Source organism: Photobacterium sp. GB-50, assembly GCF_003026755.1.
Classification (GTDB): Bacteria; Pseudomonadota; Gammaproteobacteria; order Enterobacterales; family Vibrionaceae; genus Photobacterium.
Genome location: NZ_PYNX01000002.1, coordinates 403701 through 519043, shown reverse-complemented (window position 1 = coordinate 519043; position 115343 = coordinate 403701). Strand labels below are relative to the sequence as shown.

The window sequence follows — 115343 nt, the reverse complement described above, 5'->3', positions numbered from 1 at the left end:
GGGCGTGCTTTATTTCAAACCCATTGTGCGGCTTGTCATTTAAATCAAGCACAAGGTCAGCTTCATTTCCCTAATTTAAGTGATACCGTTTGGCTTTATGGTGGTAGTGATGAGGCGATCCATCATTCGATTGTTAAAGGTCGTAACGGAGTCATGGCTGGTTGGAAAGATATTCTGACTGAAGAAGAAATTGAGAATGTTTCATATTATGTCGCTTCACTTGAAAAAAATCGCATTATCTCAGAGCCAGCGGTCAAGCTTGAACTCGGTAAAACCGTATTTGATGCTAACTGTACGGCTTGTCATGGCAGTAATGCAAAAGGTAATACTGCGATTGGTGCGCCAAATCTAACCGATAATATCTGGCTTCACGATGGCAGCGTTGAAGGTATTATTTCAACGGTAAAATATGGCTTGAACAATCTCATGCCTGCTTTTGAAGAGCAACTCAGCGATAGCGAAATTCAAGCATTAGGGGCTTATATTCGCCACCAAGGAAATAGACAAAACGAGAAACTCGCAGCACTTGATCCGGATATGGTTAGTAAAGGGCAATACCTTGCTTATGCAGGAGATTGTATTGCTTGTCACACTGGTGAAGGTGGCGAACCATTTGGTGGCGGTTTAGGATTTTTAACGCCATTTGGCACGCTTTATTCTACCAATATTTCAGCACATCCAACCTATGGTATTGGGGATTACACCTATGATGAATTTTATGATGCGCTACATAAAGGTAAAGGCAAACATGGCTACCTATATCCAGCGATGCCCTACTCGTCTTATCAATATGTGACAGATGAAGACACCCAAGCACTTTGGGCTTACATGCAATCGCTTAATTTTGTGAATACTCGTAATGAAGAAAACAAGATGATGTTCCCAAGTAATATCCGGTTAGGACTACTTGGTTGGAATATTGCCTTTCTTAATACCGACCCTTTGCAATACCCAGCAGATGCCACCGAACAATGGAAACGGGGTAAATATTTAACCATGGGGTTAGGCCATTGTTCGGAATGTCATACTCCACGTAACGTTGCACAAGCCTTGATAGAAAAAGAGCTATTCCAAGGTAATTTGATTGATGGCTGGAAAGCCCCAAATATTACCGCAACAGAGCTATATCAAGATCGTTGGGATGTAAAAACACTAACCGACTTTTTAAAAACGGGTCATTCAGATAAAGGAACCGCATTTGGTGGTATGGCGGAAGTGGTACAAAACAGTACCCGTTTCTTGACAGAACAAGACGTCGCAGCCATTGCGGAATACTTGATCACTGGCGATAAATATAACGAGTTAGATAGCTCGGTTCCTCAGCTTAACCCACCAGGCTTTGGTGACTTGGTGCCAGCCAATGTTGATATTCAAACCGTTGAGCTAAAACCGTTAAGTAGCAACGATCCTGAAAACGAAGCCAAACTATATGGTGTGTATGTGCAAACCTGTGGTGCATGCCATGGTAAAGACGGTAAAGGTAGGAAAGGGATCGCCCCTACGCTGCTTAACAACGGGATAATTATGCACAGTGATCCTTACGATACGATTGCCGTTACCATTCGTGGTTTATCGCCAAACTTCATGGAACAAGACAGTAACTTTATGCCTATGAGTAGCTTTAACTCGGTGCTCAGTGATGCCAACCTTGCGAAATTAATTAGCTTTGTCCGCGATAAGTTAGGTGATAGAACTGTACCTGTTACACCACAAGAAGTAGCAGAGGTAAGAAAAGATTTAATTAAAGGTGGCTATGCTGGGAATATACACTCCATGACAACACCAGAACAAAATCAGCCCAATAGCATAACAGAATGAGCGATTATCTAAATGGAATATATCGCTACTAATTGGTTAACATGCCATCAACAGTAACAATATTTACAATTAATATGCATTTTCTGTCTGCTTTTTATTGCCTAAGCAAAATTAATAGGTATCATCAAATTTCAATCCTTTGAGTAGAGGCGCGCTGCCTAAAAGTATCCGGATGGAGGGTGACACCTTTGAAGTCTGGGGAAAGGAGTCGGCGCCGAAGTGTTTGTTGTGTCGTCAACAATCGCTGGGTCTGCATTAAATAAGTGCAGAACTGCCATAGTTATTTTGTCTATGGAGCGCTACCCTAAGGGATACGAAGAAGTATTTTTTCTCCTGAAATCTGTTTCTCTATCCTTTCGGTAGATCTCCACCTAATATAGGTGTTTAAGAGATCCATGAATCTAGTTCAATATTCTGACTCCCTGCTATCAGTTGTACCACCCTTACTGGCGGTTGTTTTAGCAATCACTACACGACGTGTATTGTTATCACTTGGCCTTGGTATTGTTGCAGGCGCAATCCTTCTTAATGATTACAGCCCTTTAGCGGCGCTTCAATATATCGTAAATAAAGTTGTAGGCCTTGTTTGGGCAGACGGTGCTGTAAATAGCGGTAACGTTAATATGATCATCTTTATGCTTTTGCTCGGTGGTTTGATCAGCTTAATGACAGCAACAGGTGCCACTAAAGCATTTGCTGAATGGGGTGTTCGTCGCTGTAAAGATCGCCGTAGCGCAAATATGCTAACGGGTTTAATGGTTTTTGCTTTCTTTATTGATGACTTTTTCCATAGCTTATCTGTGGGGCCTATTTGTCGCCCAGTAACAGATCGCTTCAATATCTCACGTGCAAAGCTTGCTTATTTACTTGATTCAACGGCTGCACCTGTTTGTGTTATCACGCCAATTTCTTCTTGGGGTGCTTACATTATTGCTATTCTTAGCGGTATTTTAGTAACAAACCATATTACCGATATCAGTGCTATTTCATTGTTTGTTCAAATGATCCCAATGAACTTATACGCCGTGTTTACGCTATTAATGGTTATCGTTGTTATTTTCTTCCAACTTAACATTGGTCCAATGCGTCAACACGAAGCATGGGCAGAAGAAGGTAAGCTTTGGGATGAATCTAAAGGCCACCCTAAAGGCTTAGAAATTACCACTGAGTCTGAAGGCCAAGGTACTATGATTGATATGGTATTGCCTATTCTGACACTGACAGTCTCAAGCGTTATCTTTATGATCATCAGTGGTGCTGAAGTATTAAGCGCAAAAGGCGAGGCTTTTAGCTTAATTGCTTCTTTAGAGCATACCGATCTAGGTGCTTCATTGGTTAATGCATCTTTATGTAGCCTCGCTGTTTCTATTCTTCTAGCTTTACGTTTAAAGCTGCCACGTAAGACTTGGTTAACTGCGGCACCTCAAGGTGTACAAGCGATGATCCCTGCAATCATTATTCTACTTTTTGCATGGACGATCGGTACTGTTGTGAGTGATATGTCTACAGGCCAATACCTAGCCTCTTTAACAAAAGGGGGGTTCCCAACGGAATTACTACCAGCGTTAGTCTTCATCCTTTCATGTGCAATGTCATTTGCGACAGGTACAAGCTGGGGCACGTTCGGTATTATGTTGCCACTTGCTGGTGATATGGCGGTAGCAAGTGATGCTCACCTATTAATGCCGATGTTATCTGCAGTACTTGCAGGTTCGGTATTTGGTGATCACAGCTCACCTATTTCAAGCACAAGTATCTTGTCTGCAACAGGTGCAGGTAGTCACCATATGGATCACGTTATGACTCAGCTTCCTTATGCTATTACTGTCGCTTTTGGCGCACTATTAGGTTATTTGGCAATGGGTATCTTATCTTCAACAATTGCGGGTATTGCAGTAAGCTCTGTTTGGTTCCTTGCATGTTGTACGATTCACCTACGTCGTCATAAGAAACAACTGCAAGCGGTAACAGCATAAATAAATACATTAATATTAGATCATAAAATCTAATAATCCCCGTTCGTTTTAATACGCATTTGCTTTATGCTAAGTATTAGACAACGGGGATTTTTTTGTATAAAAGCTAGGAAATAGAATGGAATACTTACATACCATGGTACGAGTGAGCAACTTAGATGCTTCACTAGATTTTTACTGTAACAAGCTTGGTTTGGTAGAAATTCGACGAAAAGAAAGCGAACGTGGACGTTTTACTCTCGTATTTTTAGCTGCACCTAATCAGGCAGAAACGGCAAAAGAAACACAATCGCCTTTATTAGAACTAACTTATAACTGGGATCCAGAATCGTACACTGGTGGCCGTAATTTTGGTCACCTCGCTTTTGCCGTCGATAATATTTACGATTTATGTGCTCATTTACAAAATAATGGTGTTGTCATTAATCGCCCACCCCGTGATGGACATATGGCATTTGTTCGTTCACCTGATGGTATTTCGATTGAACTGCTACAAAAAGGTGACGCACTAGAACCCGCTGAACCTTGGGCTTCGATGCAAAACCAAGGTGAATGGTAAGAAATAGCTTTTTGTTTGTCGGTATTATTTTATTCAATAATACCGACAGTTATAGAGCCTTTAAAGCACAATAATGCCAAGTTGACTTAGTAATTGCTCTTGTTGCCAGTCGCAAATTTTTACACCGTTCAAATTCACACGTCGAATATCAACTCCCTCTAAATCCACATGACAAAGATCTGCGTCTTCTACAACGCATTGACCCCACTGTTCAGAGGAAAACTCACCGCGACTTAAGTCAGATCCTTTAAACGATGTTGCCAACAAATTAGCCCCATTCCATCGGTTTTCAAACAGTTCGCACTGCTCTAATTTTATGTCTTCGAAATTGCTATAACGTAAATTGCAGCCAGTGATAAATGCCGAGCAAAAGAAAGTGTTATGGGTAATATAATTTGCAAAAGAAGCATATTGAAAATCAACGCCTTGGAGATTAGATTGTCGCATTTCTATGCCAAAACACTGCGCATTACGAAAACTAGCCATTGACAAATTACACTGCTTAAAACTCGCATCTTTGAGCTTTGAATAGGAAAAATCACAGCCTTTGTCATCCCCCACATCAATAAAATTACAGTTGATAAAACTCGCTTCAACTAAATTTGCACGTGAGAAATCACAACGATAAAACTGACAATTTTCAAAAATAGCTTCGGACAATTCTTGTTTAGAAAAGCTTTCATCTTGATAGCACTGACCTACAACATGCATACATTATCTCTTCTATTACTCTGCGACTGATCAAAAAAAAGCGCAATTACTGATTGCTCAATAATAGCGCTTTCTCAATCTATTAGAACTTATTATTTAATTACTTATGAACATCACAATTCGAAGCTACTGATGATACTTGTTTTACATCTTTAACATCATAAGTATTCTGTAGGCTATGGAAAACAGTCGCATTGTAGTAATCACCATTTTCAATACTAAATGTAATTGAGTAGTTCATACCTGCAACCACTTGCTGTGTTACATGATAGATTTTACCGAGCTGATGCTCACCAGGGATTGCTTTAACGGCGTCTTTTGCTGCTTGTTCCACTTCAGGTGTTATGTCACCTTGTGCCCAACCACCAACGATTGCGTGAGAAAAATTACAACTTTCTTGCATATTCGCCTCATTCGAAGTTACGTCTTTTGCAGAATTACATGCAACTAATGTAACTGAGCTTAAAGCAATGAGTAAAACTTTCTTATTCATCATCAAATCCTAATTCACATTTTCTGCATATATATCAACAGAAAACATGATTAAGTGCAAATATACTTTATTCGAACGGTGATTTATTGCTATAAGTAATGATATAAAGCAATTATATTTGCATTTTTATATGACATACTTGCGATAAGATTGCTGATTAATATCTTCAATCTCGACTGTGACGCAAATATCATTCTGAAACATTGCTGCCACTTGGTGCAAGATGACTTCCGATAGATTATCTTTTTGCTTTGGATCTCTACCTGGAAGTACCCTTACGGTAATATGAACGAAAGGCTTTTCGGTTGTCCCTGTACGATATAACTCATAAGGTATGGCACGGGTTTTTATATCTTCTTCATCAAAAAGCCCTGAACTAAACGTCGCGTAATGCGTTGTTGCCATTAATTCATTTAAATTAATCTCTGTTTCAAGATCTTTGGCATATTCAATAATGCAATGCGGCACAGCTTATCTCCTGTATATGAATAGCTTATTTAATGACACTAGCATATATAAATAAGAGAACTCTTAGTTTGATCAGCTTTTTGATAATAAATACATTTAATATCTGAGTTCTTTTGCTTTCTGTGATTCCTGTACAAAAATAGCTCTTTTCTGTTACGTTAAATCACTGAGCATAACAATTAAAATGTTAGTACTTTTTCCGCCTTTAGTGTCCAACTTGCTAAATCATCTAACGAGCCTATTTCACAATCTTCAATGAGCAATGACTCAGACAGCCCTCGCGCACAACAACAGGTTTTACACAATTTGACCTTGCTTCCTTGTGCAATAAGGATTTCAAGCATTTGTTGAATATCATAGCCTTCTACCGGATTTTGCTGTTTCATCGCGCACATCACAGCATCAGACATTAAAAACAATTTGAGACTTACAGGTTGTTCTTCCTGTTCATTAAGTTTAATGGCTAAGCGTAATGCATTAAAAGGACGCTCAGAGCCATAAGGAGCGTCATTGATAACGATTAAAATAGTTTGCATTTAATACCCATCTAAAAAATAAAATCAATTGCCTTTATTGTCACACAAAATGAGATTAAATATATAAAAACCCCAAACACTACTGATCAATAATAGCAATAGTCAATTAATATCACAGTTCACATTTTTAATGTCTTTACGTCACTGTACGTCTACAAAACATTCAGTTAGTACACATTATTATCTCAAATTCACGTTATATGCATATTCTACTATTCTCAACTCGAATAATTTGGCACATTACCGCCTCAGTTGATTTAACACGTTTATTCATAGCAGCTGAAGTGTACTTAACCTCTAGAATGAGAACATAAAATGAGTCATCGTCTTCAACTAACCGATGCACCATCGGTCCTATTTTTATTTGGTCTTTCTGGTGCCGGTAAATCTTTTGTCGGTGATGTCATTGGTGCTCATGACGATTGGTTTGTTTACCATGCAGATGACGATTTAACTGATGAAATGCGTGAAGTTATTGCTGCGAACAAGCCTTTTACGGATGAAATGAGAGATGATTTTTTTATTCGTATCAGTCAAAAAGTTAATCACTTCCGGACTCTTTATCCCCGTGTAGTGGTTACACAAGGTGCTTATAAAAAACAACACCGTGATTTCCTACGTCAAAGTATCACAGACATAGATATGATTTATGTCACTGCAACGGACTCGTTGATTCACCAACGTTTAGAGTATCGTATCAATGGTATTTCTAACGAAAGTGCAGACGCTATAAAGCATATTTTTGAAACACCTGATGATACTGTAAAAACAATTTTTAATTGTGAAGGCAAGACTTCTATCATTGCGCAATTAAACCGTTTTTATAACAATATGCAATAAAAACATGATAGATAAGATCATTAAATTTTATGTTTATAAATTTAACCTTGATGCTACCTTGTTACTTTTATAACTTCCTTGAAATATTTACCCCGTCACGTTTCTCATTATTTCCCCTTAACTATATGAACACTTTAGCATAGACTTATACATTGTATGTCTATGGATTCATATTAAGGTGTCTGTGTGAATGGGTTAAAACAGTATCTTCTTGCCATTTTAGTACCATTGGTTGCTATGGTGACTATTTTAAGTCTCTATTTTTACCAGAAAGACAGTGTTCAGCTTGCAGAACATATCAAAGAAAATGAACTGCGCCAGTTAGATTCTCTTATACAAATTAGTTACTTACATCTAAACACTATCACTGAAGATTTAAACCGTCTCACTTATCAATTACAGCAAGAACCTCTTCATGAACCATTACGGGTCTTGGAAAAGGCAAATGTACTAAAACAATTTAAGAGCATCCTTATTACCTCAGAGCTCTATGACTCCATTCGATTAATTGACTATAAAAACAGCCAAGTTCTTCTCCTGGACAAGGTGAAAGATGGCTTTCATATTGATTACAGTAAAGTCATTGAAGAACCACAAGAATTAAAAAATATAGATCATACATTTTCTCTTAATAATAAAATAAGCTACATTTATAAACATCAAAATAAAGTATCATTTTATCAACATTTAAAATTAGAACACAGCAATTGGGTTGTGCAGCTAAGTTACCACCAAATCCCTGTTAGTAATATTGCAAGCAATAAAGAGCGTACAAATTTTATTATTAACAATGATGCAAAATGGATCACACAGCCATACTTAAACAAATCACTGACCCCATCAAGAGATGATAATACAAGTTCTGATGACGTACTTTTCTCTGTTACCTATCCTTATTTATGGAACGCTGTAAAACGATTAAACAAAGGACAAACGATCATTGGTGACTATCTCTACACCTATACCCCACTGATATTTAAAGATAAAAAATTAAATAAAAATATAGATAAAAACACATCTGAGTGGGTGTTAATTTCCTCACTAAATTTTGATAAAGAACTGAACAATCTGTATTTTTCTAATTTTACACGAATACGTTTAACCGCCATTTATATTACGTTTTTTATTTTAATTATTAGCTCAGCAATGTTGATACGACGATTAATTAAGAATCGTAAAAATGAACAGATATTACGTAAGCAACGAGATCAAAATCTAAAAAGATATACGGCGGTTATTAAAAACAGCGAAGATGGTATTGTAGCACTCAATAAAAATAGAGAAATTACAGCGATTAATGACGCTGCTTTTAAAATACTTAATATTCATTCTCGCGCTTTACAAAAACCATTAATAGGTCTCTTCTATTCAAAACAAATTCAAGATGAACTCACAACCTTACTTAATACTATTGATCAATTACCTAACACAGAGCATTTAAAGACTCATATAAAACTTAAATATAAACGTTCAAAACACCTTGAAGTTATTGCAACTAAGCAAGTTGATAATGTTGAAGATAACATTTTACTTCATATTGCTGATATAACTTATTGGGTTAATCGTGAGAAGAAATTACAAGCCTTATCTCGCGCAGCAGAACAAAGCGCAGAATCCGTTATCATTACCGATAAAAATGGCTTTATTCAGTATGTAAATACGGCTTATGTAAAAATGAGTAACAAGCCTTTAAATCAGCTTATTGGTAGCCACAGCTCAATTTGTATTAATGACTATATCGATAATAAGCATGAACAAGATGAACTCATTAGCAAATTAGTCTCAGGACAATCCATTCGCCATGTTATTACCAAAAAAACGGATAACGATATAATTTATATGGATTATACCATTTCACCTATTCGCGGTGATGATGGCAATATTTGTAACTACATAGCAACAAGCAAAGACATAACAGACAGAGTCAGTTATGAAAATAGATTACACCGTCTTGCACACTATGATGCATTAACCCAGTTACCTAATAGAACAATGTTTACTCAAGATATTGCACACAGCATGCAAGAAGCAATTCGACATAAGGCTCAAATTGCTATCATCGTGATCGATTTAGAATTAACAAAACAGCTTCATGAATCCATGAGTAATGAAGACATTGAAAAAATCCTTTTAATTGTCTCAAAACGGATAAAATCTAATTTACGTGAGACAGATGTTTTAGCCCGTATTGATACTAATGAATTTGGCATTTTAATCAGATCATTTCACGATTTACAAACAATCACGCAAGTGGCTGAACGATTACTACAAAATACTAATGCGCCGTTATCTATCGATAGCCAAGTACTTTCTATCTCAACTAACATTGGTATTGCATTAAGCTCAGACACCGAATCAGACCCAAAGCTGATACAAAAATACGCTCACATGGCCTTATATCGCGCTAAAGGATTATCCGGTAGCAACTACTGCTATTTCACTGAATCGATGGAAGCGGAAAACATTCAGCGTTTAATACTTGAGTCTGACCTTCGGAAATCCGTTGGTAGTGAACAATATGAATACTTCTATCAACCTAAGGTGAATGCCAATACACACACACTGTGCGGTGTTGAAGCCCTACTACGTTGGAAAAACAGCAAAGGAGAATACCGTTCACCTATTGATGTTATCCCTGTTTTAGAATCATCCGAGCTTATTATCGATGCTGGGCGTTACCTGATAAATCAAGCATGCCTTCAATTAAAATCTTGGCAAGACAAAGAGTATTACTTTGATATTGCAATCAATATTTCTGCAAGACAGTTATTAGAAGCCGACTTAGTAGAAACAATAACACAAGCGATTAACAATACGGGTTGTAACCCTCATTTTCTCGAACTTGAATTAACAGAAAGCGTGCTCATGTGTGATGTTAATTTTGCTTTAAAACAGCTTAAATCTTTACGTAAACTAGGCATTAAAATCGCTATTGATGATTTCGGAACTGGTTACTCTTCCCTCGCTTATCTTTCGCGCTTTCCTATAAACATTCTAAAAGTCGATAGAGAATTCATCAAAGATCTGCCTTTTAACAAAGACAGTATTACGATTTGTCGTTCTATCATAGAACTTGCTCATAATTTAAATTTAACAATTGTCGCTGAAGGTGTTGAAACAGAAGTTCAACTTAAGTTCTTAGAATCTCTCGGCGTGGAAGAATTACAAGGCTTTTATTTTGATAAACCATTACCATTATCCGATTTTGAGAGGAAATATTTAAACACAAATGAAATAAGGTCAACTTTAAGTTGAAAACAAGGTTCTCATCATTCTTAATGTGTCTTATTATTATGGTAATGAAATTGTTATGTAGGATGCTTTGATGAGCTTTGATGACCACTTAAATAACTTTATCAAGCAGCGCGATCAATTTGGTGGCACAGCCCAACAACGGCAGCAGAAACGTAATAGCTATGTCGTTGTCGATGCAACGGATCAAAGTAAAGCCCGTGAGTCGATGGCTCGTGAACAAGAATTAGCTGCAAAACGTGCTGAATTTGAAACCAAACAACACCATGAACGCGTGAGTGGGCGTTGTGTTTTACCAGATGAAGCACAAACATTGGAAAACAATAAATTACAAGCAAGACCGGCAGATCCTAGTCGTATCGCATATATACAGCAGCTTAAAAAAGATCTAAAACTCAAAAAATACAGTAACTGATTTTATCTTCATTCATCAAAAGGAAGCTATCGCAATAGCTTCCTTTTTTATTATAAATAACCAAATAAAATTACAATAAGTTTTAATCACAATAAATAGAACACAAAAAACAAGCACAAATTACAGCATTGAATACTCTTAAAGTGTAAATCGCTCAATTTTTTTAATTTTTTATCCAAATAAATCAAAAAACATCTGTGCAAAAAACAACCAATCTTATATTGTGAGAAATTTCCGTTTTTTTTCAATTGCATTCATAATAACTAAAATTTCATTTTAACCTTCGTATTACAGTGCACATTTCGTTATAAATATGACTCAACTTACTGATTTAGGCAAAAACAATAAGATAAGTATATGTTTTATAATAAAAATTAAATTTAAAAGATGACATTTATGTAATTTTTATTTGCAGTTTTAACCTTCGAAAAATAACAACCGTCAACGCATAAAAATAAAACAATTCAATAACATCAAGAGCACCAGAAAGTAACTTCATTTACTTTTTAAAGTAGGTATATTCGATATTTTATACAATATCACCACTTAAAGCTTAATTGACTACTACATTATAATTTGAATAGCAATATGGTAAGAATACCTTTTAAACGTTAAAATTAGCGTCAAAGAAGTACAATAGAAGATTATCGATGAACACAACTATTCAAATTAATGAGCTCGAATCATTGCTCATAGCAATAATCGTGCTTTTTCTAGGTTACTTTATTAATAGTAAAGTTGCGATTTTAAGAAAGTATAACATTCCAGAGCCGATTGTTGGTGGCTTGGTTGTTGCTGTTATTATAACAATTTTTCATTTCCAAGGGTTTGATATTAGCTTCAAGCTAAGTATGAAAAATGCATTAATGGAAATGTTCTTCGCAACAGTTGGCCTTGCTGCTAGCTATAAACTCTTAGCGAAAGGTGGATCACGTGTCTTCTTATTCCTAGCCTTAGCAACGGTATTTATTGTTATTCAAAATGCTGTTGGCGTTGGCTTAAGTAAGCTACTTGGTCTAGATCCATTACTGGGTCTTGTTGTTGGCTCGATTACATTATCAGGCGGTCATGGTACAGGCGCCGCTTGGGCACAAACCTTCTCGACTGACTATGGCTTAAATACGCTTGAATTATCGATGGCATGTGCAACATTTGGGTTAGTCATGGGTGGTATTATTGGCGGACCTGTCGCACAGCGTCTTATTAATAAATACAACCTAAAATCAGATTTTGGTGAAAGTGGTAATCACCATATTGATCACCCTGATCTTGTAACATACAGCGACAAAGAAGAAGATCGTATTACCTCAAAGAATACAATTGAAGTGTTATTTATTCTTCTTGTCTGTGTTGCTGGTGCATCACATGCTAAAGAGTTTGTTGATAGCTTTGGTATTAGCGCACTTCGGATTCCTGAATTTGTTTACGCACTTTTCATTGGTGTCTTCATTACTAACTTTTGTGAAGGCACTAAGTGCTACAAAATCAATAAGGAAACCGTTGATGCTTTAGGTACTATCTCGTTATCCCTATTCCTTGCAATGGCCTTGATGAGCCTGCATTTATGGGAATTAATGGATCTCGCATTACCTATGTTGGTGATTCTTATCGTACAGACCATCGTGCTCGCGCTATTTGCTTACTTCGTAACTTTCCGCGTAATGGGTAAAAATTACGATGCCGCAATTATTGCTGGCGGCCACTGTGGCTTTGGTATGGGTGCAACACCAACAGCTGTAATGAACATGGGGGCACTTGTATCTCGAAATGGGCCATCACCACAGGCATTTATGGTTGTACCTATTGTTGGTGCTTTCTTTATTGATATTACTAACCTACTTGTACTACAGGGCTATATAAGTTTCCTTGGTCACTAATAGTAATCACACTTCATAGTTCATAAAGGGGAAAGAGATGCACTCTTTCCCCTTTTGTTATTCCTTTTGAAATACTCAATAACGCCACAAATAAATAACACCCCCATTACATTCACCTCTCAATTAAAACGCTATTCAAATTCAGTTACACTCTAACTTTCATACTTTCAGCTCATTTGTAACAAACAATTTCTAGCCAATTTTAAATTTAAATAATCTTGATAAGATTCGCGCACTTTAAAAAACCCATTTAGATATAACATTATCTTTGTTGGCAAAGTGATCTGCTGACATCGCCTTAATTGAGAAAAGTATGAAAAAATTTGATAGAGCAATGCAGATCTTACTTGCTGGATTCTGCATTAATTTGTGTATGGGTATTCTTTACGCATGGAGTGTTTTCAAAAAAGCACTTGTTGTTGATTTAGGCTGGTCAAATGCCGACGCTTCGCTACCTTATACGGTTGCCATTATTACCTTCTCATTATCATTATTGGTGGCAGGTATTCTGCAAGACCGTATGGGTCCACGTCGAGTACTCATCCTAGGCACAGTGATGGTTGGTCTAGGTATGATCATTTCAAGCTTTGCTACCACGCCTACGTTACTGATCGTAACATTCGGTATCTTAACAGGTAGTGGTATCGGTTTTGGCTACGCGTGTCTTAGCCCATCTGCAATGAAATGGTTCCACCCTTCGAAGAAAGGTCTTGTTAATGGCTTAATTGCAGCAGGCTTTGGTTTAGCTGCTGTATACTTAGCCCCGCTAACATCTTTCCTGATTAAAGAAGTTGGAATAAATACAAGTTTCTTAGTATTAGGTATTGCTGTACTTATTATTGCAGTGCCTCTTGCTTGTACCATTAACAATCCACCAGCAGGCTATACACCAGAAGTCCCTTCTGGCTACGATGTAAATAATAAATCAGGTAATGCAGCAGATCTAAACTGGCGTGCAATGCTAAAAACACCACAGTTTTACTCTCTTTGGGTAATGTATGCATTTGCTTCTGCATCAGGTTTGATGATCATTGGTAACATCACCTCTATTGCAGCAACACAAGCAAATATCGCAGATGCTGCATATTTAGTTGTAATTTTAGCAATATTCAACTCTGGTGGCCGTGTAGTTGCAGGTATCCTATCTGACAAGATCGGTGGCATTAAAACCCTCATGATTGCCTTTATTATGCAAGCAATCAACATGGTAATGTTCGCAACGTTTAAGTCTGATTTTACGTTAATTATTGGTGCAGCCGTTGCAGGTATTGGTTACGGAACACTGCTTGCAGTATTCCCATCAATCATTGCTGATTTCTATGGTTTGAAAAACTATGGTGCAAACTATGGTGTACTTTATACCGCTTGGGGTGTGAGTGGTTTCATTGGCCCTGTCGTAGCGGCGTTCGCTGTTGATACTACAGGTACTTACACACTGGCATATACCGTGTGTTCTATCATGCTTGGTGTCGCGGTTGTGCTTTCTTTTGTGACTAAAAAAGTAGATTCAGTCGCACTGGCAGCAAAAGCGACAAACGCATAACGAACTAAAATATAAGTAAGAAAGACTCAATTTTTATTGAGTCTTTCTTTATAAGACAATATTCCCCAACTCGAAAAAATTCAAAACACTAATTCGAATAATAGAAAAAATCAGACTTAAATACTTAACATATCGACTAAATATGATATTTAAGTTTAATCTACGACAAAATACCAAACAATTTAACTACAAAGCAGAACTCCCACCAAACCGCATAAAAAATCATAATTATGCAAATTGAACATCTTTGAAGATATCAAGATACAACTTAACCTCTGCGTTCACCAACTTAAAACACCCGTTTAAATAAGGCCACAGCGCAATAATCACGCCAATATACTCATTATTTTCAATCCCTAACCTCACACTATTCAAAGCACCCAGCATGAATAATTAGTCACATATGGTAATGATTATTATTTTATTCTAATTTTCATCTTGTTAGCTTTTCGTGATCTATATCTTTTCGTTCACTAGACCTTTTATTTTCTCTTCCTATAATTAACAACTGTTAACATGTTGTTAAAATTATTAACGATCTATTTTTAATTTCACATCAAGACCAACAAAGGAAGGTACAAATGGCTAATAAATTATCAGTGGTATTTGCGGCGTTAGCCTCTTCAACTGCCCTTTTTGCTGCAAACGCCAATGCTGAAACTACGTTAGACAAAGTGATGAAACAAGGTTATGTCCAATGTGGCGTAAGTGCTGGTCTACCTGGCTTTTCAAACCCTAATGCAAAAGGTCAATGGGAAGGCCTTGATGTAGAATTCTGTCAAGCTATTGCGGCAGCAACTATTGGCGATAAATCGAAAGTTAAATACATCCCACTGACAGCAAAAGAGCGTTTCACTGCACTACAGTCTGGTGAAATTGATGTTTTATCGCGAAATACTACATGGACACTCCACCGTGATACCTCTTTAGGCCTCAACTTTACCGGTATTAACTATTACGACGGTCAAGGCTTTATGGTTAAAAAAGACATGGGCATAAAAAGCGCTAAAGAATTAGATGGTGCGGCAGTTTGTGTCCAATCAGGAACGACTACGGAGCTAAACCTTGCTGATTACTTCCGTGTTAATGGTATGACTTATAAGCCAGTTGTATTTGATACAGCACCTCAAACATCTAAAGGCTTTGATTCTGGTCGTTGTGACGTATTAACAACGGATCAATCTGGTCTATATGCTCTGCGTTTAAACTTAAAAGATCCTAATTCAGCTGTTGTACTACCAGAAATTATTTCTAAAGAGCCTTTAGGCCCTGTAGTCCGTCAAGGTGATGACCAATGGTTCAACGTCGTTCGCTGGACGCTCTTCACTATGATCAATGCTGAAGAATTCAATGTAACTTCTGCTAACATTGATAAATTAGCGAAAGAATCAAAAGATCCAAATATCCGTCGTCTTATTGGCTTAGATGGACCAAAAGGTAAAGGCTTAGGACTTAAAGATGATTGGGGCTACCAGATTATCAAACAAGTAGGTAACTACGGTGAGAGCTTTGAGCGTACTGTCGGTGAAGGCTCACCACTTAAAATTAAACGTGGTTTAAACGCGCTTTGGACGAACGGTGGTATCCAATACGCACCACCAATTCGTTAATCACACGCATAGATATTTATTGAAAGAAACATAGTACAACGTAGCACTATATAGGGATTCGGCAACGGGTCCCTACTTTTACATCTCAATAGGAACTGAGGTTGTTGTATGGCTCCTACACCACATACATCGGATGTATCGAATCCAAAGTCCAAACAGAACATTTTTTATAACCCAACTTTCAGAGCGGTTATTTTTCAACTTATTGCTGTTATTGGGCTAGTGTTCTTTTTTTACTCCATCGTAAATAATGCCCTTACCAATTTAGAATCACGAGGTATCTCGACAGGATTTGACTTTCTTAACCAAGAAGCAGGATTTGGTATTGGCTTAACACTGATTGATTACGATGAAACTTACACTTATGGGCGAACCTTTGTTATTGGATTACTAAATACTGCGTTAGTTGCAGGATTAGGTATTATCCTTGCCACAATTATTGGCTTTATCATGGGCATTGCTCGACTCTCTTCAAATTGGTTAATCAGCCGTTTAGCTGCTGTTTATATTGAAGTCTTTCGTAATATTCCTTTATTACTGCAAATCTTTTTTTGGTACTTTGCAGTACTCCAGGCACTTCCCTCTCCTCGACAAAGTATCAGCTTAGGCGAAGCTATATTTTTAAATATTCGCGGACTATCTATTCCTAGCCCTATCTATGGCTCGGGCTCTGAAATTGTTGGATGGTGTTTAGCCATTGCTGTTGTTATTTCTTTGTTCTTTTATCAATATGCTAAGAAAAAACAACAACAAACAGGTCAACAACTTCCCGTACTATTAACCGTAACAGGATTAGTTTTAGGCTTGCCGTTAATCGCCTTTTTTGTCACAGGTATGCCCATTGATTTGGAATATCCAGAACTTAAAGGTTTTAACTTTAAAGGTGGAATAACCATCCTTCCTGAACTTGCAGCCCTTTTACTGGCACTAAGCATCTATACCGCTTCATTTATTGCTGAAATTGTTCGTTCAGGTATCAATGCTGTTAGTCATGGTCAAACCGAAGCCGCTGAAGCGTTAGGGTTATCGAGAAATAAAACCTTACGCCTTGTCGTTGTACCGCAAGCACTGCGTATTATTATTCCGCCGCTCACCAGCCAATATTTAAATTTAACCAAAAACTCATCGCTTGCGATGGCCATTGGCTATCCCGATCTTATTTCTGTCTTTGCAGGAACAACCTTAAACCAAACAGGTCAAGCTATTGAAATCATAGCAATGACTATGGCTGTCTATCTCACATTAAGCCTATTCACCTCTTTGGTGATGAATATCTATAACAAGAAAGTCGCGTTGGTAGAGAGGTAATCACTATGAATAAACATCAATTTCAACCCGATCTACCGCCACCAGCTAATACCGTCGGGATTATAGGCTGGTTACGTACCAACTTATTTTCCTCTTTGACCAATAGTATCGCGACATTTCTCTTAGGCTATTTTGCTATTTTAGGCATTTGGTACATCGTTGAATGGGCATTTATTAATGCTGACTGGACAGGTGATAGCCGTGATGCATGTACCAGTAGTGGTGCATGCTGGACATTTATTAACGTCCGTTTTGATCAGTTTATGTTTGGCTTTTATCCAACAGAGGAGCTGTGGCGACCTAAACTTTTTTACGCAACATTAGCCCTGTTCATTGGACTATTAGCTTACGAAAAAACACCTTATCGTGGATGGATATGGCTATTTTTCGTCAACATTTATCCATTCCTTGCCGGCTTCCTGCTTTATGGTGGCGTATTTGGTTTACCGATTGTTGAAACGCACTTATGGGGCGGTCTATTAATTACCTTAGTAATTGCGATTGTTGGTATTGTGGTTTCTTTACCTATCGGCGTCGTACTCGCCTTAGGGCGACGTTCAGAAATGCCTATAATTCGTAGTATCTGTACGGTTTATATTGAGTTATGGCGAGGTGTTCCACTGATCACCGTACTCTTTATGGCATCGGTAATGCTCCCTCTTTTCCTTTCCGCCGAAATGGAAACCAATAAATTATTCCGCGCACTTATTGGTGTGGTGATGTTTAGTGCCGCTTATATGGCAGAGGTTATTCGTGGAGGCTTACAAGCAATCCCTAAAGGGCAATATGAAGCAGCGGATGCATTAGGTTTAACGTATTGGAAGAAGATGTACCTTATCGTTTTACCTCAAGCGTTAAAGATTACCATTCCCTCTATCGTAAATACGTTTATCGGCTTGTTTAAAGATACCAGCTTAGTCCTCATTATCGGTATGTTTGATGTATTAGGTATAGGGCAAGCAGCCACCAGCGATCCTGAATGGTTAGGCTTTGCAACTGAAAGCTATGTCTTCGTTGCTTTAGTCTTCTGGATTTTCTGTTTTGGGATGTCACGTTACAGTATTTATTTAGAAAACAAATTACACACTGGGCACAAACGTTAGCAAGGACAGCATTATGACGAGTAGTACTTCAAAACCTAACACGGATAACACCAGCTCTGATCTTATGATCCAGCTAACTGATGTGAATAAGTGGTATGGTCAATTCCATGTTCTGAAAAATATTAACTTACAAGTAAAGAAAGGCGAGAAGATCGTGATTTGTGGTCCTTCAGGATCAGGTAAATCAACCATGATCAGATGTATTAACAGCTTAGAAGAACACCAAAAAGGACAAATTATTGTTGGCGGTACAGAGCTAACTGATGATTTGAAAAATATCGAATTAGTACGTAAAGAAGTCGGCATGTGTTTCCAGCACTTCAACCTCTTCCCTCACCTAACGGTATTAGAAAATTGTACCCTTGCTCCTATTTGGGTGAAGAAAATGCCAAAGAAAGAAGCAGAAGCCCTAGCGATGAAGTACCTTGAGCGCGTTCAAATTACCGATCAAGCAAATAAATTCCCAGGACAACTTTCTGGTGGCCAGCAACAACGTGTTGCTATCGCCCGCTCACTTTGTATGAATCCGCAAGTTATGCTTTTTGATGAGCCGACATCAGCACTCGATCCTGAAATGGTTAGAGAAGTGCTTGATGTTATGGTTGAATTGGCAAATGAAGGCATGACGATGCTTTGTGTGACTCACGAAATGGGGTTTGCACGACAAGTTGCTGATCGGGTTATATTCATGGATCAAGGTGAAATCATTGAAGAAAATAATCCACATGATTTCTTTGATAATCCAAAATCTGATCGTACTCAACTGTTCTTAAGCCAAATATTACATTAATTCGTATAATTTAAATGTTTCAAAGAAAACAAGTGATTAGTAGCGCTAACCATAGTTACTTTGAAACATTTACTTACACATTTGTCTGATTTTCATCGCCGCGGTTAAGTAATATACGAGCTAAGTGATGATAACGTGCTTCAGTACAAATATTTTAATGTTGAGTGCTTAGTTAAACTTGCTTTTATGGTAATTTAGCCTCATATATAAATTAATAGTCTCAATATAACTACCCTAAGGGGATTTTTATGAACGATCGTATAGTTAATCGTGACGGCGGTTACGAAGGCTTACTATCTACCAACAAGGTTCTACGTAACACCTACTTCCTACTTTCGTTAACTTTGTTATTTTCTGCAGGTATTGCAGGTGTAGCGATGGCAATGAATGTACCGCCTGTACACTGGATTGTATTACTTGTAGGTTTCTATGGTTTAATTTTCTTAACCGAACGTAACCGAGATAGCAGCTTAGGCTTAGTTTTCGTCTTCGCACTGACTGGATTTATGGGTTATACCTTAGGTCCAATTCTAAACATGTATGTTGGCGCGGGTATGGGCGATGTTGTAATGACTGCCCTAGGTGGTACAGCAGTAACTTTCCTTGGCTGTTCAGCTTACGCACTAACAACTAAACGTGACCTATCGTTCTTAAACGGTATGTTAATGGCAGGCTTTATCGCAATTCTTGTTGCAGTGGTTGCTAATATCTTCTTGAAGATGCCAATGCTGTCACTTGCTATTAGCGGTATGTTTGTTCTGTTCTCATCAGCTGCAATTCTATTGACTACACAGTCAATTGTTCGTGGTGGTGAAACAAACTACATTTCAGCGACAGTAACGTTGTACGTTTCTATCTACAACCTGTTCCTAAGCTTGTTGCAAATTCTTGGTGTTATCAACAGCGATAATAACTAATAGCAACCGCTATTCTTAATACTAAATGCCCGCTATCTTGCGGGCATTTTTATATCAGAAATAGTCAAATACATCAACATAGTGAACAGTTTTACTTGCAGCGCCGTACCACACTCACTATGCTTTGAGCCGTAATGAATACCGAGGCTCACCATGCTTGAATTTAATAAAAAAGAAATCGAAACAGATGCACAAGGCTATCTGAAAAATGTTAGTGACTGGTGTGAAGAACTTGTCCCTTTACTTGCAGAAGAAGAAGGGATTGATCTTTCTGCTGCGCACTGGGAAGTGATCCATTTTGTACGCGAATTTTATTTAGAATTTAATACATCACCGGCTGTCCGTATGTTGGTTAAAGCAATGGCGAAAAAATACGGCGAAGAAAAAGGAAATTCTCGTTATCTTTATCGCCTATTCCCTAAAGGACCAGCAAAACAAGCAACAAAATTAGCCGGGTTACCGAAACCAGTAAAATGCATTTAATTCACTACTGTTACTAACCCTCTGTGGTCACAGGATACGCATTGACTTGCTATTTTGTGACCCTCTGTTATTGACAACAATGTCTACTTAATCGTAAATCCATCAACATGCCGCCATTCCAACTCTTCCGTTGTTATTGACTTAACATCAGCGAGCTTTACCCCGCTCCCTAACCAAAGTAATAACGCATCTATATTTTCTTTTTCACCACAAGCTAAAATTTCCACACTGCCATCAGGTAGGTTTTTCGCATAGCCTTTTAAACTGTATTTCAACCCTTCATGAGCAGTGTGAAAACGAAAACCCACCCCTTGCACACGGCCTGTAATATTCGCTCTTATACATAACTGTGACATTCATCACCTCAAGTTCTAAGTAATTTTGTCGATGTATATGTAGTTACACCATCAATGTTATCTCGCAACCACTTATCTATGCTCATTAGGATGTAAGTATGAAAGAAGTCGCTTTTCGATGGATCGATAAATACCTTATACATTTAAAAATTACAGAAAAATTTTACTTACTTTTTCTTCTTCCGTTTGCCGCTATTATCTTTGTTAGTGCTATTTTAGTTGATGCCGCCTCTCAACAACGCTTAGAAATAACACAGCAACAACTAAAGCTGACCGCTAACATCCTCCAACAACAAAATATTTCTTCTACTGATGCTGCCATTTTACTGCAAAATAGCGCAATAAAAGTGACAAATTCATCATCAGATTCTGTATTAGTGAATGGTCAAAATTATAGTTTACAAGCTGTCACACAGACTGGATTATTTGATTATTTATCAACAACTCAGTTTATAGTCACTGGCATTTTATTGGTTATTATTCTTGCTTCTGTGTACTACATCATGACCTTCATTGGCGGTGCGATGTTTAATATGCAAAAAGCGCTACAAAGTTTAGCCGATGGCGATCTCACCCACCGATTAAATTTCTTTCCTGTTCGAGATGAATTTAGCCTGATTGCTATCACAATTGATAAAGTCGCAGAACGTGAACAACAGTTAGTACTCGCAACGCAACAAGCTGTCGCGCTTATGCAACAAATAAGTGTGGATTTACATCGTCGCAGTGATAACAGTGGTGATTTATCACAATCTCAACAAAGCCATTTAGATTCACTCGCAAGTGCGACTGAAGAAATGGCAAGCTCAATTCGTGAAGTTGCTACCCACGCCCACGAAACATCACTGCAAACTCAAGAAGCACAATCGGTGAGTGAAAATGGTCGTGTAAAAGTAAGCGAAACAAAAAATGCCATTTCGATTCTTTCTAATGAAATTAATTCCGCCGCTCAAGCAGTATCTGCGTTAGATAGCAATGCGGCAAAAATTGATGACGTTGTCACAACCATTAATGGTATTTCAGAACAAACTAACCTACTTGCACTAAACGCAGCAATTGAAGCGGCACGTGCGGGTGAACAAGGGCGTGGGTTTGCCGTGGTTGCAGATGAAGTACGTACCCTTGCTGGGCGTACCCAAAGTGCTACTGTTGAAATTCAGCAAATGATTGAATCACTGCAACAAAATAGCCAACAGCTCATTGCTGTTATGAAAAATACCGTTGATAACGCCATTAACAGTGAACAATTAATGGATTCTGTTGATAGCGAAATTGGCCAAATTAACGAACGAAACCAAGGGATATCTGATCGTAGTTCCGAGATTGCAGCAGCTGCAGAACAACAAGGTGCTGTTGCTGAAAATATCGCAAGCAGCGTTGAACAGGTTCGCACCCAATCCAGTCAGATAGCACAGATGATCAGTGAATCTAGTAATGAGATTGAACAACTGAGCCAGCAAGCACAAACCCTTGAACACTTAATGAGTGGTTTAAAAGCCTCATAACCAGTTCCATTGCTTAAATCCTCTTTTATGCCGCTATCTTGTTTGTATCCGATAAGATAGCGGCTTTTTCATTTGATTTTATATGCCTAGAGAAAGATAATACGCCCCCACTCGAATTCCATACTGGGCATGTTCATGACAGCTTCTATTTATTTGGTAAAAGGCCGCGAAAAATCACTACGTCGTCGCCACCCTTGGGTTTTCTCTCGCGGTATTGATCGCATTGAAGGTAAACCAGGCTTAGGCGAAACCGTCGATATTTACGACAACAAAGGCGAATGGTTAGCAAAAGGCGCTTATTCACCACAATCACAAATTCGCGTTCGCGTATGGAGTTTTGAGAAAAACGAAAATATCGACGTTAACTTCTTTATTAAACGTCTAAACCAAGCACAAGGTTTGCGCGATATTTTAGCTCAGCGTGATGGCTTAACAGGTTATCGTTTAATTGCAGCAGAATCTGATGGCCTACCGGGCATTACGATTGACCGTTACCAAAACTTTTTAGTTTGTCAGTTACTCAGTGCTGGTGCTGAAGCACAACGTGATGTGCTGATTGAAGCGCTTCAACACTGCTACCCAGAATGTAGCATCTACGAACGTTCTGATGTTTCTGTGCGTAAAAAAGAAGGCTTGAAACAACGTACAGGCGTTCTTCATGGTGAAGAGCCACCTAAATTTGTAATGATTGAAGAAAACGGCGTTAAAATTAACGTTGATATTGTTGGTGGTCATAAAACAGGTTTCTATCTTGACCAACGTGACAGCCGTGAAGCTTCTGTTAAATACGTTAACGGCAAACGTGTACTTAACTGTTTCTGCTACACCGGTGGTTTCGGTCTTTATGCACTGAAAGGTGGCGCTAAAGAAGTGGTTAACGTTGATGTCTCTCAACACGCGCTTGATACTGCATTACAAAATGCACAAGACAACGGCTTCCCTGTTGAAAATGCACAATTCTTAAATGCTGATGTATTCAAATTACTACGTGAGTACCGTGATCGTGGCGAGTTATTTGATGTTGTGATTATGGATCCACCAAAGTTTGCTGAATCTAAATCTCAGCTTGTTGGTGCATGCCGTGGTTACAAAGATATCAATATGCTAGCAATGCAAATTCTTAAACCTGGTGGTACGTTACTGACTTACTCTTGCTCAGGTTTAATGGATAACGGCTTATTCCAAAAAATCATTGCCGATGCCGCTCTTGATGCGAAGCGTGATGTTCAATTTATTGAGCGTTTTAGCCAAGCGGCGGATCATCCATTAGATAGCGCCTACCCTGAGGGTTTCTACCTAAAAGGATTTGCGTGTTACGTTAAGTAATCATCAAATTAGCTTTAATTAGTGCCTAATGTAACGAAAGCCCAATGAGCATAACTCATTGGGCTTTTTATTTTCTAACTGTTTATAAGCTTAATTACAAATAGACATTATTTGTCATTGGTATTAATAAAAGAATACAATAAGAAAATACCAATAGCGCATTTAGCTATCAACAAATACAAGGAATTAACATGAAATTACGTACAGCACTTTTAACCTTAGCCGTTTGTGGTGTGAGCTTCTCTTCTTTTGCTAACGTTTCGCTTACACTACCCGACTCAGCTGATCTTGTGCTTGTTAATGGTACAAAAGCGCAAGGTAACGGCCCACTGTCATTAAAAGATGGTGATAATCAAATCGCTTTTCGCTATGAAACTAATTACCGTGAAAACGGCGATACTCACCTATTCAAATCTGAAGTTGTGATCGTCACATTTGATGGTACAGACGCACACTACACATTGAATCTACCTAAAATTCATAGCCAATATGAAGCTAGAGCATTTAACAAGCAGCCAAATGTTGTAATTACAGACAAACAAAATAATGATATCGCCATTAAGCAGGATGTATTAATCAAAAATGGCATGCAAATTGGACGAAATTTTCAGCAAGAAATCGCTAAGTATAATTTAAGTAACGCACCAGCAGCTCTAACCACTGCTATTTCTGTTTCTGTACCTCAAGTACAACAAATTGCTGTTGAAAAAAGTGGAAAAGTCGATCAAGCCTACGTAACCAAGATGCTAAATTACTGGTACAAAAAAGCAGACAAGGCTACGCAAGAACAATTCAAATCTGCTATTAACAAATAAGTAATTTATAAAACTTTTTCTAATCAATAGGATAGCTTACAACTTGTGGCTATCCTACATATTGCATTATAAAAACACTGCGCCAAAAAAGCATTTAACCAGCACTCCTCCGACCACAAAAAAGCCCTAAATACTGTTGAAGACTTGCTTTTAATTCAATAACAGCAAGTTTATTTACATTTTTTTTACACCTTTCCGAGAGCATGTCTGAAGATCAGTACATCGCATCGTGCAAATTTAGCTATCAGCATTATAGTTTTTTTACGGCACTCAAAAAGATTCACAAAAGAATAACGGACAAACTGAGTGTTGCTTATTTTACTGAAACTAAAAGGATACCTAATGGATAATGGTAAACATGGAACGATGAGGAAAGGGATTTTCACTCTTAGTACTCTAACTATGTCATGCTTATTTGCATTCAACGCACAAGCTGCTGTTGATTGTACTGACCTTACAGAATGGAAAAGTGACAGCGTTTATACTGGCGGCGATCAAGTTAAACAAGCGGGTGTTGCTTATAAAGCAAATTACTGGACACAGAATAATTCTCCGAAAGACAACAACGGTCCGTATTCACAATGGGTTCAACTCGATCTTTGTTCTGGTGGCGAGCCACCTATCGACCCACCAGTTGATCCAGTAGAAAATGCAGCACCTACAGCAAGCCTTACAGCACCAACAGCAACAACGGCTATCACAACCGGTGAAACTGTTCTCATCAAAGCAAATGCAACCGACACTGACGGTACTATTGCGAAAGTTGACTTCCTAGTCGACGGACAAGTTGTTGGTTCAACAACAACAGCACCATACGAGTTTGCATGGACCGCAACAGAAGGCGTACATAGCCTTTCAGTTATGGCTTTTGATGATAAAAATGCAGCAAGTAGCCAAGCAAGTGTTAGCGTCGATGTTGCACCTGAAGGACCTGTTAACGAAGCGCCTACCGTTTCTGTTGCTGTTTCAGCGACAAGTGTGGAATTAGGTGAAGTTATTACCATTACTGCTGATGCTGCAGATACTGATGGCACGGTAGAAAAAGTTGATTTCTACGTAAATGGCGCACTGGTTGGCACCGCAGCTACAGCCCCTTATGCTCTTGAATACACAACGGTTCAAGCTGGCAATGCAAAAATCTTTGCTCGTGCAACTGATGACCAAAACAAAACTTCTGATTCTGCCGTAAGTTCTGTTGCAGTTAATGGCGCTGTTGTATCAAATGGTTGTCGTCCTGACGGTTTATACCAAACTGAAGGCGTAAATGTGCCTTACTGTTCTATCTATGATGAAGATGGCCGTGAAATGATGGGGGTTGATCACCCTCGTCGTGTTATTGGTTACTTCACTAGCTGGCGTGCAGGCGATGATCCTCAAAGTAGCTACTTAGTTAACGATATTCCATGGGAACAACTAACTCACATTAACTACGCATTCGTTAGTATTGGTGAAGACGGTAAAGTTAATATCGGTGACACATCAGATCCAAGTAATGCCGCTGTAGGTATGGAATGGGATGGCGTTGAAATCGACCCAGCACTTGGCTTTAAAGGTCACTTCGGTGCACTTGCAACAGCAAAAGCGAAACACGATGTTAAAACATTAATCTCTATCGGTGGCTGGGCTGAAACAGGCGGCCACTTCGGCACAGATGGTGGTCGTGCAGCTGATGGTGGATTCTACACGATGACAACAAATGCTGATGGTTCTATTAACCATGCAGGCATTGAGAAATTCGCCACATCTGCTGTTGAAATGTTACGTAAGTACAAGTTCGATGGCCTTGATATTGATTACGAATACCCAACGTCTATGGCGGGTGCAGGTAATCCATACGATAAAGAGTTCATGGAACCGCGTCGTCCATACCTATGGGCTTCTTACCAAGAACTGATGAAAGTACTTCGTGAAAAACTGGATGTTGCTTCAGCAGAAGATGGCATTCACTACATGCTAACGATTGCAGCACCATCATCTGGTTACCTACTACGTGGTATGGAAACATTTGATGTAACGAAATACTTAGATTATGTAAACATCATGTCTTACGACTTACACGGTGCTTGGAACGACCACGTTGGTCATAATGCTGCGCTATTTGATACAGGTAAAGATTCAGAGTTAGCACAGTGGAACGTATACGGCACTGCAGCATACGGTGGTATTGGTTACCTTAATACTGACTGGGCTTACCACTACTTCCGTGGTTCAATGCCTGCTGGTCGTATCAATATCGGTGTTCCATACTACACCCGTGGTTGGCAAGATGTTAAAGGTGGGGATAACGGTCTATGGGGTCGTGCAGCACTACCTAACCAGTCTGAGTGTCAGGCTGGTACTGGTGAAGGCGAGAAGAACAACTGTGGTTACGGTGCTATCGGTATCGACAACATGTGGCACGATCTTGATCCAAATGGTAAAGAAATGGGTGCCGGTTCTAACCCAATGTGGCACGCGAAAAACCTTGAGCAAGGTATCTTCGGTTCGTACACAGCCGCTTATGGCTTAGATCCTGTTAATGATCCACAAGATAAACTTGTTGGTTCGTATACCCGTAATTACGATGATGTCGCTGTTGCACCATGGCTATGGAATGCAGAGAAGAGCGTATTTATCTCTACAGAGGATAAAGCATCGGTTGGCGTGAAAGCTGACTACGTAATTGATAAAGAAATCGGTGGTATCATGTTCTGGGAGCTTGCAGGCGACTACAACTGTTACTTATTTGATGCAAACGGTAAGCGTACTAACACTATTGACGCAACTGAAAAGGCATGTGCTTCTGGTAACGGTGAGTACCACATGGGTAATGCGATGACAAAAGCTATCTACGATAAGTTTAAGTCAGCAACTCCATATGGTAATACAATCGCAACAGGTGCAATCCCAACTCAAGCAATTGATATTGCAGTTAACGTTAGCGGCTTCAAAGTTGGTGACCAAAACTACCCTATCAACCCAACCGTAACCTTTACCAATAACACAGGTACTGATTTACCGGGTGGAACTGAATTCCAGTTTGATATTCCAGTATCTGCACCCGATAACGCGAAAGATCAATCTGGTGGTGGTCTGAAAGTCATCTCTTCTGGTCATACTCGTGGTGATAACATTGGTGGCTTAGACGGAACAATGCACCGTGTTGCCTTTACTCTGCCTAAGTGGAAAACATTACCAGCGGGTGAAAGCTACGAGCTAGACTTTATTTACTACCTACCAATCTCAGGCCCTGCTAACTACTCAGTGAATGTAGATGGTAATGAGTATGCGTTTAAGTTTGAGCAACCAAACCTACCTATCGGTGATTTAAATGCCGGTGGTGGTAATAATGGTGGCGGCGATACGGGTGGTAATAATGGCAACTGTGATTCAGATGGCCTAAATACTTACCCTAACTGGCCTCAGACTGATTGGCAAGGTACGCCAACTCATGCTGGTAGCGGCGATGAAATCATCCATGATGGTGCTGTATACAAAGCTAACTGGTGGACATCATCAGTACCAGGAAGTGACGGTAGTTGGACGAAAGTTTGTAACATCTAAATCAACGTCTAAGTAAAGTCCTACAAGCAGGTAGTTCGCTACCTGCTTTTTTAGTCACTGAAATCTAGAAAATAGGCTTTTATATAAATAAGATCGTTTACGTGGTTATTTTTCAACGCAATTTCATTTTTTCCAATAAAAAGAATTATTTTTACTTTAGTGAGCACCATTATATTTTTATATCTTAAAACAATTACTTAGTAGCCTATCAACGACTAAACGTGTGATTTACACATCCCAGATAAACTGATATCTATAAATATAATTAAATGCTGTTCTTTTTTATAACTCACTGTTATTTAATGTTTATCTTTAATCCTCTATGAAATAAACATCGCTCAATGCATTCCCTTAAGGCATAGCACTACATTCACACTACCTATTAATTCGTTATTTTTATGCTAAAGTTTAGCCCGCAAAACATCCACGTAAGCATTGTTCGATGGTAGTACTGACTTAATGAAAAAAGCAATATGTCTAATAATTTTGATCATGTGTTCTTTGTCATTCCAAACATCAGCACATGCTCTTCATACTGAAAGAAAGAATACTGATATCGTAGTAGATTATGTTTACCAAAAAGCACATCTTAAAAACAAAATTAACTACGACGTATTTAAACAAGCCTTTATTGCGTATAACAAAACCAAAGGCAAAAAAAAGTCATTACTGACAATCATTGATTATAGTAAACCATCAACACAAAAAAGATTTTATGTGATTGATTTAAAACAAAACAAATTACTTTACAAAACATACGTATCGCATGGCATGAATAGCGGTTTGCTTAAAGCCGATAAGTTTTCGAATCGAGTAAATTCGCACAAAACGTCACTGGGTACATTTTTAACCGAATCGACTTATATAGGTGGTAATGGTTATTCTCTTAAACTAAATGGCTTAACCCGTGGTAAAAATGACAACGCACTAAAACGCTATATTGTTATTCATGGTGCAAAATATGTTTCTGAAAAGTTTATTAAACGTAATGGCTATTTAGGTCGTAGTTGGGGCTGTCCAGCCCTACCTGAAGCAATTGCAAAGAAAATTATTGATACTATCAAAGGCGGTAGTGTTATTTTTGCTTACGCTTAATTTATTCATTGAAACGGGCTGTTAGTATTTAGCTAAAATAAGTTAAATGATAACAGCTTTTTTGTACCTCTATTTTCAATCAAGCCTTTTACTCCCTATAACTCATCCGTTAAGTTGTGATTTACTGTGTAATGTTAGAATGGTTTTAATTTTTCGAGGTTTAGTATGAATAAAGCACTTGTTGTTATTGATTTTATTAATGATATCGTTGATTTAAACGGGAAAATACCTAGTTGTGCTCAACAAGTTATTGATAATAATACAATTGAAAATGCAAACCGCTCAATTCTATGGGCACAAAGCCAACATATTCCTTGTATTTATGTCAAAGTAGGTTTTCATAATCACTATCTCGATCTCCCCCTACACTCGCCAATGTTTGGTAAAGCGCAATCTATCAATGCATTAAACTTGAACGATTGGGGAACACAATTTCATCAAAATTTACTGATAAGTAAAGACGATATTGTGATCACTAAACCAAGAGTCAATCCTTTCCATAACACACAGTTAGATAGCGTATTAAGTGCAAATAAGATCACTGATATTTACTTTTGTGGGGTAAGCACAACATGGGCGATTCAATCTGCGGCTAGAGATGCTCATGATAGAGATTATCAGGTGCATATTATTGCAGATGCTTGTACAGCGGCAACAGAAGAAGAACACAATATTTCACTTGCAACCTTGGCTCGCATAGCAACAATACACCAATCAACGGATATTAAATAAAAGCGATGTGAGTTTCATACTGGTATGAATGGTTGAAATAAATAAACCGCATAATCTTTTTTATAGCAACAAGATATTATGCGGTTTTATTATGATTTAAATATCATCTTCCCAAGGCATATCAGGAAGCGCTGCTAAGTTTTCGCTATAACGCTTGAGATCAAATTTACCATCATTTTTCATAACATCAAAAACTTCAATGGATAATGCGCACGCTATCATTTGAATTGCTTCATCTCGTGGTGTGCCTGTCATCACAAGACGCATTAGCGTTTCTTTAACAACTAACGGCTCACCGTCAGCAAGTTGATTTTCAACCGTCTCAACAAGCATATCGCCTGTCATGATATCTTCGTTTTCCATTTATAACAGCCTATCTAAAATTTGACATATTCTAACTTAACTCGTTAGGTAATAGCTAACCTAGACCAATAAGCTAAACAATATGTTTAATCATTAACCTTAAGCAATGATAACAACGCAGGTGTTGCCTCTTTCATTGATGTAAACGAATGCTGAGCCTGAGCAGTTAATTCTATATTATGACTATTTACAAAAACCGCATAGGTATTAGCACTCAGTGCTGACATTAATCCAGTACGGCTATCTTCTACTGCAACCGCCTTTTCAGGCAGCACACGCATTGTTTTACAGGCCTGTAAATATACATCTGGCGCAGGTTTATTATTTGCCACTTCATATCCACTGAATACATGCTCAAAGAGTGCTAACCAGCCATGTTGCGCTAAAACACCTTGCACGTAATCTTTTGGAGCTCCGGTGACGACAGCCATCGGCACTTTACCCGATAAGGTTTTGAGCAATTCATCCACACCAGGCATCGGTGGTATGCCTTTTTCAACGATCATCTTCTCTGTTAATGCTTCCATCTCTTCAATCATTACCGTTTCCGTTAGCGGTATATTGTATTGATAGATAAAGTGCTCTGCGATCTGAGGCCAAGTTACGCCAGCGTACTGAGACATGAACGTCTCAAAATTTAGTTCAACGCCATAGCTAGCTAAATACTGACTCCAATTCACAGCATGAAAGCGCTCAGAGTCAACGAGTGTGCCATCAAAATCAAAAAATATCGTTTGCATGTACTACCTGAAAAATACGAATAATTCTTACTTTATAGCACGACTATGATTATCCATGTAGCTTGTTAGTTAAACATCTGTAGGGATCGTACAAGCTGCATTCTGTTCAAGTAATCTCATTACCTGTTTGATTTCAACGGCAGGGCTAAAATAGAAACCTTGAATATAGTGGCAGCCCATTTTAGATAAAATACGCACTTGAGCTTCAGATTCAACACCTTCAGCAACAACATCTAGGTTTAGCTTTCGGCTCATATCCATCACGAGAGAAACTAAAATTTGGCTTTCAACACTATGTTCTATATCAATAATGAAACTTCTATCAATTTTTATGACATTTGGTTTATTGGCGATAATAGCTGACATTGAGGAATAACCTGTGCCAAAATCATCAATCGCAATAGATATCCCTTTTTGAGAAAATTCAGATAATAATTCCAAAATATTATTACCTTCATCTAATGCTGCAGATTCGGTTATTTCAATCATGATTTTATCAAACGGTAAGTTATATCGTTCAATAACATCGTAGATATATTTTTGATCACAGCTTGAGAACTCACGAACAGAACGATTTATAGATATACAAATATCAGTAAAACCCTGCTGACGAATATATGCAAGATCACAACACGCTTTATCAAAAACTATTTTCCCAAGATCACCAATCAGGCCATATTTCTCTGCCATCTCAACGAAAATAACAGGTGATATATACCCTTCTTCTTCATCAAACCAACGCGTAAGAGCTTCAAACTTACATATTTTACCTATTTCAATGTCAATAATTGGCTGATAATAAACTTGTATTTTATATTCTGATATAGCTTTAATTAGACGATCTTTCAATCTTAATTGACGTATATATTCCGCTTGTAATTTTCCATCATAAATAGAAATACCATTGCACCCATTACGCTTTTGTTCATACATTGCATAATCAGCATTCTTTAATAAATCTAGATGTGTAAAACCACTTTCTGGATATGACGAAATACCAATACTAATTGTAATATCCAATTTAATAGTGTCGATATAAATAGGTTGAAGCAATACGCCTATTAAATCTTCAGCATATTTTTTAGCTTCAGAAGATGAGTAGCCTTTGAGTAAAATAGCAAATTCATCACCACCATATCTACAGACTAAACTGTCATCACTACAATGTTTTAATAACGTTTCAGCAATATATTTTAGAAGTTTGTCACCTACAGCGTGACCGTATAAATCATTGATTGCTTTAAAGTCATCAAGATCAATAAATAGAATGGAAAACGCCTGATAACAACGATCGTCTGCTTTGTTGTCTTTAACAAATACGAGTTCTTTTTCTACCATTTCACTAAAACAACGGCGATTCATAAGTGTGGTTAGCGCATCATTATTCGCATAAAAACGTAATTTTTTTTCTGTTTGTTGGCGTACGCTAACGTCATGAAAAACTCCAAGATAGTTAACGACTTCATGATTATCATCTTCAATTTTATTTATTGTCATTTCTTCAGGATAAACATGACCATTTTCCCGGCGATTATAGAGCAGTCCTTTCCATTGGCCTGTCGTTTCCACACTATGCCACATGTTTTCATAGAACCGTTTATCATGCATGCCAGACGCTAATATGCTTGGATTTTTTCCGATCACATCCTCTTTTTTATATCCTGTCACTTGCTCAAATGACTTATTTACCGTAACAATATTATTGCAGTGATCAGTAATAACAATACACTCGGAAGTATTATCAAAGACAGTTTTTGCTAAATTCAATTGCTGAACAGTTGATATTGATTCTGTGATATCAGTTAACACACCAGCTATTTTTTCATTTTTACCAAAAGCATCAACTTCAACAACACGACCTTCACACTTAAACCAACGATCAGTTAAATTGCTATCATTATTAACTGAAGAAGGATTTGTTCTAAATTCAAAACTAAATAACTGACACTTATTTTTTTTAATTTTTTTGAAAGCATTAATTGCAGCTCTTCGCTCATCTTTATGAATGATTGATATCCAATCATGAAGCGAATTAACTTTACCACTTTCAACTTGCAAAAGATCCCATATTTTAGGTGATGTTATTGTCTGATTATTTGAAAAATCATACTCCCATACACCTTCTATAATTGCATTATAAGTAACATGTAATTTATTTGATGTTATAGAGAGCTCTGATGATAAATGATAAAACTCAGTTATATCTTGAACAATGCCACGTACTAGGTTCGTATTTCCATTATCATCTTTAAATATATTCGATTCATTTCTAACATATTTAATTTTTCCACTCGGCAATAATAAACGATATATAATATTATAGCTTGAATGTGATGATATTATTATATTATTCATAAAATGAATAACACGATCTCTATCTTCAGGATGGATGTATTCCTGAACTAATTTCAAATTTGGCGTTAGCTGCTTATCGACTTCATAAATATGGTATACTTCTTGACTCCAAGCAAATGTGTTTGTCTGTACATCCCATTGCCAATTACCCAACTTAGCAACACGTTGAGATGACTCCATCTCACTTAACAACAGCTTTTGCTCAGCTAGTAATGCTAAGTAATGAAGCTCTGAACCTAACTGTTGACCAATACCCTCACACCAATTAAATTGTAGAGGTGTTAAAGTAGTGGGTTGTTCAAACAAGCAAACGAGGATACCTATCACATCATCATATTTTGAAAAAATAGGAATACCTAAATATGCTTCAAAACCATACTCAACCAGTAATTTATCTTTAGGATAAACAAGATACGCTTGCGAGCTCAGCAAGTATATTGCACCGCTTTCTAACACTTTACGACAAGGTATATCATCTAGCATATAGCTAATATTACTGACTTTTTTGTTACCATTGACGTAATAAGCTAATGACGTTGCTTTTGTACCAGTTTTATTAAAATAGGCTATATAAAAATGATCTGGCTTTAATTCATCATATACCGATTGCATGGTTTTACAGATAAAATCTTTACCATATTGGTTTCGTTTTAAAGCTTTTAGTTCAGTAACCATTAAATGCTCTAACCTAGCTGTTCTGAATTTGATTTATTTATAAAGTTTATGATTTGAATATACAGTATCATTTAATTGAAAAAAAGTTTCTAGACATAGATGCCTAGATTTGTCATGCCTATTTTGATTTAAATCAGATTACGTATTAGCTTTTAAGCAATAATTCTATGTTTTATTGCATTTTGAAAATAAATATATGAAACTTATTCTATAAAACTTTAGCCTTTAATGCTTTTATCATATAAGAAATACTATCTTACTGATTGAAATATCTTACTATTTTCAATAATTGATATAATCAATATTAATAGCATCGTGTTTAATTTAATATTTAATTCAAATATATTACATATTAAAAAGATAAAAAGGAGCCAAAAGCTCCTTTTTTATCATTAATTAACGAGAGATATCTAATTGATTACCTGTAACCCCATTAGTTCGGAACCAACCAGCGATACTAAAACGACGTTGTGTTGCTGGCAACACTTCATGAGGGAAGAATTCAGATAAGAATACAACTAAACGCCCCGCTTTTGGGTCTAATGTTGCTAATTCATTATCATCTAAATCATACATTTTTAAACGACCACCGTGTTCGGGTAGCCAATCATCATTAAGGTAAAATACCGTTGTTAATTTACGATTTTCTTGACCACGAAAACAATCTAAATGCTTTTGATAGAAATCACCGTGCTCATATTTGGCAAAATGTGCTTCATATTCAAATAAGCCAAGAAAAAAGTGACGATTCACCTCTAGGCGAATTTCATTCATTCGTTTTAAAAAATTGGCAACAGGCTCTCCCATCTCAGCCGAGAGCCATTGAATTTTATCGCTTCGAATAGATTTTTGGGTGGTATATTCATCTTTTCGGCCAATTCCCGCTTGGCTCCAATCATCGGGAATGCAAGCTTTAAGTGCTTTAACCTCATCCTGAGCTAAAAAGTCATCCCAGACAAACCAACCTTGCGTGAATAAAGCATCAATAAGTTTGTCGTAATTCATATTCGTTCCAATCGAGATAAAAAAAGATTTATATCGCCTGTTGGTGTTGAGAGCAAATCAGAAAATTTATACTCAAATGCAATTTTTCTACTGCTGTGATGTTTTGTTACACCATTAATAAAAACCACATTATGATTAAAATAAATGATATTGTGTTTGCTGGTTTTTACTTAATTCATCAATCGACTTTACCCCATGGAAATGCTCAATCCATGCAATATTACTTCTCGGAAACTCTATTTTAATAGCTTTTTTAATGTGTTTTTTCAACGCACTAGACTCAGATACAATATTCTGCTCAATGTAGCCAAACTGCTTAAACACATAATCTGTTGATGACTGTTTCAATACTTTAAAACCACGATCTTTTTTAAAAGTCAGTACTTCAAATGCATCACCAACCTGCATCGACTTTAAAAAACGTTCACAACCGGATTCAACCTGAGAAATATGTAACTTTGACATTAACAACCTCTTAATCAAGTAAATCTGTTTTCGCTATCAATTTACAAAAATGTGCTTTTATGAGTACTTCACTAATAAAAATCACTGTCAGTACTTCATCTTTCACTGTAAACGCAACCCTAAATGCAACATCAGGTTTCACAATAATCTTATATTCTAAGACTCTCAATTTAGAAGAAAAAGCATGAGGTACCGATTTAATTTTTCCATTATGTAACGTTAATAAGAGCGGTAATCGTTCACGAAGATCACACATGATTGCTTCTTCGTAACAGGCATGTTGATGGAAAAACTTACGTAAATGTCGATTGTTATCTATACAAATATTCATGCTTTTTTCTTTTCATATAAGAATTTTAAAAAGCATACGCTGCAGACTAATAGTTAGAAATATAAATATTTTTAAGGGAGGGTTAAGTGATAGTTAATCTCTAGAAGCTAAATGATAGCCCTTAAGATAGGGCGTACCATTAAGTTTTTATTTTTGCTATACGTTATTTAGCCGTTACACGCAGATTATTTTTATTATCTCTATTTTGGCGAATATGTTCATCACTTTGAACAATATTCTCCTGCTTTGCTAGGCGATCATATAGCACAACATTGACGGAGGCAGCTAAATTCATGCACCCGACAGTAGGAACATAAACAACATGATCGGCTTTGTCTGCAACATCTTGTGCGATTGAACCATCTTCAGGGCCAAAGATGTAAATCGCTTTTTCTGGATGCGTAAAATGAGGAAGTAATGTTGCGCCTTCTGCAAAATCGACACACACAATCTTCATATCTACGGGTAGATCATCAATCATTGATGCTACCCCAGTCAAAGGAATTGTCTGTTGCATTTGTTTCGTGTCAGTTTGAAACTTTGCCGCTTTATCATATCGGGTTCCTGTATATAAAACCGCATCCGCCTGATAACACCCTGCAGCTCTTAGTACCGCTCCAACATTTGTAGGGCTTTTAGGGTTAGTTAACCCAATAATGACTGACGCCTCTTTCATTGCTAGATGTACCTTTTCATTGTAATAAAAACGAAGATTAGAGCTTTATTTTACCAAAGCTCTAATAATGACGATATTGATCGTTGTGCTCAACAATCAACGGAATTAATGAGGAGTTAGTCTATTTCTTCGTGTTCTGCGATGCGAGCACGTCGAAGTGCAGCTTCTTCCATCACAGCATTTATTTCCGCCATCACGCTATCAATATCTGCGTCGGCATCAGTTTCAACATAAATACCGGTTAGTTCAGTCTCTGGCTTTAATGTTCCAGCTTCAAATAATGCCCACATTTCTTTTGCGTATTGTGTATTAAGCAACTCAGGTACATATTGACCATAATAGTTAGCCATATTTTTAACATCACGCTCAAGCATCCATTTGGCATTATTATTGGCTGAGGCATCTACTGCTTGCGGTAAATCAATAATAACAGGGCCATTAGCATCCACTAACACATTAAACTCTGATAGATCGCCATGAATAAGGCCGATGCATAGCATACGTTTAACATAGTTAATCATTAGCTCATGGTGGTGTAATGCCTGATCTTTAGTTAGCGTGATATCGTTGAGTCGAGGTGCAACATTACCATCTGCATCGGTGATCAACTCCATCAATAATACGCCATCAAAACAGCCATAAGGCACAGGCGCTCGTATATCAGCTTTGGCTAACAACGACAACGCATCAACCTCAGCTTGCTGCCACACTTTTTCTTGTTCATCACGGCCAAACTTAGAGCCTTTTTCCATCGCTCGAGCACGACGACTATTGCGCACCTTTCGCCCCTCTCGATATGAGACGGCTTTTTTAAAACTACGTTGATCTATTTCTTTGTAAACTTTAGCGCAACAGATTTTTCCACCACTGCGAACAACATATACGGAAGCTTCTTTGCCACTCATTAATTGTGATAAAACATCATCAATAAGGCCATCCTCTACAAGAGGTTGTAATCGTGGGGGTATCTTCATTGCACCTACATAAATTAATTACAAAACAAACTTTCAATTTATCGCATTATCACTTGCTTTGAATTTTTAACAAGCATCGAAATCAATTTATTCTTATTCTCTTCAAATCGCTCTTATATTTACTAAGAAATCGTTCGATTTGGTGAGTGAAAGTGAGCTTCTAGTACTAGTAAATAATTGAACCAACATCAAATCGTCATATGTAATATGCCGTGTATCTATAGTGAAGTATTTCGGCTATCACAATACCTCTACTAAATTTACCGAAGTTATGCTTACTTGCCTTTCTCACGCTAACCTTTAACAAAAAAATAACAATTATTAATAATCAGCAACGCTTTTAGCCAAGGAATGCATATGAACAAAAGAATTAAATATCTTCCCTTCTTATTACCCCTATTTAGCTTTAATGCTCAGGCAAACTCAATCGAGTGGGTTAATGGTAAAACCAAGGTCGTTAATGGCGATACCGTTATATACAATGAACAATGTTATATCGCACAAAATAATCCAGGCTCATGGGAAACACCTTCACCATCGTCTAATTGGTTTTGGCAACCGACCGAATGCGGTGGTTCTCCCCCTCCAACATGCAAGGATAATCAAGAGTTAATCGATGACATTTGTGTCGATATTGTTGAACCTGTGGTCTGTCCAAATGGTCAAATATTGGTTGATAATATCTGTGTCGATGAAACAACACCTCCGGTATCTGATATCACGTTATGGATTGCGGGAGAAACAAAAGTTAATAACGGTGATATTGTTAGCTACCAGTCTCAATGCTTTGAAGCTAAAAATGGTCCTGGATTATGGGAAACACCTAAGTCATCATCATGGTTTTGGAATGAAACAAGTTGCCCAGATACGCCCCTAGAACCGATTGAGTGCCCTGACGGCTCTACCGCACCAACGATTGCAGAATGTCCTACTGAACCACCAACAGAAGTTACTTGCCCTGACGACACTATCGCCGAAAACTACGATAGCTGCCCTGCAACACAAGCTATTTTTGTTAGCCCTAATGGCAACGATAATAATAACGGCTCATTCACTAAGCCTTACAAAACCCTAAAGAAAGCTTTATCTCAAGCTAAAGCAGGCAGCATTATTGAACTGGCAGAAGGTCGTTATAAAACAGCAGAAGTCATTGATAAGGCTAACGGGATCAGCGAAGCACCCATAGTGATCAGAGGAAATAACAGCGTCTTTGATGGCACCATAGATATTACGACACCATGGCAACAACACGACGGTAATATTTACAAAACGCAAATCAATCAAGATATTTGGCAACTGTTTATTGACGATAAAATGGTGATGTCAGCGCGTTGGCCTAATGCTCAATTAAGTGATGGCTCACTGTGGGATATGAAGTCGACATGGCGTCATCAAGCCCCTGAAAGTCGTTTCGGTGAAATGATTGATGAACGCCCGTATGAAAAGATCATTGTTAAAAACAGTGGTAATGAATATCAACCTCTTCCTAGTGATGTAAACACACAATCACTAGCTGATTCAGGTATTGATGCAACAGGTGCCATTGCCATCATGAACATTGGTTCTTGGTTGAACTGGGCACAAGTGATTGATAGTCACACGGTTGGTAGTGATCGCTTTACCTATAGTACCGATTTTTCTCAATCAGGCACTGCGATGAAAAAAGCCGCTACTAATATGCTCTCTAAAGGCAATTTTTGGGCAAATAAAAACGGCAAATATGAAGAAGGCCACTATTACCTTGAAGGTAAACTCGCGCTATTAGATAGTCCCAATGAGTGGTTCTTTGATAAGCAAACGAAAACCGTTTATTTATGGGCACCCGATAATGCTGATCCTAACCAACTTCATGTGCGTGGTAAGCAACAGACCTATGGCTTAACCATCCGAAATTCTAGCCACCTTATTTTCGATAATGTCGACTTTTTTGCGACAGCATTTACAGTGATAAGCTCACAGTCTATTACCTTTAATGATCTTGATGCGAAATATTACGCGTATTCAAAGCGCATGTTAGGTGACTTAACTCGCCCTCAAACCATTAAGTTTATTAATAACAATAAAGCCATCACAGAAACACACAACAAGATCACCAATAGTTACCTTGCTTACACTGATGGACCTGCGTTTGAGATGATCAAAGAAAACAGTAACGTGGTAGATAATAACCTTATCCATGATATTGACTATTCAAATCTAGGTACAGGTGGTGAAGGCTCCATTAACATGGCTTCACAAAGCCAGAATATCACTTTTAGCAATAACACTTTTCATACCGCAGGTAACTCTGAAGGTGTACGCGTTGGCGCTCGCTCTAAAGTCATTGGTAACCATGTATACAACACCAGTCTATTACAACATGATGGCGCAGCAATCAATGTGGGGATTGATGAACAAGCAGGCACAGAGATCGCTTATAACTGGGTACACGATACACCAAAAGCAGGTATTCGTTTTGATGGTGTCGAAGGTGCGGCTAAAACAGGTAAAGATGGCTTAGTTCATCACAACGTTGTGTGGAATAGCGCCTTCAATATTATTAAAGGTGATACGCAAGGTACCTACAATAACTTGATGTTTAATAACATCATCACAGATCTAATCATCTTTAATAAAGCGTCAGCTGGTGGATTGAATGACAGCTCTGAAACGCTAAACAACTTAGTAGGGACACTTCAAGGGCGTAAATCGGGTACTAGCGAGCAATTAACTGTGCCGGGTATGGTAGCGAATAATATAACAGGTAATACATCTGAGATCTTAAGCCACTTAAGGGGCGCTTATTGGGGTGACTTTAGACCGAAAGATAACGCAATGACCATTGATATGGGAACAACTAACAGTAGCTTAATGGCGATTGATTATCTTGGCTCTTTCCCTGATATTGGCGCTTATGAATATGGAGCCCCTAACACTTGGATTCCAGGTCATAGGCATTCAATCGCCTCTAACCCTGTCCCTTTTGATAAGGCTGCCAATGTTGATCTGAATATTGAATTAATGTTCTCACAGGATCTCAACCGATTTAGTTATGATGTCTACTTAGGTAAGAATATCGACGCCTTATTGCCCATTGATAAAGTAGATAATAAGTATAGCTTGAATGATCTTTTGCCAAATACTCAATATTACTGGCGTGTCGATGTTACCGATGATAGCAAAGTAACGACTGGAAATATTTGGTCATTTCATACTAAGTAACCAAAAGAAAGCCTCAGTCTCTTTGATTGAGGCCTTCTTAATATCACCGCTGTTATTACAGCGGTTTATATTATCTAATAAGCCACTATCACATTGATATATATCATATTTATAACATCAACAAGCTTAAAAAAATAAAAGATCACCGAAATAAGTAAAAATATTTGATAATGAATAGCATATTAAAAGTATACTCTTATCTAGATCTTTCGCTAATATACTAAATAATTATATTTTCATTTGTTATATAAATAGGATTATCTCATTGAACTTTATTTTGGATAATATTGTAGCAATAACATTATCTTTATTACTCTTTAACTTTGTTATTAGTTGGTTATTTCGTTCTAAAGCGTTTGCCATTATTCGAGGCGTTATTTTAACTTTTTATAGTTTAGTTTTTCTTAGCTTATTTAGTACGTTAGTGAGTGTTATACCTCCCTTCATTATATTACTATTATGCAGTTTAGTATTTATAGACACCTTTCTTCTTCTACGACCAAAGATGCAACCTTTTTGGGTTAGAATATTAATTAATTGGCCTGGGCAATGGTTTTTAGGATCAACGATAATCGCCTTCCCTTGGGCAATATGGTTACTTTTTTTCAAAAGTGCCGACTTCTTATATGTTCCCTATATACTCGGTCTGATAGGTGTCTTACAAAATTTTCGCATAAACGAAGAGAATATATTTATTGACCTTAATAATAAGGCTCAGCCATCAGATTTGAGTCGATTAGATTTAGCAAATCCGACTTCAAATAGTGATGAAAATCTACATATTATACAATTAACAGATCCTCATTTAGGTCCATATATGTCTGTTGCTAGGCTTGAACGCATTTGCAAAAGTGCAGTAGCGAAAAAGCCGGATCTCATTTTGTTAACGGGTGATTTTTTAACCATGGAATCAAAAGGATCAACACAAGTACTGTCACAATCACTGAGCCCACTTAAAGAATATAGTGGAAAAGTATTTGCATGTATGGGTAACCATGATTACGAAGCGCCTGAAATAGTAAAAGAAGCATTAGCTAACAATAATATTCATTTATTAATTGACGAGGCTCAGATAGTACAAACTCGTCTAGGCCCTGTTCAAATTATTGGTTTTGATTTTCATTTTAAAGATAGAGCGTCAAAACTTCTTAGAGCAATTGGTAACTTACCTAATAAAAGCAAAGTCATTGCAAGTATTGCAATGTTACATGATCCAACACATATCCGAGATATTCCGACAAAGAGCCACTCTATAGATTTATTTTTAAGTGGTCATACCCATGGTGGGCTTATAGGGTTAGTGAGCCTCGGTTTTAAAACGACGGTGATCAGTTTATTGTCCAAATCCCCTGATCATGGGCTATGGGGAATGGAAAACACAAAATTATATGTACATCGTGGCACTGGTCATTATGGTTTTCCTTTTCGGTTAGGTGTTCCGACTGAACATAGTGTTATCAACGTTATCTTAAATAAATCAAAATAACATTAACTGAGTAGTACAGTGAACAACTCACTGTACTACCTTCTTTTAGTGACCAATGCTCTCAAATAAGCTTTAAGTACAAGTATGCGTAATAACGGCGGTTTAAAACAAAATAGGAAAGCAACCAGAAAAAGACAGGGCTAAGTTTTTGATTAGCCTAGAAACAACAAAGCCCCAGCGTGAGCTGAGGCTTTATCGTTTGTACTGGTGCCCGAGGACGGACTTGAACCGTCACTCCCGAAGGAAACGGATTTTGAATCCGTCGTGTATACCAATTTCACCACTCGGGCTTAATTCTTAGAGAATGGAGGCGCGTCCCGGAGTCGAACCGAGGTCCACGGATTTGCAATCCGCTGCATAGCCACTCTGCCAACGCGCCATTTTTACTTCTCAATTAGATGGTGCCCCGGGCCGGACTTGAACCGGCACAGCGCGAACGCCGAGGGATTTTAAATCCCTTGTGTCTACCAATTCCACCACCAGGGCACGCAATTTCTTGCGATGGTTAGACACCATCTGTGATTACCGCTTTCGCCATAATCTTTAATTTGGAGCGACACACGAGGTTCGAACTCGTGACCTCAACCTTGGCAAGGTTGCGCTCTACCAGCTGAGCTAGTGTCGCATAGATTCTCATAAGAGAATGGAGGCGCGTCCCGGAGTCGAACCGAGGTCCACGGATTTGCAATCCGCTGCATAGCCACTCTGCCAACGCGCCATTTTTACTTCTCAATTAGATGGTGCCCCGGGCCGGACTTGAACCGGCACAGCGCGAACGCCGAGGGATTTTAAATCCCTTGTGTCTACCAATTCCACCACCAGGGCACGCAATTTCTTGCGATGGTTAGACACCATCTGTGATTACCGCTTTCGCCATAATCTTTAATTTGGAGCGACACACGAGGTTCGAACTCGTGACCTCAACCTTGGCAAGGTTGCGCTCTACCAGCTGAGCTAGTGTCGCATAGATTCTCATAAGAGAATGGAGGCGCGTCCCGGAGTCGAACCGAGGTCCACGGATTTGCAATCCGCTGCATAGCCACTCTGCCAACGCGCCGCAAAATTCCTAAAGAAGTTATCTTCTCCAGAATTTTTTGCCCTCAACGAGTCACCTCGCTGCGGTACGTGGTGTAATTTACTGATTTTACAGAATCAGTCAACGAAAAATTATGACTTTTTATTTAACTGGTTAAATTCCATAACATCGAACCATAAATCAGCCCATAAATGATCAAAAACCAGACAATCTTATTGTTTGAATTTAGTTTGCTTATAAGATTGCAGATCGCGATAACGATGCAGCAAAATCCTCATAACTAAATTCATTAAGTTTTTCGATACTGCCATTACTGCGACGGCAATAAATACTTGGCATACGTAAACCATTAAACCAATTTAACTTCACCATGGTATAACCTGCGCTGTCTGCAATATGTAATTTCTGTCCAATCGTTAATGGCTGTTCAAAACTGGCAACACAGAATTGATCGCCTGCTAAACAAGAACAGCTGCCAATCACGTATTGATGGCTCCCCTCTTTTGACGATTCTGTGATTGTTGCGGGTTCATTATAAATTAAGGTATCAAGCCGATGTGCTTCTGTCGCACTGTCTACAATGGCAGTTTTCATACCGTTCTCGACAATATCAACCACAGTCACCACTAAGTCAGTCGTTTGGGTAATAATAGCTTCACCCGGCTCAAGATATAACTGAACACTAAAACGCTCTGAAAATGCTTTTAATGCAATAGCTAACTTTTCTAGCTCGTAATCCGGCCAAGTAAAGAAAACACCGCCACCTAAACTCACCCAATCAAGTTTTTCAAGATAACGCCCGAAACGTTCTGATATAGAGTCTAATAACGCAATAAACGCATCTGCACTTTTATTTTCACAGTTCATATGAAACATCGCGCCATCGAGTTCATCAAACAGTTCATCTGTTAATAGGTTTTCTTGCACCCCTAGACGCGAATATTGACGAGCAGGATCAGCTAAATCTTGCCCTGCACAACTTATCCCCGGATTTAAACGTAGACCAACAGACGCTTTACCGTCAGCCAAATGGCGATGAGCTTGCAATTGAGAAACAGAGTTGAAAATGATTTTATTACAGTACTGTAGAACATCTTCTACGTCTTCTTGACTATATCCCACACTATAAGCATGCGTTTCACCACCAAACTTTTCAGCACCTAATCTAACCTCAAACGGCCCACTGCTGGTAGTACCATCAAGATAAGGCTTCATGACATCAAACACGCCCCACGTGGAAAAACATTTCAATGCAAGGACGAGTTTTACTCCGGATAATTGTTTTAACTTTTTAGCTTGTTCTAAATTGTTGATCAGCTTCTGCTCATCAATCATGAAATATGGCGTTTTCAATACGGCTTTCTCTTTTATATAAGTAAGAAAGCGAGCCTGCTTCTATATACAAGCTCGCTTAAATAGCTGTGTCTTATTTCAAGATGTGAATATCAGGCTGACCAACAGGCAATTCTTGAACATGCCAATCTAAACCAATGGTTGGCATTGTTGCTAAAAATGGATCTGGATCTAGCTGCTCCATATTGAACACACCTTTATCAGCCCACTTACCATTAAAGAACTGTAATGCGGCAGTAATAGCAGGAACACCTGTTGTGTATGAAATTGCTTGATGCTCTACATCTTCATACGCCACTTCATGATCAGCGTTGTTGTAGATAAACACACTGCGCTCTTTGCCCTCTTTTTTTCCTTGCACCCAAGTACCGATACAGGTTTTTCCTGTATAGCCAGGAGCAAGCGATGTTGGATCCGGTAATAACGCTTTAAGAACGTGCAGTGGTTGTACAACAGTACCATCATGCAGCGTGAGTGGATCTGGGCTTAATAAGCCAATATCACGCATACAATTGAAATAATTGAGATATTTGTCACCAAAGCCCATCCAAAATTCAATACGTTTCGCTGGAATAAATTCCTGCATTGAACGCACTTCATCATGTGCCATGGAATAAACTTTATGCTTACCGACTAACGGGAAATCAAATTCAAGCATACGGCTATGGCAGCCCACTTGTTTCCATTCACCGTTTTCCCAATAGAATGAATCGCCTTGAATTTCTAACATATTGGTTTCTGGATCAAAGTTAGTCGCAAATTTCTTACCGTGATCCCCTGCATTCACATCCATGACATCAATGGTGTCGATTTCATCAAACAAATGCTTTACGGCATAGGCTGCAAACACACTAACAACACCCGGATCAAAACCTGCCCCTAAAATGCCAGTGATCCCCGCTTGCTTGAACTTCTCACGGTAACCCCATTGCCAATCATAAGCTTGAGGCACTTGCTGACCTTCAGAGCATAAATCAACAGCAACAGATGTATCGAGGTAAGAAACTTTCGCTTGATAGCACGCTTCCATTATCGACATATTGACCCACGGAGGCCCTGCATTAATAACCAAATCAGGTTTCACGTCTTCAATTAAAGCAACTAATGCATCAACATCGTCTGCATTGACGGCACGTGCTTGAATTGTCTTTGTCGGATCTTTTAGATTACTTTTCTTATCAATCGAGCTAATGATCTTTTCACATTTGCTGATTGTACGGGAAGCTAATGTAATATCACCCAATACATCATTATTCTGCGCCGCTTTATGTGCGACAACCCAGCCAACACCACCAGCACCAATTTGTAAAATAGCCATTATTTATTTCCTTCTAAATTCATTTATCTGTGTGGTTGTCTTACTGAGTTAAAGACAATAGCGATTGACCTAATTGAGAGACTTTATTCAATAAGGTCTTGAAATCGTTAATAGTTAAACACGGGTTTAAAATCGTGAACTTCAATGCCACTTTATCGTCAACAACAGTTTCACCCAGTACGGCTTGTCCTTGCACTAAGGCATCTATGCGCAATTGTTTATTCAGTTGGTTAAGTTGTTGCTCATTTAAGTTTGCTCCTTCACCTACAAAACGGAATAACACTGTAGATAAAGCAGGATCAGCCAATAACTCAAATTGCGGTTGTTGATTAACTAAATCGGCGACATGTTGCGTTTGATTAATAAGGTGGTCGTACATTTCACCTAATGCATCAGCGCCAACGCTTTGCATTGTCATTAACACTTTTAAAGCATCAAAACGCTTAGTTGTTGCTATTGATTTATCCACTAAATTTGGCAGTAAATCATCTTCACGATTAAGATAATCAGCATGGTGGAGCAGGTATTTAAAGTGCGCTTTATCTTTCACTAACACTGCACCACAGCTAATCGGTTGAAAGAAAAGCTTATGAAAATCAATGCTTAAAGAATCCGCTTTTTCAATGCCATGTAATCGACTTTGATGACGACTTAAAATCAGTGCGCCACCGTATGCCCCATCAACATGGAACCAAAGATTGTGACGAGCGGAAATATCTGCCAATCCGGTAAGATCATCAATTGCACCGTGATCTGTTGTTCCTGCTGTTCCAACAACGGCAAATGGAATAAGATCATCGGCTTTTAATGCTTCAATCGTGGTAATCAATGATGCTAATTGAATAGTGCCATCAGGATTGGTATCAACACAGACTACAGATTGTTCACCAAGCCCCATCAACGACGCTGATTTTTGCACCGTGAAATGGGATTTTTTCGAGCATAATATACGTAGTTTATCCGCGTATGATGGCAAACCTTGTTGCTGAGTATTATGACCAGAGATCGTGTCTGCAGCCCAATCGCGTGCTAACAATAATCCCATCAGATTGCTTTGCGTTCCCCCACTGGTGAATACACCATCTGCTTGTTGGCCTAATTGATAAACATCGCACAACCAGTCAACAATTTTCTGTTCAACAAACGTTGCTGCACTGGCCTGATCCCATGAATCCATTGACTGATTCAATGCGGCAATAAAAGCTTCTGCTGCAATAGCAGGGATAAGTGGCGGGGTATGCAAATGCGCTATACAGTGTGGATGTTGCACCATAATTGAGTGCTTCGCGATAAGATCGCCTGTTTGATCAATCACGGCATCAAGTGAGGATTGTGGCTGATTTAAATCAATGCCATTAATTAGCGTTTTTAATAATTGAGGATCCATCCCCGAATAAGGCTGATTGGTTTGTTCAAAGACTTTTTTCAGTACTTGAGTCGTTTGATTCAGTGCCGTTTCAAAGCTCTCAGATCCGCCTTTACCTGTTTGAATAAAGTACTCTTTCCAATTAGCTTTATTATCCGACTCTAACACCAATCCTTGTTCAATCGGTTCAACATGGACCTCAATAGCCTCTTTAACCGTATTAATCACAAAATCAAGTTGTTCAAAGCTAATGATAAGAGGCGGTAAAAAGCGTAATACCGAGCCTTGACGCCCACCTTTTTCAATAATCAAACCGCGCTCTAATGCAGAGCGTTGAATCGCAGCGGTTAACTCAGGATCGGCGATCGGCTCACCAAACTTATTCTTACTACCATCAGATTGGACAATTTCGATGCCCAACATTAAGCCTTTACCGCGCACTTCAGCAATACAGCTAGTTTGTGCTGCCACTTTTTCTAAACCGCGACGCAGATACATACCGGCTTTTTGGGCATGCTCAACTAAACCGTCTCGTTCGATAATTTCTAACGTTTTTGCGCCTGTTGCCATCGCTAGCTGGTTGCCACGAAATGTGCCTGTATGCTCTCCAGGATTCCAACTATCAATCTCTTTATTAAAAACAAGGACTGACATTGGTAAACCACCGCCCACCGCTTTTGATAAACAAAGAATATCTGGCGTGATCCCTGATTCTTCAAACGCAAAATTGTGACCAGTTTTACCAATACCACATTGGATCTCATCAAAGATAAGTAGAATGCCATGCTCTTGCGTTATTCGACGTAATTCTCGCAGCCAAAAAGCAGGCGCAGGAATAACCCCGCCCTCACCTTGAACAGGCTCTACAATGATGGCTGCAGGTTTTTGGATGCCGCTTTCATCGTCACTCAGCATACGTTCGATATAATGTAAGCTTTGTTTTGCGCCTTCATCGCCAGACAAACCATACGGACAGCGTAATGAATAGGGGAATGGCAGGAAATGTACATCAGCCATTAACCCTTGACGGCGAGATTTCGTGTTTAAATTTCCCATCATAGCCATCGTGCCATTTGTCATTCCATGATAAGCACCATGAAAAGCTGCCATGGTATTTCTACCTGTTGTTTGTTTGGCAAGTTTAATCGCAGCTTCTACCGCATCAGCCCCTGTTGGACCACAAAATTGCACACAGGCATTATTCGCAAACGATTCGGGGAGAAAGTTCAACAATTGCTTAATGAATTTATCTTTAGCAACCGTTGTGATATCGAGAGTTTGATATGGTAGACCTGATTCTAATTGGTCAACAATTGACTTATTAATTTCTGGGTGATTATAGCCAAGTGCTAGTGTTCCTGCCCCAGCTAAGCAATCAATAAATAATTGCCCACGGGTATCTTCAACTAATACTCCTGCTGCTTTCGCTATTGCTAAAGGTAAACGTCTTGGGTATGAACGTACATCCGATTCATAATGCTCTTGGCTTAATAGCAATTCATCAAGCGTTAAGTCATATAAACCATTAACAACAGGCACTGTTGTTGATAGATCAGTGTCGCCAAAATTAAAAAGTGTAGACATATTTCGTTCCTGTCATCACTTAGCTTTTGCACAAAAAACGTAACAAAAGATAAGCAAAAACCATATTAATAACGATATAAATACCGAGTTAAGATTTTTAAAGATGAAACCACACTCAAAATACAAATATGCAGAAGCAATAAGCACCTGCAGTAATATGCAACTCTATGTTTAGTGTGATTTTTGATCAGGAACGATCAAGGCTCCGTAATAATACGGTATTTCGGTAAATGAAAACCAAAATGAAATGAAAGTGATAATAGATCCACTGTTGGGTCCCTTAAATATGTGTCAGCTATTACAAAACTGAACATCGTATAAATTCCCTTCTATTTATGCTGATAAGCATAAATACCTACTGCGTAATTGCTAGATGAACTACGTTATTATCTTACTCAAGCTAAGACTGGGCAAAAATACCACAACCTATTAATAAAAAACAATATTGAAAAATAAAAAGATACAAACTTTTACAATTAATTATGTTCGAAAATTTAGCCATAATTCGACTGTTACTAGAGCTAAAACAACCTTTAACATTACCCCACAAAAAGCCCAATAAATATAAATATCATTATAATTCAATAAGGTAAAATAATTAACAACATACAAACTAATAGAATCGAAGACGCTTTGTTATAAAATCGTAAATCTAACGTATTGATTTTCTGAAATACCACTAAAGTAGTATTTAGAATGCTACTTGATTTAAATCATATTTCTTCACATTTTGCCTTAATACACTACAACCAATTTAAGGTATGGTGAAGTAGGTTTTATGAGCAAAATTAAATTGGCAATTATCGGCAACGGTATGGTCGGCCACCGTTACATCGAAGAATTAATAGATAGATCGAATATCGAAAACTACGAAGTAACCGTGTTTTGTGAAGAACCCCGTGTCGCATATGACAGAGTACATTTATCTTCTTATTTCTCTCACCATACAGCTGATGAGCTTTCTCTTGTTAAGCAAGGGCTTTACGAAAAACATGGAATCAATGTTTTGCTTGGCGAACGCGCCATTAACATTAACCGTGAACAAAAGCTTATTCTCTCTAATTCGGGTCGTGAACTTCGCTACGATAAACTCATCATGGCAACCGGATCTTACCCTTGGGTTCCACCCATTAAAGGTAGCGAAAACAAAGACTGTTTTGTATACCGCACGATCGAAGATCTTAAAGCGATTGAATTAACCGCTAAACGCAGTAAAAGTGGCGTTGTCATCGGTGGCGGTCTACTTGGCTTAGAAGCCGCTGGTGCACTAAAAGCACTGGGCGTTGAAACTCATGTTATTGAGTTTGCTAATGTCCTTATGGCTGAACAACTTGATCCTCAAGGTGGTCAACAACTACGAAACAAAATAGAACAACTCGGCGTAAATGTTCACACCGGTAAAAATACCCAAGAGATCATCCCTTCCGGTGAAAATGCACGTAATACCCTGCAATTTGCAGATGGCACTTCTCTTGAAGTTGATTTCATCGTGTTCTCTACCGGCATTCGCCCACAAGATAAATTAGCCACACAATGTGGACTAACAACAGGTCAACGTGGTGGTATTGCCATTAATAACGTTTGCCAAACATCAGATGCCGATGTTTACGCCATCGGTGAATGTGCCTCTTGGAATAACATGTTCTTTGGTTTAGTGGCGCCAGGTTACAAAATGGCACAAATCGCGGTTGGTCACTTATTAGGAGAAAAGCAGCAATTTGAAGGTGCTGACATGAGCGCCAAATTGAAGCTACTCGGAGTAAAAGTTGGCAGTATTGGTGATGCTAATGGCCGTACTAAAAACTGTAAAAGCTATGTTTATTTAAACGAACAAGAAGAAGTGTATAAGCGCATTATTGTTTCTGAAGATGGGAAATATCTTCTAGGAGCCGTACTTGTTGGTGATACATCAGATTACGGTAACCTTTTGCAGTTATCGCTAAATAATATTGAGCTACCAGAAAACCCTGACAGTTTAATCTTACCTGCTCATGCGGGTGCAGCAAAACCAGCCATGGGCGTGGAATCCCTACCAGAAAGCGCCGTGATGTGTTCCTGTTTTGATGTGACTAAAGGTAAGATTGCAGCAGCGGTTGCTGATGGACATACGACATTAGGCGAAATCAAAGCCGTTACCAAAGCGGGTACAGGCTGTGGCGGTTGTTTACCTCTTATCACGCAAGTGCTAAACAGCGAACTCGCAAAAGCCGGTATTGCAGTAAATAACCACCTCTGTGAACACCTCGCTTATTCTCGCCAAGAGTTATTCCACTTGATCCGTATTGAAGAGATCAAGTCATTTGATGAACTATTAGCGAAATACGGTAAAGGTTACGGCTGTGAAATCTGTAAGCCAACCGTTGGCTCTATTTTGGCTTCTTGCTGGAATGATTATGTACTAACGCCTCAAAATACCCCATTGCAAGATACCAACGACATTTTCCTTGGCAACATGCAAAAAGATGGCACTTATTCAGTGATCCCTCGTATGGCTGGCGGTGAAGTAACACCAGCAGGATTGCTCGCCGTCGCACAAGTCGCTAATGATTATAATTTATATACCAAAATCACAGGCGCACAACGTATCGGTTTATTTGGCGCACAGAAAGATGATTTACCTGCCATTTGGCAACGTTTAATTGAAGCAGGATTTGAAACAGGACAAGCCTATGCCAAAGCGCTACGTATGGCCAAAACCTGTGTCGGAAGCACATGGTGCCGCTTTGGTGTACAAGACAGTGTCGGCTTAGGTGTTGAACTAGAAAACCGCTACAAAGGTATTCGTACTCCTCACAAAATGAAGTTTGGTGTATCAGGTTGTACCCGCGAATGTGCTGAAGCACAGGGCAAAGACTTAGGTCTTATTGCAACAGATGCTGGCTGGAATATGTATGTTGGTGGTAACGGTGGTATGAAACCTCGCCACGGTGATTTACTGGCAGCCGATCTCGACCACGACACCTTAATCAAATATGTTGACCGCTACCTCATGTTCTACGTACGTACAGCTGACAAACTTCAGCGAACATCAACATGGTTAGAAAGCCTTGATGGTGGTGTTGAATACCTTCGTGAAGTGATCATTAACGACAAACTGGGTATTAACGATCAACTTGAAGCTGATATTGAAAAGCTGATTAGCTCTTACCATTGTGAATGGTCAAATACGTTAGATAACGAACAGCAACTAAAACGCTTTAGTCACTTTATTAACAGCGATAAGCGTGATGATAATGTCGTGTTTGTACCTAGCCGTGACCAACATCGTCCTGCATCTAACGAAGAAAAAGCCAACACTTACACCATTTCATTGGAGGAGAATGTATGAGTTCTTGGATCACTGCATGCCAATTAGACGATTTAATCCCTGGTACTGGCGTGTGCGCCCTTATTGAAGACAAGCAAGTTGCCATCTTTCGTCCCGATCATAGCGAACAACTGTTTGCGATAAATAATATGGATCCGTTTTCAAAGTCCAATGTGTTATCTCGCGGGCTTATTTGCCAGCACCAAGATGAATTATGGGTCGCTAGCCCATTAAAAAAACAACGCTTTTCACTGCTTGACGGTCGTTGCTTAGAAAATTCTGCAATGAACATTGAAAGCTACAAAGTCACAGTCAAAGACGGCAATGTGTTAGTCCAACTGTAACGATAAGAATGGGAACTAGCCTCAGTGCTACTTCCCACTTTTTGGCATAAGTAACAAGCCCAGTACCGAACTTATTTATGCCAAAGAGTTTAATTTTATACAGGGACAAAACTATGTACGCAGACACAATTAAAAAATGTTCAGCCAATGCCGCACGTATCGTTGAATTTGCAGATAAGGAAAAATTCGGGTTTTGGTTAAGCTCAGCCATGGCGGGGGCTTATGTTGGTCTTGGCATCATTCTGATTTTCACTTTAGGCAATATGGTTGATCCCTCTATTCGCCCACTTGTTATGGGAGCGACCTTTGGTATTGCTCTTACCCTCGTAATTATTGCGGGCTCTGAGTTATTTACCGGACACACTATGTTTTTAACTTTTGGTGTTAAAACAGGCCAAATCACCGTCGCTGATACACTTCGCGTTTTACCACAAACATGGATGGGAAACTTACTGGGCTCAGTTGGCGTCGCGTTACTGTTTTTCTACGCAGGTGGCGGAAAACTATTACCTGATGCAAATAGCTTATTAAATAACGTCGCTCTTGCAAAAACAGACGCTTCAGCATCGGTACTTTTATTTAAAGGTATTTTATGTAACTGGCTTGTGTGTTTAGCCATTTGGATGTGCCAGCGTGTTGAAGGCTCAGCTAAATTTTTTGCTATTTGGTGGTGCTTACTGGCCTTCATCGCATCAGGATATGAGCACTCTATTGCTAACATGACCATCTTTGCTCTTTCATGGTTTGGTCAACATAAGGAAGCATTCACTCTAGCGGGAATTGGTCATAACTTATTCTGGGTAACGCTAGGTAATACAATTTCAGGTGTTGTATTTATGGGCTTAGGCTACTGGTTCGCCACACCGCGTAACCAACGCCCATATTTAGGCTCTGCACAGAAAACAGAACCGCAACAGCAAGCCGCTTAATTGACAACCTAAAATAAAAATCAGCCTGGAGCTAATAGAATGACAACGAATGAAACTGTGTTTTCACTGCCAACCTCAGAAGAAGAACCTGCTGCTATCGGTAAAGTAATACTTGTAGGTGCAGGTCCTGGTGATCCTGATTTGTTAACAGTAAAAGCATTACGTTGTATTCAACAGGCTGATGTCATTGTCTATGATCGCCTTGTATCTAACGACATTGTTGAACTATTCCCTCAACATTGTGCACGCATTTTTGTGGGCAAAGAAGCAGGAAATCACTGTGTACCGCAAGGTGACATAAACCAAATTCTAGTAGCACAAGCACTCAGCGGAAAATTAGTGGTTAGACTTAAAGGCGGTGACCCGTTTATTTTTGGTCGAGGTGGCGAAGAACTAGAAGCCTTATTGCCGTTTAATATTCCCTTTGAAGTGGTACCTGGTATTACGGCCGCATCAGGTTGCGCGGCTTATTCTGGTATTCCATTAACCCATCGCGATCATGCACAAAGCGTTCAATTTATCACCGGCCATTTAAAAGAAGGGAAAGATCAAATTGACTGGTCATCACTGGCTCTCGCTAACCACACTTTAGTCTTTTATATGGGGTTAAACCAGAGCCATGTTATTCGCCATAAACTCAGTGCGTATGGCATGTCGCTGACAACACCTATTGCTATTATTGAACGTGGTACCAGTTCACAACAACAAGTACATACTGGTGATTTAGCACACTTAGAGATATTAGCCAAAGAGGCTGAAAGCCCAGCGCTTATTGTGATAGGTAGTGTTACGACCCTCACTCATCGCTTAAATTGGTTTAAAGCAAAACAAGAGATAGAAACACAAAGCTATCCAAAAGTTTATCAATATCAAGTAAACCGTAAGGTAAGCTAACGCAATCAAATAAAAGGCACTAAAGTTTATTACTAGTGCCTTTTTTAATACGTTTGTGACGATCATTTTTACAAGCAAAATAACTCAATTTACAGCCAAGCCATAACTGCAGTAACAAATAGTCCAATAAGCCCCAGTAAACTCACCGCGAAAAAGATACTGCGTAATACTTTTAAATTAAAGTAATAACACAACATATGCCCTATTCGTCCGAATAAATAAACCACAGCGAAGCCATTAATCCAGTGAGCAATGGGCTGAGAAAATAATGCAAACAGAACGAATACAATAAAGATCCCAAGGCTTTCATTACTATTAGCTAATGCTCTATTAGCACGAAATAAAAAGTGTTCATGGTTAGCTTCAATAGTAAAACCAGGGATATGCTTTTGACTAAGAATAGCAATATCTAATACGATTAATTGCAATAGTAACAACAATCCCAAAGAGCCAATAACCCAAATTGTCATTTTATAGGGAAGCAAAAACTCCATTGAATTATCCTTTTCTATTCGTTCTCGGTTTGCCACACCTCATAATGGCGTTCAACATTTGAAGTGACTCTCCCCCATTCAGATACTTTGACTCGCCTTTGGTGATGTTCGAACGCAGTATTACTAGAAAACTCTTCATAAACATCAAAATAACAAGGAGAATGTGAACGTTGATAAACATTAAACACTAGACAGCCGGGCTCTTGCTTTGTTAATTCGACGTGCTTCTCAAGTGCTTTGCTAACAAGATTAAGTTCTTCTTCAGGAACGACAATAAATCCTTTTAATATCACTTTTCCCATATTTTCAATTTCCTCAATAATCTGGAATGTACTGCTTAATATCTACTTTAAAAAGAGATTCAATCGGCTTATCAACAAAATAGGCCCATACATGATCAAAAACACGGTGCTGATTGGGAAATGGCGTTAGTGCTTTTGCTTCTTCTAGTGTGCACCATTGATAATCTGTATGTTCGTGATTAAGTGTTACGGCTTGATTTGGAGGGCACATCACCACAAAAACAGGAATAATTTGCAGCACATTAACGTTGGCTTCAAAAAACTGTTGCAGATATTGGGCGTTATAAAGATCTACCACTTCAATTTGGGTCTCCTCTTTAAACTCACGGACAATGGCTTGCCAACCCGTTTCATCACCTTCGATTGAACCGCCAACATGACACCAATATCCACCTTTAACACGCTTCATGAGTAGCATCTTCATCACGCCATCAATTTCTGATAACGCAACGCCCGCTACAATCGAAGAATCAATCGGGATCATCATCACTCCTTAATTTGTTGATCACTACCCTTTTCTAGTTATACACGAATAGTTATAAAAAAACGGCTGCACATTGAGCCGTTTGATCAGTATAGAAAATTAACGTGATGAACTAATAAGTAAAACTCAGAAGCTCACTTTATCTGCATCAAAGTAATAGCGTGCTGGCGCGATATTCATACCACCTGTAACCGGCAAACAAACACCTGTAATAAAACCTGCCAGATCACTTGCTAAGAAACTCACCGCATTAGCAATATCTTCAGGCTCCCCCATACGTTTAATTGGCTGCGTCGCTAAGAAATTATCAATAAACTCTTGGTTTAAATTATTTTTCACAGCATCTGTCGCAATCATTCCTGGTAGTACTGCATTACAACGAATACCAAAACTCGCGTATTGAATCGCGATTTGACGTGTCATATGGTTAATGGCATTTTTTGCCGTGCCGTAAGAGATGCTCGACATTTCAGCACTTAAAGAAGACAGTGATGAGATGTTTACAATGCTCCCACCACCATGTTTAACCATCGTTGGAATAACTGCTTTTGATGGAATAAATACACTATTTATATTAGCAAGCATATTCTGTTCCCAATCAACCACTTCAGTATGGGCTAAGTCACGATCTTTACGTAAATCTACACCGCCAAAGTTGTTAACCAGCACATCAATCTTTCCTTCTTTTTCAAGAATAGAATCAATCAACGGCGCGTAAGAATCATTATCGAACGCATTAAAAAACATCCCCGTTGCTTTACCGTTATTTTTGGTAATTTCATTAGCCGTCGCTGTTGCCTCATCAATATTCCAATCAGCAACATAGACATTGGCGCCTTGAGAGGCCAATAACTTACTACATGCCTTACCAATTCCTTGTGCGCCTGCTAGTACTAACACTGTTTTATTTTTAAACATAAACCACCCAATATCGAACAACGTTTTTATCCATTATATCTGTCACTTACAGGGAATAAATATAGATATTCGTCCAAATAATTACTGTTAACCATATGCGTAAAAAATAGTAAATAAGATATCTTATTGCACAGCGCCTTGTTAATATAAATAAAAACCATTCTCAATTGGTGGCTCATGAATAACGAAGTAACAGTAATAAACAGCGAAACCATCACAACCAATATGCAACGAATCACTTTACAAGGAGAGTGCTTATCTGCATTTTCTAAGAATAGTGCAGGAAACTATATAAAATTACTTTTTGCTGAAAATGGCAGTACTGATATTAGTCTTGTGCCGAAAGGGCAACGACCAGTGATGCGTACCTATACGATTAGAAAATATATTCCAGAAGAAAATAGTATTGAAGTCGATTTTGTTCGTCATAATACAGATCAAGGCGATCACAGCTATGCCGCTAAATGGGCGAAGCAAGCATCATTAGGCGATAAAATTAGTCTATTAGGCCCGGGGGAAATTAAAGACCTCAATCATGATGCAGATTGGTTTTTTATGGTTGCCGATATGACCGCGCTACCATCATTAACGACAAAAATACAAAGGCTGCCAATAGATGCGAAGGGATACGCCGTTATTCAAGTTATTGATAAAGAGGATATACAGGAATTATCTAAGCCTGAAGATATTAAAGTGATATGGATAACAGCCTCTGAATCGCTAGCAGATACTGCCACATCATTACCTTGGAAAGATGGCAAGGTTTCTGTTTGGTCAGCCTGTGAATTCGATACCATGCGTGAACTACGACAATATTTTCGCAATGAAAAAAACGTTGAAAGAGAGTTCATTTACATTAGCAGTTATTGGAAAAACGGTGTGTCAGAAGATGGTCACAAAGACATTAAACGCCGAGATGCTATGGACATATGAAAAATATTTAACACTTATATAAGCAGTAAATGTACCGACGTTTTTAAAGTTATGAACTAGACTAATAAACGAAATCTACTGATAACAGAGGCATTTATGGCTACTCAAAAAACTAAAAGTTCAACGCATGAAAAAATGGAACACCGTTACGATGATGATGTAGAGCATAAACATAATAAAGATCATGAAGAATATCGCGGCCATGAACCCTCTCATGGACATCATATTCACGGTGGAACAGGAGCTGCACATAAAGGTACACATCACCACCATTATACCACTCACCACCACCATCATTATTATGGTCCTGTCACCATTATTAATAGTAACGATGAAGATTAGCTTGCCATTAAGACAAGAAATCAACATGCAGATTATATAATTTCAACAAGAAAGAGTGATAAATCTGCATGTTGAACATTAATGAGCATTATCTTTTATACACAGGTTAGGATCTAACGCTTGCTTATCAAAAGTAGGAAAATGAGGAGCTTGTAGATACCCCCAAGCAGCAAGTAATAAAAGTACGAAGGGAATTGATAAGTGCATAGCTGATACTAACCCAGCCAAAAATCCTGTTTTTACTTTCGTTGGTCGATAGACTTTTACGGCTTTAGGTGGAAAGCGCCCTTCACGAATTCCAGCGATAGCTCGCGGTATCAATATCCAACTCATCGTAAAAGCAAATAGTGGCACACCAACCATCACTAAATACCAAAAATAATCAGCGAGATTAAACCCCAACCATTCAAAGCAATGTGGACGAGATAGATCATCGTTAATAATAGGTATCAGCCAGATTGTATGAAGAAAGTAAATGACGCTCCCAACGAATACTCCAGCCAAGATCCGAACCGCTTTTTCTTTCTTTGAGTATTCTTGAGCATATTCCACTGCGCTGCTCCCTCATCCTTAATCGTTTGATTTTCACTCAATATAACTAAGAGAGGGTGTATTAACAAATACTCGAGATATAAAAAAGGCCTGATTAATCAGGCCTTTTCAAAAATAGGACTTACTAGTGATTTTCTGCGTTAAGCAAATCACCTTTGGCTGCTTTTAAATATTGCACCATTGACCAGTACGTTAATACCATTGCAACATACAAAGATACATAACCTAACCATACAACGTATTCATGCGGATGCCATAACAACAATAATAGAGCAAACATCTGAGAGGCAGTCTTCACTTTCCCTACCCAAGAAACGGCAACACTTGCACGTTTACCAATTTCTGCCATCCATTCGCGTAATGCTGAAATAATAATCTCACGACCAATCATAGTGACAGCAGGGATCGTAACCCATACTGAATGATAATGCTCAACCACGAGTACTAAGGCCGTTGCTACCATGAGTTTATCAGCAACAGGATCAATAAAAGCACCAAACCGAGTTGTTTGATTTAATTTACGAGCAAGGTAGCCATCGAACCAATCGGTGACGCCCGCAACCCAAAAAATTAACGCTGTTGCAAAAGCAGACCACTCGTACGGCACATAAAAGGCAATAACAAAAAATGGGATAAGCATGAGCCGAACGAAACTTAAGATGTTAGGTATTGATAAACGCATAATATTATTCTTATGTTCAAAATCAGAGTTCAATCTACTTCCCTAGCCTACTCCAAAGTCTGCTTAGGTGCGAATTTATCAGTAAATTAAACCAAAAAAGTGCAGCGAACTAATTATGTTGCAATGCATCGACTATTTTTTCTGCTAAAGCAGGACTAATACCAGGTACTTTAGCAATTTCTTCTTTACTTGCTTTCTTCAGTTCTTGCATACCACCCATATATTTGAGCAACGCTTGACGTCGTTTAGGCCCAATACCTTCTACATCTTCAAGGCTACTACGCTTACGAACTTTTGCACGTTGGGCGCGGTGACCACTAATAGCATGGTTATGGCTTTCATCACGAATATGCTGGATCAAATGCAACGCTGGTGAATCACTTGGCATAGAAAACTCTTCGCCTGTAACAAAGATGAGCGTTTCTAAACCAGGCTTACGTGTCGTACCTTTTGCCACACCGACAAACAAAGGTCGTTTTGGCCAATCAGCAATATACGGCTTCACTACATCATACGCTGTTGATAACTGACCTCTACCGCCATCTATGAAAATTATGTCTGGAATTTTATCTAATTCCATATTTTTGCTGTAACGACGCTCCAAAACTTGTGCCATTGCTGCGTAATCATCACCACCCGTAATACCCGTTATATTATAACGACGATACTCTTGCTTTAATGGCCCTTCCTGATTGAATACAACACATGAGGCAACCGTTTTTTCACCCATAGTATGGCTAATATCAAAACATTCCATACGTGAAATCGGCTTTAAGTTTAAAGCTTGTTGCAGAGCAAAGAAACGCTCTTGTATCGTTAAACGGTGATTAATTTTGCTTGTCAGTGCGGTTTCTGCATTCGTCTTTGCCAATTTTAAATACTGAGCACGAGTTCCTCGTGGATTGTATTTAAAAATGATAGTACGCCCAGCCATTTCCGTTAACGCTTTAGCAATAGTTTCACCTTCTTCTCCCAGTGTTTCACTTAATAAAATGACACTCGGGATCACTCGACCTTCAACTTGGTTGAAATAGTATTGAGTAACAAACCCTGAGAGAACTTCTGTTAACGTTGCATCAATTGGCACTTTAGGAAAATAACTGCGGCTACCTAAGATCTTACCTTGACGAATATATAAACCATGGATACATGCAAGCCCATTACTGTGCGCAATACCAATGACATCAATATCATCTTCATTGTCTTGGCTTACAAACTGCTGCTCTTGAATACGCCTTAGTGCTTGGATTTGATCGCGATATCGTGCCGCTTGCTCAAACTCTAACGCTTGGCTTGCTTGCTCCATTTTCTCAACCATAATGCTAATCACTTGGCGATCTTTACCCTGTAAAAATAATCGTACCAATTGCACTTGCTGTTGATAATCATCATCGCTGATCAACCCTTCGACACATGGCCCAGAGCAACGCCCAATTTGATACATCAAACATGGACGACTTCGATTAGCATATACTGAGTCTTCACACTGACGAACCGGAAAGATTTTTTGCATAAGATGCAAGCTTTCGCGTACTGCACCTGCATCAGGATATGGGCCAAAGTATTCACCTTTGCGACGCTTAACACCACGGTGAATCGACAAGCGTGGATGCTTGCTTGCACTTAGAAGAATATAAGGATAAGACTTATCATCACGCAGTAATACATTATATTTAGGTAAATACTGCTTGATATAGTTATGTTCAAGGATAAGTGCTTCAGTTTCAGTATGGGTTACCGTCACATCCACATTGCAGATATTTTTAACTAAAGCACGTGTTTTTTCACCCGCAACATTAGTTCGAAAATAACTAGAGAGACGTTTTTTTAAATCTTTTGCTTTACCGACATAAATAACCACACCAGTAGCGTCATACATACGATAGACGCCTGGCTGGTGTGTTACTGTTTTCAGAAAAGCTTGAGGATCAAAACTTTTTTCGTTTGGAACATCTGACACTATAACGTCTCTGTATCAAGCATTCCATGTCGAATGGCAAGATGCGTTAATTCAACATCACCACTAATATCCAGTTTGTTAAACAAACGATAGCGATAGCTATTAACGGTTTTCGGACTCAAATTTAATTGCTCCGAAATATCTGTTACCTTTTGTCCTTTCGTTATCATCATCATTATCTGAAGTTCGCGCTCAGAAAGCTCTTTAAAAGGATTCTCAGAATTTGAAGCAAATTGGCTTAACGCCATCTGCTGCGCAATTTCAGGTGAAATGTAACGCTGGCCACTATTTACCATTCTTATCGCATTAACCATTTCATCAGGTCCCGCTCCCTTCGTTAAGTAGCCCGCAGCACCGGCTTGCATGACTTTTGTTGGAAATGGGTTTTCGGTATGAATTGTTAAAACAATAATTTTTACATCGGGATTGAATCGTAAAATCTTACGGGTTGCTTCAAGTCCACCAATACCAGGCATATTCATATCCATAAGAATAATGTCGGCATGATTGCTACGGCACCATTTTACGGCTTCCTCACCACTGATGGCTTCTCCTACCACTTTAATACCACGGACATCTTCAAGAAGACGTCTAATCCCTGTGCGAACCAGTTCGTGATCATCTACAAGGAATACATTAATCAAGCTGTATCTCCAATGATTTGGCTCTGCACCCAGCCAGAATGGCAGGATAGCTACTACATAATTCTACCTTAACTTAACACTTCGCCAATTGCTGATTCTGTGTATCAGAGCAAAGTTTAGTATTAAGTTAAAGCTTGACAATAAGTTGTTTTATTACACGCTTCAAAATAAAGTGTGCACATTGATTATTTCCTATTTGGAAAAAAAAATAAAGCGGAAAATATAATATTTCCAATTAGTTATAATTATCAATCAAATAACAGTTTGTTACATCATTTATGATTTATAAAATTTAGAACTAATGCTAATTTCGAAATGACTTTTGCTCTCTCCACTCCATTGAGTGTAATTGATTATGTGATTTTTTTTAACTCGAATAGAAAAATAAGCGCAAAAAAACACCAATAACGAATGTACATCAACCTCTTAAATCTCTATGACTCCAGTTTTTACATCAAGATCCATAACCTATACAAACAACGAACACATTGTAAAAATCGCGTTTTACCTACTCTATAACGTATTGAAACATTGAATAAAATAACAGCAAATACTGACTAAATTTTAGTTTTGAATATTTATTTAAATAAAGTCGTTCATTCTTTAGACGTCTAGATGTAAAGCATTCCCATCGCTTACTTAATAGAGTATTATGTGCGCCGCTTTTGGTTCTACTCTTTTTTCGATATCTCGAACTCAGAAATTAGGCCGACACCGCTCTTGTTTTATAATGGATTATTCGCGTTGAGTGACAACATTTAGCATAACTTGCTATTGATTATCACCAACTTTGGCATGGCTGCTGAACCGGTGACATTTACTTAACCATAAAGCATACGCGAATCCAGTTTTTATATGTGTTGTTCAATATACGTTGAATAATTATCAAGAGTTTACAAGGTTTAGTTATGAGTCTTTCAGCCAAAACGGTTGTTCTGATTGCTATCGGTGCTGCACTTTACGGCATTGGGGGGTTACCTATGTTTGGTATTCCTGTTTTTGCAAACACAACTTTAAAGCCAGCAATGGCTGTACTGGCACTATTCGCTGTTCTATTTGGCCCATTAGTTGGCTTTCTTGTTGGTTTTATCGGCCACTGGGTAACAGATCTGTTTGCCGGATGGGGAGTTTGGTTCACTTGGGTTTTAGGCTCTGGAATCGTTGGTATGATCATTGGCTTATATCCTAAACTCACCCGCGAACGCTTGGAAAAAGGCCTTTTTTCTAAACTTGATTTCACTCTATTTGTAGTACTCGCATTCTTAGGCAATGTGATTGGTTATGGCTGCTCTGCCTTTTTAGACTCAATTCTCTATGCCGAACCTTTTGCCAAAGTCTTAGCGCAACTTGTCATTATTGCGGCAGGTAACACAACGTTAATTGCCGTTGTCGGACACTTTATTTTGACATCTGTTGCTAAACGTAAACAGCAAAGCTACAACCTCAAAGAGGCATATTAAGCATGGCTATTCAATTTACTGATTTCTCCTTTAAATATTGGGCGCTTGAAAAGCCAACGCTAAAAAATATCAACCTCACCATTAATACTGGTGAGAAAGTCGTGATTGTTGGTCCTAGTGGTAGTGGTAAATCAACATTGGGACAATGTCTTAATGGTCTCATTCCACATGCAATTAAAGGTGATTGCTCAGGAACACTCACCATTAATCAGCAAGATACTCAAAAAATGGGCCTTGACCACTGTACAAGTATGGTTGGTACAGTATTGCAAGATACTGATGGTCAGTTTGTTGGATTAAGTGTCGGCGAAGACATCGCTTTTGCGCTTGAAAATCAAATGATCCCACAAAAAAAGATGCACGATATTGTTCAAGCAACGGCTGACATGATTGATTTGAACGCAATCATTGATCACTCACCATTTGATTTAAGTGGTGGTCAAAAACAACGAGTGTCACTTGCTGGCGTTATGGTTGATGATGTTGATATCCTGTTATTTGATGAACCTTTAGCAAGTCTTGACCCTAAAACAGGCAAAGCAGCAATAGAAATCATTGATAACCTGCATAAAGATACAGGCAAAACAGTGATTATCATTGAACACCGTTTAGAAGATGTGCTCCACCGTCCTGTTGATCGCATCATAATGATGAATCGTGGTGAAATTGTCGCAGATATGACGCCTGACGAATTATTAGCAAGTACGGTGCTTGAGCAGCACGGTATTCGTGAACCTTTGTATATTTCTGCTATTAAAGCGGCGGGTTGTACACTTTCAAAAGACGATCACCCCGCTTATTTCTCTACCCTTTCGCTAGATAAATTTAAGCCACAACTAGAGCAATGGTTTCATCAGGAGGCGCCAGTACAAAAGCCTGAGCTTAGCGAAGTATTATTGAGCGTGAAAAACTTGTCTTACTCCTATGATGGCGTAAAAAACACCCTTAATGATGTTAGCTTTAATGTCCATAAAGGTGAATTTGTCTCTATTATGGGAAAAAATGGTTCGGGCAAGTCAACCATCACCCGTTTAATCATGGGAGTATTGGAGCAAGATAGCGGTACTATTTCGTTAAACGGTAATGATCTCGCCAGTTGTTCTATCTTTGAACGCAGCCATAAAATTGGCGTGGTATTACAAAACCCCAATCATATGATTTCACACCACATGATTTTCGATGAAGTCGCATCTGGGCTTCGTAACCGTGGTGTTGACGAAAATACAGTAAAAGACAAAGTTAATCACATGCTTGAGCTCTGTGGCTTAGGTCGTTACCGTGAATGGCCGATTGATGCACTGAGTTTTGGCCAAAAGAAACGTGTAACTATTGCGACTATGCTTGTGTTAGAGCCTGAACTGTTGATCCTTGACGAGCCAACAGCAGGACAAGACTATCACCACTACACCGCAATGATGGCATTCATTAAAGAGCTTAATGAAAAGCTTGGTATTACCATCATTATTATCTCGCATGATATGCATTTAGTACTGGAATACACACAGCGCGCCATTGTTATTGCTGACAGCCAATTGCTAGCAGATGACAGTGTCTACCGTATATTTAGCCAGCCAACCCTACTTGATAAAGCTAACTTAACAGTGACAAGCCTTTACACTTTAGCTGAGGCTATGGGCATTACACGCATTGACAACTTCATCCGTTGTTTTATTGAGCACGAAGCAAAAACGAAATAATCATGAAAACCAATAAATTCAAATTTGGTATTAGTTATATTAATACCCATTCATGGCTACACTCGCTAAACGGTATTACTAAACTCATTCTCTTTATGGCTTGGGTTACCATGGTATTATTGACGTTCGATCTACGTGTTATTTGTGGATTGATTATTTTAGGTCTGTTCTTACTTAAAGAAACCCAGATACCTTTTAAGGTTTATAAACCGTTACTCATGGGTACAGCCGTTGTTTTACTGATGAACGCATTATTTATGTTCTTGATTGCACCGCAGCAAGGCACCGATTATATGCACAGTAAAACCGTTCTGATCCATCTCTTTGGTCATTACGATATTACGCTTGAAACATTGTTTTACTTGTTAACAGTAACACTAAAATATTTCAGCATGTTCCCGATCGCATTGGTGTTTGTGTTCACCACTCATCCAACAGAGTTTTCAGCAAGTTTAAATAAACTGGGGGTACCTTATCGTATTGCTTATGCTGTGAGCTTAACTTTACGTTATCTACCAGAAGTGATGAAAGACTTCACCAACATTATGCATGCTCAACAAGCACGTGGGGTGGATATTTCAAAAAATGCACCAGTGATGACACGTATCCGTAATGTCGCAAAGATTCTTGGCCCATTAATTTTTTCAAGCTTAGATCGTGCAGATGTCATTTCCAATGCAATGACTTTACGAGGTTTTGGACGTAATAAAAAACGTACTTGGTATAGCTTAAAACCAATGACTAAAAATGATGTCATTGCTTTAGCAATTATTGTAGCAATACTTGGTTTTGGTATTTTCCACCGCGTTGAATCCACCAGCTTATTTTGGTATCCGTTCCACTGATTACTTTAGCTTTTCAGTATCAGTTAACAGCAACAAAAAAGCCGATCATGAGATCGGCTTTTTGATATCTTCAGTGCAAATCGTTTTAACTTTGTGATTCTCGCGCTAATCGACGCGCTTTTTGACCTCGAATCACCAAGATAATACCAGCAATAATAAATGGAATACTTAACAGTTGACCTGTATTAAGCACAATATCTGTAGAATAGTCAGCCTGATGGACTTTAATAAATTCTAATAAGAAACGTACTGTCATCACTAATACTAAGAACCAACCTAACAGTAGCCCCTTATACTTACCAATATCTGTTTTACGATAAAGCGCAAACAATAAAACAAAGATGGCTAAGTAAGAAAACCCTTCATACAACATAACAGGGTGACGAGGGATCATATCAACCCGTTCAAAAATAACAGCCCATGGAAGATTACTCGGTGTACCAAGAATTTCTGAATTAAAGAAATTACCCGTACGAACAAAGAAGCCGAACAATGCTGTCGCGATAGCTAAACGATCAAGTAACCACATGAAGTTAATTTTGTAGCGCTTAGTATAGAAGTAGACGGCTAGAATAACACCTAAACCACCACCGTGACTTGCTAACCCACCGTTCCATACCGCAATAATCTGGCCAGGGTTCGCCCAGTAATAGTCTGGATCGTAGAACACTACATGAAATAAACGCGCGCCAACAATAATACCAACGACGGCGTACATTAATAATGAATCTAAACTTTCTACCGGCTTATCTTCACGTTCATACACTGACTTCATAACTTGGAAACCAGCAGTAATTGCTAACGCAAATAACACACCATACCAATGAATCTTCAAGCCGAAGATTGACACCATAACGGGGTTTACATCCCAAACAAAATGTTCCAACGAGATTACCTTCTCAGTAATATAGTGTCCAAACAAGATGGACGACTTACAATAAGCACAGGTTATCAAGAAAAATCACTATGGTGAATAAACGTTAGCTTAATTTAAGTAAATTTAATCCTATCCGTCAGTTCATAACTATCTTTATGTCTGTTTAAAGCGAGATAGATAAACAAATTCGGCCTTTTTCTTACTCTTATAAAATGCATTGTCTGTCCGTGTCATTAATATTTCAACGTCATCATCATCGTGAGAAATAGCCGCACCAATAAAAAATGGTTATGCCGTTAACTCGTTAATTAAATTAATAATTATTGCGGCCACTCTTTTTCTAAATATAAACAACACATGAATATATCTGCTATAACTTATTAAGCGGCTCTTTTTATTACCATAAAAACAAGGACTGGTTATGATGAAGATTTTCGTTATCAGCTTATTTTTCTCATCCGCCTTACATGCTGCACCTTCATTACATCACCTCGATTACTCAATTGATTTCCATAATAAATACGGCACTGATGGCCTACTTATTTCAAGCCCGAACATTCAATTTATTTACAAAGAAATCGATAGACATTGCTATAAAATTGTCAGAGATCGTAGTGCTAGAATTTATTGGTCACAGGCTAATAATAAAAAGTGCTTATTGAAGTAGAGCTGCCTAAAATGCTTTAACTAAAAAACGTTTAAATCTTTAATCTAATAAACTACTGCTGTATACCGCAATGTTGATGCTTACTATCACATGCGTAAGATGATGCCTCAATTTGTACTGTCACATGTTCAATGTCAAAGTGATCATGAACATAATGTTTGATTTCATCAGGTAAACCTTGCCCCTCAACATACTCATCAACAACAAGGTGAACTGTCATGGCATTTTCAGTAGTACTCATCGGCCAAACATGTAAATCATGGAAAGTATTAACATGCGGCAACTCTGCTAAATAGGTTTTTAATGCTGATATATCAACGTTGTTCGGCACCGCATCTAATGAATAATTGATTGAGTCTTTTAGTAAGCTCCACGTACCGATTAAAATTACCACGACAATCGCTAAGCTCATCGCAGGATCTAACCAATCCCACCCAGTAATATTTATAATCAAAGCGGTAATAATCACACCAAGAGAGACTGCGGCATCACCCGCCATATGAAGGAAAGCCCCTTTCATATTTAAATCATGCTTTTGTCCTTTGGCAAATAACATCGCTGTCGCAGCATTGATGATCACACCAATAAAAGCCACCACCATCACCGTGGTACCAGCCACTGGACGGGGGTCAGAAAATCGTAGAACCGCTTCCCATGCAATTGCTCCAAGCGCAAACAATAATAATAACGCACTTGTTAATGAAGCTAATATTGTCACTTTACGGAACCCATAGGTTCGCTGCTCAGTTGCCGCTTTTTTTGCTAATGCAAAAGCTCCCCATGCCAAGACCAAAGTAACAACATCGCTAAGGTTATGCCCTGCATCGGCTAGCAATGCTAAAGAATCAGTAATAAAACCATAAGTCGCTTCTACAATGACATAAAGAAGGTTTAGTACAATCCCTATTGCAAAGGCGGAGTTGTAATTTGAAACATGGTGTTCATGTGAATGCGCCATTGGCCGTTTTCCATAAATTTAATTTCTATTAATTTTACTCTTTCTAATAAAAATCACATGCAACCTGATATTACAGATGTAAAAAAAGCAGCCAACGCTGCTTTTTATCACTTTCGATTTATTGTGTTATGTCTATAAAAACAACACGATTATTCGGCTTCAACCGTCGCAGATTCATCACCACGAAGGTTGATCTGTAATGCTTGTAAAAAGTTACGTAGTACCTGATCTTTACACTCACGGTAGTGTTTATGATCAAGCTTACGGAAAAACGCACTTAATTCATGCTTACTTAAACGGAAATCCACCAGCTTAAACAAATCTAATACATCATCTGCTTTTAGATTTAAGGCAATTTGCAGCTTACGGAAAATAATATTATTCGTTAGCTTTTGCTCTGGTACTGGTTGTGGACCTTCTTTCTTGCCACGCTTTTGATTGATAAAGCCGTTAAGAAACGTTGCAAATTCTTCATCTGAACAGCTTTTGTAATCGTCATTGTCTTCTGGCTTTAACCAGTTACATACTTGCTCACGAGTTACAGTTGCATCTGCTTGTACAAAGATTTCAATTAGTTGGCTATCATTTAAATCAAAGATGTAGCGTATACGGCGTAAAATATCGTTATTAGTCACAGTTTTTCCAGTTTAGTAGGCTGCCCCTTCATGGGGATCACAGCTAAGTTTTGGCAGATACTAGCAGATGTTGCAGGGTTATTCACTTGCATTGATCAAAGATGACACATCTACCGTTGCTATCATTGCTTTAGTTAATGGGTTCTTCTCACTGGTAATTAAGAGTTTATTATCCTTATACCAATGCACAGCTTCCCACTGTGAATAAATTCTTAAACGCTTATATTTAGCCGTTGACCAATCCAATTGATTGTTTTTCACTTTGACTAACCAAATAAAGGAATAACCTAAAAAGATGTCTTTACGATAGCCTAATAACGCAAGTGTTGAGGTCTTGACGTTATAATCAGCACTGGTAATGAGTCCTTCTGTTAAATAATCCCCAACCGGTGAGACCGTCTGGCTAGATTGAGTCGTACTGAGTCGGTATAGCTTGGTATGCTCATTTTGCCAGTTTTTGCTAAATAGCCATAATTGATCACCCACAACTGTTATCGCTTCACTATCGAAATTATGTTGATACGTTTTACCCGGTTTAAAATCTTTAAAACGGTATCGAATAGTTGAAACAGGCGTGACTGACGAGCCTTTTTCAAGCGAGGCGAGTGGTACTTTATAAATCACACCTCCATCACGGCGTGTTGAGTTATTTCCTGTATCACCAATGTATAAATAGCGTTTACTCTGCGCTAAATCTTCCCAATCATAATTTTTACTGCGTTGAACCGTCACCGTTTTTGTGATTGTTTGAAAATTAGAAGACAGTTGATAAATCTGATTTCGGCTGCCGCTGTCATTATGTGACCATACATGCCCATTAATAACCGCCAAACCTGATGATTCATTTAAAACTTCAGGCAAATTTGCCAGCACATCAACGTCTAAAGGCTTACGTACTGAATACGTAGACGCTGAACTACAACCTGATAAACCGAGTAACACTACCATCAGATAGATGTTTTTTTTAAATATATCCGCCACTGACACTAACCTATTAAATTTAAAATGCGTGATGACTTAGCATGTTTTTATTACCATTAGCTTGTTATTGGAAACCACAAATATTGCCTCAAACTCGGCACAAATAGCACTTACCAACCATACTTAGAGAATTAGTTTTTAGTGTACGCTGACATTTAGCACTTAATATATTGATATGCGAGATATTATGCTGATACGACTATTAATGCTCAGTTTTCTTCTGGTGGTCTCTATTCCTACCTACAGTAGCAGTGATAAAAAGCCACCAGCACTCGTATTGCCTGAGATTTTACAACCAGAACAAACAAATAATAATAACACGCCCATACCTTTTACTCGTACAGGCCCCACAATTCAAGTCGCGATCTTACTCGATGCTAGTGGCTCTATGGGAGGATTAATTAATCAGGCAAGAGAGCAGATCTGGTCAATCATTAATGCCATCGCAACAGCCACTAAACATGATCGCCCTGTTACTTTACAAGTTGCATTGTTTGAATATGGTGTTGAACATCAATCAAAATATGATGGTTATTTACGTTTACTCTCACCACTCACCTCAGATCTTGACCAATTTTCAGAAGCACTATTTGCAATAAACATTGGAGGGAGTAAAGAATATGCGCCACAAGTAATTCAAGAGGCAACAAACCGTTTACAGTGGAGCCCCCATCAAGACGATCTTCGTTTAATCATCATTGCAGGTAATGAAGAGTTTCAACAAGGTGATATTCCGATTAGCCATGCTATTCCTCTAGCAGTCAGTAAAGATATCATCATCAACACCTTATATTGCGGCCCCCATTTAAAAGGTCGTAAATTACAGTGGGCAACACCTGCACTGCTGAGTCATGGCAAATATTTGAATATAGACCATAAGAAGAAAGCCCCCCATATTGAGACCCCTTACGACGATGATATCATCCAACTGGGCCGTAAAATTAATGACACTTACATCGGTTATGGTACAAAAGGGGCAAGTAAGAAAAGCCAGCAAATCGCTCAAGATATGAATGCATCAAGCCTTTCTAAATCTAGTAGCACAGAGCGCAGTATTGCCAAAGCAGGAAAGCAGTATAAAACACAAGATTGGGATTTGATTTCGCTTGCCCAACAAAATTTAGAACAAGGTGTAGCGTTCGCGAAAAAAGATCAACAGCACTATCATGGATTAAATGACCAACAAATCACCGAAAAGCTTAAACAACAAATCGCACAAAGAGTACAGCTGCAACAACAGATATCAACGTTAGAGCAAAAACGAAAACACTTCATAAAACAATCGAAAAATGAGAACACAAAGGCTAAGGATGATTTGGGAAATGCGATTATTTTAACCATACAGGATCAAGCTAAATCAAAAGGCTTTAGTTTTCTATGAACAACCAACTAAAAAGGCTGTTATTACCTTTATGGGTATATCTGGCTTTATTCCTTACTTCTAGTACAGCTTTAGGCTTAGCACTGTCCCCGCTCACAGGCCCAACTTACACTGGCGATCTTAGCGTCCTTGAAAAAAAAAGGGTGCTAAGAGTATTAGTTTCGGCTGACTTAGGTTTTTACTATATTGAAGATGGTCTTCCAAAAGGCATTATCGCTGAATTACTTCACCACTTTGAGTTAGATATTCATAAAACTTATCCAAAACTCAATATTCAAGTGATCCCTGTACATCGAGATCAACTCATCAAATTCTTAATTACTGGATATGGTGATCTTGCCGTCGCTAATTTAACCATTACTGAACAGCGAAAAAAGCAAGTCGCCTTTAGTGAGCCTGTACTTACCAATATTTCAGAAGTTATTATTAATAATATTGATTCACCTGAAATTACAAAAATAGAGCAACTAAGCAATCAAGATATCTGGGTAAGAAAAAGTTCGAGCTACTATCAAAGCCTACTTGAAGTCAATAATCGTCTATTACTCCAACGCCTAGCGCCAATGAAGATCCATTTTTTAGAAGAAACACTGCAAGATTATGAGTTGTTGGAAATGGTTAATCTCGGGTTGATGAATATGACCGTTTTAGATGATCATAAGATGAAAATATGGAACAAGATATTACCAAAATTACGCATGAATTCTGCTTTCGTTTTAAGGAAAAATGCTGAAATAGCCTGGGCAATGAGAAAAGATAGCCCTAAATTAATGAAATTAGTTAATAGGTATATTAAACAAATAAAATCAGGGTCATTATTAGGAAATGTTATTTATAACAAGTATTTAAATAATCAAGGCTGGATAACAAACCTATTGAACCATAGTAATATGGATAAAATGGAAAAACTTTCTGATCTGTTTTTTAAATATTCTACGGAATATGATTTTGATTATTTAATGATGATGGCTCAGGGTTTCCAAGAATCAGGGCTTAATCAGCATAAAGTCTCCAATAAAGGTGCCGTTGGCATCATGCAAGTACTACCAAGTACAGCAAGAGATCGATATATAAATATTCCTAACATTTATATAGCAAGTAATAATGTTCATGCGGGTATAAAGTATATGCGCTATATCCAAAATAATTACTTAGATGATAGCAGTCTAACCTATGATAATAGAATGTATATGACACTCGCCTCTTATAATGCAGGACCTGGCAATATTAGAAAAATGCGACGTTATGCAAAGGAAAAAGGCTATAACCCTGATATATGGTTTAATAATGTTGAAATTATTACCAGGAGATATATAGGCAAACAACCTGTTGTCTACGTTACAAATATAAATCGTTATTACATTGTCTATAAACAATTAATGCGTTTAAAAAAATACCGCCAGAAAGGTGTCCGACCTTTTGTTCCACCTTACCGGTTTAATGTCCCTACCATTCTTGAATAAGTATACTTACTTACGTTGAGTCGCCTTTCGTTTAGACGATCAACGTAAGTTAGCCATACATGCATTATTTAGCCTTTAAGCTTTTATTCAATCTTGTTTCATTACGCTGATCGTGTCGATGGAAGTACCATAGCTTACGATTTTTAGAGGATTTTTTCATCGTTTCTATTCCACTAAATTATCACGAATATAATATTTCATTTTGTAAGACAAATGAATATTAAGTGCAGCATTGAATCATATTTAAAAAATTCTGAAATTTATTTATCTAAAATATTATTTTCCATATTTATTAAACATAATAAAAAATAACATTTGATATACACAGAGACTACAATTGCCTATTTAATCATCGTGTTTTTACCGATTGGACTACTGCGATATTCCAAAACCACTAAAAAGTATTTTTCAATCATATTACAGGTGAGATTCAGTTCACAGTTATGCTCATTTGGCATGTTGATGATACAGTTATATGAGCGTATAACGATAACCCAGTAATGACAGGGCTCTTTCGAACTGCAATCGTTTGCCGCAATCGTAATTCATCTAAGCACGTAATAGTGACAGAAAATTACGCGACCAAAAAGTGAGACTTAAGTCACTTTTAGAGAGAAAGAAATATTTAAACATAAGTATATATCTTGATAAGAATCACACTGAGAGCAACCAAACATGGTCTATCTACATTTTGTTTTAGGGTTAATCGTTATCGCAGCCCTAGCACTTGTTGCAAGTAATAACCGTAAAAACATCAAGTACAGATATATTATTCAGCTACTGCTTATTGAAATGGGATTAGCCTACTTCTTGCTTAACTCCTCAATGGGTACAGGGATCGTTAAAGAGTTTGCTGATGGATTTAATGGATTACTCAATTTTGCCGCAGAAGGGACAAATTTCGTCTTTGGTAACCTATCTAACAATGATGGCTTTAACTTCTTCTTAAGTGTTCTAATGCCAATCGTATTCATTTCAGCACTGATTGGTATTCTTCAGCACATCAAAGTTTTGCCATATGTCATAAAAGGCCTTGGATATTTATTATCAAAAGTTAATGGCATGGGTAAACTTGAATCCTTTAACGCTATTAGTGCCTTAATGGTCGGTCAATCTGAAAACTTCATCACCTATAAAGATATTCTCGGTAGAATGTCTGAGCGTCGCATGTACACGTTAGCGGCAACAGCCATGTCAACCGTATCGATGTCTATTGTCGGTTCTTACATGAAGCTAATCGATCCTAAATACGTCGTGGCAGCCTTGTTTCTAAACATGTTTAGTACCTTCATTATTCTCTCTATCATTAACCCATATGACCACGAAGCAGAGATGAATATTGATGAGATGATGGCGGCTGAAAGTGGTGAGAAACTGACGTTCTTTGAAATGTTAGGAGAATATATTCTTACTGGTTTTAAAGTCGCGGTTATTGTAGCGGCAATGCTGATTGGTTTTATCGCGCTAATTTCAATGATTAATGCCGGCTTTGATGCTGCATTCGGTATTAGCTTCCAAGATGTTATTGGCTACGCTTTCTATCCATTTGCATGGATCATGGGTATCCCTGCTCATGAAGCCCTACAAGCAGGTAGTATCATGGCAACCAAGCTTGTTGCTAACGAATTTGTAGCAATGCTGTCACTACAAAAACAAGTAAGTGAATTAACACCGCACACCGTAGGTATTGTTTCTATCTTCCTTGTGTCATTCGCTAACTTTAGCTCTATCGGTATTATTGCTGGTGCTGTAAAAGGGGTGAACGAAGAAAAAGGTAATATGGTCGCACGTTTTGGTTTACGTTTGCTTTACGGTTCAACGCTCGTTAGTTTTCTATCAGCGTTAATTGCAGGCATCATGATTTAATCGTTGTCATTGCCATTCCTCCCTTAAAATGCCGGTCTTTTCTAATATGAAGGCTGGCATTTTTATTACATCGTAAATTCCCCCTCCCCTTATTTATCTGTAAATTGAGAATTTAACTTTCATTTTCAGTTATTTGATTTGTATGATGAATGTATAGAATTGTGCCACTCATCACATAAAATTCGAATTCACGAACAATGTCCTGAGCCTATTAACTTAATAAATATAATTTTGAGGCTTATATGTCGGATAAAACCGTCTCTGGTGCTGAACTGGTTGTTGAAACTTTAAATGCACATAACATTCCACACATTTTTGGTATTCCAGGTGCAAAGGTGGATGCTGTTTTCGATGCTGTTTGTGATAACGGACCAGAAATCATTATTTGTCATCATGAACAAAATGCAGCGTTTATGGCAGCAGCAACAGGGCGTTTAACGGGTAAAGCAGGCATTTGTTTAGCGACCTCTGGCCCGGGTGCATCAAACCTTGTCACAGGCGTTGCAACAGCGAACAGTGAAGGTGATCCTGTGGTTGCACTTGCAGGTGCTGTACCGCTTTCGATGTATTCTCACAATACTCACCAATCCATGGATACCCGTTCACTGTTTACTCCTATCACCAAATTTTCAGCAGAAGTGATGGATAGCGGCTCGGTATCTGATGTTGTACATAAAGCTTTTCGTATTGCAGAGCAACCTACCCAAGGTGCTAGCTTTGTTAGTCTACCGCAAGATATTCTAACTAATCGTATTCCTTACCAACCAGTACAACAGCCTAATCCAATTTTGTTCGGTGGTGCACACCCACAAGCTATTCGTCAGGCTGCTGATCGCATTAATGCTGCAAAAAATCCGGTGTTATTACTGGGTATGGATGCAAGCCAGCCTTTTGTTACTGATGCCATTCGCCAACTACTCAAACAAACACCAATTGCCGTTGTGAATACGTTTGCCGCAGCTGGCGTTATTTCTCATGATTTGTACAACTGCTTTTTAGGTCGAGTGGGCTTATTTAAAAACCAACCCGGTGATATTGCGTTAAACAGCGCAGACTTAATCATCACCATTGGTTATAGCCCCATTGAATACGATCCGATTCTTTGGAATAAAGATGCAAATACCCCAATTATTCATATTGGTTATCAACAAGCAGATTTAGAAATTAGCTATAACCCTGTTTGTGAAGTTGTGGGTGACTTAGCGGTGTCTGTTACGTCTATTGCTTCTGAATTAGATAAGCGAGAATCCTTAGAAAGTAACCAACAAATCCAATTATTACGCCACGATTTACAACATATTATGCAGATGGGGATAAATAAAACCTCATCAAACGGCGTTCACCCACTTCGTTTTGTTCATGATTTACGTCGCTTTGTCAGTGACGACACCACTGTATGTTGTGATGTAGGCTCAATCTATATTTGGATGGCACGTTACTTCCACAGCTTTGAACCTCGTCGTTTATTGTTCAGTAATGGTCAACAAACATTGGGCGTCGCTTTACCTTGGGCAATTGCAGCTTCCCTTCTTCACCCTAATGAAAAAGTCATTTCCATGTCTGGTGATGGTGGCTTCCTATTCTCATCAATGGAATTAGCCACGGCCGTGCGTCATAAATGTAATATCGTTCACTTTGTTTGGACTGATCACAGTTATGACATGGTTAAGATCCAACAGCTTAAAAAGTATGGTCGAGAGAGTGCTGTCAGCTTTATAGGTCCTGATATTGTTAAGTACGCAGAAAGTTTCGGCGCACATGGTTTAGCGATCAATACTGCCGATGATATTGAGCCTGTTATGCGAAAAGCTATGAACTTAAGTGGCCCAGTATTGGTTAACGTCAATGTTGATTATAGCGATAACAGTCGCCTACTTGATCAACTTCATCCATGCCAACAAGATTAATAGGAGCATCACATGAGTGCTGAAACAGACAACAAAACGTTCTACCAAACCTCAATGATGAGTGCATTAATTGCAGGCTTATATCAAGGTGATTTCACAATTGGTCAGTTATTAGATCATGGTAACTTTGGCATTGGTACCTTTAACGATCTTGACGGTGAAATGATTGTAATGGGTGATGACGTTTACCAACTTACAAGCACAGGCGATGTTCATCTTGTTGATCACGATATCACCACACCATTTGCTTCGGTTGTTAACTTTGAGCCAAAAGCAAAACTGAGTTTAATTGAACTAAGTAAAAAAGAATTTGAAACGTGCTTAGAGCAAGATCTACTCGCTCACAACGCGATTAATGCCATCCGTTTAACAGGTAAGTTCTCGTATGTTAAAACACGTACAGTGCCGGCTCAGCACCGTCCATATCCACCTATGGTTGAAGTTGTTAAACATCAACCTATTGCTGAAATGACGCATGTTTCAGGTGTGATGATTGGTTTTAAAATACCAGACTATATGATTGGTATTAATGTGCCGGGGTTCCACTTTCACTTTATTAGTGATGATCGTACTCAAGGTGGTCATGTGAGTGACTTTATTCTCACAGAAGGTAATGTTGAAGTTGAAATATTTAAAGATTTCCACCTTCGTATGCCCGCCTCACAAGAATTTGATCGCGCAGATCTTCACCCTGAAGATCTGCAAACTGCGATCCATGTAACTGAGAAATAAACATTGAAAAGATTAGGCATTTCTTAATGACAAAAGGAGCGTTTATTAACGCTCCTTTTCTTTTATCTGCTACTTTTCGTACCACCTAAGATCACTCAGATCGAATACCAGTTTGTGTAGGATCACTCGGTAATGAAACGGTAATTTCTTTCTTATTAAGAGCAAATAAAAATCCTAACTCATTCACCAAACGGCAATTCATCAGGTTATTCATTGTTAATTATAAATAGGTTTAGCTGACCATTAATCCATTTTGGGTCACCAGCTTCTGAGTGTCTACTTGGTACTCTTTCTCTTTTACCGTCGAAACAAAGTGCCACGTTGAAAGCACTTGCTGATGATCAAGATCTAAACGAATAAAACCACGTTGTTTTAAATTAACCCATTGAAGATCTGAAACTAATTGAGGTAGGATAAATTCCATCTGCCCAATAGTTTGCAAATCTAACCCTAAATATTTTTCTAATCCGGGAGAGGTCACCGAGCTTGTTGCAAACTCAATCCCCACCCCATTTCCTTTATGATCACTTAATTCACTACACCAAGCATTGTGGCTATCGCCTGCTAGCGTGATAAGTTGTTTATTTAACGTTGTCGTCATGCCGTATAACCATTCACGCTCCATATAAAACCCGTCCCAAGCATCTAAATTATATGGAAGTAAATATGGGTCTGAACTTGGATCAGCTAAATAGGTATTAATTGCATTCTGTACCGCGATCATCGCAGCTGACTTGTTTGCATCACTTGCCTGAAATAATTGAAACAACCCCATCATGACACTACTTGGCATTTCAATCTTACCCATTAACACTTGTTGGCCTAACAATGACCATTTTGCCGTATTCGTTGTCATACGCTCACTGAGCCATTGCTTTTGATCATTGCCGAGTAACTTGCGTTCAGGAGCGCGTGCCTGTTGAATTAACCCAGAGATAGATTCAATCGATGTATCAGCCAGTGAAAAGTAGTCAAGCGGTTCATCACGCGCGACAACGCGGGTATCTAACATATATAAGTCAAACAAATCACCAAAGCTAAAGTCTCGATAGGTGATCATAGAAGAAACAGGATTTTCTCTAACGGGTAACCATTCTAGCCAAGCTAGAGCAGCTGCAGCTCGACGTTGAGCAAAGTCACCTTCTTGCTGTTGATGATTCTCAGCACCTTCTCGCCATGTATCATTGGCTATTTCATGATCATCCCAAATAGCGATCATTGGTAATGCCGCATGTAACGCTTGAAGATCACTGTCGCTACGGTATTGCGCATAACGTTTGCGATAATCATCTAAAGTAAGGCATTCAGACTCTTTACTTGGAATGCGATTTAAACGTTGTGCATCTTCAGTGGCATACTGCCCAGCCCCATATTCATAAATATAATCGCCTAAATGTAGTACTGCATTGATAGGTGACATTTGGTGCTGCTTAACTATTTCTCGATACACATTAAAGTAACCAGCAGGAAAATTAGAACATGACACGACAGCAATAGACGCTTTATCTAATTCACCTTCTGCTAAAGTTTGAGTCTGCCCTATAGGACTTAACGTATCATTGGCTTCAAAACGATAATAATAATGTTGATTAGGTTGTAGACCGTTAACATCTACCTTTACTGTAAAATCTTTTACGCTATCGGTCGTCACCTCGCCTGACGCAACAATCTGCATAAATTTCTCATCAGTCGCAACCTGCCATTGAACGTCAATTGAGCGTGCTTCTGTCGTAATACGCGTCCAAATAATAACGGCATGTTGTAAAGGATCACCACTCGCAACGCCGTGATTAAAGCCAACCTTAATTTTCGATTTTTGTTGCTGTTGATCATTACTATTACATCCTGTAAGCGAAGTAACCATCGCTGCTGATGATAGCGCTTTTACAAATCCTCGACGTGATAACGACATACCTATTCCTTTAAATATAATAACTGGTCAAACCAGAAGGAATGTCGCATGTCTTTATGACGTTTTTATTTGAGTGGGATGTAATTTTTATTAACAAAACACTCAGAATGTGTACAACAGCAACAAAAGATACCATTAAGGCATCTGATTATTACCTGTCAGTAAAAGTAATTTGACGTTTATGATCATTGTTATCTTATCTGAAATAAATATAATACCTTCCATCGAAGAAAAGTACGGTTTTGAAAAAAAATCCTGCTTTAGCTCACAAAACTTGAATTTTGGTGAATTTCATTGTCTTATATCAAAGAAATTGATCTTATAAATGATAGAGCATGCCATTCCATATAGGCATACTCACAAAAAATAGAGTAGCAACGGATTAGCTCATTAATTTAATGATGGTCAAACCATCCCCTGTGGAATGAAGCCCGGGGTGCCTTTGAGGAATTCGTATGTCACGAATCGTTATTGTAGGTGGCGGTGCCGCAGGCTTAGAGTTATCAACTCTATTAGCAAAAACCGTACGTAAAGAAGATGAAATTATTCTTGTAGAACCAGAAACGCATCACTTCTGGAAACCTCGCTTGCATGAAATTGCAGCAGGTACTTTTGATAGCGACTTAGATACAGTTTGTTATTTCACCCATGGTGCACGTCATGGCTATCAACATTACCAAGCCGCGATGACAGATATTGATCGTGATAATAAAATGCTTTCTGTTCGTCGTCCTGATGGTACAGAAGCGGCTTTAAAATACGATTACCTTGTTATTGCGATTGGTGCGGTAAGTAATGACTTTAATACCACTGGTGCAAAAGATCATTGCTTATTCCTAGATTCAGCAAGCCAAGCGCGTCAAGCATGGCATCAAGTTAGCCAGATCCTTCGTGCAAGTGAAGATCGCTCAGTAAATATTGTTGGCGCTGGCGCGACTGGTGTTGAGCTTGCAGCAGAGCTTGCTCGTGTTAGCCACAAACTTCAACGCTATAATGGTGCCCCACTGCATATCAACTTGATTGAAGCTGCAGGTCGTGTATTACCAAATAGCCCTGAAAAAATGTCAGAAAAAGTACAAAAAGAGCTTGAGCGTAATAACGTAAATGTTCTTCTTGATACACGTATTCGTGAAGTCACTGAAAAAGGTATGCTAACAGTTGATAACCGTGAGTTAGATGCTGACGTACAGTTCTGGGCTGCGGGTGTTAAAGCACCGGATTGGCTAAACGGTATTGGCGGTTTAAGTTATAACCGTATGAACCAAATTCAGGTGAATGCTAATTTAACAACAACCGTTGATGACAGCATCTTCTCTTTAGGTGATTGTGCATCAATCCCTCAGGCTGATGGCAGCTTTGTTCCACCTAAAGCACAAGCGGCTAACCGTGCAGCAGTACACCTAGCGAAAAGCTTAGGCGGTATGCTACGTGGTAAACCATTGACTGACTTCGAATTTAAAGATGGCGGTATGGTTGTTGCTGTTGGTCACCATTTTGCAGTCGGTTCATTTGCACCAGGCTCAAAGATGGAAGGTAAAATGGTACTACAAGGTCGCTTGATCCGTCGTTTATACGATACGATCTTCCGCCTGCACCAACGAACAGTGACAGGTATGTTCACCGTTTCACGTTTAATGATTGCTAAACGTCTAAAAGCGGTATTTAAGCCAAACGGTATTTAATCTGTAAATTGCCTTCTACTATGACGGTCAATATAACGACTATATTGACCGTTATTAATCTCTCTGAATTAAATTATAAATATCCAACATCTTACTATTTTCGTAAATAGTGAATCCGTACACCAAAATTAAATAAGTCTAATAATGCTAAATCTATTCGCTAAAATTTTTAATCGTAAAAACAAACCGACTATTATTAATATCCACCCTGCTGTTAATCGTGGTATTAATCCAACTAATAACACGTTAAATGGCGGTAAATTACAGTGTCATTGCCGACATAATAAAGTTGTTGTTAATTTAGAGTCACAAACAGCGCATAACCATATTTGTGGTTGTTCTAAATGTTGGAAACCTAAAGACGCGCTATTTTCACAAGTTGCTGTTATTCCTCGCGACAAAGTAACAGTAACAGCAAATGCAGATAAACTAAAAGTTGTTGATGACGCTGCTGTGATTAAGCGTTTTGCGTGTAAAGACTGTGGTGTTCATATGTATGGCCGTATTAAAGATACTAACCACCCATTCTACGGCTTAGATTTTGTCCATACTGAACTATCGCCAACACAAGGCTGGTCTGCACCAACATTTGCTGCTTTTGTTTCTTCAATCATTGAAACGGGCACAGATTTAAAAGACATGGCTGCTATCCGTGCTCGCATTGAAGAACTAGGTATGGAATCTTACGATTGCCTATCTCCAGACTTAATGGATGCCATTGCTACTCATATTGCACAGCAAAACAAGTAATAATTTAATTTTATTGTTTCTAATCAGTAATAATCATTTACTGTAAAACAGATTGTTTAAATCTAATTAAACTTTAGAATACTTCTATTCGCTAATTAATATTTAATTAACGAATAGAAAACTAAAAATAACACTCTAACTCTACATTTAATTATAAATAATATAAGAGCATCTTTATGTCTATTAAATTACACCCATCAATTGATAATGGCTTTATTGCAACTAAAGAAAACTTTGTTGGTGGCGTATTAAGCTGTAAATGTGACACAAATACAGTTCGAGTTAAACTTTCTGGTCAAACAGCACATAACCACGCTTGTGGTTGTTCTAAATGCTGGAAGCCTGAAGGCGCAGTTTTCTCTCAAATCGCTGTTATTTCTCGTGACAACGTTGAAGTGATTGCAAATGCAGACAAACTCGTTGTCGTTGACCAAAATGCAGCAATCAAACGTCACGCTTGTAAAGAATGTGGTGTTCACATGTACGGCCGTATCGAAGATACTAACCACCCATTCCACGGTTTAGACTTTGTTCACACTGAACTATCAACTGACGAAGGTTGGTCTGCTCCTGAATTTGCAGCATTTGTTTCTTCTATCATCGAAACGGGTACTGATCCAAAAGATATGGATGCAATCCGTGCGCGTCTAAACGAACTAGGCCTTAAGCCATACGATTGCCTATCTCCAGCACTAATGGATGCTATCGCAACTCACGTTTACGCACAAAACCATAAAAGTGCATAAGCGATAAAATAAATCCAATAACGTTTAAAGCACATGTAAACCATTCGGGTTGCATGTGCTTTTTTATTTACGTTAAATAAAATACATGAATGACACAATACTGCATTATTGCCGTCTTCCACACGATAACAATCACACCTATTGTTTTTTTAAATCCCATCCCAAACAGCAACTTCATAACGTTTTTAAAATAAACCGCTCTCCCATAGCGACAAATAACACTTATACCTTTTACTCATTCAACCTAATCACGCTGTTCAAGCACACTCAATAAACCCACTCTTAAAAGTCAAAATAAACTATAAAATCAGCAAGATACACTTTTCCTCTTGAGTGTTTATAACATTAAAAATGGAATACCTGAAAATTCCTTTAAAACATAAGCTACAATAGCGTATAGTTCTTTACTAATATTTAAAGTTAATTTTATGCTTTTAACGGAAATGATAATTTTTACTATTACTATTTGGTAATAATCATTTTCCATATCAAGGGATTATCATTTGCTAAGAAATAAATATAATAGTTCCATCAAGACGACATGAGTAATATCGTTTAATTGTCGTATTTTAATAATAATTATCGCCAATCAAGTTGGCTTAACAGAGTGATTTAACGATGACTGATAAATTTATCAAATCAAAAGCTGCGATTGCATGGGGTCCAAAACAACCACTTTCAATTGAAGAAGTAGATGTAATGTTACCTCGTGCAGGTGAAGTTCTCGTTCGCATCGTAGCAACAGGCGTATGTCACACTGATGCTTTCACACTATCAGGTGATGATCCAGAAGGTATCTTCCCTGCAATTCTTGGTCACGAAGGTGGTGGTATTGTTGAAATGGTTGGTGAAGGCGTTACCGATCTTCAAGTAGGCGACCACGTTATTCCACTTTACACTGCAGAATGTGGCAAGTGTAAATACTGTCTATCTGGCAAAACAAACCTATGTCAAGCAGTACGTGAGACACAAGGTAAAGGTCTAATGCCAGACGGTACAACACGTTTCTATAAAGATGGTCAACCTATCTTCCACTACATGGGTTGTTCAACATTCTCTGAATACACTGTTCTTCCTGAGATTTCACTAGCGAAAATCAACAAAGAAGCACCGCTAGAAGAAGTATGTCTACTAGGTTGTGGTGTTACTACAGGTATGGGTGCGGTACTTAATACAGCGAAAGTTGAAGAAGGTAGCACTGTTGCTGTATTCGGCCTTGGTGGTATCGGTCTAGCAGCTATCATTGGTGCAACAATGGCTAAAGCAAGCCGCATCATTGCTATCGACATCAACGAAGACAAGTTCGACCTTGCTCGTAAACTAGGTGCAACTGAGTGTGTTAACCCTACTAAGTTCGATAAGCCTATCCAAGAAGTGATCGTTGAGATGACTGACGGTGGTGTTGATTACTCTTTCGAATGTATCGGTAACGTAAACGTGATGCGTTCTGCGCTTGAGTGCTGTCACAAAGGCTGGGGTGAGTCTGTAATCATCGGTGTTGCAGGTGCAGGTCAAGAGATCTCAACTCGTCCATTCCAACTAGTAACAGGTCGCGTATGGCGTGGTTCTGCATTCGGTGGTGTTAAAGGCCGTTCAGAACTTCCAGGTATCGTAGATCGTTACATGGCAGGTGAGTTCCAGTTAGATGACTTCATCTCATTCAACATGGGCCTAGACAAGATCAACGAAGCATTCGATCTGCTGCACGAAGGTAAGAGCATTCGTACTATCATTCACTTTGATAAGTAATTTTCCTCTTATTTAAGCTACATCCTGTCTTCGTAACGACTACTGTCTGTTACGAAGACAGGCGAGATTTTATCTCACACCTTTGTTCAAAACCTGCTACGGATCAGCACTTCCTCTTTTAGCGAAAGTAATAATAAACCAAATTTTTCTGTCAGTCGTAAAGACAACCGACTTATCGTTAATTGAGAATTGGCATTTGCCACGCTCTGGTACTCTGTGTCAGAGCGCTTTTTCTTATAAAAAATTATAACAACGCTCATTTTTATTTTTTAATTTTATTCTCAACGAACGTTACAAGAGACTCTCATGCATCGCCGTTTATTAAAATCATTACCATTTCAATTACTTATTGCTGGCTTGTTAGCATGGGCGTTAGCAACACTGCTACCACTATCGTCAGGGTTTGAAACAAGCACAGCCTTCAAGCTCCTTATGTTATTAAAAACCACTTATATTGGTTTACTAAAAATGCTTGTTGGTGCCGTAGTGCTATTTTCATTGCTACGTGGTATCACCAGTATCGGCTCAATAATTCGATTAAAAGAGCTTGGTTTAAAAACAGTTTCGTTTTATGCCTTTACTTCAACGCTTGCGATTGCATTAGCCTTAGGTGTTTCACTGTCACTGCCTAAATGGCCACAATTAGTCGATACTTCAAAAGTTCATGTCAGCAGCCATGTTCAATTAATCGATCAAACCTCCGCCTCCGGTGGCGCTATTGTTGAAAAGCTATTTAACATGGCATTGGTAAACCCTTTTCAAGCAATGGCAACAACTAACTTATTAGCGATTGTTGTATTTGCGCTATTACTTGGCATTGCACTGCTGGCAAGCTTACCGGAAAAGCACCCTGTATTTGAGGTTATCGATGGACTCAATACTGCCGTTAACCGTGTGGTATCGTGGATCATCAAACTAGCACCACTGGCTGTATTTGCGATTGTTTTCCAATTTACTCTTCAAAGCGGTAATGCCATTTTTGGTGAACTCGCCCGCTTTGCGTTACTGGTATTTACTCTAACCTTTATTCACGGTGGTTTTGTCTTACCTATCATCGCAAAAGTCGTGACAGGTATTAAGTTCAAAGACTTATTTAGAGCGCTATCAGCACCAATGGCCATGGCATTTGCAACATCATCAAGTTCAGCAACGCTACCACTTTCAATGCAAACAGCGGAAGAAGAGCTTAACATTTCACAATCAACCAGCAGTATGGTATTGCCGCTTGGCTCTATTATGAATATGGATGGTACAGCCCTTTTTGAAGGCGTAGCAGCTATCTTCCTAGCACAGCTTTACGGTATCGACTTAGGTACTGGTGGTCTAATCATGATTTTCATCATGGCAATGGTCTCTTCTATTGGCGCACCAGGTATGCCGTCAGGTTCTATGTCAGGTATGCAGTTAGTCATGCTGGCTGTCGGTATCCCTTTAGAGGCAATCGCAATTTTATTGGTTATTGAACGTCCGTTAGATACCTTTAGAACAGCCGTTAACGTTGAAGGTGATTTGATTGCAGCACTTGTTGTTGATAAATGGCAAAATAAGTAACCTTAACTTAAGCATGGAAATGCATCATAATTGCACAATATTATGATGCATTTTTCGATTTTGACAGGGTAACTCTCGTTACTTAACATAATCACTATTGATGTTAATCTCCCTTTATATTTATCATTCTTAACATTCTCTGTTGAATGAAGAAGTCAGCACCTATGTTATTTAATACAACGTAGGTTCAGAAACGGTTTGATATATTGAGTTGTATAGGGAAGCTGGAATACGATGTTTTTGAATAACTAACAAATCTTTTTATTGTGTAGCTAAAAAAACAAGTAGGTTTAGAATGTTAAAACAATTACTTCACTCTGTTTTTCATAGACGAAAAATTAATAAGTCGCAACAATTACGCTCTCGTCTTGAATTTGTTATTCAACAAAATTTAGGCCAACGCGAAGCTCGATATAATAGAGAACAACGTTATTTTGTTGATTAATGATAGATATAATAATGAAACGTTTATCATGTAAATATCATCAAATAAAAACAATACGATTGAAATAATTAAAATAGTAAATTAATTACGAGTTTCAACAAAAAATCGGTCCTAAAACAAGCCAAAGCCATAAATAGCATGTTGATAACGTGAAATTATGAATGACATATCTATTTAGCTATACCTTCTCGCTTTTGCTTTAGCAATTACGATAAGCCGATTCACCAATACTTTTTCTTTCGTCAAATCTGCTTTTTTTAATTCTCGTAAAATTCTATTTAACTCTGTTTCTAAATATTTTGCTGTTTTAGTTTTCACCATTGAACGAACAAGCTTTTCTGCATTATTTGGTAACGGTTGTTCAACTGCCCACAAAAAACTGTAGTTTAATTGTCCATCCTTACCAACTGCTGGCTGCTCTATTTCTACAGGCTCTGGCGCTGCTTGCATCTGCTCAAACCGTCCTAAGCGTTGGTAATACCCTTGAACAATCGGCGATTTATTAAAGGGTAACGTCCCTTCCAGATAAAGCTGAGGACCAATTTCTTGTGCAAGTGTCGCCTTCGATTCAAGAATAAACTGACTCGCGTTTTTATCTTTGCGAACATAAGTATCTTTTTTACTGTTCTCAACTGAATAGTAAATTTTAGCTTTATGTTTCGCACGCGTTATCGCGACATACGCCAAGCGTCGTTCTTCTTCAGTATCTGCTGAAATACCGACAGAAGATCGATTAACGTAAGGAAAAGCATCTTTATCCCAATACGGTAAATGTACTTGGCTATACTCACAACCTTTCGCTCTGAATATCGTGGTTAATTGCACATTGCTTGTGGTGGATTCTGATTGGCGTAACGAATCAGAACGTTGCGTATAATACTCAAAATACTGAAGTGCTTTTTCACAATCTTGATCCATCGAAGCCAATACCGTTTCAACACTATCAAGTCGTTCAACCGCTTCTTCTATTTCTGATGCAGTCGCTTCTGTTTTCCAAATCCAATTATCTAACTCGCTATCACGACGATACTGACGATAAACATCTAATGCTTTAAAGCCCCCTTTACGGCGAAGCATCATTAATAATTCTACTCGTGATGTAAAATTATCAAGATTTAATGCTGGCTGTAACTTTTCCGTTTTCTTCACAACCTCTAACCACTGCTCAATTGGCGTATTAGCAAGCTCATCACATAACGGTCGCAAACTGGCATTTGGCACATAACAGTGTGGAAAAGACATCATATTAAAGACGAGTGTCGCTTTCTCATATGGTTGAAACTGATTGTAGCGCCCAGTGGCAAATCGCATCACATCAAGCAATAATTTCACTTCTCGACTATTTGATAACACCGAGCCAACAGGCATATAAAAAGGAATATTTTTAGTTAAAAACGCTAATTCAAACAACATAGTTTGTGACCAACGACGAACTAAAATCGCAACATCAGAAGGTGTTCCACCTTGTTCGATATATTCAGCAATAGATTGTGCGATCTCGCCGACTTGGCGCGCAGTTCCTATCACTTCAACGGGGGTATCAGCAACTGACTGATGAGAGATCGTTTGAAAATCGTGGAAACGTTGCTTGTTATTGGCAATCAAGTGACTCGCAGCTAACGCTAAGCTGTGGCCAAAACGAAATGTATGTGACAGGCTATAGGTGGTTGCAGGCGTAAAATCTTGTTCAAAGTTCAGCATAAATTGGGGAGCGCTGCCACGCCATTTATAAATACACTGATCGACATCACCGACAGCCACTAATTGCGCTTGCTCCCCGAGTAACAGTTTTAACAATCGATATTGCGCGGTATTTATATCCTGAAATTCATCAACAACCATAAATTGGATTTGTTGATGATAATAAGCACGTAACGCCTCATTATCAGTCAGTAAATTAACCGTTTCTACCAACCAATCATCGAAGAATAACTGTTTACGCTCTTTACGAATAGTTTCAAAATTCCAATACGCTTCAATGATAAAATGGTATTCATCACTAATATCAGACAGCTCAAACACTTCCTTTGGCGGTAACATATGCGCTTTTACCAAGCCAATAAAACTCATCAATAATTCAATGGTGCGCGGATCTTTGAATGTTTGTTGCTTTTGATACGACTTCTCTTGCGCTGCCATTTGACGCAAAATTTGTTTCGCAATGATTTTATCACTTTCACCATTATTGAAATCAATTTGATAACCCGTCTCAGCTAAATAGCCTGATTGACGTAATAATTGATAACAAAAACTGTGAAATGTATGCACGGGAACATTCATCCCATGACTATTTCGCTCTAATTTAGCTTTAAAATCGGTGCGAATATCACGGTTAAACATCAACACCAACATATTTTGTGGTGCAATTGTCGCTAATTTTTTCTCAACTAGCCCTACCAAAGTGGTGGTTTTACCCGTCCCCGCTCCTGCAACACATAATGCATTACCAGATAGGTGATTAATAAAAGCCGTTTGTTCAGCTGTAAAGCTTGTCATGACAACACCACGTGATGATAGATAAGTGAATGCGCGAGTATAACAATTCCTTAATTAGGTTTACATTCATTGCTGGTGATATATACAGCAGTTGAGCATAACATATACCTAACGATTACCTATCAATCTGCTAATTGTGGCATTGCGCATAGTCTGTTGTTAAAATCTGTCCACAATAAGCCATAAAGACTTGGCTCACCTCTTTTAAAATTAGCTGTGTACTCCACACCGAGAATAACCCCGTATGAATAAAAGCTTACTCACCAACCTTATTTCACTTATCTTGCTAGCTATTGGTTACCTTACTAATCAGCAAGTTATCCTTTATTGTGGCTTATTCGCATTTTCTGGCGCATTAACAAACTGGCTTGCTATTCATATGCTATTTGAAAAGGTGCCCGGACTCTACGGCTCAGGTGTTATTCCTGCTCGTTTTGAAGAATTTAAAACAGCCATTAAAAATCTCATGATGGAGCAATTCTTTACTCAAGAAAACATTAGCCGCTTTCTTAATAAAGAAATGACAAGCTCAACCAATTTAAACTTGCAGCCTGTGATCCAAAAAATTGATTTTGCGCCAGCTTACGATTCGTTACTTGATGTGATCATGAATTCACAATTTGGTGGCATGCTAACCATGATGGGTGGCGTAGAAGCACTCCAACCACTACGCGAACCTTTCATTGAAAAAATGCAGGATTCTGTTAACGAAATTAGCCAACAAGATGACTTTAAAGCAGCACTTAAAGATCAACTAGCTAAGCCTGAATCACTCAATGATATCGAAGAGACGATTGAAGAAATTATCGATCAGCGCCTGAATGAATTAACCCCAAAAATGGTCAAAGAAATGGTGCAAAAGATGATCAGTGAACACTTAGGCTGGTTAGTCGTTTGGGGCGGTGTCTTTGGTGGTGTGATCGGCATTATCTCAGCATTTATCGCTGCATAACTTTTTCTCTCCCTGTGAATTAGCGCCTTAGTTAAGTTACTCCAACTTTACTAAGGCTTTTTTATCTCTTTTTCTCCCCATCAACGCTCTAACACACTTAACAGATAAATACTCCGTTTCGTTGTTTATTTATCCGAACAAACATAAAGTACATGCTAGAATTGTGATATTGGTTGAAATTTATGACCATATAATGATAAACACAACTGTATATAAACCCAGTTGGAACTTTCTTCTTGGCAAACTTTTCTACTCACTTTAGTGTTGCAGCCGTTGCTAGTGGTTTAACGGCCACCGCCTTCTTATCGGCTGATCATATTTCGCCTTCGGCGGCAATTTGGATGACATTTCTTGGCACTATTGGTGGCCTATTACCTGACATAGATTCAGATCATTCAACATCGATGAAAGCCTTGTTTAATATCTTGGCTGGTTTTTGCTGCTTCATTTTAATTAGTCATATTTATACTCAAGTGACGATGCTTGAGTTACTACTCTATAGCGCAGCACTGTTTATTACTATCCGCTATATGGGAAAAGCGGTTTTTGAACGCCGTACTGTCCACCGTGGTTGCTGCCATTCAATTGCGTTTGTTCTGCTCATTGCCCTATGTTGCGTTCATGTAAGCTCTATCATTGGACATACCGCCGAAACCAGCTGGCTAGCAGGTAGCTTTGTTCTTTTTGGTGGTTTTGTTCACTTGTTGTTAGATGAAATTTATAGTGTTGATCTTTCCAACCAACGTCTAAAAAAGTCATTTGGAACAGCATTAAAACCCTTTTCCGTTAGGAACCCTCTCATTAGCTTGGCGCAAATAGTGGCAATTGTTTTACTTTTTGCGACCGCACCGTCTTATCATAAGACATTGCATATTTTAACCAATTGGCATCACTTTCGGTTTAGTCCCGTATGGCTAAACTGGACTGATATTCAAGTATGGGTAACCCACTTCATCCATCAAACACCACAAAAATTAAGCAGTATCCACCAGCTATTTTAAACATAGCCAAGGCGATAAACATTCCAATGTCTATCGCCTTTTTTGTTTTAATCAAACCAAAGGCAAACGTTTGCTATTTTACTGGCAGTGACTTACTTAACCTTGTATTATGCGATTACGATGATTGATAACGATGTGATTTTATTCATGTCATTATCCTTCTGCATTTCTGCGTAATCTTTGAATAGGACTTTCACGATGAGCCTTGCCGATCAAGTTTTAGCTGTTAATGATGATCTCCCTATCCGTACTGATAAACCCGTTCATAGCGGTAAGGTACGCTCTGTTTACTGGCTTACAGAAGCTGACAGTCAACGTTTGATTAAAGAAAAAGGCTATAACGTTCAACCCGACGCACCGCTCGCTATTATGGTGATCAGCGACCGTATTTCTGCTTTTGATTGTATCTGGCACGGTGAAGGAGGGCTTAAAGGAGTCCCAGGGAAAGGTGCTGCGTTAAATGCGATATCTAATCACTGGTTTCAATTATTTAAAGATAATGGATTAGCGGATAGCCATATCCTTGATATCCCCCACCCTTTTGTTTGGATTGTACAAAAAGCAAAACCTGTGATGGTTGAAGCTATTTGTCGCCAATACATTACAGGTTCAATGTGGCGTGCATACAGCAAAGGTGAACGTCATTTCTGCGGTATAGAATTACCAGAAGGGCTAGAAAAAGATCAAAAGCTCCCTGAACTACTCATGACACCATCAACCAAAGGGATTCTAAAAGGCATTCCGAATGTTCCTGAAGCAGATGATGTCAATGTCACTCGTGATGATCTCGTCAATAATTTCGCTGCATTCAACTTCCGCAATACTGATGACATTACCCAGTATGAAAAGTTATTGGCAGAAGGATTTAATGTTATCAGTAATGCACTCGCAAATATTGATCAAATCTTTGTTGATACCAAATTTGAGTTTGGCTATGTAACAGATGCTAGTGGTAACGAAAAACTGATTTATATGGATGAGGTGGGAACACCCGATTCTTCTCGTATCTGGGATGGCGCAGCTTACCGCGACGGTCAAATCGTCGAAAACTCAAAAGAAGATTTTCGCCAAGTACTACTTAACACTTTTCCAGAGCCCGATATTTTATTAAATAAAGATCGCATGGAAGAACGCTTTGCTCTTGCTCGTGACAACGAGTTACCACAAGAAGTACTCATGCAAATATCGCGTGTTTATACGGGTATTGCCGAAAAAATCACCGGAAAAAAGATCACATTAAGCAAAAACCCTAAAGCTGAAATTATTAATATTTTACGTAATCACTATCAGCTTATTGATTAAAGCTTAAGCGCTGTAATTATCAATAAAAAAATAGGCATTCATATAATGCCTATTTTTTCATCAGTAATGTTATTCATGCTATTCATATTTTAAGCAGCAATTAATTGCTATAACACAATTACACCTACACATTCAAATAACGATTAATACAACTTTACTTTTATTTTATTACAATCAAACAACCAATAATACAATCGCGAATAATCCCCCCTCCTTCAAATTAAAACATACTGTCATAAATTTTAACTTTTCTACTTATTATGTCTTTTATTATTACAGTATAGGGTCAAAATCAAAAAACACTGTAAAACATAGGGTTAACTCTAAAGTATTAATTGAACTGCATGTAGTGGTTAATTTATGATCGCAATATAAATAGATTTAATAAAAATATTTATAACTACTCATTTTTACAAATTAGGAGGTTGTATGAGCAGTGCGACTGATCAAGAAACCAAGCAAACTCGTAGCCGAGAATGGAAGATGTTCATTTTTATCGTCGTCTTTTTATTTCCAATTCTCAGCGTCATTTTTGTCGGGGGCTACGGCTTTACCGTTTGGATGCTTCAACTCTTCGTATTTGGTCCACCAGGACATGGCGGTTAATCCCTAATTAATCACCGTTAGCATCATATAAGAGAATCTATAATGAAATCATTTTTGCTTAAAGCTTGGCAGACCCTATCACGTCCAAGCGTTCATATTAGCCTAGGTGTACTAACCCTTGGTGGCTTTATTGCTGGCGTTATTTTCTGGGGTGGTTTTAATACTGCACTAGAAGCAACCAATACCGAAGAGTTCTGTGTTAGTTGCCACGCTGACAACGTTGCACCTGAATACGCCAACACTATTCATGACAAAAACCGTTCTGGTGTTCGTGCAACTTGTCCTGACTGTCACGTTCCACACGACTGGACAGATAAAATCGCGCGTAAAATTCAAGCAAGTAAAGAAGTCTTCGCCCACGTAGCTGGCTTCATTGATACTCCTGAAAAATTTGAAGACCGCCGCATTGTACTGGCTCAACATGAGTGGGAACGCTTTAAAGCGAATGGCTCTCAAGAATGTCGAGACTGTCATGACTATAAAGGAATGGACTTCACCAAGATGTCTCCTGTTGCTCGCGTTCAAATGAAGAATGCAGCAGAGCGTGATCAAAGCTGTGTCGACTGTCACAAAGGTATTGCTCACCACTTACCGAAAGATATGGATACCAGTGGTGGCATGATATCTGAGTTAGTACAGCTATCTCACGATACTAAGTACAACAAAGGCGAAGAAGTATATAGCGTGCGTTTCCTTCCTGTTTATGAAGATAAAGACATGAAGGTAGAAGCTGGCCTATTAAACCCTGCTTCAGGCGTAAAAGTGATCGATGAAACTGACAATGCAGTTGAAGTTGAAATTGCAGGTTGGCGTAAAGACAAGGGCTATGGCCGAGTGATTCAAGAAGACTTCGGTATGAATATTCCTGTTGCATCGCTCCTAAAAGAATCTGCACAAAACGACAATGTTGTTGATAAATATGAAGAGAAAGTTGACGACCTAACAGGTCTTCCTTGGCAACGTGTAACAGCAAAAGTCTGGATGCCAAAAGACTCGCTTGTTAATGACATCACGCCAGTTTGGGAAAAAGCGAAATCAGCTTACACCACTAACTGTTCAGTTTGTCACACTCAACCTGCTGAAAGCCACTTCGATGCCAATACTTGGCCTGGAATGTTCAACGGTATGTTAGCGTTCGTTAACTTTGACCGTGATAGTGAAGCCGTGGTGCGTAAATACCTTCAGAAACACTCTTCTGATTTTTCTGACGCACAACACTAAGTATTGATGGAGTTAAAATAAATATGTCTGTATCAAGAAGAAGTTTTCTTAAAGGCCTTGCAACAACAAGTGCTGCTTCTGTTATCGGTCCTAGCCTACTCGCATCATCAAAGGTGTTTGCAGACGATCAAATTGGTCAAGGTACATGGCGTTACTCCGGCTCACACTGGGGCGCATTCCGCGCCCACATCTATGCCGGTAAAGTACAAGAAATAGAAGCGATTGAAATAGATAAAAACCCAACCGAGATGCTAAAAGGCATTAAGGGCGTAATCTACAACCCATCGCGTGTACGCTACCCTATGGTGCGTTTAGATTGGCTTAAGAAACACAAATTTAGTGGTGAGACTCGCGGTAATAACCGTTTCATCCGTGTTACATGGGATGAAGCATTAGATTTGTTCTATCGTGAACTGGAACGTATTCAAAAAGATTATGGTCCATGGGCGTTACATGCTGGTCAAACTGGCTGGCGTCAAACGGGTCAGTTCCACAGTTGTACCAGCCACATGCAACGTGCTGTGGGTATGCATGGTAACTACATCACCAAAGTAGGCGACTACTCAACAGGTGCAGGTCAAACCATCATGCCATACGTGCTTGGCTCAACAGAAGTTTACGCACAAGGTACTTCTTGGTCTGAAATCCTTGATCACAGTAAAAATGTGGTGCTATGGGCAAACGATCCGGTGAAAAACCTACAGGTTGGTTGGAACTGTGAAACCCACGAATCTTTCCCATATTTAGCTCAGCTAAAAGAGAAAGTTGATAACGGTGAGATCAATGTGATCTCTGTCGATCCAGTTAAGAACAAGACCCAACGTTACCTAAACAACAAACACCTATACATTAATCCGCAAACCGATGTGGCATTTATGTTAGGTGTGGCGCATACCCTGTACAACGAGAACCTTTACGATAAAGAGTTCATCAAGATGTACTGCCTTGGTTTCGATGAGTTCATTGGTTACGTAAAAGGCGAAACCAAAGACAAAGTGGAAAAAACGCCTGAATGGGCTGCTGAGATCTGTGGTGTGCCCGCCGATCAAATTAAAGACTTTGCCCGTATGCTGGTTAAAGAGCGTACACAAATTCTGTTTGGTTGGTGTATTCAACGTCAAGAGCACGGTGAGCAACCTTACTGGATGGGGGCAGTTATTGCCGCTATGGTTGGTCAAATTGGTCTACCTGGTGGTGGTATTTCGTATGGTCACCACTACTCTGGTATCGGTGTACCTTCAACGGGCTTTGCAGCACCAGGCGGCTTCCCTCGTAACGTCGATGAAGGTCAAAAGCCAAAGTGGGATAACAATGATTTTAACGGTTACAGCCGCACTATCCCTGTTGCACGTTTTGTTGACTGTATTTTAGAGCCGGGTAAAGAGATTAAGTACAACGGTTCAAAAGTTATTCTTCCTGATTACAAAATGATGGTGATCAGTGGTAACAACCCTTGGCATCACCACCAAGATCGTAACCGCATGAAGAAAGCGTTCCAGAAACTACAAACCGTTGTAACAATTGATTTTGCTTGGACTGCAACCTGTCGTTTCTCCGATATTGTACTGCCAGCATGTACCCAATTTGAACGAAATGATATTGACGTTATGGGCTCATACAGTGGTCGTGGTTTACTGGCTATGCATAAACTGGTTGACCCGCTTTACCAATCTAAAACTGACTTTGAGATCTTTACAGAGCTAACACGTCGCTTTGGTAAGAACAGCGAATACACTCGTGGCATGGATGAAATGCAATGGGTTCGCATGCTTTATAACGATTGTCGTAAAGCGAACAAAGGCAAGTTTGATATGCCTGAGTTTGATGTGTTCTGGCAACAAGGTTTCTTAGACTTTGGTACAGGTAAGCCTTGGGTACGTCATGCTGACTTCCGTCAAGATCCTGAAATTAACGCGCTAGGTACACCATCAGGCTTTATTGAAATCACAAGTCGTAAGATTGGCCGTTACAAATACGAACACTGTCAAGAACACCCAATGTGGTTTGAAAAAACAGAACGTTCTCACGGTGGTCCGGGCTCTGATAAACACCCGTTCTGGCTGCAGTCTTGTCACCCAGATAAGCGTTTGCACTCACAAATGTGTGAATCGGAAGAGTTCCGTGCAACTTACACTGTACAAGGTCGTGAACCTATTTACATTAACCCTCAAGATGCGGCTGAAAAAGGCGTCAAAGATGGTGATGTGGTACGTGTATTTAATGACCGTGGACAGCTATTAGCAGGTGCAGTGCTGACTGACAGCTACCCTCGCGGTATTGTTCGTATCGAAGAAGGGGCATGGTATGGCCCTCTTAACGAAAAAATTGGTGCGATCGACACTTATGGCGATCCAAACACTCTTACTATCGATATTCCAACATCAGAGTTAGCGCAGGCAACAAGCGCACAAACCTGTATTGTGAACTTCGAGAAGTTTAAAGGTGAACTGCCACCTGTCACCTCGTTCGGTGGTCCAATTGAAGTCAGCTAATTAAAATTAGTGTCTGAATAATATTAAGCCCTAACTATCTGTTAGGGCTTTTTTTACTCTTAAATTTGGTAAAACGTTACTATTGGGGATACTTATTCTTGAAAGAGAAAAACAACGCAGTCATGGTTTATTCAATTCAGGTAGTATAACGGGCATTTTGAGAGGCTCTATCGGATAAAGCGGTAAATAAGTGACGTTGTTATTTTGTAATGAGTAATAGTAAAAAAGAAAAAAGGCAGCACTACAAAAAGACCCGTCAGCTTAGGGCGGGTCATAGCAGCATCTTATCCAATAGAAGATTTCAGCTCTGTACACCATGCATTTGCAGGCCATATACCGTACGTCTGAACTTCTTTTTTACCTTTATTCCACTGATTAATAGGATCTTTCCAAACGACTTCACATCTATTACTTGAAAAAACACCGGGTAACTTAATAGATAACTGAACATCTACGGCATCTTTAGGCAAATAAACTGAAGCACTTTGTGGTGCAGGGAAGGCACCAGATTTGTGCTGAATATTTTTATTCGTTACTGTCTTATATGCTAATTGCCACTTGGTTATATACGTACTACCGGGCTTACTATTGATGATGAGTTCTAACTGATTAATTGGTTGAGTCCAATTATTGATTGGACGTTTACCGTCAATTGAAGTAAACGTAAAAGCAACAGGAACCAGATCACCGATTTCATCTCTTGTTGCTGGGAATTTAGTTGCAGTAACAGAATTACTGCCTTTTTCAGAAATTAATTTTGGAGTAAGACCTATTTGATCTTTCTTTGGTGAGGCCACATTCACCGAGGTTACGATACTGTACTGACCTTCGTCATCGTTGCTTGCAATAGCAACACCACGACTTGCCCATTTTACCCCACTGATATAGCCAAACCCTTGAGATATATCTCCGGTGTCATGGTCAATATACGGTGTTTTTTCGGCTGCACTTTTTATAATATCCCATTTATCAGCAACTAAACCATAAGGGTTATTAGTATATGCTTCTACCGCAATAATATACGTCGCAGCTAAACTTTTCGCTTTTGAAAAAACCCAAGAGTGTTCCATTCCAACGTCTACTTTAACCCCTGAGTTTGGATCTAAGTACCCACCGTCAACTTTTACTTCACCACTATTTTTAGATGTGTTTTTTGATGAGAACTCCCATTTTTCATCTTTACGTTTAGTCAGAAAATAAACAGGGTCATCAACCATATCTGTACTAACTAAAGTAAATTCACCGGTGAGATAGTTTAAATAACCAATAGCACCAACTTGAATGGAAGGATCATTACTCCAGTTTGCAAACGTATTTTCTTTTGAGCTTCTCATCAAATTCGTGAGTTCTTGATTCCAAAATGATGAGTCATCAGCAGAAAATACAGAACCAGACGAGAGTAAAACAAAAAGAGTAAGTCCTGTTTTTTTTAATATTTTCATAGCGTCCTAGTCTCATAGCCATAAAAGTTTAAAGCTAAACTTTCAAGTTAAGTAGAACATAGACAGTCATCAGCAGCAGTGAACAGATAGCGTACTGTTTATTCCTGTCTATACTTTTGAAACATATTCTTCAACACCCCCAATCTCTTTACTTGTTGTTTCGAGATGGTAAAAGTGATCCATATCCCCTTTCAATGAAATCCGATTTCAGACTAAGCTATCAATATCATTAGTTCAAATAAAAAAAGAACAAAAAAAAAGAACAAAAAAAACATACACTTAAAAATCAGATATAAAAAAACCACCGCGAACGGTGGTTTTTTTGCTTACGTTATTTAGGTATTAAACGTCGTAAGTAGTAGAGGCAGTGTTGCCGCCTGTACCAGTCCAGTTTGTGTGGAAGAACTCACCACGTGGACGATCAGTACGCTCATAAGTGTGAGCGCCGAAGTAGTCACGTTGAGCTTGAAGCAAGTTAGCAGGTAGACGAGCTGTTGTGTAACCGTCTAGGAAAGATAGCGCAGAAATCGTACATGGCATTGGGATGCCAGACTCTAGAGATTTCGCTGCTACTTTACGCCATGCTGCTAGGCTGCCTTGTAGGATGTTTTTGAAGTACTCGTCAGAACCTAAGAATGCGATATCTGGGTTCGCTTCATACGCATCACGGATGTTACCTAGGAACGCAGAGCGGATGATACAACCACCACGCCACATTAGTGCTACGTTACCGTAGTTTAGATCCCAACCGTTTTCGTTCGATGCTTCACGCATTAGCATGAAACCTTGCGCGTAAGAGATGATCTTAGATGCTAGTAGTGCTTGACGTAGTGCATCAACCCACTCTTGCTTATCACCTTCAACTGGCGTGATTGTCTTGCCGAATAACGTTGCAGCTTCAACGCGTTGGTCTTTCAGTGCAGACAGGCAACGAGAGAATACAGACTCAGAGATAAGCGTTAGTGGAATACCTAGGTCTAGTGCGTTGATACCAGTCCACTTACCCGTACCTTTTTGGCCAGCAGTGTCTAGGATCTTCTCAACTAGTGCTTCACCATCTTCATCTTTGTAGCCAAGAATATCAGCTGTGATTTCAACTAGGTAGCTGTCTAACTCAGTTTTGTTCCAGTCAGCGAATACTGCTTGCATCTCATCAGCACTCATACCTAGACCATCTTTCATGAACTGGTATGCTTCAGTGATAAGCTGCATGTCACCGTATTCAATGCCGTTATGAACCATCTTAACAAAGTGACCAGCACCGTCGTTACCAACCCAGTCACAACAAGGCTCACCAGCATCAGTTTTAGCAGAGATACCTTGGAAAATTGGCTTAACCGCTTCCCAAGCTTCAGCTGCGCCGCCAGGCATGATTGAAGGACCGAAACGAGCGCCTTCTTCACCACCAGATACACCAGTACCGATGAAGTAGATGCCTTTCTCACGGCAATGCGCTACGCGACGGTTAGTATCTGGGTAGTTAGTGTTACCACCGTCGATAATGATATCGCCTTCATCCAATAGTGGAATTAGTTGATCAATGAATGCATCAACAACATCACCAGCACGAACCATTAGCATCACTTTACGTGGTGCTTCTAACTTAGCAACAAGATCTTCAAGAGACGTTGCGCCAACGATGTTTGTGCCTTTTGCTGGGCCTTCAAGGAATTCTTCCACTTTTGCTACAGTACGGTTGTAAGCAACAACGTTAAAGCCGTGGTCATTCATGTTTAGGATCAGGTTTTGGCCCATTACTGCCAAGCCAATTACACCGATATCGCCTTTCATATTATTCTCCTTGCGCCAGCAGTTTTGCCGCTGCTGAATCTAAAAACCATTCTGTTTTGCCATTTACGGCTTTAATTTTCGCTGCAGGATAAGCAAGAGCTTCTGCAGGCGTATTATTAATTTCTTGCAATACTTCAGCTTTGCTTTCACCTAACACTAGGTAGGTAATACGATCCGCATTTTCAAGTAAGCGCGCTGTTTTTGAAATGCGTTTTTGACCGCTATCTGGATGTGTTGCAATCACAGAAAGCTCAGGATCGTCAAAGTCTGTTTGGTTCGGGAATAATGATGCTGTATGCCCATCGGTTCCCATACCCAATAAAATCCAATCAAATGCAGGTAAGCCATTTTTAAGTGGAATTTCTGCATCCATTTCCTCTGCAAATCGAACCACTTCTACAGCAGGATCATCTTCACCTTTAATACGGTGAATATTGCCAGCTGGAATATCGATTTGTTGGAACAATAACTCGTTTGCTTCACCGAAGTTACTTTCCGGGTCGGTTGGCTCAACACAACGCTCATCGCCCCACCAAAAGTGTAAGTTGCTCCAATTAACATCTTTCGCATAAGGTGCTTGCGCTAATGTTTTAAACAACAGTTTTGGTGTACTCCCACCAGAAAGCGATATATGGACAGGCTTCACCTGCTTGCTCATTGCCATCATGGTGTCAGCTAATGAAACGACAACATCCTGCGGTGTTTCAAATACGCGATAATTAATCATGCTTATAGCTCACAATAGTCAGTGTTTGCTAAATTCTTACAAGGAAAACGCCACTCACGATTACTTGATGCAAGTAAGTCATCAGCTTGTTTTGGTCCCCACGTACCTGCGGCATAACCAAATAAGTGTTCTGGGTTTTCTTTGTATTCAAGAATTGGTTGAACAAATTTCCAACAAGCGCGAACAGCATCTGTACGTGCAAACAAGGTTGCATCTTGCTTCATACAATCAAGAAGTAAACGTTCGTACGCTGTCAGCATATGGGTTTCTTCAAGCTTGTCGTAATGGAAGTCCATTGATACTTCTTGAGATTCAAAACCTGCCCCTGGTTTTTTAAGACCAAAGCTCATTAGAATCCCTTCATCAGGCTGAATACGGATAATTAGCTTGTTCTCAGGTGCATTTTCACCAAACACTGGGTGCGGTGTTTTCTTAAAGTGAATAACCACTTCCGTCACACGTGTTGGTAGTCGTTTACCTGTACGAACGTAGAATGGCACACCATTCCAACGCCAGTTTTGAATAAACATTTTCATACCAACGTAAGTTTCAGTACGTGAGTCTTCCGCTACACCTGGTTCTTGGCGATAACCTAACAAATGCTTACCACGAGCATCTGATTCCGTGTACTGACCCAACACTAAGTTATTTTTAAGATCATCATCTGATAATGGTTTAAAGCTTTGCATCACTTTAACCACTTCATCACGGATAGAATCAGCATTAATTGCAGCAGGCGATTCCATACCAACCATTGCCAATACTTGCAGCAAATGGTTTTGGAACATATCTCGAACAGCACCAGCACCGTCGTAGTAGCCACCACGATCTTCAACGCCTAATGATTCAGACGCAGTGATTTCAACGTAATCAATAAAGTTACGATTCCAAAGCGGCTCAAACATGCCATTTGCAAAGCGGAATACAAGCAGGTTCTGTACCGTTTCTTTGCCTAAGTAGTGATCGATACGGTAGATTTGGTGCTCTTGAAAACAAGCATGAATTTGCTTGTCTAATGAGATCGCTGACGCTAGATCATAACCAAATGGTTTTTCAACAATCAGGTTTTTCCAACCTTCTGTCTCATCATTTAGGCCATGAGCGGCTAGACATTCTGGGATCACGCCGTAAAGGCTTGGTGGTGTCGCGAGGTAGAAAACAGCGTTACCTTGGGTATTGTGCGTTACTTTGAAAGTATCTAAGCGTTCTTTCAAGACTGCATATTCATCTTTATCAGACGTATTTAATGCTTGGTAGTAAAGATGCTGACAAAAATTAACCAATGTTTCGTCATCGGTTTTTTCATTTTCTGTCAAAGATTGCTTTAACTTATCACGAAATTCTTGATCGCTATATGATGTACGACTTACCCCTAAAATTGCAAAATCTTCAGGCAATAAACCATTAGCATAAAGGTGATAAAACGCAGGTATTAACTTTCGGTGTGTCAAATCACCTGACGCACCAAAAATTACAATTGAGTTATTTTCTGGTTGAACCATATCATTTTCCCATTAATTTCAGATCTTCAGACCTGCGACAGCAATCAATTGCTTGGTATAACGGGGCCTTATTATGCCGTATTTTTTTCATTCGTTACGAATAAATATGAAAAAAATAAAAAAATTTCGTTATACCTTATTATTTTTGTTAAAAAGTATAATGACTATTAACACCAACTCGATGCATAAATCGCTGACTAGACAGCGATAAATCACTAATACAGAAAATTATTACGGCTTATGTTAACAACATTTGTTATCAGTACCAGTCGAAATTTTCTATTATGCCAATAGGCTAAGCCTTTGAGCGCCGTTTCTTCTTGCGCTTTTCTTTAAAGTACTCATTATTAGAAACGATCGTCAATCTAAAAGATACCCAGACTGACGCAAACGTTTAAACGTTCACCAATTCACATTCTCAATCATACTTCATCTCTCACTTAGCCGTTCAAAATACCTTATACCGCATATGGGTTACTATTGATAAGCTCACTAATGGCGGTTATTATGCCCGCAATTTCAACCACCCACGCGGTGGTTTTTTATTCGTAACAATTAACCCACGATTATGGTTTGGGTTAATTCATGGTAAATAGGTTATCCCATGTCTAAATTCTTCTTCAAAGGTCGTATCGAAAAGAAACCAAAATATGAAAGCTTTGGTTACAACACGAAACGCGAAACCAAACTGGGCACGGAAACCAACCCACTCACATTGATTGTGAACAGCGAAGAACGTCAACAAGAAGTACAGCAGCAAGTTAATGACAACCAACTGTTTGCAAATATCACTATCAAGGCTGACATTGCAGAAGATATTGCAGAGCTAGACAGTGTTTTAAATAAACCTAAAACCACTGTGTTTGAAAAGACACCCAACCGTAATGACCCATGTTCATGCGGTAGTGGTAAAAAATACAAAAAGTGCTGTGGTAAGTAGTAACAAACAAAAAAGAAGGTATTCGTACCTGCTTTGTTTTTAGCTTCAAATACATGTCTAACTGACACCGGTTAAACATTTATTTATCTGTAATTTAAAGTAGATAGAAGTATGAGCAAAAAAAGCCAAGGCTATTCTTGTATTGGCCTATTTAATCCCAAAACACCGGAGAATGTTGGATCTGTTATGCGCGCAGCTGGCTGTTATGGTGTTAACTCGGTGTTTTATACGGGAACGCGTTATGATCATGCCGCACAGTTTTGTACTGATACAAAAAAAGCATCACTTGATATACCGCTAATAGGTGTTGAAGACTTAAAGAAAATCATTCCTATCGGCTGTATACCCGTTGCTGTTGATTTAATCGAAGGTGCAAAAGCATTACCTGACTATAAGCACCCAAAACGTGCTTTCTATATCTTTGGCCCTGAAGACGGCACCTTAAAAAAAGAAATTACTGATTTTTGTCGTGAAACGATTTATGTACCAACGAATGGTTCAATGAATCTTGCCGCTGCCGTTAATGTGATTCTTTATGATCGTTTAGCTAAAGGCGATAACTTTTCAAATCACAAATAACGCGATTAATCATAAAAAGCCACGATAACTGAATCATCAGCTATCGTGGCTTAATTTTATGCATTTTCTGATGTTAGCTACCTTGGCATTTTACCAATTTGTTCGTAATATGCTTTTTTATCTAAATACATTGCTTTATCTGCTACTTGATAAAGTGCACGTGCATCAATATTTTCAGTGCTAGCACAGCCCATAGCAAAGTGAATAGCCACTTTCTCTCCTGAAGCTAGGCGTGCATAATGCTTATCTATAACTAACTGTTGTAAACGCAACGTTAACTTATCACAGCCTACATTATCACCACCTTTGATAATAATCGCATATTCATCTCCACCGAGACGATATACCTTGTCGGTACTACGACAAACACTTTGAATAAGCCTGCCCGTTTCGATTAACAGCTGATCACCCATATGATGCCCATATTCATCATTGGCTTGCTTTAAACCATTCACATCGATCATAAACAAACCAAAGTATTGTTCTGGATATCGATGTGCAATTTTTATCCACTCATCAAGATCAACATCAAACGCTTTACGATTACTTAGCCCCGTTAATGGGTCTGTGATTGCGCTTCTTTCCAACTCTTCATTCAGTAATCGACCTTCAAGTTCTGCAGATAATTGACGAATAAATAATGAAATAATTTCATAGTCATCTCGTGCAATATTAGGGTGCTCCATCACAATAATCCCCAATAACACACCATGTGTATCGACAATTTTGAAACATTGAAGCACTTTATCGCCACTATTAATACGAAAGTAATCACTGCAATGCGCATCTGCATCAATACTCTCTAAATTAATGTTAGACAAGCCTTCACTAAACCAATTTGTATTCTTGTTTATAAATAACTGCATCCCCCATCCTGAATAAGGATACAGACTCACTAACTGCGTCATAACCGTAGAGTGAATATCACCATGTTGTAATTTATTACTAAATAACAAGAGTGACTGAAGCATGGTTCGACGTTTTTCTTCGCGCTGTAATGAGTGAGTTAACTCTAACGTCTTTTCATGTACTTTCTGCTCTAGTTGATCATTAAAAGTCATCAACTTTACATTTTTATCTTCTAAGTCACTAAGCTGGGCTTTTATTGTGGTCGACATTTTCTGAATAAGATTATTCACCATGATTAATTCAGAAAATCTTAAATCTTTATCTAATATATTATAATTGCCACCTAAACACCCCCTTACACTGTCCATAAGATAGGTTAAAGGTTTTGCGAACCAACGATACGATATTGTCGCCGTTAATAACGTAAACATAATTACAATAATAGCGACAATAGTTAATATCTTTAATGAATTAGTAAAGGGATTCTCTCCCAAATATTTATTCATGAAGACTTGAGCTTCATAAGACATTGGCTCTGCAATATATTTATTATCTATCGTCACTTCAGCCGTTTTTGATACCGTCGGCATTAAGGGATCAAGTTTACCTTTATAAACCGCAATATTATCCATGCCATTATGATGAAAAATAACGTGCTCTCCATCTTTTAAATAAGGGCGAAGAACCTTAACAATATTTTCCACAGGCACTATAACAATTAAATAACCTAACGGTTTACGCTTTAGCCCTTCCGTCAGCGTTGACTGATATATAGGTACACCTATGGCAACGCCTTTATGACTAGGGTTAAATTTATCAGGCATCAAATGTTCATCACCATAATTAAACACCCATTGATTGCCTGTACTTTTACTCGTACCCACACTCTTACTCAACAAGGTTTTCAAACTGGAGAAGGATTTTACTCCATTAATACCATTATAATTTTCTACCTCATCCCAGTTAGCATCAACCAAATAAGCCGCTTGTGCTAATGGCGTGTTATCAACTAAATTTGCTAATGTGGCATCGACATGGCTAGTCAGAAAGAAGTCATCAATGCCCTGCACTAACAACCTATCTCGTGATAACACATCTAGCGCAGTAGATAATAGATAAAAGCGATAATTAAACTCTTGTGCTAACGTTGTGGATAAACGCTCTATGAGATCAATTCGGTAATTAGTTTCAACTTCTGTTTGCTGCTTTATTAATAAACCGCCAATAATAGATGCTGGTAAAACCGCAACGAAAACCATTAATAGCGCCAGTGATGACTTTAATTTTAGTTTCATTTTTTACTCAACCGCTTCCATTGCTGAATAGCGATACGCTGCATAAATTCAGCCGTTTTTTCTGCTGATAGTCCATCTTCATAACGCTTAAAGCCAATAGCCATCGCTTGCCATGCTATCGACATTTTTATTGTTGATGGCATTGGTTTAGATAATTCAAATTGCTTAAACAATATTTGCTCATCACCTGTAGCCTGCTGCTGATAGCGATTCAATAATTTCTCTGACGTAGGTAATAAACGTGTCTCTTTATAGACCAATTGTTGAATACTTAAGCGTTGAATAAACTTAGCAAACTTTTTAATTAAGGCTTTTTTATGTAACGTGTGGTTATTGTAATTAGGTAATGACAGAAGAAATGTGCTACTCATTGGGTGCATTACATTACCATCAACAGTAGGTAATAAGGCTACGCCTAGAGCATTGCCCATTGCCTTCTTTAAATCTTGATATGCCCAATCACCATTAATCGCATACGCCTCTTTACCTTGAATAAAATCACTTTGTGAACAAGTATAATTACATTCAGGATTTACAATTTTTTGCTCTGATAAATAACGATAATATTTTAAAGCCTTAACCATTTCTGGTGTATTAAGTGATATTTCACCATCAATAATGGGCCAACCATTAAACGCAGATAAAAATGGTATAAAGTAATACATATCGAGGTAATTCCACCCAATAGGTAAAATATTTTTATCAAGCCACTTTTGCTTGGTATCGATAATGTCATGCCAACTACTCACTGGCTGAGAAACTAGCTTTTTATTATAATATAACAATAGGTTATTTCCTTGAATAACAGGAACTCCCCAATATTTATCATCAACGTACGCTGTCATCATCGCCGTTCGAGAAAGCTCTGGTGATAACCAACTTTTAGGAATACTTGATAGTTTCATTAAACTATGTAGGCCAACAAAATCAGAGGGAAAAATGACAAGATCAGGTAAACCACCATATTGTGCGCCCAGTAAAATTTCAGCTTTTATCTTCTCAGGATCAAATTGAACAAGAGAGATATTTATATTATTTTCTTTTTGAAATTCACTTACCAATAATTCAATAAAACTATTATCTTGATGCGAATACCAAAGCGTTAATCTCTCTTCAGCTTTCGCAGATAAAGAAAGAAACATCATCAGAAAAAATACTACACTTCTTAACATAACCACACCAAATACCTTTTTAGGATATCGATAAAGCGCGAACAATATTATAAATATAATACACACCTATTGATATAATCGGTATGATAGAGTATTCCCAAAAAGAATCAAACACCTACCAGTAAAACCTTATGTGACATATCAATAACTTATAGTAACAAAACGGATTATGCATTTCGTTTTACTCCCCAAAAGCACTAATATTTATATAAAATACAATAAGTTACATAATTAATTTTTATTTTTTGTTGATCATCGATAACTTAATCACCTTAATGTGAAGGGATTCAAGTAAAAAATTAACACAACTTTCATCTAACCGTTATGATGAGCTATCTTTTCCTTTTTTAAACAGCAAGCGCACATAAAGTTATGACATTACCTAAATCCTCAGTGGCACTTATCACCTGTTCTCTTTTTTTTCTTACTGCTTGTGAATCAACGGTAAATGCATCACCACAGCCCGAAGCGCTCTCAAAACAACCTGTGGTAGCTAAAACAGTTATTAAGCCATCCGTTACCCCTATCTCAAACACTGAGTTAAAAAAAGAACAAGACATGATCAACTTCGCACGTAAGTATCTTGGTACAAAGTATGTGTGGGGTGGGACAACGCCTAAAGGTTTTGATTGCTCAGGTTTCATTAAATATGTTTATAACAAGTACGATATTTCAATACCTCGTACAACAGCGGCTTACCCTAATCTTTATGATAAAAAAGTATCACTAAAAAATGCCAAAGTAGGTGATCTTATTGTTTTCACAGGAACAAATCCGAAGATTCGTAAACCAGGTCATGCTGGTATTATTACTGAAGTGGGTAAAAACACATTGAAATTTGTTCATAGCTCTTCATCTAAAAAGCATTTTGGTGTGACTGAAACCGACTATTACAAAAGTGGTTATCCAAAGCGTTACTTAACAGTAATCAAAATGTAGCACAGATAATCGAGCAATTTAGCGATAAAAGGAGCACCATGCTCCCTTTATCTGTAATCATTTCTTTACACTGTAAGATTTCCTAAAATTCTCATCATCTAGCCCTACTACCAGAAACTTTGTATTATTTGGAAAAATAACAGTGTGTGCTAGCGATACTCCTATCGCACTCCAATAGTCACTCTCTGTTTGGTATGTCTAAGTCGGTCACTTAATACATACCTAGAATAAGGGGCTGATAGATCGGTCAATCTATCAGCCCCACACTTTTACTATTACGCTTAGTTTAAATAACTTGCGCTCCAATCAAGAACAAACCAAAGCCAAAACAAACCATCATTGCAATTTGCCCACCTCCAACTTCGTAATACGCATCATTACTTATTGCTGTTTGTGTCTTACCCTCTGCTTTTCTTAAGTTAAGAGCCATCATCATAGGGATAAACACTGCAATAAACACCATAATTAAGCCCGCATAACTTAATACTGCTAAAAATTTATCTGCAGCAAATATGGCGCCTAATAATGGAAGAATAAAGGTTAAAACATACGTCACCGCACGATTTTGTTTAAATAAATCAATATTTTGGTCAAATAATGAAAGAGCTACACCAAAGAATGAAGTCAGCAACGCTAGTCCCGTAAATAATGAAAGAATGACATGGATTCCTTCAAATCGAGTGGCCAGCACATTAATTAGCTCGGAAACATTATTGAACTGTGTTAATTGCTCGTACGATAAACTTCCCACAACAGCGTAAAGCCACAATAAGTAGCACACAAGTGGAATAAACGAGCCTAGTAAAACCATATTGCGTAATTGCGCATGTGTCGCTTTGTCGTTATAAGACACTAATGATGGAATAACAGGAAAAAATCCAAAACTGGTAAATAACACAGCACTGGTTTTGATTAGATCAATACTACTGTCATTTGTTGCAGTGAAAAAGTGTGCTAGTGACATATTTGGCACTAAGGCAAAGAGCGTAATAATAAGCACTGCTAACATTAAGAGAAATAACACACGATTAAGCTTGTCAATCACACCAGTACCAGCCGCGACAATACCACCAGCAATAACAGCAAACAAAATTTGACTTTGAACTAACGAGATATCTAAATCTAAATTCAGTACCATTTTATGCACTAAGTCGCCGGCACCAATGATGTAAGCCATTAATAAACATATTAATAGTGCGTATAACAAGCCATTAGTGATTAACTGTCCACCCTTTCCTAATGATTGTTTCGCGATAGTGTTCATACCTAAACCACCGCGAACTTTAATACTGGCTTCAAGTAATAATAATGCTGAATACGTAGTACCACTCCAAATAATCAACATTAAAATTGTGCCTGACAATAAGCCAAACTGAGCCAATACCATTGGAATAGCGAGCATTCCTGCACCGAGTGCTGTACCCGCAATAATCAGCGAGCTACCTATTAATTTTAAATTCACACAATACCCTTACTTTATATATGCAACACAAAGCCTCAGCTTATGGCTGCGTATTATCAAATGATTTTAATCTTTAGATTGTCGGCTAATTAATAGCCGTGACTAAATCGAGATGAATATAAAGATAGGTTCGAAAAGACAGCCAACGAGCATTGTCGTTGAACTTGATGAATAGAAAAGTTACACAACATTAATCGTACTCCAAAAACGATATTAATAATGATGAGTGGTCATGATGTTTCATTTCGGTCAAAACGAACATCACTCATCTGTTGCAATACTAAAACACATTTCTAAAGAATGAAATAATAGATTATATCCTCAGACCAGCAATCTGCTTATATAAGCCTTCAGGGCTTGCCACCAATAGGCTTATAGAATGCTTTAACGAGAGCACTACTCAGAATAATGGGTTATCACCCCACGTGCTTTTCTGAAGCAAGGCTAACGAGAGTTAAGCGGTTAAATGAACCTGGTTTTACAGCAATTAAGCTACCGTCGCCAAACTGAATACCATCAAAGAACTGAGTACCCCATTTCACACGCTTAAAGTGTGCATAACGCGCTTTTGAATATACGGTTTCTAAAGCGTTCAACGCACCTTCACGCTTTACTTGCTCTTGAATTGCTTTACTTAATAATTTATCAGCAATAAGCATCGTTGCCTCCTACAAAAATAACCGCGCTTTCCATATTCGCTCATTTCTTTTTACCAAACACACTAAGATATGCAAGGGAACGTTTATCAATTTATACTTTTTTTCATTGGCTGCTTAAATTTCACACATAAAAAAGCCCAGAACTTTTGTCTGAGCTTTACGTTCAATATAATGATTAATTGGTATTTACACCGTGAATGAACCTTCATTTTGTTTTGGGTTGGGACCAAATCGGTTATCACCTGGCTTGCTGTCTTGTACCATAAAATAGATCAGCACTAAGATACCAACAATCGGAACAAACATGATCAGTGCCCACCAACCGGTACGATCTTGATCATGTAAACGACGGACAATCACGGCAATATTAGGGATAACAATAAACAGTGAATATAATGCCGCTAATACGCCATAGTCATCCCCAATGGTTGGTAAACCTAAAAGACTATCAGCAAACCCTAGTGCCATACTGATCAAAGCGCTAAAAAGCGTAAAAAACCAAAACTCTTTACGACGTGAACGACCATTAAACTGTGCATATTTTTTTAAAACAGCAAGATACCAATCCATTTTTCTTCCTTTAGTCCGATATTTCTAGGCTAATAAGCCTGTTACACAAAATGTATTCCTTTTTAGAATCACAGCCAAGCAATTTTAACTATCTCTTTGTTGTGAGACCGCTCAAAAATAAAAATGACATTCACTTTGTATTCTATTTACACTGTGAGTGACTTAATAAAGCTTAAAAGTTAAGCACCTTGTTTTTAACATTTATTCACTTTCTCTCGCATTATTATTCTACTCACTTTCGAGGAATTTTAACTGCAATAGGGATAGACAATGCAAAAGACACTTCTTACCTGTGCGTTAGCCGTCGCCTTTAGCACATCACATGCTTACGCGGCAGATTGTTCTAATATCGCCAAATGGCAAGCAAATATAGCCTATAATGGCGGTAGCCAAGTCCAACAAGACAACAACATCTATAATGCAAATTGGTGGTCTCAAGGCAATCAGCCTTCAAATCACTCAGGCCCTTGGCAAGAATGGACATTAGTAGACAGCTGCATGAGCAGTGGGAATCAAGATCCATCCGTAACACTGATCTCACCGCTTAATAATGCACAATTAACCGCGCAAACAGATATTACGTTAGCTGCCAACGCAAGTGATAAAGACGGTTCTATTCAACATGTTGAGTTTTTCATAAACCAACAATCTATTGCAGTTGTCGATACAGCCCCATACCAAATTAATTGGACAACGGTGCTTGGTAACTACACCATTACAGCCACAGCAACGGATAATGAAAATGCCACTAAAACAGATGTTGTGAATATTAGTGTCGTTTCAGCGAGTGAAAACCTTGCGCCAAGTATTTCAATTAGTTCACCAACATCTGATACTCCTATTTCTGAAGGCGATACGGTAACGATCACAGCCAATGCCGAAGATAAAGATGGCTCCGTCACTCAGGTAGCGTTCTTTGTTGATAACCAACTAATCGCAACAAGTTCTTCAGCCCCATTCACTGCACAATGGACATCAACGGCTGGTAATCATCAAATTACAGCCAAAGCAACAGACAATGAAAATAGTACAACCACATCAAGTGCGATAACTCTTACTGTTGATGACGTTATTGTTGGTGGTGGTTGTGGTGATATTCCAACCTTTAAATCTGGTACTGATTATCTAGCAGGTGATTTAGTAGAGAGTAATAATCATAAATACCGTTGTGACATCGCAGGTTGGTGTTCATCATCATCTGATTGGGCTTATAAGCCTGGTGAGGGACAGTATTGGACAGATGCATGGACAGATTTAGGAATTTGCGCCATTGCTCCTGACGTTAAGATCACCTCTCTTAGTGATCAACAAACGGTATTAGCAGGAACGACTCTGACGATTGATGCTGATGCTACTGATGCCGATGGTACTATCGAACAAGTCAGTTTCTATGCTAACGAACAACTTATTGACACCGTTCTCACAGCTCCTTATAGCACACAGTGGTTAGCATCAGATTTAGGTAATACCACGATTAAAGCCGTTGCCACTGATAATGAAGCGAACACGAATGAAGCTAGCGCTACGGTTACTGTAAGCGATCAGGCTCTTGTTACTAGCTTAACATCTCCAAGTAGTGGCTCTGTTGTCACACTAGGTAAAGCACTCACCCTTTCAGCAACAGCGACAGCACTAGCCGGTGATGTTCGACAAGTTGATTTCATTATTAACGGCAATGTTGTTGCAACCGATAAAACTGCACCTTATAGCAGTTCTTGGACGGCGCAATCTGCAGGTAATTACACTGTCACAGCCCTCGCTACGAATGGTAACGGTGAAACCGCACTATCAACCGCAGCCAGTGTAAAAGTTCAAGAACCGATTGAGACTCAACATAACTTAATTGGCTATTGGCATAACTTCGTTAATGGCTCTGGCTGTCCAATACGTCTTCGTGATATTTCACCCGCTTGGGATATTATCGATATCGCATTTGCTGATAATGATCGCAACAGCGACGGTACTGTTCACTTTAATTTATACAACGGTGACATTCGCAGTAGTTGTGAGCCGCTTGATCCACAACAATTTAAAGATGATGTTCGTGAATTACGCGCACAAGGTAAAATCATCGTTCTTTCACTGGGTGGTGCTGAGGGTACTATCACTTTAAATAACGATGCCGACCAAGCAAACTTTGTTTCAAGCTTGACTGATATTATTAATGAGTGGGGATTTGACGGACTCGATATTGACTTAGAAAGTGGGTCAAACTTACTCCATGGCACAGAGATCCAAGCCCGTTTACCCGTTGCGTTAAAACAAATCGAAGCCAACATTGGTGGTGATATGTATTTAACCATGGCACCAGAACACCCTTATGTTCAAGGCGGCATGATTGCTTACTCAGGAATTTGGGGCGCTTACATCCCGATGATAAATGAGTTACGTGACATGCTAAATCTGCTGCATGTACAACTATATAACAACGGTGGTTTAGCAAATCCATATACGTCAGGAGTCGCCCCTGAAGGATCGGTTGATATGATGGTGGCTTCAGTCAAAATGTTAGTAGAAGGGTTTGAACTGGCAGATGGCAGTCAATTTGCACCACTTCGCGATGATCAAGTTGCGATTGGCTTGCCGTCAGGACCAAGTTCCGCGAACTCTGGACAAGCACCAACACAAAATATTATTGATGCACTAGATTGTGTCACCAAAGGCAGTAGCTGTGGCTCGGTCGTACCGACTAAACTGTATCCTAACTTTGGCGGTGTAATGACGTGGTCAATTAACTGGGATGTTCATGATGGCTTTAATTTCTCAGGTCCTATCGGAGATAAGCTTCAACAAATGAATAGTCAACGTTAACCCGTATCCATATACGTGATAAAAAAACGCCAAGGTTGCTATTTATGCATCTTGGCGTTTTTCTTTGAAATAAGGAAAATCATTAATAGCGCTTAATTCGAACCACTTTCATCGTTTCAACTTCAAACCCTGCCACCATTATCACTTCAGGGTAATAGGTCATATTCACCTTACAGCCATTTAAACTTTGATATTTTTTCTTTCGTTTAAATTTAAATGGGACGTCGTAACCTTCAATCATCAACGTATGCAGGATCCACTCACCGTCTTCTCGCTGAGTATGTGAGCGAACTTTCAATCCATCGCTATGAATGAGTTCAGCATGTTTTGCTACAAGCTTATCCACATCAGATTTCATGATATTCGTTTCCTTTTTGTTATTTAATCGCGACTTGAAACACATATACAAAAACAGAGAGCCTCGGCTCTCTGTTTTTGTATTTTATTCTGCTTTCTATACTACAGTGAAAGAGGAATAAATAAACCTGCCAATGTCGCACTCATTAAATTAGCAAGTGTTGCAGCAAAAATAGCTTTCATACCTAAACGTGCAATCTCAGGACGACGTTGTGGGACAATACCACCTAAACCGCCCATTAACATTGCAATAGAGGTTAAGTTAGCAAAACCACACAATGCAAAGGTCACAATCGCTTGGGAGTGCTCACTTAATTTAGCGACAGTTTCTGGCTTCATTAAATCAGCGAATGCAATAAATTCATTAACGGCAATTTTAGTACCGATCAAACTTGCAGCGGTTGTTGCTTCTGACCATGGCACACCAATTAACCATGCAACAGGCGCAAATAGATAGCCAAAGATCATATCAAGGCTTAAATGATGTAAACCATCCCAGTTAAAACCTAACCACTGACCCAAAGAGGCTAACCAGTTACCAATATGACCTAAGCCGCCATTCACAAGCGCGATTAAACTGATAACCGCCAGTAAACTTGCGCCGACTGCCATAGCTATTTGTAAACCACTTAACGCACCACGAGAAGCGGCATCAACCATATTAACTGGTTCGTCTTCTTCACCATCGTCTTCTTCTTCCATGGTGTGAACACCTTCAGTCTGAGGAACAAGCAACTTTGCCATCATCAAACCTGCAGGAGCAGACATAAAGCTTGCTGCGATAAGGTACTTAAGCTGAACACCTAATCCCGCATATCCCACCATGGTACCACCAGCAACAGATGCTAAACCGCCAACCATTACTGCGAATAATTCTGAACGTGTCATTCGAGCCAAAAATGGTCGAACAACTAAAGGCGCTTCCACTGAACCGACAAAAATATTAGCCGTTGCAGACATTGACTCTGTACGTGTTGTACCCAGTAGCTTTTGTAATATGCCACCAATCGTACTGATCACCCATTTCATAACGCCTAAGTAATACAGTACAGAAATTAGCGCAGAGAAAAACACAATTGAAGGCAAAACGTTAACAGCGAAAATGAAACCTAATTTAAATTGTGCTAATTGACCGAACAGAAATTCCGTACCTTCATGGCCATATTCAAGAATACCGGATACGGCACCAGATATGCTGTTTAAAACTACACGACCAATAGGAATGTATAAAATGAAGCCCGCAAAAATAACTTGAATACAAAATGCACCCAACACGCTACGCCAATTAATTGCACGACGATTTTCTGAAAATGAAAAACCAACGGCAAAAATAACAATAATGCCTAAGATGCCGACCAAATAATGCATGGTCAATCTCCAATGTGTAGTAGTAAACGATTGCGGGGGGATTCTATTGAGAAATAAAAACGTGACAAGGATCAAATTGTTATTACAATTAACAATCGAGAAACAAAAAACACAGGAAACGGCTACTTTTCAAGCTAAGCAAACGAAAAGCGTTTGATTGGTTCTTATATGGGATAGTATTGTTCCCATAATTTACAATTAGAAACATTTAAAACAGCGTTTAGCTAACCGTTTGCGTCACGCTGCTGTTTTTTACATCATATGATTGATGAAAATAAAGACTTACCAACATGAAAAGTTTAATGGCTCACTATACCTGACATGAGATATTCCCTAACGCGATATGTTCACGAATAAACTCAATAAAAAGATTCACCTTCGAGGGTAAATACTTATGGCGAGGATAAACTGCATACAATGGCATATGTTGTGTTAACTGCCAATCAGGCATTAACCGAATTAATTTACCTTGGCGGATTTCATCTTTTAATAAATACGTCGCTAAGTACCCTACTCCATTACCAGAAATGGTTGCATCGCGTATTGCATCAGCAGAATCCACTCGATAATTGCCCGTTACCTTCACCTGTTGTTCTTCATTACCTAAGCTGAAATTCCAAATATTGTCTTTACGCTCACGACTAAAATACGTAATACAATTGTGATGTTGTAAATCATCAGGATGATAAGGCACACCATATTTTGCTAAATAATCAGGGCTC

Annotated in this window: 95 protein-coding genes, 8 tRNA genes and 1 riboswitch (2 of these 104 cut by a window edge); of the genes, 53 read left to right on the top strand and 50 right to left on the bottom strand. The window is 38.7% G+C overall.

Going from position 1 to position 115343, the window contains the following annotated elements:
• The 3 genes from ccoP to C9J41_RS04970 all read left to right on the top strand — a co-directional run.
• Positions 1-1818, top strand: the 3' portion of a protein-coding gene (gene ccoP / locus C9J41_RS04980) for a cytochrome-c oxidase, cbb3-type subunit III (RefSeq protein WP_107246917.1). Its footprint begins 381 nt before the window's first position; the window shows 1818 of its 2199 coding nt (coding positions 382-2199); its start codon lies off the left edge, out of view; the stop codon is at positions 1816-1818.
• A 136-nt stretch (positions 1819-1954) separates the two neighbouring features.
• A riboswitch (Lysine riboswitch) is annotated at positions 1955-2128 on the top strand.
• Positions 2129-2213: 85 nt separating this feature from the next.
• Complete coding sequence (locus tag C9J41_RS04975) at positions 2214-3794, top strand: Na+/H+ antiporter NhaC family protein (protein WP_107246915.1); 1581 nt, start codon at positions 2214-2216, stop codon at positions 3792-3794.
• A 118-nt stretch (positions 3795-3912) separates the two neighbouring features.
• Entirely contained in the window at positions 3913-4353 is a 441-nt protein-coding gene (locus C9J41_RS04970; protein ID WP_107206377.1) for a VOC family protein, read from the top strand.
• A 60-nt stretch (positions 4354-4413) separates the two neighbouring features.
• On the opposite strand, the gene C9J41_RS04965 is transcribed toward C9J41_RS04970, so the two are convergent.
• The 4 genes from C9J41_RS04965 to C9J41_RS04950 all read right to left on the bottom strand — a co-directional run bounded on the left by C9J41_RS04965 (position 4414) and on the right by C9J41_RS04950 (position 6561).
• Positions 4414-5064, bottom strand: a complete 651-nt coding sequence (locus C9J41_RS04965; RefSeq protein ID WP_107206376.1) for a Qnr family pentapeptide repeat protein — start codon at positions 5062-5064, stop codon at positions 4414-4416.
• Positions 5065-5164: 100 nt separating this feature from the next.
• Positions 5165-5560: a cystatin domain-containing protein gene (locus C9J41_RS04960; RefSeq protein WP_233219051.1), complete on the bottom strand. Its 396-nt coding sequence runs from the start codon at positions 5558-5560 to the stop codon at positions 5165-5167.
• Between the two features lie 123 nt (positions 5561-5683).
• The gene (locus C9J41_RS04955) at positions 5684-6025 is read right to left on the bottom strand and encodes a 5-carboxymethyl-2-hydroxymuconate Delta-isomerase (protein WP_006645414.1); all 342 of its coding nucleotides are present in this window, start codon (positions 6023-6025) and stop codon (positions 5684-5686) included.
• Between the two features lie 179 nt (positions 6026-6204).
• Positions 6205-6561: a DsrE/DsrF/TusD sulfur relay family protein gene (locus C9J41_RS04950; RefSeq protein WP_107206374.1), complete on the bottom strand. Its 357-nt coding sequence runs from the start codon at positions 6559-6561 to the stop codon at positions 6205-6207.
• A 315-nt stretch (positions 6562-6876) separates the two neighbouring features.
• On the opposite strand from C9J41_RS04950, the gene C9J41_RS04945 reads away from it, so the two are divergent.
• From C9J41_RS04945 to tusE, 11 genes are all read left to right on the top strand, one after another.
• Positions 6877-7401, top strand: a complete 525-nt coding sequence (locus C9J41_RS04945; RefSeq protein WP_107259536.1) for a hypothetical protein — start codon at positions 6877-6879, stop codon at positions 7399-7401.
• Between the two features lie 186 nt (positions 7402-7587).
• Complete coding sequence (locus tag C9J41_RS04940) at positions 7588-10656, top strand: EAL domain-containing protein (protein WP_107206372.1); 3069 nt, start codon at positions 7588-7590, stop codon at positions 10654-10656.
• A 70-nt stretch (positions 10657-10726) separates the two neighbouring features.
• Positions 10727-11068 carry a hypothetical protein gene (locus C9J41_RS04935; protein WP_107206371.1) on the top strand — a complete coding sequence of 114 codons (342 nt, stop codon included), beginning with the start codon at positions 10727-10729 and terminating at the stop codon, positions 11066-11068.
• A 650-nt stretch (positions 11069-11718) separates the two neighbouring features.
• Positions 11719-12945 (top strand): sodium/glutamate symporter, encoded by a 1227-nt coding sequence (gltS, locus tag C9J41_RS04930; protein ID WP_107246909.1) that lies wholly within the window; start codon positions 11719-11721, stop codon positions 12943-12945.
• Positions 12946-13258: 313 nt separating this feature from the next.
• A complete protein-coding gene (locus C9J41_RS04925; protein ID WP_107206369.1) occupies positions 13259-14488 on the top strand; it encodes an OFA family MFS transporter in 1230 nt (409 codons plus the stop codon).
• 581 nt (positions 14489-15069) lie between these two features.
• The gene (locus C9J41_RS04920) at positions 15070-16098 is read left to right on the top strand and encodes an amino acid ABC transporter substrate-binding protein (RefSeq protein ID WP_107206368.1); all 1029 of its coding nucleotides are present in this window, start codon (positions 15070-15072) and stop codon (positions 16096-16098) included.
• A gap of 108 nt (positions 16099-16206) precedes the next feature.
• Positions 16207-17406 carry an amino acid ABC transporter permease gene (locus C9J41_RS04915; RefSeq protein WP_107206367.1) on the top strand — a complete coding sequence of 400 codons (1200 nt, stop codon included), beginning with the start codon at positions 16207-16209 and terminating at the stop codon, positions 17404-17406.
• Between the two features lie 5 nt (positions 17407-17411).
• Positions 17412-18509 (top strand): amino acid ABC transporter permease, encoded by a 1098-nt coding sequence (locus C9J41_RS04910; protein WP_107294287.1) that lies wholly within the window; start codon positions 17412-17414, stop codon positions 18507-18509.
• Positions 18510-18522: 13 nt separating this feature from the next.
• The gene (locus C9J41_RS04905; protein WP_369917481.1) at positions 18523-19299 is read left to right on the top strand and encodes an amino acid ABC transporter ATP-binding protein; all 777 of its coding nucleotides are present in this window, start codon (positions 18523-18525) and stop codon (positions 19297-19299) included.
• Positions 19300-19547: 248 nt separating this feature from the next.
• Complete coding sequence (locus C9J41_RS04900) at positions 19548-20216, top strand: Bax inhibitor-1/YccA family protein (protein ID WP_005368338.1); 669 nt, start codon at positions 19548-19550, stop codon at positions 20214-20216.
• Between the two features lie 153 nt (positions 20217-20369).
• On the top strand, positions 20370-20699 hold the full coding sequence (gene tusE / locus C9J41_RS04895) for a sulfurtransferase TusE (protein ID WP_005368340.1): 330 nt from the start codon (positions 20370-20372) through the stop codon (positions 20697-20699).
• Between the two features lie 83 nt (positions 20700-20782).
• Here the strand turns inward: tusE and yccX are convergent, their stop codons facing one another.
• The gene (yccX, locus tag C9J41_RS04890) at positions 20783-21055 is read right to left on the bottom strand and encodes an acylphosphatase (protein ID WP_107206365.1); all 273 of its coding nucleotides are present in this window, start codon (positions 21053-21055) and stop codon (positions 20783-20785) included.
• Positions 21056-21153: 98 nt separating this feature from the next.
• Here yccX and C9J41_RS04885 point away from each other — a divergent pair, with 98 nt between their 5' ends.
• The 6 genes from C9J41_RS04885 (at position 21154) to C9J41_RS04860 (ending at position 30071) form a co-directional block, all read left to right on the top strand.
• Positions 21154-22560: a methyl-accepting chemotaxis protein gene (locus C9J41_RS04885; RefSeq protein ID WP_107206364.1), complete on the top strand. Its 1407-nt coding sequence runs from the start codon at positions 21154-21156 to the stop codon at positions 22558-22560.
• Between the two features lie 135 nt (positions 22561-22695).
• Positions 22696-23886 (top strand): class I SAM-dependent methyltransferase, encoded by a 1191-nt coding sequence (locus tag C9J41_RS04880; protein WP_107206476.1) that lies wholly within the window; start codon positions 22696-22698, stop codon positions 23884-23886.
• Between the two features lie 191 nt (positions 23887-24077).
• Positions 24078-24701, top strand: coding sequence for a DUF2057 domain-containing protein (locus C9J41_RS04875; protein WP_107294286.1), 624 nt, complete (start codon positions 24078-24080; stop codon positions 24699-24701).
• Positions 24702-25043: 342 nt separating this feature from the next.
• Positions 25044-28244, top strand: a complete 3201-nt coding sequence (locus C9J41_RS04870; RefSeq protein ID WP_107206362.1) for a glycosyl hydrolase family 18 protein — start codon at positions 25044-25046, stop codon at positions 28242-28244.
• A gap of 459 nt (positions 28245-28703) precedes the next feature.
• On the top strand, positions 28704-29339 hold the full coding sequence (locus C9J41_RS04865; protein WP_199194427.1) for a murein L,D-transpeptidase catalytic domain family protein: 636 nt from the start codon (positions 28704-28706) through the stop codon (positions 29337-29339).
• A gap of 165 nt (positions 29340-29504) precedes the next feature.
• Positions 29505-30071, top strand: coding sequence for an isochorismatase family cysteine hydrolase (locus tag C9J41_RS04860; protein WP_107246904.1), 567 nt, complete (start codon positions 29505-29507; stop codon positions 30069-30071).
• 96 nt (positions 30072-30167) lie between these two features.
• Here C9J41_RS04860 and C9J41_RS04855 read toward each other — a convergent pair whose 3' ends face one another.
• The 8 genes from C9J41_RS04855 to C9J41_RS04820 form a co-directional block, all read right to left on the bottom strand.
• Positions 30168-30434: a hypothetical protein gene (locus C9J41_RS04855; RefSeq protein ID WP_107206359.1), complete on the bottom strand. Its 267-nt coding sequence runs from the start codon at positions 30432-30434 to the stop codon at positions 30168-30170.
• An 86-nt stretch (positions 30435-30520) separates the two neighbouring features.
• A complete protein-coding gene (locus tag C9J41_RS04850; protein WP_107246903.1) occupies positions 30521-31174 on the bottom strand; it encodes an HAD family phosphatase in 654 nt (217 codons plus the stop codon).
• Positions 31175-31243: 69 nt separating this feature from the next.
• Positions 31244-34204 carry an EAL domain-containing protein gene (locus C9J41_RS04845; RefSeq protein ID WP_107294284.1) on the bottom strand — a complete coding sequence of 987 codons (2961 nt, stop codon included), beginning with the start codon at positions 34202-34204 and terminating at the stop codon, positions 31244-31246.
• A gap of 396 nt (positions 34205-34600) precedes the next feature.
• Positions 34601-35209 carry a 2OG-Fe(II) oxygenase gene (locus C9J41_RS04840; protein WP_107287642.1) on the bottom strand — a complete coding sequence of 203 codons (609 nt, stop codon included), beginning with the start codon at positions 35207-35209 and terminating at the stop codon, positions 34601-34603.
• A gap of 135 nt (positions 35210-35344) precedes the next feature.
• The gene (locus tag C9J41_RS04835) at positions 35345-35674 is read right to left on the bottom strand and encodes a hypothetical protein (RefSeq protein WP_107206355.1); all 330 of its coding nucleotides are present in this window, start codon (positions 35672-35674) and stop codon (positions 35345-35347) included.
• A 10-nt stretch (positions 35675-35684) separates the two neighbouring features.
• Positions 35685-36005, bottom strand: a complete 321-nt coding sequence (locus tag C9J41_RS04830) for a hypothetical protein (RefSeq protein WP_107246900.1) — start codon at positions 36003-36005, stop codon at positions 35685-35687.
• Between the two features lie 163 nt (positions 36006-36168).
• Positions 36169-36681 (bottom strand): RNA methyltransferase, encoded by a 513-nt coding sequence (locus tag C9J41_RS04825; protein ID WP_107206353.1) that lies wholly within the window; start codon positions 36679-36681, stop codon positions 36169-36171.
• 116 nt (positions 36682-36797) lie between these two features.
• Positions 36798-37655: a PA4780 family RIO1-like protein kinase gene (locus tag C9J41_RS04820; RefSeq protein WP_107206352.1), complete on the bottom strand. Its 858-nt coding sequence runs from the start codon at positions 37653-37655 to the stop codon at positions 36798-36800.
• 357 nt (positions 37656-38012) lie between these two features.
• Between C9J41_RS04820 and C9J41_RS04815 the strand changes: the two genes are divergently transcribed.
• On the top strand, positions 38013-40856 hold the full coding sequence (locus tag C9J41_RS04815; protein WP_107294283.1) for a right-handed parallel beta-helix repeat-containing protein: 2844 nt from the start codon (positions 38013-38015) through the stop codon (positions 40854-40856).
• A gap of 265 nt (positions 40857-41121) precedes the next feature.
• Positions 41122-42342: a metallophosphoesterase gene (locus C9J41_RS04810; RefSeq protein ID WP_107259554.1), complete on the top strand. Its 1221-nt coding sequence runs from the start codon at positions 41122-41124 to the stop codon at positions 42340-42342.
• A 205-nt stretch (positions 42343-42547) separates the two neighbouring features.
• Here the strand turns inward: C9J41_RS04810 and C9J41_RS04805 are convergent.
• The 11 genes from C9J41_RS04805 to C9J41_RS04755 all read right to left on the bottom strand — a co-directional run bounded on the left by C9J41_RS04805 (position 42548) and on the right by C9J41_RS04755 (position 48999).
• Positions 42548-42632, bottom strand: a tRNA-Leu gene (locus C9J41_RS04805).
• A 15-nt stretch (positions 42633-42647) separates the two neighbouring features.
• Positions 42648-42721, bottom strand: a tRNA-Cys gene (locus C9J41_RS04800).
• 20 nt (positions 42722-42741) lie between these two features.
• Positions 42742-42828 (bottom strand) — tRNA-Leu (locus C9J41_RS04795).
• Positions 42829-42891: 63 nt separating this feature from the next.
• Positions 42892-42967: transfer RNA gene (locus tag C9J41_RS04790), tRNA-Gly, on the bottom strand.
• 19 nt (positions 42968-42986) lie between these two features.
• Positions 42987-43060: transfer RNA gene (locus tag C9J41_RS04785), tRNA-Cys, on the bottom strand.
• Positions 43061-43080: 20 nt separating this feature from the next.
• Positions 43081-43167 (bottom strand) — tRNA-Leu (locus C9J41_RS04780).
• A 63-nt stretch (positions 43168-43230) separates the two neighbouring features.
• Positions 43231-43306 (bottom strand) — tRNA-Gly (locus C9J41_RS04775).
• Between the two features lie 19 nt (positions 43307-43325).
• Positions 43326-43399 (bottom strand) — tRNA-Cys (locus tag C9J41_RS04770).
• 213 nt (positions 43400-43612) lie between these two features.
• Positions 43613-44731, bottom strand: coding sequence for a carboxynorspermidine decarboxylase (nspC, locus tag C9J41_RS04765; RefSeq protein ID WP_255418308.1), 1119 nt, complete (start codon positions 44729-44731; stop codon positions 43613-43615).
• 73 nt (positions 44732-44804) lie between these two features.
• On the bottom strand, positions 44805-46049 hold the full coding sequence (locus C9J41_RS04760) for a carboxynorspermidine synthase (protein ID WP_107206348.1): 1245 nt from the start codon (positions 46047-46049) through the stop codon (positions 44805-44807).
• Between the two features lie 40 nt (positions 46050-46089).
• A complete protein-coding gene (locus C9J41_RS04755) occupies positions 46090-48999 on the bottom strand; it encodes a pyridoxal phosphate-dependent class III aminotransferase (protein ID WP_107294282.1) in 2910 nt (969 codons plus the stop codon).
• Between the two features lie 778 nt (positions 49000-49777).
• Here C9J41_RS04755 and nirB point away from each other — a divergent pair.
• The 4 genes from nirB (at position 49778) to cobA (ending at position 54473) form a co-directional block, all read left to right on the top strand.
• A complete protein-coding gene (nirB, locus tag C9J41_RS04750) occupies positions 49778-52327 on the top strand; it encodes a nitrite reductase large subunit NirB (RefSeq protein WP_107294281.1) in 2550 nt (849 codons plus the stop codon).
• Positions 52324-52650 carry a nitrite reductase small subunit NirD gene (gene nirD / locus C9J41_RS04745; RefSeq protein ID WP_107206345.1) on the top strand — a complete coding sequence of 109 codons (327 nt, stop codon included), beginning with the start codon at positions 52324-52326 and terminating at the stop codon, positions 52648-52650. The genes nirB and nirD overlap by 4 nt, the downstream gene beginning before the upstream one ends.
• Before the next feature lie 113 nt (positions 52651-52763).
• The gene (gene nirC / locus C9J41_RS04740) at positions 52764-53579 is read left to right on the top strand and encodes a nitrite transporter NirC (RefSeq protein ID WP_107294280.1); all 816 of its coding nucleotides are present in this window, start codon (positions 52764-52766) and stop codon (positions 53577-53579) included.
• 39 nt (positions 53580-53618) lie between these two features.
• Positions 53619-54473, top strand: a complete 855-nt coding sequence (cobA, locus tag C9J41_RS04735) for a uroporphyrinogen-III C-methyltransferase (protein ID WP_107294279.1) — start codon at positions 53619-53621, stop codon at positions 54471-54473.
• Positions 54474-54562: 89 nt separating this feature from the next.
• On the opposite strand, the gene C9J41_RS04730 is transcribed toward cobA, so the two are convergent.
• The 4 genes from C9J41_RS04730 to C9J41_RS04715 all read right to left on the bottom strand — a co-directional run bounded on the left by C9J41_RS04730 (position 54563) and on the right by C9J41_RS04715 (position 56671).
• Entirely contained in the window at positions 54563-54967 is a 405-nt protein-coding gene (locus tag C9J41_RS04730; protein ID WP_107246036.1) for an MAPEG family protein, read from the bottom strand.
• A 14-nt stretch (positions 54968-54981) separates the two neighbouring features.
• The gene (locus C9J41_RS04725; RefSeq protein ID WP_107294278.1) at positions 54982-55269 is read right to left on the bottom strand and encodes a putative quinol monooxygenase; all 288 of its coding nucleotides are present in this window, start codon (positions 55267-55269) and stop codon (positions 54982-54984) included.
• Positions 55270-55282: 13 nt separating this feature from the next.
• Positions 55283-55753, bottom strand: coding sequence for an NUDIX pyrophosphatase (locus tag C9J41_RS04720; RefSeq protein WP_107292118.1), 471 nt, complete (start codon positions 55751-55753; stop codon positions 55283-55285).
• A gap of 126 nt (positions 55754-55879) precedes the next feature.
• Positions 55880-56671 (bottom strand): SDR family NAD(P)-dependent oxidoreductase, encoded by a 792-nt coding sequence (locus C9J41_RS04715; protein WP_107246060.1) that lies wholly within the window; start codon positions 56669-56671, stop codon positions 55880-55882.
• Positions 56672-56848: 177 nt separating this feature from the next.
• Here C9J41_RS04715 and C9J41_RS04710 point away from each other — a divergent pair, with 177 nt between their 5' ends.
• Both C9J41_RS04710 and C9J41_RS04705 read left to right on the top strand, forming a co-directional pair.
• Positions 56849-57604, top strand: coding sequence for a siderophore-interacting protein (locus C9J41_RS04710; protein ID WP_107294277.1), 756 nt, complete (start codon positions 56849-56851; stop codon positions 57602-57604).
• A 96-nt stretch (positions 57605-57700) separates the two neighbouring features.
• Complete coding sequence (locus C9J41_RS04705; protein WP_107206338.1) at positions 57701-57946, top strand: hypothetical protein; 246 nt, start codon at positions 57701-57703, stop codon at positions 57944-57946.
• 78 nt (positions 57947-58024) lie between these two features.
• On the opposite strand, the gene C9J41_RS04700 is transcribed toward C9J41_RS04705, so the two are convergent.
• The 4 genes from C9J41_RS04700 to uvrY all read right to left on the bottom strand — a co-directional run bounded on the left by C9J41_RS04700 (position 58025) and on the right by uvrY (position 61784).
• The gene (locus tag C9J41_RS04700) at positions 58025-58498 is read right to left on the bottom strand and encodes a hypothetical protein (protein ID WP_107294276.1); all 474 of its coding nucleotides are present in this window, start codon (positions 58496-58498) and stop codon (positions 58025-58027) included.
• 124 nt (positions 58499-58622) lie between these two features.
• Positions 58623-59180, bottom strand: coding sequence for a CDP-diacylglycerol--glycerol-3-phosphate 3-phosphatidyltransferase (gene pgsA / locus C9J41_RS04695; RefSeq protein WP_005368388.1), 558 nt, complete (start codon positions 59178-59180; stop codon positions 58623-58625).
• 109 nt (positions 59181-59289) lie between these two features.
• A complete protein-coding gene (gene uvrC, locus C9J41_RS04690; RefSeq protein WP_107294275.1) occupies positions 59290-61140 on the bottom strand; it encodes an excinuclease ABC subunit UvrC in 1851 nt (616 codons plus the stop codon).
• On the bottom strand, positions 61140-61784 hold the full coding sequence (gene uvrY, locus C9J41_RS04685; RefSeq protein ID WP_005368391.1) for a UvrY/SirA/GacA family response regulator transcription factor: 645 nt from the start codon (positions 61782-61784) through the stop codon (positions 61140-61142). The genes uvrC and uvrY overlap by 1 nt, the downstream gene beginning before the upstream one ends.
• Before the next feature lie 908 nt (positions 61785-62692).
• On the opposite strand from uvrY, the gene C9J41_RS04680 reads away from it, so the two are divergent.
• The 3 genes from C9J41_RS04680 to C9J41_RS04670 are packed head-to-tail and all read left to right on the top strand — an operon-like array spanning position 62693 to position 65786.
• Entirely contained in the window at positions 62693-63244 is a 552-nt protein-coding gene (locus C9J41_RS04680; RefSeq protein WP_005368393.1) for an ECF-type riboflavin transporter substrate-binding protein, read from the top strand.
• 2 nt (positions 63245-63246) lie between these two features.
• Positions 63247-64941, top strand: a complete 1695-nt coding sequence (locus tag C9J41_RS04675) for an ABC transporter ATP-binding protein (RefSeq protein WP_107294274.1) — start codon at positions 63247-63249, stop codon at positions 64939-64941.
• Between the two features lie 2 nt (positions 64942-64943).
• A complete protein-coding gene (locus C9J41_RS04670; RefSeq protein WP_107294273.1) occupies positions 64944-65786 on the top strand; it encodes an energy-coupling factor transporter transmembrane protein EcfT in 843 nt (280 codons plus the stop codon).
• A gap of 85 nt (positions 65787-65871) precedes the next feature.
• On the opposite strand, the gene lgt is transcribed toward C9J41_RS04670, so the two are convergent.
• Positions 65872-66672, bottom strand: a complete 801-nt coding sequence (gene lgt, locus C9J41_RS04665) for a prolipoprotein diacylglyceryl transferase (protein WP_107206332.1) — start codon at positions 66670-66672, stop codon at positions 65872-65874.
• Between the two features lie 412 nt (positions 66673-67084).
• Between lgt and C9J41_RS04660 the strand changes: the two genes are divergently transcribed.
• On the top strand, positions 67085-67330 hold the full coding sequence (locus C9J41_RS04660) for a hypothetical protein (protein WP_107206331.1): 246 nt from the start codon (positions 67085-67087) through the stop codon (positions 67328-67330).
• A gap of 52 nt (positions 67331-67382) precedes the next feature.
• Here C9J41_RS04660 and C9J41_RS04655 read toward each other — a convergent pair whose 3' ends face one another.
• The 3 genes from C9J41_RS04655 to C9J41_RS04645 form a co-directional block, all read right to left on the bottom strand.
• Positions 67383-68288, bottom strand: coding sequence for a cation diffusion facilitator family transporter (locus C9J41_RS04655; protein ID WP_107246025.1), 906 nt, complete (start codon positions 68286-68288; stop codon positions 67383-67385).
• A 149-nt stretch (positions 68289-68437) separates the two neighbouring features.
• Entirely contained in the window at positions 68438-68923 is a 486-nt protein-coding gene (locus C9J41_RS04650; protein ID WP_107294272.1) for a DUF1456 family protein, read from the bottom strand.
• 78 nt (positions 68924-69001) lie between these two features.
• A complete protein-coding gene (locus C9J41_RS04645; RefSeq protein ID WP_233220384.1) occupies positions 69002-69904 on the bottom strand; it encodes a hypothetical protein in 903 nt (300 codons plus the stop codon).
• A 187-nt stretch (positions 69905-70091) separates the two neighbouring features.
• On the opposite strand from C9J41_RS04645, the gene C9J41_RS04640 reads away from it, so the two are divergent.
• The 5 genes from C9J41_RS04640 to budA all read left to right on the top strand — a co-directional run bounded on the left by C9J41_RS04640 (position 70092) and on the right by budA (position 77253).
• Positions 70092-71285: a vWA domain-containing protein gene (locus tag C9J41_RS04640; RefSeq protein ID WP_107294271.1), complete on the top strand. Its 1194-nt coding sequence runs from the start codon at positions 70092-70094 to the stop codon at positions 71283-71285.
• Entirely contained in the window at positions 71282-72748 is a 1467-nt protein-coding gene (locus tag C9J41_RS04635; protein WP_107294270.1) for a lytic transglycosylase F, read from the top strand. The genes C9J41_RS04640 and C9J41_RS04635 overlap by 4 nt, the downstream gene beginning before the upstream one ends.
• A gap of 675 nt (positions 72749-73423) precedes the next feature.
• A complete protein-coding gene (locus tag C9J41_RS04630; RefSeq protein ID WP_105059977.1) occupies positions 73424-74614 on the top strand; it encodes a NupC/NupG family nucleoside CNT transporter in 1191 nt (396 codons plus the stop codon).
• Between the two features lie 242 nt (positions 74615-74856).
• On the top strand, positions 74857-76521 hold the full coding sequence (gene alsS, locus C9J41_RS04625) for an acetolactate synthase AlsS (RefSeq protein ID WP_107287099.1): 1665 nt from the start codon (positions 74857-74859) through the stop codon (positions 76519-76521).
• 12 nt (positions 76522-76533) lie between these two features.
• Entirely contained in the window at positions 76534-77253 is a 720-nt protein-coding gene (gene budA / locus C9J41_RS04620; RefSeq protein ID WP_107294269.1) for an acetolactate decarboxylase, read from the top strand.
• A gap of 232 nt (positions 77254-77485) precedes the next feature.
• Here budA and C9J41_RS04615 read toward each other — a convergent pair whose 3' ends face one another.
• A complete protein-coding gene (locus tag C9J41_RS04615) occupies positions 77486-79165 on the bottom strand; it encodes an alkaline phosphatase (RefSeq protein WP_107294268.1) in 1680 nt (559 codons plus the stop codon).
• Between the two features lie 455 nt (positions 79166-79620).
• Here C9J41_RS04615 and C9J41_RS04610 point away from each other — a divergent pair, with 455 nt between their 5' ends.
• The 6 genes from C9J41_RS04610 to C9J41_RS21880 all read left to right on the top strand — a co-directional run bounded on the left by C9J41_RS04610 (position 79621) and on the right by C9J41_RS21880 (position 86088).
• Positions 79621-80847, top strand: coding sequence for an NAD(P)/FAD-dependent oxidoreductase (locus C9J41_RS04610; RefSeq protein ID WP_107206323.1), 1227 nt, complete (start codon positions 79621-79623; stop codon positions 80845-80847).
• Positions 80848-80991: 144 nt separating this feature from the next.
• Positions 80992-81597, top strand: coding sequence for an S-(hydroxymethyl)glutathione synthase (gene gfa, locus C9J41_RS04605; protein WP_107206322.1), 606 nt, complete (start codon positions 80992-80994; stop codon positions 81595-81597).
• 176 nt (positions 81598-81773) lie between these two features.
• Positions 81774-82343, top strand: a complete 570-nt coding sequence (gfa, locus tag C9J41_RS04600) for an S-(hydroxymethyl)glutathione synthase (RefSeq protein WP_105059970.1) — start codon at positions 81774-81776, stop codon at positions 82341-82343.
• A 618-nt stretch (positions 82344-82961) separates the two neighbouring features.
• Entirely contained in the window at positions 82962-84092 is a 1131-nt protein-coding gene (locus C9J41_RS04595) for an S-(hydroxymethyl)glutathione dehydrogenase/class III alcohol dehydrogenase (protein WP_107206321.1), read from the top strand.
• A gap of 306 nt (positions 84093-84398) precedes the next feature.
• Entirely contained in the window at positions 84399-85643 is a 1245-nt protein-coding gene (locus tag C9J41_RS04590; RefSeq protein ID WP_107294267.1) for a dicarboxylate/amino acid:cation symporter, read from the top strand.
• Between the two features lie 295 nt (positions 85644-85938).
• Positions 85939-86088 (top strand): hypothetical protein, encoded by a 150-nt coding sequence (locus tag C9J41_RS21880; protein WP_199187010.1) that lies wholly within the window; start codon positions 85939-85941, stop codon positions 86086-86088.
• Positions 86089-86262: 174 nt separating this feature from the next.
• Here the strand turns inward: C9J41_RS21880 and C9J41_RS04585 are convergent, their stop codons facing one another.
• Positions 86263-88584 carry an ATP-dependent helicase gene (locus C9J41_RS04585; RefSeq protein WP_107294266.1) on the bottom strand — a complete coding sequence of 774 codons (2322 nt, stop codon included), beginning with the start codon at positions 88582-88584 and terminating at the stop codon, positions 86263-86265.
• A gap of 244 nt (positions 88585-88828) precedes the next feature.
• Between C9J41_RS04585 and C9J41_RS04580 the strand changes: the two genes are divergently transcribed.
• The 6 genes from C9J41_RS04580 (at position 88829) to torA (ending at position 96158) form a co-directional block, all read left to right on the top strand.
• Positions 88829-89536 carry a DUF445 domain-containing protein gene (locus tag C9J41_RS04580; protein ID WP_107206318.1) on the top strand — a complete coding sequence of 236 codons (708 nt, stop codon included), beginning with the start codon at positions 88829-88831 and terminating at the stop codon, positions 89534-89536.
• 236 nt (positions 89537-89772) lie between these two features.
• Complete coding sequence (locus C9J41_RS04575; protein WP_107206317.1) at positions 89773-90537, top strand: metal-dependent hydrolase; 765 nt, start codon at positions 89773-89775, stop codon at positions 90535-90537.
• Between the two features lie 198 nt (positions 90538-90735).
• Complete coding sequence (locus tag C9J41_RS04570) at positions 90736-91839, top strand: phosphoribosylaminoimidazolesuccinocarboxamide synthase (RefSeq protein ID WP_107246018.1); 1104 nt, start codon at positions 90736-90738, stop codon at positions 91837-91839.
• A gap of 429 nt (positions 91840-92268) precedes the next feature.
• Positions 92269-92445: a trimethylamine N-oxide reductase system protein TorE gene (gene torE / locus C9J41_RS04565; protein ID WP_045153582.1), complete on the top strand. Its 177-nt coding sequence runs from the start codon at positions 92269-92271 to the stop codon at positions 92443-92445.
• Positions 92446-92487: 42 nt separating this feature from the next.
• Entirely contained in the window at positions 92488-93666 is a 1179-nt protein-coding gene (gene torC, locus C9J41_RS04560; protein ID WP_107246017.1) for a pentaheme c-type cytochrome TorC, read from the top strand.
• 23 nt (positions 93667-93689) lie between these two features.
• Complete coding sequence (torA, locus tag C9J41_RS04555; RefSeq protein WP_107246015.1) at positions 93690-96158, top strand: trimethylamine-N-oxide reductase TorA; 2469 nt, start codon at positions 93690-93692, stop codon at positions 96156-96158.
• Between the two features lie 284 nt (positions 96159-96442).
• On the opposite strand, the gene C9J41_RS04550 is transcribed toward torA, so the two are convergent.
• From C9J41_RS04550 to zwf, 4 genes are all read right to left on the bottom strand, one after another.
• Complete coding sequence (locus tag C9J41_RS04550; RefSeq protein WP_107206313.1) at positions 96443-97600, bottom strand: hypothetical protein; 1158 nt, start codon at positions 97598-97600, stop codon at positions 96443-96445.
• Positions 97601-97942: 342 nt separating this feature from the next.
• The gene (gene gnd, locus C9J41_RS04545) at positions 97943-99391 is read right to left on the bottom strand and encodes a decarboxylating NADP(+)-dependent phosphogluconate dehydrogenase (RefSeq protein ID WP_105059961.1); all 1449 of its coding nucleotides are present in this window, start codon (positions 99389-99391) and stop codon (positions 97943-97945) included.
• A 1-nt stretch (position 99392) separates the two neighbouring features.
• A complete protein-coding gene (gene pgl / locus C9J41_RS04540) occupies positions 99393-100118 on the bottom strand; it encodes a 6-phosphogluconolactonase (RefSeq protein WP_107206312.1) in 726 nt (241 codons plus the stop codon).
• A 2-nt stretch (positions 100119-100120) separates the two neighbouring features.
• Positions 100121-101620 (bottom strand): glucose-6-phosphate dehydrogenase, encoded by a 1500-nt coding sequence (gene zwf, locus C9J41_RS04535; RefSeq protein ID WP_107206311.1) that lies wholly within the window; start codon positions 101618-101620, stop codon positions 100121-100123.
• A 604-nt stretch (positions 101621-102224) separates the two neighbouring features.
• Between zwf and C9J41_RS04530 the strand changes: the two genes are divergently transcribed.
• Entirely contained in the window at positions 102225-102560 is a 336-nt protein-coding gene (locus C9J41_RS04530) for a PBPRA1643 family SWIM/SEC-C metal-binding motif protein (protein ID WP_107206310.1), read from the top strand.
• 111 nt (positions 102561-102671) lie between these two features.
• Positions 102672-103139, top strand: coding sequence for an RNA methyltransferase (locus tag C9J41_RS04525; protein WP_107294265.1), 468 nt, complete (start codon positions 102672-102674; stop codon positions 103137-103139).
• A 77-nt stretch (positions 103140-103216) separates the two neighbouring features.
• Here the strand turns inward: C9J41_RS04525 and C9J41_RS04520 are convergent, their stop codons facing one another.
• Both C9J41_RS04520 and C9J41_RS04515 read right to left on the bottom strand, forming a co-directional pair.
• On the bottom strand, positions 103217-105283 hold the full coding sequence (locus C9J41_RS04520) for a GGDEF domain-containing protein (RefSeq protein ID WP_107206309.1): 2067 nt from the start codon (positions 105281-105283) through the stop codon (positions 103217-103219).
• Positions 105280-106455 (bottom strand): extracellular solute-binding protein, encoded by a 1176-nt coding sequence (locus C9J41_RS04515; protein ID WP_233220383.1) that lies wholly within the window; start codon positions 106453-106455, stop codon positions 105280-105282. The genes C9J41_RS04520 and C9J41_RS04515 overlap by 4 nt, the downstream gene beginning before the upstream one ends.
• Positions 106456-106827: 372 nt before the next feature.
• Here C9J41_RS04515 and C9J41_RS04510 point away from each other — a divergent pair, with 372 nt between their 5' ends.
• A complete protein-coding gene (locus C9J41_RS04510) occupies positions 106828-107394 on the top strand; it encodes a C40 family peptidase (protein WP_107206308.1) in 567 nt (188 codons plus the stop codon).
• Between the two features lie 286 nt (positions 107395-107680).
• On the opposite strand, the gene C9J41_RS04505 is transcribed toward C9J41_RS04510, so the two are convergent.
• From C9J41_RS04505 to C9J41_RS04495, 3 genes are all read right to left on the bottom strand, one after another.
• Positions 107681-108856: an amino acid permease gene (locus C9J41_RS04505; RefSeq protein ID WP_107206307.1), complete on the bottom strand. Its 1176-nt coding sequence runs from the start codon at positions 108854-108856 to the stop codon at positions 107681-107683.
• A gap of 416 nt (positions 108857-109272) precedes the next feature.
• A complete protein-coding gene (locus C9J41_RS04500; protein ID WP_107206306.1) occupies positions 109273-109515 on the bottom strand; it encodes a hypothetical protein in 243 nt (80 codons plus the stop codon).
• Between the two features lie 186 nt (positions 109516-109701).
• Positions 109702-110085 carry a DUF805 domain-containing protein gene (locus C9J41_RS04495; protein WP_107206305.1) on the bottom strand — a complete coding sequence of 128 codons (384 nt, stop codon included), beginning with the start codon at positions 110083-110085 and terminating at the stop codon, positions 109702-109704.
• Positions 110086-110355: 270 nt separating this feature from the next.
• Between C9J41_RS04495 and C9J41_RS04490 the strand changes: the two genes are divergently transcribed.
• The gene (locus C9J41_RS04490) at positions 110356-112896 is read left to right on the top strand and encodes an Ig-like domain-containing protein (protein WP_107294264.1); all 2541 of its coding nucleotides are present in this window, start codon (positions 110356-110358) and stop codon (positions 112894-112896) included.
• Between the two features lie 82 nt (positions 112897-112978).
• Here the strand turns inward: C9J41_RS04490 and C9J41_RS04485 are convergent, their stop codons facing one another.
• The 3 genes from C9J41_RS04485 to C9J41_RS04475 all read right to left on the bottom strand — a co-directional run.
• Complete coding sequence (locus tag C9J41_RS04485) at positions 112979-113254, bottom strand: hypothetical protein (RefSeq protein ID WP_107206303.1); 276 nt, start codon at positions 113252-113254, stop codon at positions 112979-112981.
• Positions 113255-113355: 101 nt separating this feature from the next.
• Positions 113356-114621, bottom strand: a complete 1266-nt coding sequence (locus C9J41_RS04480; RefSeq protein WP_107206302.1) for a NupC/NupG family nucleoside CNT transporter — start codon at positions 114619-114621, stop codon at positions 113356-113358.
• Positions 114622-114931: 310 nt separating this feature from the next.
• On the bottom strand, positions 114932-115343 hold the final stretch of the coding sequence (locus tag C9J41_RS04475; RefSeq protein ID WP_107206301.1) for a LysR family transcriptional regulator. Its footprint extends 503 nt past the window's final position; the window shows 412 of its 915 coding nt (coding positions 504-915); its start codon lies beyond the right edge, outside the window; it ends in the stop codon at positions 114932-114934.

Excerpts from the sequence above, each read along its gene's own strand:
- C9J41_RS04975 (WP_107246915.1), top strand. The coding sequence starts at position 2,214 with ATGAATCTAGTTCAATATTCTGACTCCCTGCTATCAGTTGTACCACCC.
- C9J41_RS04970 (WP_107206377.1), top strand. The coding sequence starts at position 3,913 with ATGGAATACTTACATACCATGGTACGAGTGAGCAACTTAGATGCTTCA.
- C9J41_RS04965 (WP_107206376.1), bottom strand. The coding sequence starts at position 5,064 with ATGCATGTTGTAGGTCAGTGCTATCAAGATGAAAGCTTTTCTAAACAA.
- C9J41_RS04960 (WP_233219051.1), bottom strand. The coding sequence starts at position 5,560 with ATGATGAATAAGAAAGTTTTACTCATTGCTTTAAGCTCAGTTACATTA.
- C9J41_RS04950 (WP_107206374.1), bottom strand. The coding sequence starts at position 6,561 with ATGCAAACTATTTTAATCGTTATCAATGACGCTCCTTATGGCTCTGAG.
- C9J41_RS04945 (WP_107259536.1), top strand. The coding sequence starts at position 6,877 with ATGAGTCATCGTCTTCAACTAACCGATGCACCATCGGTCCTATTTTTA.
- C9J41_RS04935 (WP_107206371.1), top strand. The coding sequence starts at position 10,727 with ATGAGCTTTGATGACCACTTAAATAACTTTATCAAGCAGCGCGATCAA.
- gltS (WP_107246909.1), top strand. The coding sequence starts at position 11,719 with ATGAACACAACTATTCAAATTAATGAGCTCGAATCATTGCTCATAGCA.
- C9J41_RS04925 (WP_107206369.1), top strand. The coding sequence starts at position 13,259 with ATGAAAAAATTTGATAGAGCAATGCAGATCTTACTTGCTGGATTCTGC.
- C9J41_RS04920 (WP_107206368.1), top strand. The coding sequence starts at position 15,070 with ATGGCTAATAAATTATCAGTGGTATTTGCGGCGTTAGCCTCTTCAACT.
- C9J41_RS04915 (WP_107206367.1), top strand. The coding sequence starts at position 16,207 with ATGGCTCCTACACCACATACATCGGATGTATCGAATCCAAAGTCCAAA.
- C9J41_RS04910 (WP_107294287.1), top strand. The coding sequence starts at position 17,412 with ATGAATAAACATCAATTTCAACCCGATCTACCGCCACCAGCTAATACC.
- C9J41_RS04905 (WP_369917481.1), top strand. The coding sequence starts at position 18,523 with ATGACGAGTAGTACTTCAAAACCTAACACGGATAACACCAGCTCTGAT.
- C9J41_RS04900 (WP_005368338.1), top strand. The coding sequence starts at position 19,548 with ATGAACGATCGTATAGTTAATCGTGACGGCGGTTACGAAGGCTTACTA.
- tusE (WP_005368340.1), top strand. The coding sequence starts at position 20,370 with ATGCTTGAATTTAATAAAAAAGAAATCGAAACAGATGCACAAGGCTAT.
- yccX (WP_107206365.1), bottom strand. The coding sequence starts at position 21,055 with ATGTCACAGTTATGTATAAGAGCGAATATTACAGGCCGTGTGCAAGGG.
- C9J41_RS04885 (WP_107206364.1), top strand. The coding sequence starts at position 21,154 with ATGAAAGAAGTCGCTTTTCGATGGATCGATAAATACCTTATACATTTA.
- C9J41_RS04880 (WP_107206476.1), top strand. The coding sequence starts at position 22,696 with ATGACAGCTTCTATTTATTTGGTAAAAGGCCGCGAAAAATCACTACGT.
- C9J41_RS04875 (WP_107294286.1), top strand. The coding sequence starts at position 24,078 with ATGAAATTACGTACAGCACTTTTAACCTTAGCCGTTTGTGGTGTGAGC.
- C9J41_RS04870 (WP_107206362.1), top strand. The coding sequence starts at position 25,044 with ATGGATAATGGTAAACATGGAACGATGAGGAAAGGGATTTTCACTCTT.
- C9J41_RS04865 (WP_199194427.1), top strand. The coding sequence starts at position 28,704 with ATGAAAAAAGCAATATGTCTAATAATTTTGATCATGTGTTCTTTGTCA.
- C9J41_RS04860 (WP_107246904.1), top strand. The coding sequence starts at position 29,505 with ATGAATAAAGCACTTGTTGTTATTGATTTTATTAATGATATCGTTGAT.
- C9J41_RS04855 (WP_107206359.1), bottom strand. The coding sequence starts at position 30,434 with ATGGAAAACGAAGATATCATGACAGGCGATATGCTTGTTGAGACGGTT.
- C9J41_RS04850 (WP_107246903.1), bottom strand. The coding sequence starts at position 31,174 with ATGCAAACGATATTTTTTGATTTTGATGGCACACTCGTTGACTCTGAG.
- C9J41_RS04845 (WP_107294284.1), bottom strand. The coding sequence starts at position 34,204 with ATGGTTACTGAACTAAAAGCTTTAAAACGAAACCAATATGGTAAAGAT.
- C9J41_RS04840 (WP_107287642.1), bottom strand. The coding sequence starts at position 35,209 with ATGAATTACGACAAACTTATTGATGCTTTATTCACGCAAGGTTGGTTT.
- C9J41_RS04835 (WP_107206355.1), bottom strand. The coding sequence starts at position 35,674 with ATGTCAAAGTTACATATTTCTCAGGTTGAATCCGGTTGTGAACGTTTT.
- C9J41_RS04830 (WP_107246900.1), bottom strand. The coding sequence starts at position 36,005 with ATGAATATTTGTATAGATAACAATCGACATTTACGTAAGTTTTTCCAT.
- C9J41_RS04825 (WP_107206353.1), bottom strand. The coding sequence starts at position 36,681 with ATGAAAGAGGCGTCAGTCATTATTGGGTTAACTAACCCTAAAAGCCCT.
- C9J41_RS04820 (WP_107206352.1), bottom strand. The coding sequence starts at position 37,655 with ATGAAGATACCCCCACGATTACAACCTCTTGTAGAGGATGGCCTTATT.
- C9J41_RS04815 (WP_107294283.1), top strand. The coding sequence starts at position 38,013 with ATGAACAAAAGAATTAAATATCTTCCCTTCTTATTACCCCTATTTAGC.
- C9J41_RS04760 (WP_107206348.1), bottom strand. The coding sequence starts at position 46,049 with ATGGCTATTTTACAAATTGGTGCTGGTGGTGTTGGCTGGGTTGTCGCA.
- C9J41_RS04755 (WP_107294282.1), bottom strand. The coding sequence starts at position 48,999 with ATGTCTACACTTTTTAATTTTGGCGACACTGATCTATCAACAACAGTG.
- nirB (WP_107294281.1), top strand. The coding sequence starts at position 49,778 with ATGAGCAAAATTAAATTGGCAATTATCGGCAACGGTATGGTCGGCCAC.
- nirD (WP_107206345.1), top strand. The coding sequence starts at position 52,324 with ATGAGTTCTTGGATCACTGCATGCCAATTAGACGATTTAATCCCTGGT.
- nirC (WP_107294280.1), top strand. The coding sequence starts at position 52,764 with ATGTACGCAGACACAATTAAAAAATGTTCAGCCAATGCCGCACGTATC.
- cobA (WP_107294279.1), top strand. The coding sequence starts at position 53,619 with ATGACAACGAATGAAACTGTGTTTTCACTGCCAACCTCAGAAGAAGAA.
- C9J41_RS04730 (WP_107246036.1), bottom strand. The coding sequence starts at position 54,967 with ATGGAGTTTTTGCTTCCCTATAAAATGACAATTTGGGTTATTGGCTCT.
- C9J41_RS04725 (WP_107294278.1), bottom strand. The coding sequence starts at position 55,269 with ATGGGAAAAGTGATATTAAAAGGATTTATTGTCGTTCCTGAAGAAGAA.
- C9J41_RS04720 (WP_107292118.1), bottom strand. The coding sequence starts at position 55,753 with ATGATCCCGATTGATTCTTCGATTGTAGCGGGCGTTGCGTTATCAGAA.
- C9J41_RS04715 (WP_107246060.1), bottom strand. The coding sequence starts at position 56,671 with ATGTTTAAAAATAAAACAGTGTTAGTACTAGCAGGCGCACAAGGAATT.
- C9J41_RS04710 (WP_107294277.1), top strand. The coding sequence starts at position 56,849 with ATGAATAACGAAGTAACAGTAATAAACAGCGAAACCATCACAACCAAT.
- C9J41_RS04705 (WP_107206338.1), top strand. The coding sequence starts at position 57,701 with ATGGCTACTCAAAAAACTAAAAGTTCAACGCATGAAAAAATGGAACAC.
- pgsA (WP_005368388.1), bottom strand. The coding sequence starts at position 59,180 with ATGCGTTTATCAATACCTAACATCTTAAGTTTCGTTCGGCTCATGCTT.
- C9J41_RS04680 (WP_005368393.1), top strand. The coding sequence starts at position 62,693 with ATGAGTCTTTCAGCCAAAACGGTTGTTCTGATTGCTATCGGTGCTGCA.
- C9J41_RS04675 (WP_107294274.1), top strand. The coding sequence starts at position 63,247 with ATGGCTATTCAATTTACTGATTTCTCCTTTAAATATTGGGCGCTTGAA.
- C9J41_RS04670 (WP_107294273.1), top strand. The coding sequence starts at position 64,944 with ATGAAAACCAATAAATTCAAATTTGGTATTAGTTATATTAATACCCAT.
- C9J41_RS04660 (WP_107206331.1), top strand. The coding sequence starts at position 67,085 with ATGATGAAGATTTTCGTTATCAGCTTATTTTTCTCATCCGCCTTACAT.
- C9J41_RS04655 (WP_107246025.1), bottom strand. The coding sequence starts at position 68,288 with ATGGCGCATTCACATGAACACCATGTTTCAAATTACAACTCCGCCTTT.
- C9J41_RS04640 (WP_107294271.1), top strand. The coding sequence starts at position 70,092 with ATGCTGATACGACTATTAATGCTCAGTTTTCTTCTGGTGGTCTCTATT.
- C9J41_RS04635 (WP_107294270.1), top strand. The coding sequence starts at position 71,282 with ATGAACAACCAACTAAAAAGGCTGTTATTACCTTTATGGGTATATCTG.
- C9J41_RS04630 (WP_105059977.1), top strand. The coding sequence starts at position 73,424 with ATGGTCTATCTACATTTTGTTTTAGGGTTAATCGTTATCGCAGCCCTA.
- alsS (WP_107287099.1), top strand. The coding sequence starts at position 74,857 with ATGTCGGATAAAACCGTCTCTGGTGCTGAACTGGTTGTTGAAACTTTA.
- budA (WP_107294269.1), top strand. The coding sequence starts at position 76,534 with ATGAGTGCTGAAACAGACAACAAAACGTTCTACCAAACCTCAATGATG.
- C9J41_RS04615 (WP_107294268.1), bottom strand. The coding sequence starts at position 79,165 with ATGTCGTTATCACGTCGAGGATTTGTAAAAGCGCTATCATCAGCAGCG.
- C9J41_RS04610 (WP_107206323.1), top strand. The coding sequence starts at position 79,621 with ATGTCACGAATCGTTATTGTAGGTGGCGGTGCCGCAGGCTTAGAGTTA.
- gfa (WP_107206322.1), top strand. The coding sequence starts at position 80,992 with ATGCTAAATCTATTCGCTAAAATTTTTAATCGTAAAAACAAACCGACT.
- gfa (WP_105059970.1), top strand. The coding sequence starts at position 81,774 with ATGTCTATTAAATTACACCCATCAATTGATAATGGCTTTATTGCAACT.
- C9J41_RS04595 (WP_107206321.1), top strand. The coding sequence starts at position 82,962 with ATGACTGATAAATTTATCAAATCAAAAGCTGCGATTGCATGGGGTCCA.
- C9J41_RS04590 (WP_107294267.1), top strand. The coding sequence starts at position 84,399 with ATGCATCGCCGTTTATTAAAATCATTACCATTTCAATTACTTATTGCT.
- C9J41_RS21880 (WP_199187010.1), top strand. The coding sequence starts at position 85,939 with ATGTTAAAACAATTACTTCACTCTGTTTTTCATAGACGAAAAATTAAT.
- C9J41_RS04585 (WP_107294266.1), bottom strand. The coding sequence starts at position 88,584 with ATGACAAGCTTTACAGCTGAACAAACGGCTTTTATTAATCACCTATCT.
- C9J41_RS04580 (WP_107206318.1), top strand. The coding sequence starts at position 88,829 with ATGAATAAAAGCTTACTCACCAACCTTATTTCACTTATCTTGCTAGCT.
- C9J41_RS04570 (WP_107246018.1), top strand. The coding sequence starts at position 90,736 with ATGAGCCTTGCCGATCAAGTTTTAGCTGTTAATGATGATCTCCCTATC.
- torE (WP_045153582.1), top strand. The coding sequence starts at position 92,269 with ATGAGCAGTGCGACTGATCAAGAAACCAAGCAAACTCGTAGCCGAGAA.
- torC (WP_107246017.1), top strand. The coding sequence starts at position 92,488 with ATGAAATCATTTTTGCTTAAAGCTTGGCAGACCCTATCACGTCCAAGC.
- torA (WP_107246015.1), top strand. The coding sequence starts at position 93,690 with ATGTCTGTATCAAGAAGAAGTTTTCTTAAAGGCCTTGCAACAACAAGT.
- C9J41_RS04550 (WP_107206313.1), bottom strand. The coding sequence starts at position 97,600 with ATGAAAATATTAAAAAAAACAGGACTTACTCTTTTTGTTTTACTCTCG.
- gnd (WP_105059961.1), bottom strand. The coding sequence starts at position 99,391 with ATGAAAGGCGATATCGGTGTAATTGGCTTGGCAGTAATGGGCCAAAAC.
- pgl (WP_107206312.1), bottom strand. The coding sequence starts at position 100,118 with ATGATTAATTATCGCGTATTTGAAACACCGCAGGATGTTGTCGTTTCA.
- zwf (WP_107206311.1), bottom strand. The coding sequence starts at position 101,620 with ATGGTTCAACCAGAAAATAACTCAATTGTAATTTTTGGTGCGTCAGGT.
- C9J41_RS04530 (WP_107206310.1), top strand. The coding sequence starts at position 102,225 with ATGTCTAAATTCTTCTTCAAAGGTCGTATCGAAAAGAAACCAAAATAT.
- C9J41_RS04525 (WP_107294265.1), top strand. The coding sequence starts at position 102,672 with ATGAGCAAAAAAAGCCAAGGCTATTCTTGTATTGGCCTATTTAATCCC.
- C9J41_RS04520 (WP_107206309.1), bottom strand. The coding sequence starts at position 105,283 with ATGAAACTAAAATTAAAGTCATCACTGGCGCTATTAATGGTTTTCGTT.
- C9J41_RS04515 (WP_233220383.1), bottom strand. The coding sequence starts at position 106,455 with ATGTTAAGAAGTGTAGTATTTTTTCTGATGATGTTTCTTTCTTTATCT.
- C9J41_RS04510 (WP_107206308.1), top strand. The coding sequence starts at position 106,828 with ATGACATTACCTAAATCCTCAGTGGCACTTATCACCTGTTCTCTTTTT.
- C9J41_RS04500 (WP_107206306.1), bottom strand. The coding sequence starts at position 109,515 with ATGCTTATTGCTGATAAATTATTAAGTAAAGCAATTCAAGAGCAAGTA.
- C9J41_RS04495 (WP_107206305.1), bottom strand. The coding sequence starts at position 110,085 with ATGGATTGGTATCTTGCTGTTTTAAAAAAATATGCACAGTTTAATGGT.
- C9J41_RS04490 (WP_107294264.1), top strand. The coding sequence starts at position 110,356 with ATGCAAAAGACACTTCTTACCTGTGCGTTAGCCGTCGCCTTTAGCACA.
- C9J41_RS04485 (WP_107206303.1), bottom strand. The coding sequence starts at position 113,254 with ATGAAATCTGATGTGGATAAGCTTGTAGCAAAACATGCTGAACTCATT.
- C9J41_RS04480 (WP_107206302.1), bottom strand. The coding sequence starts at position 114,621 with ATGCATTATTTGGTCGGCATCTTAGGCATTATTGTTATTTTTGCCGTT.